Raw genomic sequence first — 115,343 nt, forward strand, 5'->3', positions numbered from 1 at the left:
GGGTTTGAAGACATCAGGTAGAGAAAAAAAATAAAGAGCGCGGAAGACAGGATCTTCCAGCCCCCAACAAGGCACACCTGTCTCATGCAGGTACCTGCCATATGATGGCCGGCTTGCCCCGAGAACATGTCATGCACGAATATCTATACGTGCAGGCCTGAAATCGCTTGATACATCAGCCCGCAACTCTTTAGTACCTTACTCAGAAGGTTCTGTTATAAAAAACAAGAAAATTCTCTAAATGCTTGAACTTAAAACTTAAAACCTAAAACCTAAAACTGCGGCTTGTCCGCATGAGCCTGTACCATTTTTGAATAGAAACGTGTTTTGTTAGCAAATTCATTTATCCAGGGCAAGCCACATCGCGGACGAGATTTATAACCAACTAATAAAAAAGGTTTTTTAATGATAGATACCCACAACCTCCTTTTGTGACCCCAAAAAACTTGAAAACCGTGGCGCCCTTTTTCTTTGAAAATCCAGGATTGCCTATCCCCCAAGACTCGGCTAGGTGCGGCCCATGCAAACCCGAACACCCTACCAGGCATTGTCCCTGTTTTCAGGCGGATTGGACAGCATCCTGGCCACCAAACTCATCCAAAACCAGAATATTTCCGTCCTGGGTATTCATTTTGTCTCTCCGTTCTTTGGAGAACCGGACGCGGTCGAGCATTGGGAAAAAATCTACGGGATTCCCATCGAAATCCATGATATCGGCAAGGAATTCGTGAGCATGCTCCTTGCCGGTCCTCGGCAGGGATTCGGCAAGGTTCTCAACCCGTGTATCGATTGCAAGATCCTCATGTTTGCCACCGCCAAAAAACTCCTGGATCATTACGGGGCCCGGTTCATCATTTCCGGTACGGTGATCGGCCAGCGCCCCATGTCCCAGCGCAGGGATGCCATCAATATTGTCGACCGGGATGCCCATGTCAGGGATCTGGTTCTTTCCCCGTTGAGTGCCCTGCGCCTCAAGCCGACACCCGTGGAGGAACAGGGATTGGTGGATCGTTCCAAACTTCTGGGACTCTGGGGGAGGGGACGCAAGGCCCAGCTCAAAATGGCCAGGGAGATGGGAATCACCGAAATCCCGACCCCGGCCGGAGGATGCAGGCTGGCCGATGCAGAAGCCGCCGTGAGGTACGTCCCCCTGCTCATGCATCATGCAGAACCCACAGCCGATGATTTTAATCTGGCCAATGTGGGGCGGCAATACTGGAAACGAAGAAGCTGGCTGACTATTGGACGGGATCAGCATGACAACGCGCGGCTGGAAGAGCTGTTCAGGCCAAGTGATCTCTACTTCCATCTGGTCGACTTTCCCGGACCCACAGGAATCGGACGCCCTCTGCCCGATATCCCATGGGACGAGGAACGTATCCAGGAAGCAGCTGCCCTAGTGGCCTCCTTTTCACCCAAGGCAAAACGATCCCTGCGAAGTGTGGATGTCATGGTCCGACATCACGATGCAACACAGATCGTCACGGTCATGCCCGACCGGGGTGATAAACAGGGATGGCTTCCCCCTACCTGGACCCAGGCCGAGGCCTTGAAAAAATCATGGGAACGGAAATAATCGTCAACATCGCCATGCTCGCTGTCAGTGCCCTCCTTCTCTGGAAAGGGGCCAATTGGATTGTTGACAGCGCAGCGGCCATTGCCCGCAAATTCAACCTGTCCGAATTGGTCATCGGCCTGACCGTGGTGGCCTTTGGCACCTCCGCGCCCGAATTTCTGGTCTCGGCCACGGCTGCCTTCAAGGGGCTGGGAGATATCTCGCTTTCCAATATCGTTGGCTCAAACATCTTCAACCTTGGGCTCATCCTCGGGCTCATGGCCCTGATCAAGCCCATCAGAACCCATGCGACCCTGGTCTACCGGGACGGGTTGTTTTTGTGGGGAATGACCATCCTGGTGACCATCTTTTCCCTGAACCTGTACATGGGCAGGATCGAGGGAATCGTTCTGTTGAGCCTGCTCATAGGCTACATCGGATTTCTGATCCTCAGGGGCACCAAGGAACTCGAAGGGCTCGACCTTCCCTCCCAGCGACCCGCAAACTGGAAGGATTACCCGCTGCTGGCACTCGGCTTTGCCTGCATATCCCTTGGCGGACATTTCATGGTTGAATCGGCCACATTTCTGGCGGATTTCATGGGGGTGAGCAAATGGGTCATCGGCGTGACCGTTGTCGCGGCCGGAACCTCGCTCCCGGAACTGATCACCTGCCTGGCCGCCTCCCTTCGGGGAAAAAACGACATGCTCCTGGGCAATCTCCTGGGCAGTGACTTCTTCAATTTCGCCGGGGTCCTGGGCATGACCTGCATTCTCCGCCCTTTGGATGTCTCTCCCACCGCCCTTCCCAGCCTGTACGCATTGGTGACCATGGTCCTCCTGGTCCTGGTCTTCATGCGCTCAGGATGGAAAATCAGCAGGGTGGAAGGGGGACTCCTCATCCTGATCAATCTGGGCCGCTGGACCTGGGATTTCATGGGCTGACCAAACAGATTATTTTTCATCCCTCCCGCCATCCACAACAAAAAAGGCCGCCTCACTGGCGGCCTTTTCATATCATATCAAGTTTTGAAAAAAAGTTACTATTCCCCATGATAATTCGGCATAAAGATGTGTCTTTTTCCGGGAACGCCGAGCGTCTGCTCGGCACTACGTCTGCGAACCAGCAGGAAACAGGGACAGATGGCACGCCGGAAGTAGTATAACGATACTCCATCTTCATTGCCTGAAAGGCCGAGCAGACGCTCGGCGTTCCCGGGTGGGCAAAACATAATCGGAAACCAGTGGCTGAATAGTTACGAAAAAATTATCATTTCATAAAAGTTTTTCCTGCGCCCTGCGCACTGTGCCCTGCGCACTTTTGACGCTTCGACCTCAAAATTTCCGGACACTACGTCTGTCTATTCACCAACCATCATGATCCTTCCAGCACCTCGGCGGGCAGCGGATCATCTTCCTCATGGGGTGCACCAAAATTAATCAGGTGTTTGATGACCCCCTGTTGCCTGAGGTATCCGACAATCCTGGATGCCCCGGAAAGAATGACCCGAACCCCGGGCCGCTCGTCCACAATGAGCATGGGAACGCCTCTGAATCCGCTTCGGGAGAAATAGGTCTGGGCCTGCTCCACGTCCTCGCGCAGGGAATCCGGGATGGGGATTTCCGGGACCGTTTCCTCGCTCTCCCAATGGAGAATCTGCAAAAAGGGATTTTCAGCGGTCATGTTGGCGGACAGAATCTGGGACAAGCGCATCAGATCCTCGTCCCGGCTGTCCATGATGTGGAAAAACCAGTCGGCCTGATCCGTCTTGTTCACCGCCAGATTGGCGATAACCGTGCTGCAATGCCCGCAGTGCAGACTGAAGAAAAAATGATAACGGGGAATGAGCCTCTCGCTGACCCCTGTTCTGGATTCCGGCCAGGACAAAAACGAGGTCTCGGAAAGGGCTGGAAGTTCGGTGGAAAATTTGAGGATGGAATTAGCTGCAAAACCCCCGGTCCACACGGAAAGCCCCAGAAGCAGCACAAGCCATGATCTGCGCACCCAGGCGAACAGACCAACCAGAACAAACAGGGCCGCGCCCACGCCGATGCACAGCTGGCAATGCTCCTGCAATCCCACGAACTGGAATCCGAGCAGCCCGCCGTCAAAGGCGAGGGCCCCCATGATCACCAGGGTGATCAGCCCCCAGAGCCATTTTTTGTCGTATCGCCCGGCAAAAAAGACCAGCAGCCAGAGCACCCAGAAAAATATCGCCCCGGCCTTGACCAGCATGAGCTCGCCAAAACGGACATATTCCCCCACGACCTGACAGGAACTGGTCGTGCACAGGCTGGTATGGCGGGTGGCTTGGAGATAGACGTCAATAGAAAGGGTGAGGGCGGAGAGGACAATAAGTGTAGCAAAAATAAAATTGCGACTCAAAATCAATTTGAAAATCATTGTATTATCAACGACAATGCGGCCTCTACAAAGGAAAGGCCGCATTGTCGTTTATTGTGATTTATGGAGTTGTTGCATTACATTCAATCTTGTTATTGTCATTAATAGTACAGTTGACATCATAACCATCGATAGATTTATCGAGCGTTTCTCCTGTAGAGGGATCAACAAGACCTGTATCTCCGTCAAGAGTTAGCTCAACGGTTTGAGAAGTACCATCAGCACTTTCACCTAATGTGCAACTCCAAGTATTCGTTCCATTGGTAGCAAACTGTGCCGCCAACTCCGTCACACAGGTTGTCAGATTGGCCTCGACCTTGGCCTCGACAGCATTCCTTTTATACTTCGTAAACTGCGGGATAGCCACAGCTGCTAAAATACCAATAATAGCCACGACGATCAAAAGTTCGACCAGGGTAAAACCTTTTTCATTCTTCCGTAACATACTCATGCCTCCTCAATGTTGAGAGAAATGATATACTGATAGTACCGTTTGCTAGCCGTTTTCAAAGGGCATGACAACCCTTTTCTGCCTTTACCTGCGCAGCTAGACCATAGGCGTTTCCTCCTTCCCTCCCGGGATCCTGATCGCCTTACCCGTGTGGAGAATGGCCAACCAAAAAAACCGGCTTACCTCATTGTTCAGGTAACCCGGCACGATTTTCCCCTACTAGGCAACCCGGCTGTCTTGACCGTTGCAAGACCCGTGGCTTTCCGTCCCTGCCTCACGACAGGTTTGGCTTTGGCTGTTATGGCTGCCGAAATTATCCGGCGGCCGAGACATGGTTTGTGTTGGCTGCTTACGCGTTCTTAAAAAAACATATTCCTTTTTGTGTCAATATTCAATCATGATCTACCTTATATTTCTCCTGCCGCCACGATTCGCCTCGTTGTTTTTCCGCAAGCATTCAAACCGATTGTCCCCAGCAAAAAAAAATTCACCGCTTGCCCCTCTCATGCCTTCTGCGCACTGGAAATTTCCCTGCACTATACGTTTCCCCTTATACCGCGCATCTTCCTTCACTGCGCACGTCCCCTTGACTTGTCACTCTCCGCACCTATAGATTACGGGTTACCCAAACATCGCATAAACATTTTTTTCCATTTTTCGGAGGCACCACCATGGCAGATTTTCGTACCGCAACCACCCAAACCGCTCCCCGCGCCGAGGCTTTGAACGCGTTCATGCGCGGCGTGTACCAGTGGATGGCCGGAGGCCTGGGACTCACGGCCATTACCGCCTATCTGGTCGCATCCAGCCCCGTCCTGGTCCAAACGATCTTTGGCAACCAGATTCTTTTCTGGGGACTGATCATCGCTGAATTCGGCCTGGTCATGTGGATCAGCGCAGGCATCGGCAAACTCTCGGCCTCCATGGCCAGCGGACTCTTTCTTTTGTACAGCGGACTGAACGGGGTCACCCTGTCTGCGATTCTTCTTGCCTACACAGGCAGTTCCGTAGTCGGCACCTTTGTCATCTGCGCCGGCATGTTCGGGGCCATGAGTATCTACGGCATGGTCACCAAAAAGGATCTGACCTCTTTGGGAAGCTTCATGTTCATGGGCCTGATCGGCATCATCCTGGCTTCCGTTGTGAATATCTTCCTCAGAAGCCCGGGCCTGGAATTCGCCATCAGCGGCATCGGCGTCCTCGTGTTTGTCGGCCTGACCGCCTATGACACCCAGAAGCTCAAGGAAATGGGCCAGACCGCTCCCATGGAGGACGGAACCGCCGTGCGCAGAGGCACCATTCTTGGCGCCCTGACCCTGTATCTGGATTTCATCAACCTCTTTCTCATGCTCCTGCGCTTTTTTGGTCAGGGCAGGGAGTAGTTTTCCCTTTTGTACGCTGATTTCCCCAGGGGCAGGCTCTTTCAGGGTCTGCCCCTTTTTGCTTCCGCCACACATGAGGAATCACTTTGAATCCCAACAACCGGCAATCGCTTCTAGCCCCCCTGCTCATACCTCCGGGCCATGCCTATGCGGGTCTCATGCGTCTTCGTGCCCGGGCTTTTGAACATGCCCTTTTCCCTGCATGGCGACCACAGGCTCCCTGCATCTCTGTGGGCAACATCTCCTGGGGCGGAACAGGCAAGACCCCCATGGTCTCCTGGCTCCTCGACTGGACGCGCACGTCTGGTTTGCATCCGGTCGTTCTCACCAGAGGGTACCGTGGACACCCGCCTGATCTTCCCTTCCATGTCCTGCCTGACAGCCCGGCTGATCAATCTGGCGATGAACCCCTCATGCTCGCCCGCGCTCATGACCATGCACAAGTGATCGTGGATCCCAAACGTGTTCGCAGCGGCCCCTGGGCCGAACAAAAATTTTCTCCCGACCTGTTCATCCTGGATGACGGCTTCCAGCATCTGGCCGCTAGGCGGGATATCGATCTGGTTCTTTTGTCGGAACACGATCTCTGCACGGGATGGAACAAGGTCCTTCCCCAGGGGATCTGGCGCGAAGGAAAACAGGCACTTGCTCGAGCCGACGCCTTTGTGGTCAATGTCACGGGATCCTCCCTGGACCGACTCTTCCCGGCCGCCCTGAACCGGCTGCAACCCTTCGACCGTCCCGTCTTCTTTGCCCGTCTCGTTCCCTGCGGCCTTGTTCAGGTCCGAACGCGTGCGACCTTCAACCATCTCGACAAGGCTCCCTATCTGCTGTTCACCGGCATCGCCAACCCCGAGCGGGTCCAGAACACAATCACAACATTGCTGGGATATCCCCCGGTGGATGTCTGTTTCTTTCCGGATCACCACGCCTATTCCCACCAGGACCGGTCGCGCATCAAGGAACGCGCCTCTGCCGCCGGCGCCGCACATCTTGTCTGCACATCCAAGGACGCCATCAAACTCGATGATTGGGAGTATCCGTTGCTTTTCGAGATACAGACCCGGCTTTCATTTTTTGCCCGGGCCAAGACATCCCTGTGGTTTGCCGACTGGCTTGCACAAAAAATCAGGACCCTGTAGTCAGATACACATTCAGACCGTGTTCGCGCGGTCGATTCGCGTCCATTTCCAAGGCATTTTGCATGGTTTTTTCCGCCCCCGCGTTGGTGCGCGATAAAACAATCATTCCGTCTACACGACGTTATGCCATCATTCCCACAATCCAGGAGGCCCCATGGCCCGACGCAAAAAAAAAGCCGATCAGTCCCAACTCACCATTTCCCCCAAGACGATTCTTGATTTTTTCCATCAGGCCAACCGGCCCGTGGGGGTCAAGGATGTTCTGACAGCGCTCTCGCCCGACAAAAACGACAAAAAAAAAGTCAAATCCATTTTAAACTCCCTGGTGGAACAGGGTAAACTGCTGCGCACAGGACGGCAACTCGCCCTGGTGGGCAAACTCCCCCTGGTCAAGGGTGTCCTGGAGGTGCAGCGTTCGGGCGTGGGATTTGTCATCCCCGAAGACAAGCGGCGCAAGGACATTTTTGTCCCCCCAAGCCGTTTCGGCGAGGCCTGGCCCAACGATACCGTACTCGTGGCCGTCCTTCCCGGACAACGCGGCAGGAACCAGGAAGGTCGGATCGTCCGGGTTCTCAAACGGGCCCTGTCCGTGCTTCCCTGTCTGGTCGTCAAGCGGGTGGGCAAGGCCTCCTTTGTCTGCCGGGCGGCTGATCCCAAGATCCCTATTCTTTTCACGGCCGATTGCAGCTCCCTGACTCCACAGCCCAGGATCGATGATATCATCCTGGTCGCACCCGATGAGCGCATCGACCGGTCCATGTGGATGGGCACGGCCACAGCCATTCTGGGAGAGGAAAACTCCCTGGCGGTTCAGGAACAACTGGTCAAGATCGGCCACGCCATTCCCGGACCCTTTCCCCGCTCGGTATCCAACCAGGCTGAAGAGCTTCCGTCCGCCCCTTCGCCCGTTGATTTCAAAAATCGCAAGGACCTTCGCCAGGTTCCCCTGGTGACCATTGACGGGGCCAGTGCCAGGGATTTTGATGACGCCATTCACGTGACACGAACCGACAACGGCTTTCGGCTCCATGTGGCCATTGCCGATGTCTCCCACTACGTCCTTCCCGGGTCCCCCCTGGATAGAGAGGCCCTGGAACGGGGCAATTCCTACTACTTTCCCCTTTCCGTGGAACCCATGCTCCCAAGGGCCCTGTCCAATGGATTGTGCAGCCTGAATCCTGACGAGCCCCGACTGGCCATGGTTGCTGAAATCGAGTTTTCGTCTCATGGAATCCCAAAAAAAAGCTCCTTTTATTCCGCAGTCATTAAAAGCCATGCCCGATTAACCTATGCCCAGGTCAACGAGGCCCTCTTCCTGAAAGAACCTGAAACGCGAAAAAAGCTGGAAGATGTCCTGCCCATGCTGGGTACCGCCGAGACTCTGGCCCGCAAGCTGCTGGCCAATCGAAAACAGCGCGGGTCCATCGACTTTGATCTGCCGGAACCCGAAATCATCCAGGACCCTGACGAACTGGCCATCCAGGTCCTGCCCAAGAAACGCCATTTCGGCCATCAGATGATCGAGGAATTCATGCTCGCGGCCAACGAGGCCGTGGCTGAATATCTGACCGAGCAGGGGGTTCCTTTTCTCTACCGGGTTCATCCGCAGCCGGATCAGGACAAGCTGGAAGCGCTCATGAAACTTCTGGCCCGAACCGATCTGGGAGAAAAACTTCCCAAGGGACGCTCTCCCAAGGAACTTCAGGAACTGCTATCTGTTGCCGAGCAATCGGACATGGAGTTTCTGGTCAATCGCCTGTTGCTCCGGTCGATGATGAAGGCCGGATACAGCCCGAACAACCAGGGCCATTTCGGGCTGGCATCCGAATGCTATTGCCATTTCACCTCCCCGATCCGGCGATATGCGGACATCAATGTGCACCGGGCCCTCAAGGCCAGTCTCGGTGCGGACAAATCCAGGCTGCCCGGGAAAAAATCTCTGATCAAAACAGGGGAGGACATCAATGCGCTCGAACGCAAGGCCATGCAGGCCGAACGGGAAATCCTGAAACGGGCCACGATTCTACACCTACGTGAACGCATAGGCGAGGTCTTTGAGGGGGTGATTTCAGGGCTGGCCGATTTCGGTTTCTGGGTGGAACTCGAGGGCATCCTGGCCGAAGGGCTGGTCCGCCTCTCCACCCTGGGTGACGACTATTACGCCTTTTTGAATCGCGAACAGATCATCCTCGGGCAACGAACCGGCACAACCTACAAACTGGGCCAAAAAATCAAGGTTCGGATGGAAAATGCCAGCCTGGGAAGGTTGGAGATCGATCTGGGGGTTGTTGGGGAGAAAGAATAAAAAAAGAATGTGCAGGGCTATAAAGTGCGCAGGGCGCAGGAGGCAGTGCGCAGAGAAAGGCAAAAGACCGGAGGCGGGAGACAGGGAGACGGGAGACGGGAGACGGGAGACGGGAAAAAACGAAAAACTCGTAGGGGCACGGCGCGCCGTGCCCTGTTTTCCCGAACCCGAGACACCCCCCCATCACTTCCCAATACAAAAATCGTCGAAAATGGCGTTTAAAACCTCGTCCGGCGTGATCTCACCGGTCAATTCCATAAACGCGGTGCAGGCCGCATCCAGATGCACGGACAAGAGATCATAGGGAATCCCCGCTTCCAGATCGGTGATCAGGTCTTCCAATGCCGTGCCGCCCTTTTCAAGGCCTTTTTTCTGGCGCAGATTGGGGACCAGTCCGCCGGGGTCGGCTTCTGCCTGGTCTTTGGTGATGCGCCGGACAATGGTCTTTTCCAGCTCATCCAGCCGGGTCCCCTGTTTGGCCGAAATCATGAGCACCGCATACCCGGCCGCTTCCCAATCCTTTTTCCAGTCAGGATCTTCACCGCAAAGGTCCATTTTGTTGCCGACAACAACGAGCTTTTCCTTTTCCAGATTCCCGGCGAGCAGCACATCATCGGGATCCGATCCCGTGTCCCCGTCGATGAGCAGGAGCACCAGGTCCGCCTCCCTGAGCAATGATCGGGTCCGCTGGACACCGGCCTGCTCCACCTGATCCCCGCTCTCGCGCAGTCCTGCCGTATCCACAAGACGGACGCTCATTCCACCAAGGACAATGGTCTCTTCCAGATAATCCCGGGTCGTACCCGGAACATTGGTCACAATGGCTCGGTCCCGGCCGAGCAACCCATTCATCAGACTCGACTTGCCCGCGTTGACCCGTCCGGCCAGAACGACCAAAGCCCCCTCCCGCCAGCATCGGTTTCGTCCATAGGCGGCCACCAGCTCCCTGGTTTCCCGAAGCACTTCACGGACCCGTTTGGTAAAATCCTCTGGTTCCAGACACTCCACCTCGTCTTCGGGAAAATCCACGGCCACGCAGAGTTCCTTCTTCAGCTCCTCGAGCTGTGTGCGCAAGGCCCGCAGCCTGTCCCCTAAAAGACCACCCAGCTTGGATGCGGCCATGGCCAGTCCCTGAACGGAACGGCCTTCGATCATCTCGGCCACGGCCTCGGCCTGGGTCAGGTCGAGACGACCGTTCAAAAAGGCCCGCTTGGTAAATTCACCGGGGCCAGCCGGCTGCACCCCGAGATCGAGAACCCGCTCGAGCACGGCCTGAACGACCAGCGGACCACCGTGACAATTGATCTCCACGACATCCTCACCCGTATACGATCCCGAACCCGGCATGTAGCTGATCAAAATCTCGTCCAGAACGACCCCCCGGCCATCCAGCACCTGACCATGATGGAGGGTATAGGGCTTGAAACCGGTGAATCCCGGACGCACAGATCGGAAGATGCTTTTTCCGATAGTTTTACTCTCAGGCCCACTGATCCGAATGATCCCGACTCCACCGGATCCCAGGGGGGTGGCAATGGCGGCAATAGTTGTCTGCATGTCTTCTGTCCTTGCTGTCCGTGACTCTGGCAGTACCTGTTTATTCATGAGAAAAGACTCCACGTCCACCATCATTCTTGCAACAGCCCGGCGCACTAACCAACAAAGGCAGAGCCGAGGGCCCTGCCTTGTTGGTTGCGTTCCTGGTCCATAACAACAGATCAGCGATCATGAAACCTGTTCATCGGTTTCCCGTTCCGCCATTGCACCCTGATCCACAGGTTCGGATCCGTTTCCGTTAGGCCCACCGGCCTGGTTCGTATTCTTCTTGCGCCGGGCCATGATCAAGACCCGTTTCATGGGTCCGTCTCCCTTGCTACGGGTCATGATCTCCCGGTCTTCCTGCAGGGCCATGTGTACGACACGACGGTGATAGGAACTCAAGGGCCGGGTACTCTGGGTCCTGCGGCTGGACCTGGCCTTTTCGGCCAGAAACTGGGCGGTCTTTCGCAATTGCTCGTCCTGCTTTTCCCGGTAATCTCCTGCATCGAGCTGAATCCGCGCTATGCCTGGAAATTTTCGGGAAACAATCCGGTTGAGCAGATATTGCATGGAGGAGATGGTCTGACCGTCACGTCCGATGATCAATCCGGAGTTGTCCTCATCCTCGATGACCACCTCGATGGGCGTCGTGTCCATATCAATACGGATCTCGTTCCCCTCGGAAATATTGGTCAGCAGAATCCTGGTGCTTTCAAGGACGAACTCCCGGGCGGCCTGGACATCGATTTCCGGCTTGGGGGCAGGCTGAGAGGGGACAGCCTCATCCTTGTTCCTGGCTCCAGCCACGGCTTCCCTGGGCGCAGGCGGGGTCTGTCGATTGCGATTCTGTTTCTGGGGGGCTTCCTTTTTGGGAGCAGATTTGTTCTGTCCGCCGTGGCCCTGGGGTCGCGCATCCCTTTTGGATCCATTGCCTTCGGATCCGGAGCTGCTTCGGTCCTTGGAAGATGCAGCATCCTTATTTTCGTTCCTGTTTTTTTTGTTCGGGACCTTGGGCCTGCCTGGCGTGGCAGGTTTTTTGTCTGCAACCTTCTTGTCTTTGGCTGGAGCATCTTTTGGGGACTCCTCGCGAACAGGAGCGGTGGAATCACCCCCTGCGCTCTGGCGCGTCCGAGCCTTGATTTTGGCCTTTTTTACTCCAACCAGGCCGAAAATTCCCGACGATCCGCCACTGACAATTTCGACCTCTAGATTCTCACGCGTGCACTTGAAGTGACGGCACGCTTCGGCAATGGCGTCGTCCACCTGCTTGCCCTGAAAACTCTTGTACTCGCTCATACAGATACTCCTTGATAGCGCCTCCGCAGCAACCGGCTTGCTTCCTTATCGTCATCGTAATCAGTGTGCCCTGCAAAGATGATCACATTCATGTCGGGCATCGGTCATGCTGATACGGTTTGACGGCCCGCAGACACGCTTCTGTCTGCAGGCCGTCCGCCGGTGTACAATCAATACGAAACGTTGCGAATGAGGCGGGTTGGCAAATACAAACCTGACCAGATACAATTACATCTTACGGGAAATCATCCACTGCTGGGCAATGGAAAGAATGTTGTTGACCATCCAGTAGAGGACCAGACCGGAAGGGAAACTCAAGAAGATAAAGGTGAAAATGATGGGCATGAACAACATGATCTTGGCCTGGGTCGGATCACCTGCCGTGGGGGTCATCTTCTGCTGCAGGAACATGGTCGCTCCCATGATGATCGGCGTGATATAAAAAGGATCCTTGGCCGAAAGATCAGCCAGCCAGACAATGTCGGTAAACGGAAGATGGGGAATGAACGCGGCATGACGGAGTTCGATAGCCCCGAGCAGTGCCTGGTACAAGGCAAAAAAGACGGGGATCTGCAGCAGCATGGGCAGACATCCACCGGCAGGATTGACCTTGTGCGACTTGTAGAGCTGCATGACCTCTTTGTTCATCTGATCCCGGTCATCTTTATACTTCTCGCGGACCTGAGCCATGAGCGGCTGGATTTTCTTCATCTTTTCCATGGACTTGTAGCTCTTCTGCGACAAGGGCCAAAAAAGGATCTTGATGATGATCGTCAGGATGATGATGGCAATCCCGTAGTTGCCCACATAGGCATGCAAAAAATTCAACCCGACAATAAGCGGCTTGGCAATGACATCGAACCATCCGTAATGAATGGACCGCTTCAGGTCGTTGGGAGAATGGGCCATGGCCGAATTCTTCTTCGGACCGAGATAATAGGTACAGGAGAGACTCTGACTCTGACCGGGTTCGATGATCAGATTCTGCCCCACCAGGAGACGATAGACATCGTTGTCGAGTTTGGCCTTGATGCCCATGTCGCCGTTCATGGGTGCCAGGGCAAGGATGAAATAGTTGTTCTCGATACCCGCCCATTGCAGGGCATTACCCGGGGGAAGGGTCAGGCCCGTTTCCAGGTCGTCCTGATCGTTTTCCTCTTCAAGGCCCTGGGCCGAGAGAAAGGCGACCAGATTCTGATTGTATCGGTCATCCTTGCTGGAAAGCCCGGTACTGGCCAGGGAAAAATCCAGCTCCCCGGTAACCTGGGCCTGGGTCGTGTTGACCACCTCGATGGTCTCCTCGATCTCATAGCGATCCGCATCAAAGGAAAGGGTACGGACGAAGGTGACCGATCCCAGCTGACCGGTAAATGTCAGGGTTCCCTGCTCCTGGCCGGTCAGATTCAGATCCGTACCGCGAAATCCCCAGGTCCCGTCACTCCATGCAGGGGTGCGATTCCAGCTGATTCCAAGGGGAGCCCTGTTCAGGGATTCCGGGGTGACCAGATCGATGTTCAGGGCGTCCTGATCAATGGTTTCCCGGTACTCTTTGAGGACAAAATGCTCCAGCACCCCGCCATCCGTATTCAAAACGGCCTTGTACAACGGCGTCTCCACGACCACGCTTTTGCCTTCCGTGGGAGTGAAGGTACGGATCGCCTGGCTGGCAGCAGGAGACTTTTGCTCCGGTTCCGGCGGCATGGCTTCAGTAGGCTGGACGGCTTGGGACTGGGTCGACTCGGTGGGCTGAACCGGGGGCTGCGAGGCCGGCGGAAATAGCCAGTTCCAGATCAGCAAGACTCCGAGGGACAGGGCTACGGCAAGTACAACACGACGATTATCCATGGGATGTTTTCTCTTTGATTCGGCTGATGGTTGGATGGGGTTCTGGCGAAGGCACGGGATCGATCCCGCCGTGACACCCGGGATGACAACGGACGATTCTCTTCATGGCCATCCAGACTCCCTTGCACGATCCGTGAACCAGAACAGCTTCTCTGGCGTATTCAGAACAAGTGGGAATAAAACGGCAACACGGAGGATACAATGGGGAGATCAGGATTTGATAGACAGAGATGACTTTGGCGAGAAGATATCGCATGGGAACCGAAGGATCACAGGCCGTCCGGTGCGGATGGAAAAACACGGCCAGATAGTTGAGAAGATATCAATGTTCCCAGTTCCTTTTCAACCTGTCCGTAGACAAGTGCAAAGGCTCGAACATTCCGTTTGGGAATTACCACATAGTCGATCCCGGAGGGGATACGATCCTGATGGAGACGAAAAAACTCCCGTACAACCCGCTTGATGCGGTTACGCTGGACACTGTTGCCCACTTTTTTGCTCACGGCAAGGCCCAGTCTCCAGGGACCATTGTCCTCCCGGTGGTGGACAAAGAGGATGAAATGAGACGTAAAATACCGACGGCCCCGAGAGTAACACGCCTCAAACTGGGACCGCCGGATAAGATGATACGTTTTGGGAAAAGCTAGACGGCTAATCTCTTCCGCCCCTTGGCCCGTCTTCTTTTAAGGATGGCCCGACCGCTCTTGGTCGCGGAGCGAACCAAAAAGCCATGGGTTCTTTTTCGCCTGGTATTGCTTGGTTGATAGGTGCGTTTCATATTCTTGTCTCCTCGAAAATAAAAAAGTAACTTATTTTTTTATCCATGATTTGCATTGACGTCAAGCTGACAGAGGGTACGGGCGCTACACGAAAAACTCGTCACGATCACGGGATGACTTTATTTCGCTCCTGGTCATTCTGTAAAGCAGAACACCCCCCGTGAGCATGGCGAGAACCTCTCCGGCCAGCAAGACCACATCCTGACGCATAAACGCCAGGATGCCGATAATGCATGTTCCCAAAAATCCGGCCGCGCACGCAAATACGGCAGCTCGTCGATGCGCCTGAATCCCGGCATGCGTGTCAAAAAACAAAAAACCCAAAAATATCAATTGCAAACCCAGCCCAAGGGCCAGAAGTGCGACAGTGACATGTGAACTCATAAACCTGCCATTGTTTATGGAAGCTGTGTCCAGCTGCAAGGGCGGAAGATTGATCACAGATCGAAACAAAAGACAAGCCCAAAATGACCCCTTTTTTGCACATTTTTGTTTGCGGGCCCGGCTTGCTCAGACAGTCAAATCGCCCCGAGCGGGATAGGCCGGCCATGATAACCCATCCGCCCTGCTTTATCGGAAAAAGGTGTTGACATTCGAGATAGCCATGTCTAAATAAGCTGTTCACGCGTTGCGGGGTGGAGCAGTATGGTAGCTCGTCGGGCTCATAACCCGAAGGTCATCGGTTCAAATCCGGTCCCCGCTACCAAGACATTCAAGGCCTGGAAGCTCATTGCTCCCAGGCCTTTTTCAATGCGTTGAGTTCGATGTTCGCCCAGCAGGGATGGCAACAATACACCATCATGCGTATCAGAGCGTCTTGCGCCGGGCCGTGTCTTTCCCGGACCAATTCTCTTCTACATAGATACGGATTTGAGTACTCCTGGGGAATTCCCGCTTGACCAGTTTCTTCATCACTCTTTTGAATTCAGCCACCGGTACGATATATTCCCCGGAATCAAACCCCTTCTCGATAATCTGAAGCTCGTCCTCGGCAGACTTGATCACCAGAATCTTCCGATTGCGCTTATAGGACCTGACATCCAGACACGTTCCCACGGCGATCTTCTTGATCTTTTTTTCCAGGGTATCTATGAGGGTTGTCTTGTTCACCATAATATTTTGCACATGCATCGGGCGACACATAGCTTTTCAGAGCCCCGCCTCGCGCCTGTCTCATCCTGCACAGAACGATCTGATCCCCGGCAGACAGAAACGGATGTATCTATCAGCCATACGCTCCAACTCTTCATCCGTGAGTTCCAGCCCCTCGAAAAAATGCTGGTCATGCCTCCTGTTGGGAAGCAGAACGCCCCGGCACATGTCGACAACCATCTTCTCGCAGAACTCGACATCCTTGTGACCCGCTTGTGGCCCCATGATCTCTTTGATCGCCGCTTGGAGTTTGCGCTGAAGAGGCTCCCGCATCTCGCGCCAGAGATCGTCCACCAGCCCGGTGGGGCTGATGAATTCGCGATGATTGAGCATGTGCAGCTTCTCCAATTCATCCTCGTTGCTCAGGATCTTCAAAAGGAAAAAAATATATCCTCGAAGCCGCTCTTCGGCCGGCAGATCCGAAGCGGGCTGGTGGGACGCATAGAACGGCTGACAGAGGTGGTGGATATATCGCCACGTCTCGGTATACAGATTGGCCTTGCCCCCGAAATGATAGTTGATGGCCGCGATGTTGCATTTGGCCTTCTTGGAAATTTCCTCCACCGTGGTCTTGTGAAATCCCTGGGTGGCAAAGAGATCGGCAGCGACCTCCAGGATGCGCTCTTTGGTCTTCTGCCCTTTTTTACACGCTGACATGGCTTGACAACCCCTGTTTCAAACGTCTATTTGAAATGCCTTTTTAAATCTTTTTCCGGTCCTTGTCAAAAAGCATCTCATATTTCCGGCGTAAAGCCGCAATATCATCATGTGAAGGAGTCTTCAGCAATGTCGTATACACACCAGTCGCCAAGCGCCCGGACCCTGTGGGCGCTCTTTTTCATGCTCCTTGTCTGTGCATCCACGGCCCAGGGAGCACCAGCTGATGCCGCCAGGCCCATGGTCGCCGTGGTGGTCGAAAACGTTCAGGCCAAAAACGTTACCCCTCCCCTGGAGTACGTCGGCCGGGTCGAGGCCATCCAGGCCGTGGACCTGACCGCCCGCGTCCAGGGATATCTCGACCACGTAGGCTTCAATGAGGGCGACATGGTCACCCGGGGCAAACAGCTGTATCTTATCGAACAGGCTCCCTATACGGCCCAGGTCGAAGCCTGCAAGGCCCTGGTGGCCAAGGCCGAAGCAACCCTGAACCATGCCCGCAAATATCTCGACCGGCTCCAGTCCACCTCCGAGGCCAGCGTGGCTCAAACCGACATGGATGCCGCCGAGGCCGGCGTTCTCGAGGCCGAGGCCTCCCTCAAACAGGCCGAGGCCAATCTACGAATCGCCCAGATCGACGTGGACTATACAACCATTGAAGCCCCCATTACCGGCCGCATCGGCAAAAACAACTTCACCAGGGGCAATCTGGTCGGCCCGGCATCGGGATCCCTGGCCCGCATTGTCCAGACCGATCCCATCAGGGTGGTCTATTCCGTGAGCGAGAACGACTTCGTCACCGTGAAGCTCGCCCTGATGGACAAAAAGCGCAGGGACCAGACCCAATCCGCCCTGATCCCCAGTCTGCGTCTGCCCAATGGAGCAACATATTCCCACACCGGCACCCTGGACTTCGTGGATAACGAGGTCGATCCCACAACCGGGACCATTGCCATCCGGGCCGAATTTCCCAACCCCGACGAACTCCTGCTCCCCGGCACCTATGTCACCGTGATGAACTCCCCCAAAAAGGCAAACATGCAGCCCGTGGTTCCCCAGGCCGCCGTCCAGGAGGACAAGAAGGGCCGGTTCGTCTACACGGTTGACGCAAACAACCAGGTTCAGCGTAATGACATCGTCACCGGACCATTTGTAGGCACCTATTGGGCAGTGACCTCCGGGATCCAGGCCGGCGAACGGGTCGTTGTCCAGGGTGTCCAGAAGATCGGCCCCGGCCAGGAGGTCAAGGTCGTCACCGCCGACACGATCGGGAGGCCTGCTGAATGATTTCCCGCCTTTTTATCGAACGCCCCCGTCTGGCCATGGTCATCTCCATCGTCATCACCCTGGCGGGTGCTCTGGCCTTGCTGAACATCCCTGTGGCCCAGTTCCCGCAGATCACCCCGCCCGAGATCCATGTATCGGCCACCTATCCCGGAGCCAGTGCCGAGGTCGTGGCCGACACCATCGCCGCCCCCATCGAGGAGGAAATCAACGGCGTGGAAGACATGATCTACATGTCCTCCAGATGCACGAACAACGGCGGGTATGACCTGACCGTGACCTTTTCCGTGGGCACGAATTCGGACATGGCCCAGGTCAATGTCCAGAACCGTATCCAGCAGGCTCAGTCCAAGCTCCCCCCGGAAGTCACGAGCCAGGGTATTTCCGTTGCGACCCGGTCCTCTGACATGCTCGGCGTGGTCAACTTCATCTCCCCGAACAAGACCCGGGACAAGCTCTTCATGAGCAACTACGTGAGCAACTACGTCAAGAACGCCCTCGCCCGCGTCGACGGGGTCAGTGACGTGACCATCTTTGGTGAGATGGAATACAGCATGCGCGTCTGGATGGATCCCGAACGGCTGACCGCCCTGAAAATGACCGCCGACGATGTCATCGCGGCCATCAGGAACCAGAACGTCCAGGCGGCGACCGGCTCCATCGGGAGTTCACCGAGTTCATCCTCCCAGCAGGTCAGCTTCCTGGTCCGGGCCAAGGGGCGGTTGAAGACCGTGGAGGAATTCGAGAATATCGTGGTCCGATCCAATGCCCGGGGAGGCATCGTTCGCGTCAGGGACATCGGCCGGGTGGAGCTGGGGGCCAAGGATTACAACACCTCGAGTACCATGAACGGTTCTCCGGCCATCGGCATGGGCGTCTACCGCTCCTCCGGGGCCAATTCCCTGGACACCATCGAGGCGGTACGCGATGAATTGGACAGACTTTCCGAGCGGTTTCCCGACGATTTCGAGTACGATCTGACCTACGACAGCACGAAATACGTTCAAAGCGCCATCGACGAGATCATCTTCACCCTGCTGATCACCTTCATCCTGGTCGTCTTCGTCACCTACCTCTTTCTCCAGGACTGGCGGGCCACCCTGGTGCCCACATTGACCATTCCGGTCTCCCTGGTGGGAACCTTTGGCGTGCTCCTGGCCCTGGGATACAGCGTGAACACGATCACCCTGTTCGCCCTGATCCTGGCCATCGGGCTGGTGGTGGATGACGCCATCGTGGTCGTGGAAAACGTCCAGCGAATCATGCAGGACGACGGCCTCGGGAGCAAAGCCGCGGCCATCAAGGCCATGGAGCAGGTCACCGGGCCCATCGTCGCCATGACCCTGGTTCTTTTGGCCGTGTTCGTGCCGGTCGGCTTCCTTCCCGGCATCACCGGTCAATTGTATCGTCAATTTGCTGTCACCATTTCCACGGCGGTTCTGCTCTCCGGGATCAACGCCCTGACACTGAGTCCGGCCCTGTGCTCCCGTCTTCTCCGGCCGGTGCGGACCGTCAAGCATGGTCCCCTGGCCTGGTTTTCCAACGTCCTGAATGTCTCCCGAAATGGATATGTGGCTGTGGCCGGCTGGCTGGTTCGCCGTTCTTTTGTGACCATTCTTCTTTTCGGGGCCATCTTTGCGGGTTCGTATTTCGCGTTCACCCATATTCCCACAAGCTTCATCCCCGAAGAGGACCAGGGGGTCATCATCCTGGACATCCAGCTTCCCGAAGCCGCATCCCTGGAACGAACCAAAAACGTGGCCGACCGGGTTGCGGAAAAGATCGATGCCCTCCCGGGGGTGGACAGCTCCCTGACGGTCGCGGGATACAGCCTGATAAGCGGCCCCAATGAAAACTCCGCCTTTGCCTTTGCCATCCTCAAGCCGTGGGAAGAGCGGACCTCGCCTGAAACCCAGCTCGACGCCCTTATGGGCAGATTGCAGGGAGAAGTGGCAGCCATTCCCTCCGCAGCCATCTTCGCCTTTGTCCCTCCAGCCATTCACGGCCTGGGCATCTCCGGCGGATTCGACTTCCGGCTTCAGGCCCTGGGCGATCAGAATGCCCAGGATCTGGCCTCGGTGACCCGCGCCCTGGTGGGAGCGGCCAATCAGGATCCCGTCCTCCAGCGGGTCTTTTCCACCTATACGGCCAATCTGCCCCAGCTCTATCTCGATCTCGACCGGACCAAGGCAGAGATGATGGACGTTCCCGTAAGCGCCGTCTTCTCCACCCTCCAGTCCCAGCTCGGGTCGAGCTATGTGAACGACTTCAACCTCGGGAGCAAGACCTACCAGGTCAAGGTCCAGGCCGATACGGAATTCCGTGACGACATTTCCGACATCAGCAAGCTGCATGTCCGCTCGTCCACGGGAAAGATGATCCCTCTGTCCAGTCTGGCCACCATCTCCACCGTCCTCGGCCCGCAGCAGGTGGATCGGTACAACATGTTCGCCTCCACCAAACTCACCGGCTCCGCAGCCATGGGCTTCAGTTCCGGCCAGGCCATGGACGCCATGACCAGGGTGGCCGAAAAGGTCATGCCCGCAGGCTACAGTTTCGACTGGTCCGGACTGAGCTTTCAGGAACAGCAGACCAGCGGCGAGGCACCCATTCTCATCGCCCTGGCCCTGCTTTTTGCCTACCTCTTCCTGGTTGCCCAGTACGAAAGCTGGACCATTCCCCTGCCGGTCATGATCTCCGTATCCGTGGCCGGACTCGGGGCAGTGCTTGGTCTCATACTTTCCGGAGAGACCCTGTCCATCTATGCCCAGATCGGACTGGTCCTTCTGGTCGGTCTGGCAAGCAAAAACGCCATTTTGATCGTGGAATTCGCCAAAGAGGAGCGGGCCAAGGGCCTATCCGTCCTTCAGGCGGCCGTGACCGGGGCACGTATACGTTTCCGGGCCGTGCTCATGACGGCCTTCTCCTTCATTCTGGGGGTGTTTCCCCTGGTCGTGGCCACGGGTGCGGGCGCCAGAAGCAGACAGTCCATCGGTATAACCGTGTTTTGGGGGATGATGGCCGCAACCCTGGTGGGCATTTTCCTCATCCCTTCTCTCTACGCCATGTTCCAGAGCTCACGGGAACGCCTGTCTGACTGGCGCAAGGGAATCAAACGCAACCTGCAACCCGAAAATGAATAAGCCGGAGACGGATATGCATACACAGCCCTGTTACAACCTACGACAAGGGATACCCGTCGTTCTCATCTCCCTTGTCCTGGTCCTCTTTCTGGCATCTGGATGTGTCAAAGTGGGCCCGGATTATCTGGCCCCGGATCTGAATGCGCCAGAAACCTGGAACGGAGAACTCACCAAGGGAATCACCCCGGAACCCACAGATCCCAAGATCCTGGCCGAATGGTGGAAAACCCTGAATGATCCCCAATTGGACACTCTCATGGAACGGGCAGTCAACGGCAGTCTGACCATCAGAGAGGCTCGGGCACGGGTTTGGGAGGCCCGGGCACGGAGGGGGCTCACCGCTGCGGATCTCTATCCCGATGTGAATACCTCTGCATCCATGAACAAGTCCAAATCGAGTAAAAACGCCGGCGGTACCGGCAGGGAAACAGATCTGTACCGAGCCGGATTCGACGCCGGATGGGAAGTGGACATCTTCGGCGGGGTGGCCCGGAGTATCGAGGCGGCCGACGCCGAGCTCACGGCAAGTGAAGAGGGTCTGGGCGACGTCATCGTCACCCTGCTCGGGGAGGTGGCTGCCGGATATGTCGAGGTCCGAACCTTCCAGAACCGGCTCCAGGCGGCCCGGGAAAACCTCGCGGCCCAAAAATCCACCTATGAACTCATTGACTCCCGCTACCGGGCCGGATTGTCTGATGAACTCACGGTCCAGCAGGCCCGGTACATCCTGGAAAACACGCGCTCCCAGATTCCCAGACTGGAGGCGGGGCTGGAAACGGCCAAGAACCGGCTGGCCGTGCTTCTGGGCGAAGAACCCGGTGCGGTGCATGCAGAGCTTGTGACCTTTGCTCCCATCCCTGCGCCGCCGGTTGCCATTGCCGTGGGCGTCCCGGCGGACAGCCTGCGCCGCAGACCCGATATCAGGGTGGCTGAACGCAACCTCGCCGCCCAGACCGCACGCATCGGCATGGCCACGGCCGATCTTTATCCAAAATTCACTCTGGCCGGATCCATCGGCCTGGAATCTCTGTCAACGGGCAATTTCTTCGAGACCGGCAACAGCAAGACCTACAGCCTGGGACCATCCATCTCCTGGCCCCTGTTTGATGCCGGATCGATCCGCAGAAACATCGAAGTCCAAAACGCCCTCCAGGAGCAGTTTCTGACCCGATACCGGATGGCCGTGCTTTCTGCCCTGCAGGAGGTTCAGAACGCCATGGAAAACTATGCCCAGGAACAGCTTCGCCGACAGGCCCTGGAAGAGGCGACCAAGGCGGCCAAACGAGCCGTGTTTCTGGCCAAGGACAAGTACAAGGCCGGCCTGGTGGATTTCACCGATGTTCTTGACGCCCAGCGCTCCCAGCTGACCTATGAAGATCAGCTGGCAACGAGCAAAGGGGCAGTGACCACCAACCTGATCTCCCTGTACAAGGCCATGGGCGGGGGATGGGAATCGTACGCCCAACAATAAATCTGGACATACATAAGGATCTGCATACCCTCACAAAGGGCACGGCGCGCCGCGCCCCTAGGATTGTGGTGATTTCAAATCCGCATCAAGGAAGACACATCCGAATGTCCCACAAATGAGTCCCCCGCCCTGGTCAGGGCGGGGTTAGGGGCGGGTCGTATAATCGGTCCTTTCCGCTAACAGTCTGAAACCCTCCCCCAGCCCCTCCCTGAACTAGGGAGGGGTGCTACAGCATGCCCTTGTTCGGCAGATACGGGTAATGCTGCAACTTTTTATCTCGCAGGGGCACGGCGCGGCCGTGCCCCATTTTTTTGACCGGCCCCCTCAACCCCCACGAGCACCATTTTCATGGATCGCATTGTTTTTCTTCTGGCCTTCATCACCGCCCTCTCTCCCATCTCCACGGACATGTATCTGCCCGCGGTGCCCGAACTCCAGAGAATCTGGAACCAGCCGCTGGTGATCATCAACCTGACCCTGGTCGCCTTTTTTGCCACCTACTGCCTTTTTCTCCTGGTCTACGGTCCCTTGTCGGATCGGTTCGGGCGCAAACGGCCGCTGCTGGTCAGTCTCAGCCTATACATCGTCGCCAGTCTGCTCTGTGCCCTCTCCCCGGGGATCAAGTGGCTCATAGCGGCCAGAATCCTTCAGGGGGCCGGGGCCGCAGCAGGGAACGCCCTCACCCTGGCCATCACCAAGGACCTCTACGAAGGCATCCAGCAGGAAAAAGTCTTCGCCTATCTGGGGGTGATCATCGGCATCGCCCCCATGCTCGCCCCGACCCTGGGCGGGCTGGTGCTCAGGTGGTTCACCTGGGAGTGGATCTTCATCTTCCAGGCCTGCTGCGGGGTGATCGCCATGATCGGTATCGCCCGCATGTCTGAAACCCTTCGGGAGCCGTCCCGAACAGGGGTCAGGGAATTGATCGGCAAGTACGCAATCCTGCTGCGCAACCGGCGCTACCTCTTCCTGACCCTGGCCGTGGCCCTGATGTCCTTTTCCATGTTCTCCTTTATCGCCGGGTCAGCCTCCATGTACATCGCCGGATTCGGGGTGAACGAAACCACCTATGGCTATTTCTTCGCCTTCAACGGCACGGCCCTGATTCTGGCCCCGCTGCTTTTGACCCGTTTTGCCGGAACCTTCAGCGCAACCCAGATCATGCGCTTCGCTGCGCTGGGCATTCTCTGCGCCGGAGCCTGGATGGTCGTGGAATGGAACACCACCCCATGGCGTCTGGCCCTGCCCATGTGGTGTGTTTCCTTCTGCTTCTCCCTCTCCCGGCCGATCTCCAACCATCTCATCCTGGCGCAGGTGGACCGGGACACCGGCACGGCCTCCTCGCTGATGATCTTTCTCTATTTTCTCACCGGATCCATGGCCATCTGGCTCATCTCCCTGGACTGGAAGAATCCCATCGCCGTCATGGGAATCATGAACGTGATCGTGGGCGGCATGGCCCTGATTTTCTGGATTGCATGGACAAAACTCGTGGGAAAGAGATAAGAACAAACCGGTTCGAACTGCAATTCGTCGCATCCATCAAACCATCTGCCCACCACTATCTCGGAGTGAAGTATTGATGCAATACCCCCGCAACGCACAAGGGGCTCCCAGCATAGTGCTGGAAGCCCCTTGAATGATTTTCTGGAGCCCACGACCGGACTTGAACCGGTGACCTCTTCCTTACCAAGGAAGTGCTCTACCTGCTGAGCTACGTGGGCCTGTATGACGGAAAAGACCTCCTAGAGAAAGTCCCTGAGAATTTCAAGTCTTTTTTAACGGAAATCCACGGCCGATTTGTTCTCAGGGCCGGTTTGCCCTGCGATTTCTGGCATTGGGATGAGAACCCACCTGCCCTGCCCGAAAACCTGCCTAGCCGCGTTGTCCGACGAGCTCACGGAGATAGGTCCCGTAATCGTTTTTATACCTTCCGGCCAGAATCTCGAGCTGGGCTGCGTCAATATATCCCTTGCTCAAGGCGATCTCCTCGATGCAGGCGATACGAAATCCCTGGCGATTCTGAATGGCCTGGACAAAGGTGCCTGCCTGCTGGAGGGATTCGTGGGTTCCGGCATCGAGCCAGGCAAAACCGCGCCCGAGAAGCCGGACGGTGAGTTCGCCGCGCTCGAGGTAGACCTTGTTCACATCGGTGATCTCGAGTTCCCCCCGGGCAGAGGGCTTGAGTTCCTTGGCAATGGACACAACCTGATTGTCGTAAAAATAGATCCCAGGAACCGCGTACTTGGACTTGGGACGCTCGGGTTTTTCCTCGATCCCCAGCACGGTACCCTCTTTGTCGAATTCCACCACTCCGTATCGGGTGGGATCCTTGACCGGATATCCAAAGATGATCCCGCCCTTGTCGAGGCGGGAACTCTCGCGCAGAATGCTTGAAAGCTCATCCCCGTAGAGAATGTTGTCCCCAAGAACGAGGCAGACATTGTCATCGCCGATGAATTCCTCGCCAAGAACAAAGGCCTGGGCCAAACCCTCGGGTTCGGGCTGCTCCTTATAGCGAAGAGAAATTCCCAGGGAAGACCCGTCGCCCAGAAGCTCCCTGAACAATCCAATATCCCTTGGAGTGGAGATAATCAGAATATCCCGGATCCCTGCGAGCAGAAGCACTGACAGGGGATAGTAAATCATGGGCTTGTCATACACCGGGAGCAATTGCTTGCTTACCGACAATGTCAGGGGATACAGCCGTGTGCCGGAACCGCCGGCCAGAATGATTCCTTTCATGCGATCGAATCCATTGTGTTTACGAGGTCCGGACCGGTTCAACGAGCCTCTCCAGACCCCATTTTGCATAGCGAGAGCACTCTCCATACGCGTCCGGAAATATTCTCTGCCAGTCAGAACTCCTTGCGGGATCACTCATTTTCAATGCAACGAGACAACTTCCAGAGTAATGACAATAACCGAGCCATCTGCTAGACGGCTGACTACCTTGTAACATGCAAACATGCAACGCACACAGGTATGTCATGAACCCACTCTTTTTTCTTCCCTTTGCCCTGCTGATGTTCATCCTGTTCATCATTCTGATCATCTTTCTCTTCGCCTTCATCCAGATCGGGGCCATTTCCGTGGCCTTTGCCAAACTCGGACTGTCCTCGGGCCAGGTTTTCCTCCTCCTTGTGGGCTCCCTTCTGGGAAGTGCCGTGAATCTCCCGATCTATCGGCGGCCCCTGCCTGTCAAGCCTGAAAACGGGGTTCTGGAGATGGACTTTCACGGCATCTGGAGGCAGTATCGCAAATACAGTATACGCCCCATGGCCGAGGTTACGGAACAGGTCATCGCCATCAATTTCGGGGGCGGGGTGATCCCCTGTTTTTTGTCCCTGTATTTTCTGATCCAGCTCGGCCCTTCCCTGGGCATGGCCCTGGCCTTCGGCGTCGTCACTTTGGCCGTGTACAAACTGGCCCGCCCCGTTCCCGGTCTGGGCATCGGTATCCCCTTTCTGATTCCCCCGCTTTTGACCGTCATTGCCACCTGGGTCCTGGCCCCCCAGGGGCAGGAGGCACAGGTGGCCTATGTGGCCGGAAGCCTGGGAACTCTGTTTGGGGCGGACATCCTCCATCTGATGAGTGACAAGAGTATAGCCCGCCTCCAGGCGCCCATGCTCTCCATCGGGGGGGCAGGAACCTTTGACGGCATCTTTCTCACCGGCATTCTGGCCGTGCTCCTGGCATAATCTCAACGTATTGAAGCGGTTATGAAAACAACATTTTTGGAACCTTCGACCACGGCCCAGCACCTGCTCCTTGCTGACGAGCCCGGCGGGCTGTTCGCAACGACTCTTCTGGGCACCCGCGAAATACACCGCATGCGGGCGGGCGATCTTCTCGGTCAGGACGGGTCTCCCATGCTTCAAGCCGTGGCCCGGATATGGAATCCCACGGATGACGGCCGGGCCACAGCGGCCTGGATCATGCAGCAGATGGGGCAGACCCTGCCTGAAGAGGGTGCTGACCTGCACTGGCTTCCCCGGGGCCGCTCCCTGGCCTGGATCACCCTGAGCGACAAGGGTTCACGGGGAGAACGGGACGACGCAAGCGGTCCGCTCATCGAGACTCAGGTGAGGGAACGCATGGAACTTTCTCTCTGCCGCGGCTTTTTGATCCCGGATTCCGAGCCCCGCCTCAGGTCGTTGCTCACAGATCTGGCCCTGTTCCAGGGGTTTGATCTTATTCTGACCACCGGCGGCACAGGCGTCGGCCCCCGGGACATCACCCCGGAAACCACCTTGAGCGTGATTGACAAACGCCTTCCAGGTTTTGAACAGGCCATGACAGCCGCCTCCCTGGCCAAGACACCCATGGGCGTGATCTCCAGGGCCGTCGCTGGCACGCTGGGATCCTCCCTGATTATCAATCTTCCGGGAAGCCCCAAGGCGGTCCGGGAAAACATGGCCGCCATTCTTCCGGCCATCGGCCATACCCTGGACAAACTCCAGGGCGACCCGCGTGATTGCGCCTCGCTGCTCGCCTGAGTCCCCTACCGCGCCGGTTCGGGATCCAGAGCGAGGCGCCGATTGAGCGCTTGGCCTCTCCCTCTTAAAAGACAGCGTCCTTTTGTTGTTTTAAGGATCGATTCATGGATACTCCCCAGCATCTGTTCCCCCCGGAACATCCAGCCATCAAGGGTTCTGCCTTTGACATGGCCGTTGTCCTCGACCGAAAAGGGATCTGCCAGGACATCCTGGCCCTTAACCCGAATCTCGACCCGGCAGAGACGCAGCTCCAGGGGCGCAGTATTGCGGTTCTGCTCCCCCCCGAGATAGGTGATCTTCTCCCGGAAATGATCCGGCGAACCCTGGACGAGCAGGTCTCCCAAAGCCTCGAATTCCCCATGACCTGTGCCGATTCCCTCACGGAGCACTGGTTCGTGGCCACATGCATGCTCTTGCCCGGCTCCACGGAGGCCGCCCCCCGATTGCTCTGGCTCGGCCGGGACAACACCACGAACAAAATCCGGGAAACCGAACTGACCATGTACCGGGACCACCTCGAGGAAATGGTCGCCATCCGCACCGAGGAACAGCGCTCGACCAACGACGAACTCCGGAAAGAGATCGAGCGGCACAAACAGACCTCCGAGGCCCTGGATCGGGCCCAGGAACGCTACGATCTGGCCATACGGGGCGCCAAGGACGGTATCTGGGACTGGGATCTGAGTGACGACTCCCTGTATCTCTCACCCCAGATGAAAGAATCCCTGGGATTCGCGGATCACGAAATCGCCAACAATCTCTGGGAATGGGCCAGGCACATTCACAAGGGGGATTGCGAAAAGATCTTCGACGACTTCGGTCGGTTGATACGGGACAGGGCGAACAATTTCACCGAAGAATACCGGATGCAGCACAAGGACGGGTCCATCCGCTGGATCTACATCAAGGGGGCCGTGCTCAGGGACGACCAGGGCCGGGCCATGCGTATGGCCGGCACGTGTACGGACATTACCGGCCGCAAACATGCGGAAAATATCTCCAGCATGCTCCTGCAGATAGCCAATGCCATCAACACCACCATTGATCTGGATGAATTGTACGCCACCATCCACAAAATCCTGCTCACCTCCATTGAGGCCAAGAATTTCTATATCGCCCTGCTGGACGAGGAAAACGACAAGATTGTCTTCCCGTATTTCCGGGATGAAAAACAACAGGACTTCAAGGAACTTGAGCACTTCAGTACCAGTCCGCGGGGTGCCACGGTCAAAGTCATCAAGGCTGGAAGAACCATGGTCCTGACCGAGGAAGAGCATAGAGCCACCCAGTGCATCGGTGAGCCCGCCAAGATCTGGATCGGGGTTCCTCTCAAATTCAGGGACAAGGTGGTAGGGGCCATGGCCGTGCAGCATTATTCCTGGCCCGACCACGACACCTCCCAGGACATCCAGATTCTCGAAGCGGTCTCCTCGCAGATCGCCCTGGCCATTGAACGCAAGGCCAATGAAAAACTCCTTTCCCATCTGGCCATGCACGATTCCCTGACCCGCCTGCCCAACCGGATTCTCCTGCGGGAGCGGGTCGGCCGGGCCCTGCGCCGGACGCAGAGAAACAAGAGCTACCACTTTGCCCTGGCCATGATCGATCTGGACCGGTTCAAATTCGTCAACGACTGTCACGGTCATCTCGTGGGCGATGAGCTTTTGCGGGACATAGCCTCAAGAATCCATCAGGAACTCCGAGCCATCGACACCCTGGCCCGTCTGGGCGGGGATGAATTCGCCATTCTGTTCGAGGAAACCGGGGCCTCCCACAAACTCATCCACAAGATCAAAAAAATCCAGGAAATCATCCGGATGCCCTTTAAAACCAAGGGATATGACATCCAGGTCGATTCGAGTATCGGACTCATCCTGAAAACGGATTCCTACCAGACCGTGGAAGATCTGATCCGGGACGCGGACACGGCCATGTATCAGGCCAAGAGCATGGGGCCCGGCAAGGTTCGGGTGTTCAGCATGAGCATGCACCGGCAGAGCATGATGACCATGAGCCTTGAACAGGACCTGCGCCACGCCCTGGAAAAAAACGAATTCTTTCTGGAATACCAGCCCGTGGTCGATTTCATGACCCGAGAGGTGCAGGGATTCGAGGCCCTGCTCCGCTGGCGCCATCCCGCACGGGGCATCATCTCCCCTGTTCAGTTCATCCCGGTTGCCGAGGACACCGGAATGATCCGGGAGATCGGGCTCTGGGTCATGGAACAGGCCTGTGCGACCCTTGGCCGGTGGCACCGGGAAGTCCCCGGATCAGCCCACGTGACCATGGCCGTGAACCTTTCGGCCAAGCAATTGAACATGTCCGGACTTCCCAAAAAGATCAGGGAGATCATGGAGACGACCGGCATCCAGCCCTCGGACCTGAACCTCGAGATCACGGAAACCGCGATCATGGAAGCGCCCAAATCGGCCCTGGTCATGCTCAAGCAGATCAAGGGACTGGGGGTGGGGATCGCCCTGGACGATTTTGGGACGGGATACTCGTCCCTCTCCTATCTGCACAACTTTCCCTCGGATACCATCAAGATCGACAGATCCTTTGTGGCCGCGATCCAAAAGGACGAAGAAAGTCTGGAAATCGTCCGGGCCATTGTCATTCTTGGCAACAGTCTGCGTCTTAACGTCATTGCCGAAGGAATCGAAACCTGGAAACAATACGAGATCCTGAAGAACCTGGGCTGCGACCAGGCCCAGGGATTTTTGTTCTCGCATCCCTTGAGTGAACCCTTTTGCCACGAACTCTTGAGGCACCCGGAAAGCACTCCCTGGAAACACGCCTGTCCGGACCAGGATCTGTAGATCCGCCATCCAAGGACCGCCTCCGGTCTGACACGGGATCAGTGCCTGGCTTGCTTTTCATGGACTAACGTTCTAAAGCCCAACTATCATTTTTACAGTTACAAACACATCATGTTCAAAAAAAGAAACAGTTACAACCGATACCTCAATCCTCCGAAACGAAACACCAAACGGATCCTTGTCCTTCCCATGGTTCTCCTTGGGATGGGAGCGATGCTCTATTTCCTGTTTTTCACCCAGCAATCCGGTGAAACCACACCGTTTTCCTCCCCCAATCCCTCGAAGCTGTCTTCCCGGTCTGACCTTTCTCCTCTCAATGAGTCATCACAACCAGAATCTGAAAAACCCGTCCCCGTTACGGTTCCCGTCATCCAGGAACCCGCAAGAATGACCGCGGAGATTTGCAAAGGCGATACCATAAGCGGTATCCTAGGAACCTATCTGACCCCTCCCGAGATTCTCGAACTGGGTCAGGTCTGTGAACCTGTTTTCCCCCTCTCCGGCATCCGTCCGGGACAGCCCTATACCCTGGTTCTGAAAAACGATAATCTGACCGGTTTTGAATACGAAATCGATGCCAACGCCAAACTCCTGGTCAGCCGCGACGAGAACGGTTTTTCCGCTGTAAAGCAGGATATCGTCTATGAGATCAAGCGGGAAATCGTGGAGGGAAGTATCGACTCGAGTCTCTCCTTGTCGTTGGACAAACTGGGCGAAGGACCGGGTCTGGCCGTGATGATGGAGGACATTCTTGGATGGGATGTGGATTTTGGCAAGGATATCCGGCAGGGTGACAGGTTCAAGATTTTGGTGGAAAAACGATTCCGTAAAGAAAAGCCGGCGGGATACGGTCATATACTGGCTTTGGATTTCCAAAACCGGGACAGGACGTTCAAGGCCTTCAGATACACGGATGCCAAGGACAGAACCTCGTATTTCGATGAAAAGGGCCAGTCCATGCGCAAGGCCTTTTTAAAGGCCCCCCTGTCGTTCACCCGCATCTCTTCAGGATATTCCAACCGGCGGTTCCATCCCATCCTGAAACGGTGGCGACCCCATCATGGGGTGGATTATGCGGCTCCCATCGGAACACCCATACGAACCATTGGAGACGGGGTGGTCATAGCCAAGGCGTATGACAAGGCTGCCGGCCGATACGTCAAAATCCGTCATCCCAGAGGCTACGAAACCGTGTACAATCACATGAGCCGATTTGGGAAGTCCATCCGCAAGGGCAAACAGGTCAAACAGGGCGAGGTGATCGGCTATGTGGGAAGTTCGGGCTATTCCACGGGGCCGCACCTGGATTTCAGGGTCAAAAGACACGGGTCGTATATCAATCCCCTGAACATGAAATCACCCCCGACCAATCCGGTCCCGGCGCAGGAAATGGAGCGATTCAGGGAAGAGGCCTCGCTTCTGGCCCAGGAAATAGGAACACCTTTTCCTGAAAACAGGATCATGAAGGCCCAAACCGAGGTCGATCCGACCAAGGGTTGAGAAAAACGGTTCTGAGAGCCCTCGTGAAAAACATGTTTGGTTTCGTCCAGGCGCGTTTGTTCGCATCCAGGTACCTGGAACATCATGGCTGGTCTGCCCCGTTTTGGTCGGTTTGACTCTCCGTTCGCCAGCCATGGGGTTCAGTCTGTCTTCCCCTGCAGGGACCTGATCATCTCCCGGGTCAGGGAACCCACCGCCTCGATAATTTCCTGAATCTGGACAGGCCCGGCCTCATCCACATGGATGCCGCACGTCACGCAGACACGGACATTCAGCCCTGCGGCCATGTCCCTCGCCACATCCCGGGCCAGTTCATCCTCCTTGTGCCCGGTCACCGCCAGCACGGAAACGGTCGCGCTGACCACGTCCCTGTCCCGCAAACTCGGCCTCGGCTCGGCCAGGGCAACGGCACCGATGTGCTCCCTATCCCCTCCAGAGACCGCCACACACAGATCCTCCCCCAGAGTAAGCACCCGCATGCGGATCAGCGTCCCACCCACTTCGGCAGTCAACGTGAGCATGGACCCTCATCCTCTCTGCCTCGCGGTATCATCGCGGTGGTCAGGGCGCCACCCTCTCCAACAAACCTGCCCAGGGGCAAAGAGACCATCATGATGAACTCCCCGGAGTCGTTCCTGCTTGATGCCCCTGCTCTCCCGTATCTTCCAGGACATCATGGACCAACTTCTTCAAGGTCAGGATGGAGAAGGGTTTTTGCAGAAAATGGATCCCCTCCTCCAAGACCCCCTGTGGGCCAATGACATCGTCGGTGTACCCGGACATGAAAATGGCCTTCAGATCGGGCTGGAGGTTCACCAATTCGTCATACAACTCCCTGCCGTTCAGCCCGGGCATGATCACATCCGTGAGCAGAAGGTCCACCCGCCCCTGATGGCTTGCGAAAAGTTCGCGGCCGGCCAGGCCGTCATCAGCCACAAGAAGCTGCATGCCTTCCCGTGACAGAATGCTCTCCACAAGCGCCCGAACCTGCTCATTGTCCTCGACCAGAAGAACGGTTTTCTGTGTATCCATCGATCTGACCGAATCCCTTGATGGACAAATGGCTTTCTGCGCCGGACCCTTTGTGTCCTGCTCACTGACCGGAAAAAGAATGAAAAAGGAGGCTCCCTGCCCGGGCCTGCTCTGAACCCGGATGCTTCCACTATGCTGCTTGACGATACCGTACACCATGGCCAGTCCCAGCCCGGTTCCCTTGTCCTGGACCTTGGTCGTGAAAAAGGGCTCGAAGATATGATCCCGGACCGACGAGTCCATACCTTCACCGGTATCCGTGATTTCCAGAAGAACATACTGCCCGGTATCAACCCCATAAAGTCCAGCTGCATCATCATTGTCGAGAATGGCCAGATCGGTCTTCAACACCAGGCGTCCTCCTGAGGGCATGGCATCCTGGGCGTTGACCGCCAGATTCATGATCACCTGTTCCAGATGGCCCATATCCGCGTTGATGCTTGGGAGATCAGAAAAGAGATCCAGCTCGATGTCGATATCTTCTCGAATGGTCCGAACGAGCAGTCGCAAAAAACGCTCCAGGAGATCATTCAGATTCACGGGGACAAATTGCAATGCGTGCTTGCGACTGAAGGCCAGAAGTTGATGGACCAGTTCTCTGGCCCGTTCTCCAGCGCCAATGATTTGTTCCACGGATGCATACCGGGGATCGTTTGGAGCGGTATCATCCAGAACGATCTCGGCATAGCCGAGGATGGGGGAAAGCAGATTGTTCAGATCATGGGCAACTCCTCCGGCCAACCGGCCGACGGATTCCAGCTTCTGGGCCTGCCTGACCTGCATTTCGAGCTGTTTGTTTTCCTTTTCAGTCTGTTTTTGCACGGTAACGTCTTCCACCTGGGAAAGAATGGTCACCACGTTGCCGTGAGCATCCTTGAGTGCGGAGTTGTACCAAACACAATGGATGGTGCGGCCATCCCTGGTGAGATTGCGATTGCGGATGATATTGCGCTGGCTGTCCTCGAAAAGCATCTCCTTGATTTTCGTCTCGACCTCCGGGAGGTCCTCGTGGGGAATCAACCCCAAATCACGCCAGGTCTTGCCCACAGCCTCGGTTTCGCTCCATCCGAAGATGGCCTCGGCCCGTTCGGACCAGGCAGCGATCCTGTTGCCGGAGTCCCATTCAATGAATGCCAGTGGAGAATTCTGCACCAGAAAGGTAATCCGATCCAGGGCCCTGCGCAACGACTCCTCATTTGTCCTGGCCTGGGTGATCTCCACGGCAACCTCGACCACCCCCTTGAGCAGCCCGAATTCGTTGAATGCCGGATAGGCCGAAATAGACCAGATCCGACCATCAGGGTTGGTCTGCTCATGGTGGGTCTTTCTGCCCGTTTTAAAGGCCTGGAGCACCGGACAACCGTCACAGGGAACGTCACTGTCAGCCCAAATCAGATGACATTTTTTGCCGATCAGGTTGGCAGGGCTGCTCCCCACGGAGTTCCCGGCTTCCCGGTTGGTCCAGACGACATTCAGTTCAGGGGAATCGTAAAAAGCAACCACGTTCGAGATGCTTTCCAGGATGAGTCTCTTCTCGCCTTCGCTCCGGCGCAGGGCGCGTTCGGCTTTGACCTGTTCGCTGATATCCCTGATAAAGGCGATGAATCCTCCCTGGTCTTCGGGTCGGTACTGGGCGCTGATCTCCACATCAAAGGTGAAACCGTCCTTGCGGCGATGCAGGGTTACAAACCGGTCTTCACCCTTTTCGACAACCGTGCGCATATGCGTTTCAAACTTCCTGGAATCTTCGCAAACATCGAGATCACTGATGTGCATTCCCAGCAGCTCGTCTTCGGCAAACCCCGACATCCGACAATAGGAGGCATTGACCTGAAGAATCCTCCTCTGGGAATCCACCAACCAGAAACCATCCATGGCTGTCTGAAGGATGGACCGGTACCTGTCCTCGGTCTCATTAAGCGACCTTTGGACACGATCCAATCGAGCCTGGCCTCGTATCTCGCGGGCAACGCGATCTACGACCGAAGGGAGCAGGTCCAGGAAATCAACTCCTTTGACCACATAATCCCTGGCTCCCAGTTTCATCATATCCACGGCAAGTCGTTCACTTCCCTGTCCGGTCATGACGATAAACGGAACCTCACGACCCTGCTCGACCATGGATGGCATGGACGAGCTGACTGCCATCCATATCCGGCAGCTTCTGGTCCAGGAGAACCAGGAATAGATCATGGGCATCGATCTTCTCCACTCTCTCCAGAGCCGCCCGGCCGGTCGTCACGCCCTGGACCGTATATCCCGCCCTGGCCAGCTGTTTCCGGACCAGCCTGTTCACCCCTTCATCGTCCTCGACCACCAGGATATGCAAGGCCGTGTCTTCTTTGTATTCAACTCTCATCTACTCATCCTCGGCAACGCGCTGCAGCGCATGGGGTGCCAATCAATAAACCAGGACATACCCGTGATATCATTGGACCTCGTCATGTGCATCCATGGCCTCCCGGACCTTTGCCAACAGCACCTTGACGGAAAAGGGCTTGTGCAGAAACATGATTCCCTCTTTGATGACCCCGTGTTCGGCAATGGTATCGTCAGTGTAGCCGGACATGAAGAGTATCCGGGTTTCCGGCGAAATGGTCCTGACCCTGGTGATGACACGATTCTTGAGAAACATGAGCCCGACCATACTCGCCTCGATGGTTGCATCGAGCTCCTCGGCCACCTCGCGCAAGGCCTCTTCGGCCCGTTTCTTTTCCGTGATATCCCTGGCTACCCCGCACAGGCCGACTACAGAACCGTCCGCACCCCGGACCGGGGTCTTTTTGACATTGAAGAACCGGGAGCTACCCTGCACAGAAATGGCAAGCTCGTCTTCCACGATCTCACCAGCAAGAACCCTGCGGTCGCTTTTCTCAAGCTGTTGCGCGACGTCAGGATCAAAAAGCTCTCCGTCGGGCCGACCGATCAGATCCTCGTGGGAGCGACCCAGAAGCCGTTCCACCACGGGATTGACCATGCGATAGCGCAGCTCCAGGTCCTTGAGAAACACATTGTCAGCGACCGACTCGAAAACCACCCGGAACCGTTCCTCGCTCTCCCGAAGGGATTCAAGGTCCTGCACCCGCCTGGTGACATCCTCGAACAGAACGACCACTTCACCCGAGGGAATGCGGAAGATGCGATTCTCCCGCCACCCACTGCGCTGCTCATCACTATAGTAAAAGGGCTTCAGGTGCTGACAGGTTCCGGTCTTCCAGGCCGTGTTCATGGCATCGAGCAGACCGGAACGATCCATGTTCGGAAAACATTCCAGCAGGGTATGTCCAACAACCTTCTCGCGCGTGACACGGGTGATACTCTCGGCGGCCCGGTTGAAATCGATGAATGTGAAATCCCTGCCCCTCTCCACGGCCTCGTACACGGCGACCCCGGTGCTCAAATGATCGAACATCCCCTGAAGACGGTCCTTGAGGACCTGGTTGTCCAGCTCGACCTGTTTTCGGGCATCGATATCCGTATGGGCACCCACAATGCGCACGGGATTGCCCTTTTCGTCACGCTCTACGATCCTCCCCCGGGAATAGATCCACTTGTACCCACCCTCCTTGGTCTTCAGACGGAATTCCATGGCATAGGCGGGTGATTTCCCTGCAAGATAGTCCCCAAGAGTCTGTTCGAGTACCGGCAGATCCTCGGGATGGATGATCTGCCGGCAATAGCATCCCTTAAGCTGCAATTCTCCGGGCTCATAACCGAGCATGGTCGCCCAGCGATCCGAGCAGGTGAAACCATCGGTTATCAGATTATAATCCCAGATCCCGTCATTGGTGGCCGCAAGGGTGTTTCTGAGATCGGCCTCGGCCTGTCTACGTTCGGAGATATCGGTGAAATAATTCAGTGTGGCCGGCTCCCCTTCCCATTCGATTCGCACCCCGGAGATCTCAAGCCAGACGACTCTCCCGGATTGCGTGATCCCCTTGAGTTCGTAACGCTCCGGCACATCCTCGCCCGCACACCGTCGCACATGATAATTCGCGACCATGTCCCTGGCATCGGGATGGATGAAATCAAGGATGGGACTATTCAAAAGTTCCTGTTCAGTGCATCCCGCGAGTCTGCAGAACCAGGGGTTGGCGAATTTGATGCGTCCCTTCTGGATGATGGCAATACCCTGGCCGGCCCGCTCGACAATGAGCCTGAATTTGTCCAGTTCCGCTTGCAAAGTGCCTTCGGCTGGTTTCAGGGGCAGGGGATCGATGTCTGACATAGTTTTCTCCGGGAACGAGCTGGGATTTTTGGCAGTTCAATTGTGAATGTGTATAGTGTTAGGAAAAATTTGTCCACGCATGGAAGCGACCCCGCGTTGGTCATACCTTCCCCGTAAGGGATTGGCTGCCTATGAGTCGGCCCCTTGTGCGCAGACCCTCTCGTATTTTCGGTACCACGCGCAATCCACCGGGAGCAATCTGAATACCGATGCGAAATGATTCTGGTTTGACCTCTGTCTGTGGATCGCTTACATCCCGGTGCATCATCCCACCACCCCTTCAGCAAGGAGTCTTCCCATGATCCGTCTTGTCACCCTGCTGGTCACTGCCCTGATGCTCACGGCCTGTGCCCCGACCATCAAAACCCAGGCCGTGCCCATTTCCACCACCCCGTCCGGTGCCACGGTCGATGTGGACGGCCAGCAGCAGCTCGTGTCACCGTGCACTGTGGACCTGACCTGCACCCAGGATCACCTCCTGACCTTTTCCAAGGATGGCTACCAGCAACAGGACGTAACCATTAAACGCCAGTACCAGGAACAGAAGGTCCTGATAAATGCCATCAATTCCGGGATTTCATCGGGAAGTTTTTTTGACAACACGGCCATGGGCATCACCAGCGGATTGAGCTCCATCGACAGTCAGCAGAATACCGGCGAGGCTTACGTGCTCGTTCCTTCCACGGTCAGCGTCCGATTGATCCCTGAGGGAGGGTTTCCAAAAACATCCACCCATCAGGAGGTGGACCAGGCAACGACCAATCCCTCTTCTCCTCTTGATTGCATGGATTCCCACGACGAACAGATGCTCGAGCACGCGCTGGAATCCTCGGCAACCGGGATAACATCGTCATGGACAAACGGACAAGGGACCACCTTTGCCATGGTTCCGGAAGATGCTCGAACTGAAGACGGTCAGACCTCCCGTTCCTTTTCACTGGCAGCCACGACGAACGGTTCCCAGACTGTGAAGCAATATCTTGCCATCCGGGTCGGCCGGGGCGAATGGCAGATTCATGCCGCCACATCCCGGGAAGACGATCCTGATTCCTCCCGGACAACTACCAAAGCTGTTCTCAAGACCCTGGGCGAAGTCAATTGGCCCGGTGGCATAGGCAAATCCACCAAACTCGGTTCCTCGAACAAAAAATCCACCCACGTGGGAAACGACGGCACAGTGACCACCAAATCGACCTCCACCTCGGTTTCCGCCGGGGTCCATGTCTCCCCCAAAGCCGCCTTCCAGCTCCTGGACGCCCTGGAAGGGGATTGATCACGTCTTCGACGACATTATGGAATCACCAAACAACCAAAGGGGCCCGGAATGCAGTCATTCCGGGCCCTTTATCTGGAATAAATGTTCCTCGCGTCGAAACACCGAAACAAAATCCTCCCCGAGCTCAAAGAAGTCCTTTTTGCGTGGAAAAGGCTCCATCATTCCCGCCGATTTGAGCATGAATGTGGGAAAAACGTCCATAATCCTCGACCATTTTATGGACAAAGTGGTAAATTTTTACTTTTTATTTTTTGGGACTACGCCAAACCGCGTGCATCGGAAAAAACTCGTGGCAGCCCGACCTCATCATCTTCAATATTATTAATGCATTTCAGAGAGATACGCCATCAGCTTACATATTATGCCCCAAAAGACAGATCTTCGTCAGGGGTAGGGTTGACAGGATTGTCCGGAGAGCCAAAAAGTTCGGGAAGGCTTGGGTAAAACACCCCTGAAAAAACGATTTCAGGGGCTCCTCTCTCCAGCCGGGAGCCATTATGAATCACCGTCACAAAGTAAATCTCAACAGTATCTTTTTCTTTACCACCGGATCAGGAGCGCTCTGCCTTCTGTCGTCGGTACAGAAAATTTTCATGGGTACCCCGCAGACGCTTCAGGGATATGTCATCCCCTTTATTTTCGGGGGAACAGCCGGCCTGGCCATTGGATTCAAACAGATGGGACTGCAGACCCAGAATGAACAACTCGCGCAGGCATTTGAAAACCTGAAAACAGCCAACAAGAAACTCCTGGAAGTCAACCGGGACCTGGAAAAACGGACCAGAGAACTTGAAGAATCCTTTGCCGAGATCAAACGGCTGCAGGGAATCATCCCTATCTGCGCCGAATGCAAAAAGATCCAGGACGATGATGGTCAGTGGAAACCTGTGGAGCTCTATGTTCAAAACCACTCGGCAGCCCAGTTCAGCCACGGCATTTGCCCGGTCTGTGCCAAAAAACTCTACCCGGAATTGAATCTCATTCCCCGGGACAAAAAGCTGAACAAAGAAAATTGAACCTAACCCGTCTGTTCGAGTACGTCATGTAGTGATAAATGAGAGAAACGATCCTCACCATACAAAAAAAGACCCGCCAAGGCGGGTCTTTTTTTGTATGGGCAACGATGAGAATCACGAGAGTGATCCACCAAACAATCACCCCCCGAACCATCCCGCGGGAAGGATCTCCAACGCCTTGGAATATTCGCTTCGCAGCTGTTCCAGTTTGGAGCCGATGGCCCCTTCCTTGTCGACGGTGGAGGGGCAGGTGTCGAGCATCTGATTCTTGATCGCTTCCAGTTCACCGACCGTGGATTTGATCGTGTTCAGGGTGTTCTCCAGCTTGGTCATATCGTCGCCCGAGAGCTTCTCAGTGGCGACGAGGATATCATAGAGCTGCGCCTTCCAGGCGTTGAGCTCCATCTCAAGGCCTTTACAATACCGCTTTACCGCATCCTTCTTGCCCGCATCGCTTGCACATCCTTCGATCCCACTGCAGCTCGGGCAAGGTCCCGGATAATCCATGTTGGCCATAATCTCCTCCCATGCGTGTTAAGGGTTGGCGGGTAGAACCCCTCGCCCCGGGACATCGCCTACACGCCCCCCGGGACACGGCAACGCTCCATGATCCCGCATGAACGACTGCCTCCATCACAACCAGTGGTGAAAAAAGCTGGATTAGACTTCCAGTAGCACCTTGAACATGTATTTTCAATCCCTATTTCCATTTTGCAACCTTCTGTCATAACCCCTTTCTAAAAATGAAAACATACAAATATCCCACAGTCCGATTTTCTCATTTACCCAAAAGCAAAAAGGATTTCCTTATTTCGACCTCTTTTTCCCGTTGATTCCCCTATTTGACGAAAATATTGCAGTAATGTAAGATAAACCTCTTTAAGATTTTCATTTTTGTCATTTTTTTTGCCGGTTTCCACCCCCAACCTTTATGAGGAAGCTTGTTCATGAATCAGAAGAAAAAATCCAACGATGTCCTCGGAACCGTCAACCGCGGCAATCCGGCCGAATCCGGACTGTGTACCCTGTGCCGGGCCGACTGTCAGGGAAAATGCGAAACCTGGCTGTCCAGCCTGGTAGGCCGCAAACTTCTCTATCCCCGTGACTTCGGGAGTGTGACCGCGGGCAGCGACAACACCACCCACGTAGGCGTCTCCTACAATTCCCTGCGCATTCAGGGCTACAACTATGGGGCAAAGGGCATGGCCCCGGGGCTGTCCACCGACCCCGACGACTGCATCTTCCCCAATGTCAGCCTGGAATCCTCCTTTGGCGCGGAAATCGAGACCAAGGTCAAAATCCCCTTGATGACCGGGGCACTGGGTTCCACCTTTGTGGCCGAGCGCTACTGGGAATCCTTTGCCACGGGCTGCGCCCTGGTCGGCATCCCCATCGTGGTCGGCGAAAACGTTGTCGGCGTGGACCGCAAGGCCGAATTCAAGGACGGCAGAATTTCCAAATCACCGGAACTGGACCGGCGCATCGAGACCTACAACAGATATTATGACGGGTACGGCGCGATCATCGTTCAGATGAATGTCGAGGACAGCCGTAACGGCGTGGCCGAATACATTATCGACAAATATGGCAATGACGTCATCATCGAGCTCAAATGGGGACAGGGCGCCAAGGACATCGGAGGCGAGATCGAGGTCAGCAGCCTGGATTACGCCCTGTTCCTTAAAAAACGGGGCTACCTGCTGGATCCGGACCCGGAAAGTCCCAATGTCCAAAAGGCATTTAAGATGCGTGCCATCCGCTCCTTTGCCCGCCATTCCCGCCTGGGATACACGGATATCTCCTCCCATGAAAAGGTCCGTGAAGACTTCATGAACACGGTGGCCTTTTTGCGCAAACTCGGATTCAAGCGCATCTCCCTGAAGACCGGTTCCTATGGCATGGAAGCCCTGGCCATGGCCATCAAATTCGCCTCGGACGCCAAACTGGATCTCCTGACCATGGATGGTTCCGGCGGCGGTACGGGCATGTCCCCCTGGAACATGATGCAGAGCTGGGGGGTCCCCTCCATCCTGCTCCACTCCAAGGCCTATGAATATGCATCCATCCTGGCTGCCAGGGGTGAAAAGGTCGTGGACATGGCCTTTGCCGGCGGATTCGCCCTCGAGGATCAAATTTTCAAGGGGCTCGCCCTGGGTGCACCCTTTACCAAGATGATCTGCATGGGCCGGGCCCTGATGATTCCGGGCTTTCTGGGGGCAAATATCGAAGGGGCCCTGCATCACGAACGCAAAGATGCGGTCAAGGGCAATTGGAACAAACTGCCCGCCACGGTGAGCAATCTCGGCAACAGTCCGGAACAGATCTTTGCCGGGTACTATGATGTTGAAAAGATCGTCGGCACCGACGAAATGGCCAACGTTCCCCTGGGAGCCATCGCCATGTACACACTGGCCGACAAACTCAGCGCCGGCCTGCAGCAGCTTCTGGCCGGAGCCCGCAAGTTTTCCATGGATCAGCTCTCCCGCGAGGACCTGGTCTCCGCCAACCGGGAAACCGAGGCGGAAACAAGGATTCCGTTCATCACCGACGTGCATGACGAAATCGCCAAGAAGATCCTCAAGGGATAACCCCTGCCGGATCATCGCTTCTCGCAGCATAAAAAAAGCCTCCTGATCAGGAGGCTTTTTTTATGGCCGAAACGCTCATACGATACGCACATGAAAAACAAGAAACCAGGGAGAGGGGTCGCTTCGATAGATATCGGCTATGCGTTCAGCTTGTATTGATTATATCTTTGCATACGACAAATACATCGATCTGACATATAGCATCAAAGATGCTCTCCTCCCTTACTTCACATACCGCCTGTCTCCAGGCCCGGCCGGCTCGCTCTCCGGCAGTCCAGGCCGTCAACAACCGCGGTTCAGCCAGGCTCAACGAAGATCATCTACTGGTCGGCTCGCACACCTTCGGGGTTTTTGACGGGGCATCCAGCCTGACTCCGGGATGCTTTCACGGGATGACCGGCGCATGGTGGGCCGCGTTCATGGCCTGGTCGGTCTTTGCACGCGAGGGGAACATCACCCTGGCGGAAACGGCCCGGCTGGCCAACCGAAAAATCCGTCAAAGCATGCTCGCGCACAGGGTGAACTGCACAAACAAACTCGATTGCTGGTCCACCAGCGCAGCGGTCTTCCGGGTCAGCAACGGGCGCATCGAATGGGTACAGACCGGCGACAGCCTTGTGGGGGTGATCCATGATGACGGTCAGGCCGAGCTCCTTTCGCCCTATCACAACCATGACCGGGAAACCCTCGGCCGCATGGCCCGGCTCACGGCCCAGGGGGTAGAGGATGTCAGGGAGGCGGCCATGCCGGCCATCAGGAAGGTGCGAGAAAGGATGAACCAGGACTACGGTGTATTGAACGGCGAACAGGGCGCCCTTGATTTCATTCGTTCCGGATCTGTGTCAACCAGGGGCGTTCGGCATGTCATCGCCCTGACAGACGGCATGTTCCCGCCCCATGTCGATCCTGAAAAAGACTTCGATTTCAATCTGTTTGCCCATCGATTCCGGAAAAAGGGACTGGACGGGGTGCTTGCGGATATCCGGACCCGGGAAGAGGCCGATCCCCACTGCCGCGCCTATCCGCGATTCAAGCGACACGACGACGCCACTGCCGTGGCCCTGACCCTGAAAGAGGGTTGAACTCACGGGTCAGACAAGTCTTTGATACACAGCGTCAATCTTTTCAAACACCCCGGACCAGGTGAACCGGCCCAAAAGTTCTTTCACAGCGGGCTCCGAGCGGGCACCAACCCCGGAACGGATCCTGTCCATCTGCTCCCCGAGAGCCCCGACCAGTGAACGGACAAACCTGTCCTCGTCATCAGGGTGGGGAATATCCACGGAACACATCCGGGGCAGGGGAACCCTGGTAACGATCCCGGGGTCCAGATTTCCAAACAGTTCATCGACACCGGGAAGTCCGGTGGCCACCAGGGAACACCCGCTCGCCAGGGCCTCCAAAAGTACCAGGGGAAGCCCTTCGAAAAACGAGGGCAGCACGAATATATGCGACCGTCTGAGCAGATCCGCCAGGGCGGACTGGGTCAGGGAACCGTGCATGACAACCCTGTCCCCGAGCCCGGAGGCCATCTCCCGGATCTCCTGTTCTTCCCGGCCGCTTCCGCTTCCTGCCAGGTGGAGCACGAAATCCCCCTCGAGCATCTTGCAGGCCCGAATCAGCCAGGGAACGCCCTTGGCCCGACTGAGTTTGCCGGCAAAGACCAGATGCAGGGGAGAGAGGGAAAGAGATTCACCGGGGGGAGTGAACAGGGTTTCATCGTATCCCGCGCCGGTCACCGTGATCCTGTGGGGCTCCAGTCCATAGAGTTCGCTAATCGTGGTTTTCTGCTCCCGGGTGAGGGCAAAGACCCCGGCCAACCGCGAGCACCCGGACAGGGCCCGTTCACGCAGATGGCTGCACTGTCTGAACTGACGCAGATCAGAGCCATGGCAGGAAGCAACCACGGGGATATCCGGAACCATCCGCCCGGCCAGAGAGGTCAACAGCCATAAATGATTGGCATGAATGATATCCGGGGTATATTTTTCCACAGCTTGTTCCAAAACATGTTCAAAACATTGTTCGTATCGTGCGACCTGATGGGCGTCGAGATCGCAAAAACAGGTGCTGGAGTATGGCATGACGTCACTCATGCCGACAATGGGAAAGGATATATCCTGTTCAAAACAAACCGAAGAGATATCCACAGCGCACAAATTCCGGACAGCGTCAGGTACAGAATATTCCCGGGGCACACCGGCAACCAGGGCATTGGCATAACCCCGCTCGGCCGCCTGCCCCATGACGGCCTGGACGTATACCCCGCTCCCGGTGGAATCGGGGCGCTGGCTCAAAAGATGTAATATTTTCATAGGCTCAGTAAAACAATTAAAACAATACAAGGCGATAGATTGTAGGGGCACCGACGTGCCGTGCCCTTTCTACCGGGAAACATCAAAACACCCGCACATAGCACATGACGTTTTTTTGCAAAAGCACTCTGCTTTTCCTATTTTTTTGATCCTCAAAGATCAATCAGGAGAATCATCATGATCCGCATCGACATCCCCGGGGGAGAAATCCTCGAACTCACTCATCTCGTCCTTGATTTCAACGGCACCCTGGCCCTGGACGGGCAGCTCCTCCCGGGCGTGTCCGAGCGGCTGAAAGCCCTTGCCGGACATCTCACCGTTCACATCGTCACGGCCGACACCTTCGGCAACGTAGCCGGACTCTTTGACGAGACCTCCCATGACATCGTGGTCCTCGAATCCAGGGAACAGGACAAGGCCAAGCAGCAGGTCATCCGGAATCTGGGACCTCGGGGATGCGTGGCCATGGGCAACGGCAGAAACGATGTGCTCATGCTCAGACAGGCTGCCCTGGGTATCGGACTCATCCAGGAGGAAGGCGCGTACCCTGGCATCCTGACTGCGGCCGACGTACTCTGCACGAATATCCGGGATGGTCTGGATCTATTGACCCATCCCCTGCGACTGGCGGCAACATTGAGGAATTGAACACCGGACGAAACGGCTCAGGCTTCCCCCAAGCCCTGTTTGCCCTTCCTGGGAACGCCGAGCGTCTGCTCGGCAATGCGCTCCCGATTCAACGAACAACAATGGGCAGATCCTACAAAAGAGGCGGCACACGCTTGCCGCCTTTCTCTGTGCCCGAAAGGCCGACCAGACGGTCGGCGTTCCCAGGAAAAGACACGCATCCCCAATGAACAAGAAAGAAGCGCAAACCATACAAACCAACGTTCAGACAGGAGACACCAATGGGAAAATATGACGAAATGTGGGAAAAACTGAACATCGACATGCCTGCCCACGACGGACTCATGGAGGTTCTGGGCAAATTCTACGGGGACATCTACCTCTCCCAGCAGGGACGTTTGCAGGGCATGGAATACCTGGATCTGGTCCTCTCGGAAATCCACGGCCTGCGGGTCAAGGAACTCCAGGATGCCAAGCAGAACGAGGGCCGCAAGGTCATCGGCACCTTCTGCGTGTTCGTCCCCGAAGAGCTGACCATTGCGGCCAATGCCATCCAGGTGGGCCTGTGTTCCGGAGCGGATGTGGCCAAGGAAGAGGTGGAAAAACTCATCCCCAGAAATACCTGCGCCCTGATCAAATCGTCCCTGGGTTTCAAGCTGGGCCGGCTCTGTCCGTTCACGGAATCCTGTGACCTCATCGTGGGCGAGACCACCTGCGACGGCAAGAAAAAGGCCTATGAGACCCTGGGAGAGATCGCGCCTGTATATGTCATGGAGGTGCCCCAGTGCAAAAACGAACACGACCGGGCCCTGTGGAAGGCGGAAATCCTCCGGTACAAGGAAACCGTTGAAAAGCTGACCGGGAACACCATCACGGCCGAAAGCCTGAAAAAAGCCATCGTCATCGTGAACAACAAGCGTAAGGCCATTCAGCGGCTGAACAAACTCCGGGTGGCCGAGCCCGTGCCCATTTCAGGACGCGACGCCCTGCTCATCAACCAGGTGGGTTTTTATGACGATCCCGAACGGTTCACCGCCCAGGTCAATCTCCTCTGCGACCAGCTCGAGGAAAAGATCGCCAAAGGCGAAGGCGTGGCCCCCAAGGGGACGCCCAGACTGCTCATGTCCGGCTGTCCCATGGCCGTGCCCAACTGGAAACTCCCCTATGTCACGGAAAGCTCCGGCGCGATCATCGTGGGCGAGGAATCCTGTGTGGGAACCCGGAATATCCGCGATCTGGTGGACGAATCCGGAGAGACCCTGGACGAGATGATCGACGCCCTCACGGACCGGTACCTGAAAATCGACTGTGCCTGCTTCACCCCCAATAATGAACGGGTGGACAACATCCTGGATCTGGCCCGTAATTCCAAGGCCGACGGCGTGCTCCAGTACACATTGATGTTCTGCCAGCCCTATGCCCAGGAAAATTTTCGCGTGGAAAAGAACCTGCAACGCGCCGAAATCCCATCCATGGTCGTTGAAACCGATTACGGCATGGAAGATGTGGAACAGCTCAAGACACGCATCGAGGCATTCGTGGAGATGGTCAAATAACCAGGTTCACCCGATGATCCGATGATCACGGTTTCCCCCCTGGGAACGCCGAGCGTCTGCTCGGCACTACATACCCGATTCACCAACCGGCAGAGGGCACAAAAAAGCCAATACGCGCATATCGCCTTTTCCTGTGCCCGAAAAGCCAACCAGACGGTCGGCGTTCCCAGGATACAAAATGCCTCTCCACCCGATTTCCCAATACACCGATTTCAATAAACAACGTCACACCTCCCGTAGGGGCACGGCGCGCCGTGCCCTTTTTCGACGATGCGACAAGGGTAGGGCACACAGCAAAAAGGGGCTCCCATAGGGGGGTGCCCCTACAACCTGGTTATCTGCCTTGGTGATGACATCCACAGGCGACACCCGGTTGATTTTCCCTACCGTTCCCCCTCTTCTTTGAACCTCCAACACACCGAACGGAACACCATGATAGCAGGAATCGATATAGGCTCCCGATCCATCGAGGCCGTGGTCCTCGACTGTGACAAGGTCACCTTTACCAAGAAAATCGCCACAACCTTCGATCCCCTGAAGCAGTGCGCATCCCTGCTCGAGGAATTCAAAGCGGATCATGTCGTGGCCACGGGCTACGGCCGCAAGCTCCTGGCCGAATCAGGATTGATCGACAATGTCGAAACCCTCACGGAAATCCAGGCCTACGCCCTGGGCGCCCGGGCCGTGCATCCCGAAGTCCGGACCATCCTGGACATCGGCGGCCAGGACACCAAGGCCATCTCCCTCTTTGCCAACGGCAAGACGGCCAAGTTCGAAATGAACGACCGCTGCGCCGCCGGCACGGGCAAATTCCTGGAGTTCATGGCCACGGCCCTGCAGATCCCCATCGAGGAATTCGGGGAATACGCCATGAATGCCACCGGCTGCCCGACCATCAACAGCATGTGCACGGTGTTCGCGGAAACCGAGGCCGTCTCCCTCATGGCCCGGGGTGAATCACCGGCCAACATCGCTCTGGGCCTGCACAAGTCCATCGTCAACAGGACCAAATCCATGCTCACCCGCGTAGGCGTTGAATACCCCCTGGTCTTTGCCGGCGGCGTGGCCCGAAACAAGTGCGTGGTCAACCAGCTTGAATCCATGCTCGGCTGCGAAATCATCATCCCCGAAGACCCGGATCTGGTGGGAGCCCGGGGCGCGGCCGAGTGGGGGAGGAAAAAGTTCGATGTCTAAACCGGAATCGTTCGAAACCCTGTCAACCTATAAATCCCGCAGTCTTCCCCTCATTGACGAGGCCAAGGACCAGGGACACAAGATCGCTGGTCTTTTCTGTGTCTACGCTCCCACGGAACTCATGTACGCGGCAGGTGTCATCCCCGTGGGCCTGTGCGGCAAAAACCAGACACCTATCCCCGCTGCCGAAAGGGATCTGCCTGCCAACCTCTGCCCGCTGATCAAGTCCAGCTACGGGTACGGAATCACGGATTCCTGTCCTTTTTTCGGGGCTTCGGATTTCATTGTGGGGGAAACGACCTGTGACGGTAAAAAAAAGATGTATGAACTGCTGCAACGCATCAAACCCCTCCACCTCATGCATCTTCCCTATCGCCAGGACGATCAACCGTCTCTGGACCTCTGGACAGGAGAACTGCGCAGATTTGCAGCCTTTCTGGAGAAGGAAACCGGACATCGGATCACCGAGGAAGAACTTAGTCAGGAAATCCGGCTGCACAACCGGATCAGAAAACAGCTTCTGCGCATTACCGCCACAGGCCAGGCCCCCGTTCCCCCTCTTTCCGGACTGGACATGCTCAGCATAACCGAGACCAAACATTTTGTGGTCGACGTTCATGACTATCTTGAAAAAATAACCGCCCTGGCAGACGACTTGGAATCCATGGTCGCATCCGGTGCATCCGACGTGAAACCCGGACCGCGCATCCTGTACACGGGCTGTCCCACCGGCAAGGGCTCGGAAAAAGTTTTGCAGATACTCCAGGAATGCGGGGCTCTGGTTCCGGTCCAGGAACATTGTTCCAGCCTCAAGGATTTTGCCGCCCTGGTCGATGAAACCGATCCCGATCCCTACCACGCCCTGGCCAAACGTTATCTGAACACCCCCTGCTCCTGCATGACTCCCAATACGGGAAGGCTTGATCTCATCAGCGAACTCATCGCCGACTACACCATTGACGGGGTAGTGGATCTGACCTGGCAATGCTGTCATACCTACAATGTGGAATCCTTTTCCCTGCGGGAGCATGTGGAACACAAGCATGAGCTCCCCTTTCTGCACATCGAAACAGATTATGGCCAGTCGGATACGGAACAGCTCAGAACCCGTATCGAGGCCTTTCTGGAAATGCTTTGACAGTATCCTTTGGTGCCGGATAAATATGACAATGGCCTGCGAACAAGATATCTTCTTGCTTGCAGGCCATTGTTTTTGACGCTCACAGGACATCCTGACAACAGCATATCCCGGTCCATGCCGTCATGCGTGATTTCCCTCGCCCCCGGGAGGGGCTGTTCAAACATTATTTGACATCGTACAGTTATACTATTTATTTTTGGAACTCAGCATAGACTGGGGACCATCCCTCACCCCCTTCATCCCATAACAACCTCCTGCTCCAGCATATCCAGGATGTCCGCAGCCATACGCCCATATTCGGGCATGGCCCGGTCCCGAGGTCTTGCCATCTCTACCCGGATCTCTTTCAGAAACCGTCCCGGACGGGCCGACATAACCAGAATTCGATCCGCCAGATAAATGGCTTCATCCACACTATGGGTGACAAATAAAATGGTGGTCCGCTTGTACTCCCAGATACTCAAAAGTTCTTTTTGCAGCAGGATGCGGGTGTGGGCATCAAGTGCCCCAAAGGGTTCATCCATAAGCAGAACATCCGGCTCGTTGGCCAATGCCCGCGCAATGGCCACCCGCTGTCGCATTCCCCCGGAAAGTTCATGCGGATAGGCATGGGCGAACTTTTCCATACCGATCAAGCGAAGATATTTTTGCCCGGATTCATATCGCTTGTGAGCAGACCAGCCTTGGAATTCCAATCCCAAGGTGACGTTATCGATGACCGTTCGCCAGGGAAACAAAGAATATTCCTGAAAAACCATCCCGAGATCGTGATGGGGACTGGTCACGGGTTGCCCCCTATACACCGCGCTACCGAAAGTCGCCTGCTCAAGTCCGGCCAGAATGCGCAGCAGAGTCGACTTCCCGCAGCCTGAAGGCCCTACGATACATATGAAATCATTCGGGAAAACCTCGAAGTCCACTCGATCGAGAGCTCGAATTGCCTCACCGCGCTTGGTGACAAACTCTTTGCGTATCCCGCTGACGGTCATTACCGCTTCATTCATACCATCTCCTGAATGCTTTACGCGCACGTCTGATCCTGGCGGACCTGTCTTTGGATCCTATCCGGACTTCTGGTACCGCTTTTATCTGCTCAATCGTTGCCACGAGAACTTTTTCTGCTCAACATATCTGAACAACCCATCCATGATCGCCCCTACAAAACCAATGCAGACCATGCCTGCGATAACGATATCCGTCGACGCCACCGTGTAGGCATGGGTGATCAAATAACCGATTCCTGCCAGGGAACCCGGAAGCATCTCCGCAGAAACCAGACACATCCAGGCTATTCCCAGCCCGATCCGCATGCCGTTGACAATGGTCGGCAGGGCCGCCGGAAGAAGCACCTTGCAAAAAATGGTCGTCTCCCCGGCACCCAAAACTCTGGCGGAATCCACAAGGGTTTTGTTCACGCTTTTCACCCCGTGTACGGCACTTGTGAGAACGGGAAAAAACGCGCCTATAAAGATGATGAAGATCATGGAAAACTTGAAATTCGAAAGATAGATGAACCAGGTACCATTCTCGACCTGGAACATATCTGCCAGACTCGCGACACCGAACCAGGCCATGACGAGAGGAACCCAGGCCAAAGGGGGAATCGGTCTGAAAAGGTTCAAAAAATCATTGAACAGGGTATAGGTGACAGCTGAATATCCCATGGCAATGCCCAAGGGCACTGCGATACCCACGGCAAGCAGATAACCGATCACAACCCGGAGCAGGGAAATCCAAACGTTTGTCAGCAACGACCCCATGCTGATGAGATCCTCACCTGGGCGAGCAAGCAGATCGAGGACTTCCGCCACAGACGGGATAATCACCGAGTTGTCCACCTGCGAAGCAATCCATGTCCATATGAGGACAAACAGAGCAGGGGTCAGAAGGCAAAGAGAAAATCTCTGGACTATCTTGTTCATGAATCTTCCCGATTGGTTCTTGTCCGTGGTTTCTCAAGCCGAGAAACCACGGACTTAGGATTACTGAACAAAGCGAAAATCGTACAACAACGGGGTGACCTCTTTCAAAGACCTGCCCTTGAGCCGCCCTTTGAATTTGTGCATGTCATTGAGCACATCCAGGTACAAGGCTTCACCGCGCATCCAATTCTCGGAAGGGTCGGTCGTATAGATAATGGTCGATTTTTCAACTGCTTGAACCGGGACACCGATCCACGAGGAAACGACCTGACTCTGCTCTTTCTTGTGCGTATTGGCCCACTCGCCACTTTTGGTCATCAACGCGATCATTTTTTCGACCACTAGCGGGTTGTCATCGATGAGCTCCTGGGTCGCAGCCATGACGCAGCAGGGAAAATCGTACCATTCTCCAACCGGAGGAAGATTCCTGAGATCCAGGGCGATATGCCCGACATTCTTGAACTCTGCCACTTCGGGATGGGGTGCGGGACCGACCCATGCATCCACCTGCTTGCCCAGCAGAGCCGGAATGAGATTGGAAGTGGACTTGAGATCGACCAAAAGCACATCGGCCACAGCATCCGTGGCATCCTGAGTAACCCCGAGTCCTGCCTTGTGCAGGGCACCCTCGAGAGCAATTCGGGGCGCGCTGGTTGGGGAGTGATAACCGATCTTGACGGGTCGATCGGATTTTTTGATATATTCGAGCACTTCATCCCAGCCGTTGATGGTGCTCCCTTGAGGGAACACCAGGCCCATACCGTCCACATGAAGCGGACAGACCATCTTGATCTTGGTTTCCTTGTCTATGCTCGACATCGCTGCGGTGCCTGAAAGCAATCCGAGATCGAGCCGGTTCATGGCAAACAAGGTGGTGGTCTCCGAACCGCTCTTGGAGACAACGATATTCAACATTGCCAAACTGTTGTCACCGTCCATCAACTCGTATTTCATCTTCGGAACCACTGGCTTGAGATAGACTCCAAACTCCTTGAAGTCTTCGCCTTTGGACATGGCTACGATCAGAGGGGTTTGATGGGTGGTAAAAACATAACCCACATTGTAATCAGGCAGCTTGTTCTTGGCCAGGGCCGACGAGCAGGGAACAAGTATTGCCAGTACAATCAACACGGCCGAACGCAATACCTTCTTGGGCATGCCTACGAACATACGTTTTCTCCTTTTTCTCTAGGTAAAACTAATAAATGACGAGTTATCTATTCAACAATACAATATTTTTTGTAAAATATGTCAAATCGTTTATCTGGATGGAAACAATGCAAACCGATTATCTTTCCCGATCTAAACACAAAAAAAGCCAAGACCCGACAAACAGCGCGCCGGATTTTGGCTTTTTGACAGGGACGAGCTCTTTGTCTCAGCCTCGCTTCACCCTCCCCATAACTCCCGAATGTACTTAAGGGCGGAAAACACGACGATACCGCCGAGCATCCCCTCTGTAGGCACGAAAAACAGGGTTCTACGCCCCATCGTCACGCCTCTTGAATCCGAATGCGCGACAGGGTACTGACTCGAGAGAACATCTTTCCCAGCCACCCTTTTCCCGTCACTCCAATCATTTCCCCTTTTGGAGAGTTATGAAACGTCTCTTCTTTCATCTCGGGCTCCTTGTTTTCGCCGTACAGATCGCGGCCTGCCCGGCCCAGGCCCAGGGCGAGCCATCCCCTGAAACCATTCAGGTCCGGCCGGCTGTACGCACGGTCTCACTGAGCGGATACACCCGGGCCAAGCGGGTCATGACCGTGACCAGCGAGGTAGATGCCCGGTGCATCGAGGTAGGCGTGGACGTGGGCGACACCATACCCGCTTCATCTGTGCTCGCCCGTCTGGATACGACCTTTGTGGACCTGGATCTGCGGCAGACCACGGTCAGAATCGATCAGGCCAGAAGCCGGATCGCGTATCTCATGACCGAAACCAATCGCTCCCGGGAATTGGTCAAACGGGAAACCCAGGCCCGGACCCATCTCGATCGACTGGAACAGGATCTGGATCAGGCCGGACTCCTGCTCGAGGAACTCCGGGCCGAAAAAAGCCGCCTTGAGGAACGCAAAGCCCGTCATATTTTGAGCGGTCCTTCGGGCTGGACCGTGATCACCCGGGACATGGAGCCCGGGGAATGGATCGCAGCGGGCACGCCCGTGGCCACCCTGGGTGATTTCCGAACACTGCGCATCCCTTTGGCCCTGGCCCCCGAGGAGTTCGATGCCCTGCAACGGGCCGGGTCGCTCACGGTCCGCCTGGCCGATCAAAAAACACCCTGTACGGCGAGTGTCTTCCGCATCGCCCCTGATTTCGATCCCGCCACCCGGAAGACCAATGTGGAACTGCTGATCACGCTCCCAAAAGGACAACACCGGGGAGGGCTGCGCTGCGAACTCGACCTGGAAATTCCGGAACCCCCGGGGACAGTTGAGGTTCCTGCAAGTGCCGTGTTCGAACGGTACGAGACCCATTGGGTGACCATGGAGAACGGCACCGAGGTCAGGGTGGTGCTGCTCGGAGCCGGAAAGGAAGGGTTCGTGAAGATCGCCTCGAAGGATCTCGCCGCGGGTGCATCCATCCGGATGCGGCCATGAAGGGACTGATCCGTTTCGCCCTCTCCGCCCCGGTCTTCATCAACCTGATCTTTATCATGCTCATGGTCTGGGGAGCGGTATCCCTGCTGGTCATGCCGGTGGAGCGGTATCCCAACGTCAACTTCGGCAAGGTGGTCATCTCCACCTTCTATTCCGGAGCCACCCCGACCGAGGTGGAAACCCTGATCACCCAGAAGATCGAGGACGGCCTGGAGGACCTGGCCAACGTGGAGTACATCCGGTCCACCTCGTTTCGGGAACGCTCCTCGATCATGGTCAAATTCCTGGACGACACGGACTACGACCGGGGCTACGACGATCTCCGCTTCAGGGTCCTCTCGATCATGGGCGAGCTGCCCGAGAACATCGACCCGCCGACCTTCGATCTCATCGACGTGAACGACTGGTTGCCCGTGGTCTCGGTCAATCTGGTCGGCAACCGGACCAACCGGGCCCTGACCCTGATGGCCGAAGAACTGCGCGTTCCCCTGCGCCAGATTCCCGGGGTCGATGAGGTCAAGCTCCAGGGCGAGTACACCAGGGAGTTCCACGTCCTGCTTGATCCCGAACGCATGAACCGGCTCGGGGTCTCCTTCCGGGAAGTCACCCGGGCCTTGAACGTTTCCAATGTCTCCTATCCGGCCGGGGACATGGCCACGAAGGTCGGTGAATTCGCCCTCGAGGTGGATCACAAATTCCGGACCCGGGATCAGGTCATGCGGACCATTGTGCGCACAGACGGGGACGGTTCCTTTGTCCGGGTGGCGGATGTGGCCTCCCGGGCGGAACTCGCATTCCGGGACCCCTTTGTGATCACCACGGTCAACGGAAGGGACTGCGTCACCCTGCAAGTCCTGAAGACCAGGGACGGCAACGCCCTGGACATCATCGAGGAGGTCGACCGGGTCCTGGACGAGTTTGCCGGACGGCTGGACCGGGAAGAGGTCCGGACGATTCTGACCCAGGACTCCACCGTCACGGTCAACGATTCCATCCGCACCCTGGGCTCCAATCTTTTGCTGGGAATCTTCCTGGTCTTCGTGCTCATCTGGCTGTTCATGGGACTTCGCAACTCCTGCCTGACCACTGTGGGCGTGCCCTTCGCCTTTCTCCTGACCATGGTCATCATGCGGGCCACGGGCAATTCCTTAAACGAGGTCAGCCTGTTCTCCTTTGTCCTGGTCTCGGGAATCATCGTGGATGACGCCATCATGGTCGTGGAGAACATCTTCCGCCACCTCCAGGAGGGACAGCCGCTCCACAAGGCCGTTGTGGACGGGACCACCGAGGTTTTCCTGCCCATTGTCGCCGCCACATTGACCACCATCGCCGCGTTCATGCCCATGCTCATCATGAGCGGTTCCATCGGGGAGTTCTTCGCCATCATCCCCAAGGCGGTTTCCTTTGCCCTGTTCGCCTCGGTCATTGAAAGCCTGTTCATTCTGCCCACCCACTACCTGGACTGGGGGCCGCGGGCCGGGACCGTATCCACCCTGGAACGGGAATTCTGGTTCATGAAAGGACTCAGGCGGGTGACTGGATACTGTCTCAGCCAGACCCTGCGATTCAGATTCCTGTCCATCCTTGCGATCACCGTGCTCTTCGCCGGGGCCGTGGTCATTGCCGCGCTCTCCTTTTCCGGCAAGGTGCCGCTCATCAGGGTGACCTTCTTTCCCGACGACTACTCCCTGTACTACGTGGAGATGGAGGGGCCGGCAGGTACCTCCATCGAGGCCATGAACTCGAAACTCGAACAGGTGGCCTCGTTTCTCATGGAGGATGGTCCGGCCATGGCCAAGTCCGCGGCCGGATTCGCAGGATTCTATTTCAGCGAGGATTATGAACCCATTTTCGGGTCCAACCTCGGCCATGTGGCCGTGACCCTTCCCTCGACCCGGGATCGACAATTCGCGGATGCGCCCCAAAACGACCCCGTGGCCCATCTCGAGAGGATCAGAATCCGGCTGGAACCGTTCACGCATGACGGAACCTCCATCCGCATCAGGCCGGAAAAGGACGGCCCGCCTGCGGGCAAGGACGTCAATATCCGGGTCATCGGCTACAATGATGCATCCGTTTCCAGACTGGCAGGGACCCTGCTCGACCATCTGCGCTCTAGCCCGGCCACTGCCGACGATCTCCTGGACCTGGCCACCAACGAGGCCCGACCCCACCGGGTGATCAGATTCGTCATCGATCCTGGCCGCGCGGCAGAATATGGTCTGAACGTGGATACCGCGGCCGGTCTGGCCGCATCCGTGCTCGACGGCGGCTTTTTCGGAACCTTCAGAACCCGGGACGAAGACGTGGACATCCGGGTGAAAATCGATCCCGCCAGGATGACGGAGCCCGTGGAAGGTCTGGACATTCCGCTTCTGGAAAATCCGACCGGACCGATCCGTCTCCGCGATCTGGCCAGGGTGGAAACCTCCATGGAAAAGGGATCGCTGGAGCGATTCCGCACCCAGCGGGCCGTGACCATCACCGCGAACATCAGGGCCGGATCGAACCTCTCCACCCCGGCCGTCGTGCGCATGGTCAAAAACCATTTCCTCAAGATCCAAAAGGACTACCCCGGGGCCACCCTGGATTTCGCCGGCGAGTACGAGAATACCCGCCGTTCCTACACATCCCTGACCTACGCCTTTGCCATCGCCCTGCTGCTCATCTATACCATTCTGGCGACCCAGTTCCGCTCGTACATTCAGCCGTTCATCATCATGTCCGCCGTGGTTTTCGCGCTCATCGGAATCATCTACGGCATCTTCCTCTCCCGGACCCTGTTCACCATCAACAGCTTCATCGCCATTGTCGGAGTCACCGGCGTGGTGGTGAACGACTCCCTGGTGCTCATCGAGTTCATCAACAAACGCTATCGGGAGGGCATGGACCGGAGAAAGGCCATCCTCGAAGGGGTCAGAATCCGGCTGCGCCCCATCCTTCTGACCACCCTGACCACCACCCTGGGTCTGCTGCCCATGGCCCTGGGCATCCCGGAATACTCCCTGGTCTGGAGAGCCATGGCCTCGACCTTTGTCACCGGCCTGTGCACCTCGACCTTTCTGACCCTGGTCATGGTCCCGGTCCAATGGGATCTGCTCATGCAGTTCACCGAATGGCGGGCACAAAAAAAAGGCGGTCCGCAAGGAAAAAACTCCCTGACGACCGCCAAGACATCACACCGTATCTGTCCTCTGTTTATTCAACCACAACACCCGCAAGGAGATTTCTCCCTGCGGCCATTACCGTTTATATCCCTGGGCTTGCCTTCAAAACAGATTTGTTCGTATCCAATCGCCTGAAGTATCATCCGGTTTGACTGTCTGACCGAGCCAGGCATCGTTCATCAGGCCGTTGCCTGAGATCTTGCCGGAATGTCATGCTTTTGTTGAGCAACGGGTTGATGGTACGAGGCCGGTGAAGGAGTTTCAAACCGGCCAAAACGGGGCAAACCCGTCATAAAAACACATCAGGCCTGGGCTTGCCATACGCCTCTATTCCCTTTTCGCTGCAATTTTGTAAACTTCCTTGTTCCTGCGAAAACCTATTGCCAGGACGAACACGATCACCTCCGTATCCCTGACCTGATAGACCACTCGGCAGTCACCCGCCCGCAGTTTGCGAAAGTCGGCCAGATTTCCTGACAAGGGAACCCCGAACTCGCGGGGAGAACGAGTCAGTTTGCTCTCGACGGCCAGAAGAATCCTTCGGGCCATCGAGACACCAACGCGCTGAAGATCCTCTTCCACCCCATGATGGTAGATTACCGACCAGGTCATCCGGCAAATTTCTCCATCATGGTCTCATGCGACAGGGCCTTTTCGCGATCAAAGGTCTCAAGCCTGCTCAAGGCTGCTGCCGAGAGACGCAAATCTTCAAGCTCTTCCTGCAAGGTCTCGTACGCCTCCATGGAAAGAAGCACGGCCTTGGGGGTGTTGTTTTTCAGGATGATCATCGTGTCCACTTCGCCCTTGTCAAAGGCATCAAGGGTGGCCGATGTTTTTTTGGATAAGGCGGTCGCCGAGAGATAGGTTGTCGCGTGCATGATTTTTCTCCTTTTATCTGATAATAATCGGAAAATAATCATATCATTTGCCGTCGTCAAGAAGATCTCTTATTTTTTTGTCTCTTGCCGGGAACCTGTTTTCCAGGCGCAAGGGTGTAATTCCATGCCCTTGCATCGTACCCCTTTTGCCACGCCTGGAACGGGGAGGGAACACAGTCTTTTTTTTACATGCGGACTGTACTAAACTAAAAATTCGTGCCTCCATCCACATAGCTCAGATCTGCAAGGAGACCAGACCATGATCCATTCCCCCCTTCTCACCCGCAGGGCCTTTCTCAAGGCCTCGGCCCTGTCCGCCCTGGGAGTGACCCTGGGATGTGCCGCCAATCCGGTCACCGGGGAGTCACAGCTCATGCTCGTTTCCCGGGATCAGGAGATCAGCATGGACAAGGAACAGTCCCCGTATCAGTTTTCCGCGGACTACGGGGCTGTCCAGGATCAAACCCTGAACCGGTATGTAAACGAGGTGGGCAGAGGACTGGCCCAAAAGAGTCATCGCCAGGACATGCCCTATTCCTTCCGTCCCCTGAACGCGGTCTACGTGAACGCCTATGCCTTTCCCGGGGGAAGTATCGGACTGACCCGGGCGATCATGCTCGAGCTGGACAACGAGGCCGAACTGGCCGCCCTGCTCGGACACGAGCTCGGCCACGTCAACGCCCGGCACACGGCCGCACGCATGAGCAAAGGACAGCTGACATCACTGGTCGTGGGACTGGGGGCGGCTGCGGTCGGGGCCTTGCACGAGGATATGGGGGATATTGCCGCAGGACTGGGAAGTCTCGGCACGGGGGCGCTTTTAGCGCACTACAGCAGGGAGGACGAGCGTCAGGCCGATGATCTGGGCATGCTCTACATGATGCGTGCGGGTTACGATACCGACGGCATGGTCGGGCTCATGGACATGCTCAACGAGCAGCACCGACAAAAACCAGGCGCCCTGGAACTCATGTTCGCCACCCACCCCATGTCCAGTGAACGGCTGGCAACCGCGAGAAAGGCGGCAGCGGGCAAGTACGCCACTTCCCGGGATTACCGGCTCAACCGGGAACGCTACCTGGACAATACCGCCTCCCTTAGGCGGATCGGACCGGCCATCAACGAGATGCAGAAGGGATCGAGTCTCATGGGTGATTCCAAATACGATCAGGCGGCGCAGCACTTTGAAACCGCCCTCTCCCAGGCCCCGAACGATTATACAGGACTCCTGCTCCTGGCCAAATGCCGATTGGTACAGAAGAGCTATGCGGACGCGGCCCGCAGGGCGACCAGGGCTGTGGAGGTCTATCCAGAGGAACCCCAGGCCCGCCAGGTGGCCGGCATGGCCCAGCTCGGAACCCGGGAATTCAACAAGGCCCTGGAGAATTTTACGGCCTACGAGAACAAACTTCCCGCCAACCCCTACACCACCTTCTACAAGGGAGTGGCCCTGGAAAACCTGGGCAACCGGGAAGACGCCGCCAGCCAGTACTACCGGTTCCTGCAGTCGGTGAATCAGGGCGAGCAGGCACAATACGCCTATACGCGGCTCAGGGAATGGGGATATGTGAACTAGCCGGAGGCACAAAAATTGTCGTGAAACCGGGAATCCAGCCCCTGAGGAAATCTGGTCAAAACTTTTGAAAAATCCGTGTCACCCCAGATCATACATCTGCAGCAGCAGATCCGTCCGGGTGACCTTGCCGACAAGCCGGCCGTGCTTGACCACTGGAAGCATGGAAACCCCGGTATCCGAGAGAATCCGCATGGCCTCCTGGATGCCCTGATCCGGGCCGATGGTCGGCAGATTCCGGCGCATGATCGCCTTGACCGGGGATGCAAACTGCGAGGCCCGCTTGACCTTGCTCATCTCCACAGGGCCGATGATTCCAAGGCATCTGTCGTCGTCCACAACCAGTGAGGCGTGCAGACGTTCCTGCTCGAGTATCGGAGCGACCTGTTCCAGCTTCATATCCGGTGAAACACTTCTCCCCGGAGAAGACATGATCCGCTCCACGGTCACCTGGGGCCGGTCCATTTCCCGGACCAGATCGCAAACGCCGCGGTACAATTCACCCGTATCCACGCCCTTGACCATGGCCGATCCGGCTGCCGGATGCCCGCCTCCCCCAAGGGTCCGGATAACCTGGCCCACGTCCAGATCCCTGTGCCCTGCCCGGGCGATGACGATGCACGATTGGTCGTCAAGCCGAAAGACACCGAAGACCCCGTCCACCCCCTTGATCTCCTTGTACTTGGTGACCACCGGGGCGAGCATGGCCGAACCGCACTCCTTCTCCACCAGGCACACGGCCACATCGAATCCGGAAACGGAGAAGGCCTCGTCTTTGGCCAGCATCTGGGTCAGGATGTCCGTCTGGTCCTGGTCAAAGGAGGAGGAGAGATAGGCCGAGGCCACGTTCAGATCCGCCCCGTTTTCCAGAAGAAATCCGGTCATGGCCGCGTCCCTGGGGGTTACCGAGGGATAGGAGAGACTGCCCGTGTCGTCGTAGATCCCCAAAAGGAAGAGGGTGGCGTGCATGGGGGAAAAAGCGCAGTCCCGTACTTTCATCTCCTCGACCATCTGGGTCACGTTGGCCCCGAGTTCGTGGCGACGCATGAACCCGGTCTCGATGTTCTCCCCCTGCATGTGATGATCCCAGACATGGACCTCCACATCTTCGCGGCCCTTGAGCTCGTTCATCCGCTCCAGACGGTTCCAGTTGTTCGCGTCCACGACCACGAGCCGGTCGACCCCTTCGAGATCGAACCCTTTGCGCGGGGCGATGTGAAAAAGATCCTGGTGCAGGGACAAAAACGCCTTCACATTGGGTCGGATCTGACTGGGCAGGATACCCAGCGTCCCGGGATAGAGAAAAGTGGCCGCCACCAGGGAGGCCAGGGCGTCGAAGTCGGAATTGGTGTGGGTGGTCGCGATGCTGTGCATGGGGCTGTCTCCTTGTCAGACAAACTGGGTGGGACCAGAGCATAGTCTCATGCGGCCAAGCCGCAGTTTTAGGTGTTAGGTTTTAAGTTTTAAGTTCAAGCGGTTATAAACTTTTTTTGTTTTTTATGGCAGACTTTCACGAGTAAGGTACAAAAAAAGGGGGGTGGGGCAAATAGGAAAAAGCAGACACACAGGTCTTCCGAGGATAGGCGACAGGAATATCAGAGCTGTAAACACAGTCAATCGGCATTGACACTGAATGCTAGAAATATATACTTAAAGTATCTACAACCAGCAGGGGGCTGACATGGAAACAGCGAAATTGTTTAAAAATGGTAATTCTCAGGCCGTACGGCTACCCAAGGCATTCAGACTTCCCGGCGATGAAGTGAAGATTGTCCGAGAGGGTAACCGCATCATCCTTGAACCTATCGAGCCGACGTGGGATATTCTTTTTGAATCATTGAACGAATTCCCCGAGGATTTCCTGGAAGACGGCCGGAACCAGCCTCCCATGCAGGAAAGAGAGGTGTTGTGATGGCGTATCTTCTGGACACCAACATCTGCATTTACTTGATCAAAAAAAGGCCGATGGAGGTTCTTGAACGATTTCGTGAGCATCCCGTCCATGAAGTGGCCATTTCTGTGATCACCCGTTTCGAGCTTCAATATGGTGTGGAAAAAAGCCAATCCCCCCAACGCACCCAAAAGGCGTTAGACAAGTTTCTCCGTCCCATGAGTGTCCTCAACCTGGACTGTCACGCCGCTGCCCATGCGGCAGCCATCCGTGCCCAGCTCGAGCAAAAAGGAACTCCCATCGGCCCCTATGATCTTCTCATTGCCGGTCAGGCACTCTCTTTGGGCAGAGTTCTTGTAACCAATAATATGCGTGAATTTGAAAGGATACCGAATTTGCGCGTTGAAAACTGGATTGCCTAGCCCGAAGTTACACACAAAATTCAAAAAAAATCCTCCTCGCATTCCCCCTCACCCCCCGGCCCGGCGGAGTGTTTCCAGAAAACGCGAGCGCAACGTATGGCTCATGAGCGCCTTTTTCACCGGCGAAAGGCGCAGGAACGCCCCTACCAGCCCGCGCATGAATCCCTGGGTCCGGCTGTTGGGATTGTCAAAGAGCAGATTCTGCAACGTCCCCCGCTCCAGACTCTGGAGGATGACCCGCTCCATGGAATCCTCGGGGTGGAAGACCTTTTGGGCCCGCTTGTCCAGACGCATGGCCTGCGTGGGACATTTCAATGCGCACACCCCGCAGCCCAGACAATAATCCTCGTTGATAACGGGCTTTTTGTGCGGCCGCTCCCCCTCGTCCCCAGGGATCTCGACCATGGCGATGGCATCAATGGGACAGGCCCGGGCGCATTTGCCGCATCCGTTGCACAGACTCGCATCGCACCTGGCCATGAAGCTGGAGGAGACCAGGATCCCGGAATACCCCATTTCCCTGATTCCCTTGAGCAGATTGCAGCAGCACGAACAGCAGTGGCAGATGAATCCCGCGTCCTGCTTCACATTGTCCGTGGAGAGCACAAAACCCAGCTCCCGTGACCGGGCCGTGATATCGAGCATCTCCTGTCTGGAGATGGGCCGGGCGAACCCGTTTCTGATCAGAAACTCGGCCCCCGACCCCATGGAGGTGCAGGTCTCCAGGGGCACGTCGCATTTCCGTTCCCCCAGATGCTCCTTTTCATGACGGCAGGAACAGATGCCCACGGCAAAATGGTCCTGAGCGTCAATGAGCGCATGGGCCTTTTCATAGTCCAGGATCTCCACATGATCGCCCAGGGTCTCTTCATGGGGCAAGGCGCGCATGATGGAAACGATCTGATCGTCTCCGAAATTGGCCTCCAAAAAGTCGTGGCTCCCGAACATGTAGGCCTGAAAGAGCTCGGCCCATTTCTTCGGGGTCAGCTCCCCCCGGGTGCGCATCATGGTGAACTCGAAAAACCCGATCACAATTGGGCTTATCATGTACACATACTCATCCCCTTCCCAGATGTCGCAAACCAGCCCCTTGTGACACAGGGATTCCAGGCGCTTCTGCAAAGGGGCCGAGTCCATCTTCAAAATCTTCTGCAGCCGGGCAAGTGAGGAAGGCCTATATGGCATGCGCACGATGAAATCCGCCTCTTCCTGCGTGTACAATCCCTGCAAAAGATCCCGCAGCGCCGGATTCCACGGCGTGCGCACCGTGGTGTTGTCGATTTTCTCGCCCAATTGGCGATAGATATCCCTGGCTATGAGGTGGCCCATGGGGAGTCTCCTGGTTGGTCGTGACAGGATATTGAGAGGCTTTTGCGATCATCTGGGATCATGTCCCAAAAACTCATTGCTTGTGTCGCAACAACTTCAACAACGTCTGTCCTTTGGCAGTAACCCGATATCTCTGTTTTTTGCTGCGCGGCTTGTCCGGGATTGTCATCTCAATCACCCCCTGGGCAATACCGGCTTGTTGATAATGTTCCCGGAAATGCTTTTCATCCTTGAGGCCAAGAGCCTTCATAATTTCCTGCCTGGTCATCTCGTCATGAAAGACGAACAGCATCTTCTCAACTTCGGGGGTGACTTCGGGGGTGACTTCGGGGGTGACTTCGGGGGTGACTTCGGGGGCAGCCTTTTCCGGTTTCGCAAAAGGCAATATGATTCTCACGTAGCTTTCCCGGATTTCAAATACTTCTCTACCGTACGCGTTCAGGATACGGGGAACTCCGGAACCAAGATGCTCGACGATTTCCAAATCACGAAAAATGCGCATGATCTCTTTATTGCGAGGAACCGAACATCCTCCAAAAAAATCGGTTTCCGTTACCCCGTAAGGTAACCCGCCCATGGATGTGACCTCGGCACGGTCGGCAAAGAATTCGAGCTTCGGACTGGCTCCGTACGAATAATCGTTATGGACGACGGCATTGATCAGCGCTTCACGCATGGCAACAGGATTGAACAATTCCCGCTCCTGTCGAAGGGGAAACGTGATTTTAGTGAAAATGGTATTCTCCACATCAACGCGATCCAGCATCGACTTCAAGGCCTTTACAATGGAACAGCGTCCATAATCACGGTTCTCGATCAGTTCCACCCGGTCGATTCCTGCGTACTTGGCAATCTGGAAGGAAACACCATTTTCATCAGCCAGCAGATAGGCCGCATAATTGGCTTGATCGTCGGGCGTCAACAACTCAAGGTTCTTCATGAAGGCATCGTTAAGATGCAGACCGCGTTCCTGATAATAGATTTTCAGTTGCTCGAAGGTCAGCCCCCGCCGAGGAGATTCCATACGACCGATGGTGTTGCGCACCCGCTTTCCATAAAAACCTTCGATCATCTCTCTGGTCATCGGCTCGGCAGCACTGCCTACACGCAAAAAGCAACCTCTTTCCGTCATGCCGTATTTTTTGAGATAGTAGGGTTTTTCAAGACCGCCGGCCACAGTGATCCGAATGATATCCCTGTCGTCATGGCGTTGATGCAGAATTTCGAACAGTCCCATAATGGAAGGCTGAATATTGTGCTTCAGACGATCCTTGAGAGCCAGCTGAATCCGGTCGACATCCTGCACCCCGATGACCTTCCCCATATCATCGATTCCAATATAAAGAACACCGCCCTCACGGGCATTCAGAAAAGCCACGACTTCCTTTTCCAGATCGCCGGTGAGTTCACGTTTGTACTCTGTGCGTTGGTTTTCTGTCATCAGCTCACAACCTTCATGAACATTTCAAGGATTCACTGTTTTTCGCTGTTTCGAAATACCCAAAGACCAGCATTATCAGGCCAAAGCCACAACCCTTGTTTTCTTTCGCCTCCCTGGGCTCGAGAAAACGGGCAATTCTTGAATTGCCCCTACATACTTTTCGGACTTATTGATTTTTCGACACCTTCAACCGAGAATTGCTGCCTTCAAAAAACCAAACCCGATCCGTTCCTGCTCCAGGCGGACCCGATCGCCCCAACGGTTTTGACGCAAGTCGCTATAAAGTCTGCCTTCATCGGGCGTCAGCCGCTCGAGTTCCGCTGTCTCAGGACGGGGTTCAACCCCCCAGACCTCTTTGTGAGTCAGCAGGGTTTCCTGGTCCATGAGCAAGGATTGTGCTTGGGGGAAATGCTTCCGCAGCTGGTTCAGGATGGCAAAGCCGTGGGTGTCGATATCGCCCCAGTAGTGGATCTCCCGCGTGCCCAGCCAGCAGGCTTGGGCAAGGTTGTCGAACCCATAGCCGGCCCCGAAGATGACCATGGACCGGGGGCATGGGGGGAAGGCCAGAAAATTGATCTCGTTTTCGGTGATAAATACCCGTGTTACCGCACTATCCAGCCGGGCAAAGGCTTCCCGGGTGAGGGTGATGTCCTGGTCCGTTTCCGTGGGTATGACGAAGAGTAGGGGATCGAGAATCCGGAACCGGACTCGCAACGGCTTGTCCTGAAAACCATAGCGTCTGCAGAAACAGCCGGCGCCTCTTCCAGCCCCCTGGTCGACGACGTGGGGCGACAGGGTGAGATCAAACAAATCAGCGAGCACGCCCCGATGATTTTCAATAAACTTGGTGTGCACCCCGGGCAGATCGACCTGACGAAGATACACCCCGGGCCGGGGATGGTTTTGCAACCAGGTGACCACATGGAGCAGCCGCTCCCAGTCCCCTGCCAGCTCCAGGACCTTCAAAAAATGGTTTTCGACCCACGGGAGCACCTCGGGTCGACTTTCTTCGGTCAATGCCACAAGGTCCCGCAACGAGGCAGCTTCCCGCTGCTTGCCGATCAGGTCGAGACCGTCATCCAAAGAATCGATCCACAGATTAGCCGGAATCTCATTGGTCCCCAAGGTCCGATGGTTGATGCTTTTCCATTCGATGCGGTATTTCCCGGCTCCATGTGTCAGCTGTGCGATCCAGTCCCGGACCTCACCGAACCGTTCGCTCAGATCCCGGGAACAGGGACCCTTGAGCCTCAAACGCAACGGAAACTGATCACCCACCCCAAACAAGGCTTTGGGCAGCACACCGCGTTCCCAGAGCCTCTGGACCTGGGCACGGATATCCAAAGGCGTGGTCCAGCTCACTCAGTCATCCTCTGCTTTTCCGCCCGGTATTCCTCGATGGACAGGTTGCGGAGCTCGGAATTGCACCCCTCCTTATTATGGACGAACCCGACCGAGGAGACAAAGGGCTCGATGATGTGGATTTTCTGCAACGGGGTGACGATAAGCAATTGCAAATTGAGCTGGGCAAAGAGCTCCAGGCCGTATCTGGCCGATTCGTCGGACCCGCGTCCAAAGGCCTCGTCAATGACAACGAAGCGGAAGGTCCGCGAACGTACCGCGCCCCATTCCAGGCCGAACTGGTAGGCCAGGCTGGCGGCCAGCACAGTGTAGGCGAGCTTTTCCTTCTGTCCGCCGGACTTGCCCCCGGAATCGGCATAATGTTCATATTCCACGTCGTCCTCGCGCCACCGCTCACTGGCCGCAAACACGAACCAGTTACGCACGTCAGTAACCCTGGTGGTCCAGCGCCGGTCCTGGTCGGCATGGTCGGGTCGTCCCTTGAACCGATCGATGATCGCCCGGACCTGCAGGAATTTAGACTCGGAATACTGGTCATCGTCCGAGCCGGTCAGGGCCCCCACAGTACAGGCACGCAGATCCTGCTGAAACTCGCGGATATCGGCATCCGAGCTCGTCTGAGCCTCGAGAGCGATATACCGCCCCGGATTGTAGTCGATGCGCGTCAGGGAATCGTTGATCTTGCCCACACGCTCCACGATGGTCTCCCGTTCATGGGCCAAGTGCGTCTGGAACTGGGCCACTTCACGGATGGTATTCTCGTTGAGCAATTCCTTAAACCGCTGCTCGAACCTCGGCAGATCATCGGCCCGGAGTTGATCGAGCATGGCCCGGTACTCGAAGCAGGCACCCATGGCCGCGTCCACTTCCCTGGTCTCGAGAGGCCATTTCTGGCGGTACTCACTCATGGACTTGACGATCTTTTCCCCCAGCCGCTTGAGCTTCCCGTCCTCGCCGTCGATTTTTTTCTGCAGCCAGTCCCGCATGTCTCGCTCGCGATTGTCGCAGGATTCCACTGTGAACTTGCGGTCACTCAATGCCTCCTCGCGTAGGCTTTCGAGCACGGCGAACCGTTCGGAATAATCGGAATCCGATGGCGGGAGCAGCGCCCGGGTGTCCTGGTGCAATTTTTCGACATATTCGATCTTCTGCCCGGTTCTGGACCGCTTGTCCTTAGCCGCGTCCAATTGTTTCCCGGTCTCCTTGTGATCCACCAGCAGGGTCTCGAGCTGCCTGGTCAATGTCTTCAGGATATCGGACGTGATTTCCAATGTTTTTTTCTCAGCTTCCAGTTCAGAGATGGCCACGGCCACGGGTTCCCAGTCCAGTTCACGAAAGTCCGGGTATTCGTCGAGCTTGGACAGATTGGACAGACGACTGCGAAACTCCTTCTGCTCTGTCTGCAGAGCGGCGATACGCCCCCTGAGTTCATCAAGCCGTTTCTCCTCCACCCCGGCCCTGGCTTCTAGGGCAGCAATCTTGGCGGCATTGCTCCAGCCCAGCACATACCGGCTCCGGTCATCAATGCGGTGACGATCGTCCTTTTCATGGCGCCCGCCCTGCATCTTGATCTGACCGGCCATGGTGACGGCCTTTCCCTCCCTTCTGAATGACTCCTGGGTGGTGCAGCAGACAAGATCAAACCGGTGAGCGATCTCTCCTTCCATCCAGCCGAAAAACGGGGAATCCGCCTTGATGACCACCTTGCGGGTCAGGGCATCGGGATGCACGGAACCCTGCTGAGTCGGCCGGTCTTCCCGCACCCTGAAATAGACCAGACGGCCCTTGAGATGGGTCTGATCCACCCAGCCGGCAACCCGGGCATAATGACGATCCGGAACCAGCAGGGAGAGGCCGAAATTGTGCAGCAGCCGTTCAATGGCCCCTTCCCAATCCTTTTCCTCCTCCCGAACCTGCAGGAGTTCTCCGGCAAACGGCATGTCGTCTTCGGACAGGTCCAGAGCCCGGCAGAGTTCCCTGCGCATGGCGATCTGTCTTTCGCTGATGTTGCTGCGACGGGCCTTGAGTCCCTTGATCTCACGTGCAAGCAGATCGTATTCTTCGCGGCCCTGACGAAAAATGACATTGGATTCGGTGAGATCGTTCTGCACGCGGTCTTCGGCATCGGCAAGGGAGTCCGCGAGCTTCCTGAAGCCCTCTCCCTGTCGTACAAAATCCTCCCGGGTGGCAGCCGGCACCTCGCCCAGGGACCTGACAAGCTTTTCATACCGCCCGGCTTTTGCCTTGCGGCGATCGCGCTGTTTCTTTTTCTCCTTGATCTCCTTGTCGATACTCGCGATCCGGTCGCCCCCGTTTTCCGCAATGGCCTTGCGCAGTTCCCGGTCCCGATCTTCCTGGGCTGCGTATTCCTCTTCGAGCCGGGTAACCGCGGCGTGATGACGACCTATTTCCTCCTGCAAACCGGCCAGCCGCTTATCGAGCAGTTCCAGCTTGATGGTCGCAAACCAGGGACGCAATGCATCACGGCTGGCCCGCAACGCCTCGGTCCCGGCCGTGAGTTCCTTGTGCCGCTCGCAATCCCCCACCAGGGGCTCGAGCATCTCCACCTGCTGTCTGGCGGTGCGAACCGCTTCATGAGCCCGGTTGAGATTTTCGAAATGGTTGATCAGGTTGTCGATATGCCTATCCACATCAAAAGGCTTAAGCATGTGGGAGCGCACGAAGTCGGTCAGATTGCCCACGGATTTGAGGGACACGGTCTGCAAAAACAGGTCGAGGGCCTGCTCGTTGTCGATCCCGAAACGACGCCTGAACCAGGCCCCGTACCCAGGATAGGACGGGAAGCATTCGATCTTCTCCCTGCGCAGCCGCTTGCGAAGACCGCTCATGTCGGTGCCGAATCCGGAAAAATGCTCGGCAATGGTCAGACCCCGTTCGCAGGCGGCAAAAATCCGGTCTACCTGACCCGCCGTGTCCTTCATCCAAAACACCTGGGCTAGGGTCACGGTCTTGTCATACCCGGCGTTGTAAAATACCCCGAGAATCACGGAATAAGTGTCCGTGCCCCGCAGAGCTACGGGTTTGGTGCTCCCCAGAGACTCCTGCCGTTCTGATTTGTAATAACCCTGGACGTACGAGCGTAGGGTACGTTCTTTGGTACCGGCCCCGGCCGCCTTGTTGTATGCGATACGCTGACTCGGCACCAACAATGTGGTCACGGCGTCGACCAGGGTGGATTTGCCCGAACCGATATCCCCGGTGAGTAGTCCGTTTTTCCCGTTCATACGCAGGGTCCAGACCCTTTTGTCAAAGGTTCCCCAATTGAAGATCTCCAACCGGTGCAACCGGAATCCGGCCAGCTGGTCATCGCCGATGAAATCCATGAGAAGCTGTTGGTCAGTCACCGTCACCCTCCCGGGTCGCATAATTCCGGTACTCAGCCAGACGCTCATCAAATTCCTTCAACCACTGGGCATCCACAAAGGCTTTGATAATCCGTCTCACCTCGAACATGTCCTTCTGCCCCCGCAGAAGACGCACAAATCCGAGATCCACTATCTTGTTCAGATGGGCATCCACCCGGTCGATAAGCTTGACCTCATTGGTCCCGGGCGGGAGAAAAATCCTGATCATCTCCACCACCTCGTCCCGGGAGAGGATCATCCGCGTCTCCGCACCACAGGCATCGGATTCGGCAAGTTTTTTGCGGAGCAAGGCCAGAAGAAGACTGACCGGATAGGAGAGCTGCCGTCTGGTCACCAATCGTGGAAGGTTTCCGGCTTCGCTCGTGTCGCCGGATTCCGGCCTGGAGCGTAAAAACGCATACCCTTCGGATTCGTCGAGTGTGAGTTCCAGACCGATCACGGCCACATAGTCCTTCACCGCCGCCTGCGAGGTCAGCAGGGAATGCCATAAGGCCGGGCTTTCCTCCATATAGATGACCCCCTTGAGCAGGGGGACGATAATGGAACCGAGTTCCTGATCGGGTTCGATCCACGGCATGTCATGGGTATCTTGATAGTCCGTCATCCATTCCTCACCAGGATAATATGCGGCAGGGTCGCCTGCCTGATCACGCCGTCCTCTGTTTCCCAACGCACCTGTTCGTCACGTTCCTCATCCACCACCGTATGCCCCCACTCTCCGGCCAGCTGCACATAGGTGACGAGCTCGGCCAGACCGTGCCGCAGGGGATGGCGAGCAACCACCTCTCCGAGGCTGATCTGACCACGGTCCTGCAGCTCCTGCCGGATGTTTCTGGCCAACTCGGCCTTGTCCACGACCACCTGGGAATAGAGAATCGCCGTATCGATTGCAGCGTCCCCTTCATCCAAGGCGACCTGGGTAATGAGCGGCTTGCTTACCGGACGGTGGAGCGGTCGTTCCATGGGCAGCTCGATGGATGCAGCCGGCAGGACCAGGTCCATAAAATCATTATCGGGCAACTCCTCCCGCAGGGCCAATGCATGGGTCTCGATGCCGTGCAGAATATCCATGATCCGCCGGTTTTCGAGCCAGGCCTTGTCATCGAGAAACCTGCGCAATTGTTCAGAGAGCAGGGCCACGGTTCGCTGAGTGTGCTCACCTGCCTCCAGCCAGTCATAGTGAACCCGTCTGAGCCGCGGATCGGGATGCATCTCAGCCACCGGCGGCAAAGCCAGAACATGGGTGAGAAGCATGGTCAATTCCTCCTGACGTGACTGGGACATGAGAAAATCCCAGAAAGCCCGGAAACTCTTACCCTGATCCGAGTCGGCAATGGCGTCGCGTTCCCCCATGATCTCCTCGAGCAGGGTTCCCTTGGTCCCGTCCCACAGGGCGATACGCTCGCGCACCCGTCGATCCAGGGAGCGGAAATTGTGTTCCACCTCCCGGAAATCGGCCAATAACTCACGGGCCAGTTGCAAAAACTGCTGGAAACGATCCTTGAGCGCTGTCTCGTCCAGAAGCGGAATATCTCCATCAAGGATGCACCTGATTTCCGCATCGATTTCGTCTCTGCGCTTCTGAAGCTCGGCAATCCGGATCTTCGGATCGCTCTGACTCCCCTCGCTCATCTGCCTGAGCAGTTCAAAAAGAGTGAGCAAACGCGATTCCGTCCCTACAAAGGCCCGTTCGGTCAGACCTTCCAGCCAGGAAAGGGCCTTTTCCGTAGCCGGGGTCAGATCGAAATGGGGCTCATCCGTGCCGGGGGGATAAAATTTTCGCAGCCACCCCTTGTCGTTCTCCGCCCAGTCATCGAGGTAGCCCTGGGCATTCCCGGGAAAGGCATCCTCACCCTGACGCTCGCGCAGGACAAAGAGCTCGTCTTCCAACGCCTCAACCAGATCCGCCTGGGCCAGGGTCCGGACATTGTGAACAATGAACACCCGGTGCAGAAAACCGGCAATGAGCGGCGCATGATGGGCGCGCAAGAGCCGCCAGGCAGGGTGATTCTGGCGGAGAAAATCGAGGGTTGTGTAGTCGAGGGGCATGGAATTGTTCCTTACCCGATCCCGCCCATACAGTCACCACCCTGACGACCCCAAAAAAACCTTCACCCCTCCACCATCCCGACATCATCGGTAGGGGCACGGCGCATCGTGCCCCTTTAAGGCGCGCCTGCCCTCCTTAGGCGCGCCGTGCCTTCCTCAAACGTACCACGCCCGTCCGTGCTGGTCCGTGTCAGTCCGTGCCTGTCCCTGTATCTACGTGGCTCCCCCAAAACCAACCAAGGCCCCTGCACGATGCAGGGGCCTTGCTGTGCCGGAAGGCGGTGTCCCTCCGGCAGCGAAGGTAAGGAGGTTGGATGGTTGGTGTGAGATTATGGATATGGTCCGAGGAATCAACCCATGGCCACCGGGCCTTCTTCTTCGGTGCGGATGCGGATGGCCTGTTCGAGGTCCTGGACAAAGACGACCCCATCACCCTCGGCACCCGTCTGAGCGCCCTTCTTGATGGCGGCCAGGGCCGGTTCCAGGAAGTCGTCGTTCAGTCCGATCTCCAGGCGAATCTTCTTGAGCAGGTTCACCTCCATGACCACGCCGCGGTAGGTCTCGGTGAATCCCTTTTGACGTCCGCTGCCCAGGCTGTTGGTCACGGACATGTTGTAGATTTTTTTCTCATACAGGGCCTGCTTGACGGCGTTGAGCCGTTCAGGCCGGATATAGGCAATGACGAGTTTCATGATCTGTATCTCCTTGATCTTGGCGGGGTGTTTCCCGGGCTGATTTTCCTCGGCTGCCCGGTGAAATGCCTGTGGTTTGCTGTCGTCTCCGGAAGGTTCCGGTGATTTGGGCACGGCGCGCCGTCCCCTACGGTTGTTCCGGCATTTGTCAGGTTTTTGGAAACATTCACGGATTGTTCTTGGGTGATGCGGTATCTGTTGGCTCGCGAATGGAATTCTGACTATTTACTCGGTGGTGAAGATCTGAAAGCCGTTGTAGGATTCCATGCCGTGTTCGGTGATATCCAGTCCCTTGAGTTCTTCGGTTTCACTGACCCTGATACCAACAACTGCCTTGATGACCTTGAAGAGAACCAGACCGGTACCAAAGGCCCAGGCAAAGACCACGGCTATTCCTACGAGCTGGACCAAAAGGAGGCTGATTCCGCCGCCATAGAGGAGCCCGATCTGATCACCATAGCCGGGTGCTGCGAACAGACCGACAGCCAGGGTTCCAAAAGCACCGCACACACCGTGTACAGAGACCGCGCCGACCGGATCGTCGATGTGCAGAACCTTGTCGATGAATTCCACGGACAGGACCACCAGGAAACCCGCGATGAGACCGATGAGGATGGAGCCTGCCGGAGAAACCTCGTAACATCCGGCCGTAATGCCGACCAGCCCGGCGAGTACGCCGTTCAAAGTCATGGAGGTGTCAGGCTTGCCGAACCGGATCCAGGCCATGATCATGGCGCCGATTGCACCGGCACAGGCGGCCAGGGAGGTGTTCACGGCAATGTATCCGATGGTTCCATCGGCCGTGGTCGTGCTTCCGGGATTGAATCCGAACCAGCCGAACCAGAGGATGAACACACCCAGGGCGGCCAGGGGAATGTTGTGTCCCGGGATGGCCCGAGCCTTGCCGTCGGGCGAATACTTGCCGATACGGGGACCCAGGACGATGGCGCCGGCCAGGGCGATCCAGCCGCCCACGGAATGAACAACGGTGGACCCGGCAAAGTCGGTGAAACCCATGCCTTCGAGCCAGCCGGCCCCAGCATCACCCAGCCACAGGCTGCCCCAGCACCAGTGACCGGAAATGGGATAGATGACCGCGGAAAGCACCAGGCTGACGATGAGATAGGAACTGAACCTGGTCCGTTCGGCAACACCACCGGAGACGATGGTCGCTGCAGTGGCACAGAATACGGATTGGAAGAACCAGAAGGTCAGAGACCACTGCCCCTCTGCCGTATCCGGGGTGATTCCTGAAAGCGCGAAACCGCTGGTCCCGAGAAATCCGCCGGCATCCAGCCCGAACATCAGGGCGAAGCCCACAAAGAAAAAAGCGACAGACCCGACACCAAAATCCATGACGTTCTTCATGAGGATATTTCCGGCATTTTTGGCCCGGGTGAATCCGGTCTCGACCATGGCGAACCCGGCCTGCATGAACATGACCAGAAAAGCGGCCAGAAGCGTCCACAGGATATTGGCGTTGGACTGGGACAGGGACTCGGTTTCAGCAAGGGCTGCCGTGGGGAGAACCGTGCACACCAAAGCACCCGCAAGCCACATTGATGTGAGAAATATTCCGAAAGATGACCTCTTGTGCGACCACGACATAAAAAAGCCTCCCTACTTGAAAGTGGATGGAAACAGAGTGAATGATGTTTCTTCCTCAGCAATAGAGGGGCCAAAACTGTAACTTGTTAAAATAATGGACTAATCTGCAATGCGATTTGAAACGAAATTTAATTTTAAACAAATTTGTAATTTTTTTAATTCAAATTGGCCAAGGCACAAACCGTTGATAACATTTTTGTAAAATAATGACCTGATCCGGGCACGAATATTGGGGTTGGATGATGAAAATGATTTCCCACCGGTGCACAGCATCAGAACTCTCGTGTCCGGGCAAGACAATCACGTGGTGATCCTGAATGCCAAAACGTCAAAAGCCCTTGCAGGCAAGGGCTTTTGACGTAAAAAAACAGCAAACAATGGTTATCTATATGGCGAGTCGTCCGCCTTGATGACCCAGGCGCAGAGAAAAATGGCCACGGCGAAAAACCGGTCACAGGTTCTGATGATGCGTTCAAGGACAGATGCCTCGAACTTTTTGAACAGGCGCGGCGACGGCTTGGGAATAAAGGTCCGCTGGTCCCGTTCGTTATAGGTGAATACATAGGGATCGCCTGCCCCAAACGCTACAGCGCTTCCCTTGAACATAGTTCCTACCTCCTTGAGTGGTTCATTGACAGTCTTCTTAAGTCGCCTTTGCCCAAGAAGACTGGAAAAGGCAACGGAAAGTTTCAGGCTGTTGACCTGGATAATTACATATCGCCTTGAGCCCCTTGATCGCTACTCCTTGCCCAGCCAAAAAAGAATCGGCTTGCCCTTGTGACGAACTTCCAAAGAATACACCCCGGAAAGCGGCGTCCTGAGCCAGGCCATTTCCGTATCCCCCAACCAGCCCATCACCCCTGCCCTGAATTCCTCAATGGTCAACATGACATCGTCGTCCGACGGACCGGATGAATCTTCTTCAAGACGAACATCCGGATGATGGACCAACTCGATATCCAGGATGCCTCCATGAAAAAAACCTCTGATATCCAGTAACCTACTGTTCACGATACGGGATGAGAGGACAATGAATGGTTCGGTACAAGGGGGACAGGACATGGAGAACACTCCTAAAAGGTTCGCAGGACAGGAAATCTGGAACAACGCCACCCATAGATCAAAGCATCTTCCATACCATTTTTATGCGTATCTTTTTGGCCTTTAAACCGTTTCTGAAATCTTCTCTATTTCAATAGGTTGTCTTCACGATCCAGGTATTGTCCGACACTTCCTCTCAAACAACACGAGCTGTCTTACTTTTTTGGGTTTCCAAAAAGTAATCCCCCGGCAGCATGACCACCGGGGGACGACAGGTTGTGAAAGACAGAGGGCACCCTACCCTTTGTAACCGATGGTCCGCAAAAACCCCTTGCGCACGGCAATGTCCTCCTCGGTCTCGATGCCCCTGGAGGCAAATCCATCGATGACCCCCAGAACACCACGGCCCTGCCCGGTCTGGGCGATGACCACCTCGACCGGATTGGCGGTCGCACAGAAAACCCGGCAGACCTCGTTCACGTTTTTGACTGCATTGAGCACATTCAAGGGAAAAAGATCCTTCATGAAGATGATGAAGACATGGCCGGCAGAAAGGGCATAGGCGTTTTTCTTGGCCAGTTCGACAAGTTCCGGATCGGTCCCTGAATAGCGGACCAGGCAGTCCTGGGAGGCCTCGCAAAAGGCGATCCCGAATTTTGCCATGGGCACGGCATTGATCATGGCCTCGTGGAGATCTTCCACGGTCTTGATGAAATGGGATTGTCCCAGGATACAATTCATGTCTTCAGGCTTTTCAAGGGGTACGGTCAAAAGTTCCATGGGCTTCTCCTTGGCGGCAACGAGGTTCGATTATTGAGATATCAACGGCATGGTCCTGCCGGTTGAGGCTCGATATTGGTACAATTCAGCCTCCCAGTCCAGGGGACAGGGGAGGTGTCTGGCAAAAAACTCTGTCGGGTCGGACCGTATGCTCGTGGAGGGATGATCCACAGACATGGAATACAATTCTCCCCAGGATGTGGAATAGAGTATATCCGCACGCACCAGCTCGAGATCATCCCCATGACCTCCCTTCTGCAGAAAGCACAGGACCCTCCTGACCCGCTTCTCTTCCAGCAGATCCTCCTGCCGGGCACGAAACACCTCGTGGGACGGGAAAACCTCCAGCACACCGTTCATGAATCCCTGTAAAAAGGAGACAGAGACCGGGGTCAGGGTGGGAGTTCCGCTCACCTCCACCCCGGCCCTGTACAACCCGTTGACCGTCAGCCATGCAGCCAGCCTCACAGGGTGGTGATCCCTGCGCACAACCTCGAGGCGGTCCAATATCCGAGGGGTGTTGCGTCTTCGGGCCTTGGCAGCGTAGACCTTGCCACCCTCAACAGAACGCTCTGTATAGAAATACAGCTCCTGGTAATCCGTATCTTCCAGATCGATGAAAAACATCCTCCGAACCTTGCCCGGTTCCCGACCGAAATAGGACAAAATGGTCCGTCCGAGCATGGTCATTTCCTCGGGGCGGATGGAGACATCCGTACCCGCGGCCGAAACCTTGCCCTGTATCCTTTTGTATGCCCCGAGCATGAAGGTACTCATGGCCTCACCCAGTTCAAGGATTTTGGCCATACTCCACGGTCTGGCCAGGGCCGCAACCTTCTCTCTAGTAATCGTGGTCGAGGGAAACGAAAAGGAAAGGATGCTTTGCTCTTCCTGCCGGCGCGGATGGCCGTGAGAAAGATCGATTTCCTCCATTTTCACCTTGGAATGAAAACTGTCCTTGAGCAGCTTGCACCCCTCACGATCGCCCAGGCGGTCGTAGAATTGCAACAATTCCTTGTAGAGCAATCCATAGGGGTCGATCTGAAAAACCTCTTTTTTGCCTTCGAGCAGATTGATCTTGATGACCTCGGAAAGCATCCTCTCCGGCAATGCCCCGAGGGAGGCATATTTCTCGAGCAACCCCAGCTTGAGCAAGGCCTTGTAGGGATTTTTGGCCGAGCCAACGATCTGCCACAGGGATGCCCCGAAAAATTCTTCCCTGGGAATGCTGTCGATCTCACCGAGATCGCAACTGCGATCATCGTGCGCTCCACAGGACAGGGGATGAACGTTGCCGCTGCAGGACCAGCAGGGCAGCGACCACCACCTGGGAAATCTGCCCGCTACGAGCAGCGCAGTCCGATAGAACTCCTCCTTGAGAAGCAACGCCTGGGCCGAACCAGAGCCCTCCTGGGAAAGCATTCCGAAATTGTTGGATCTGATCTCATCCATGGTCATGACAAAAAAATGGAGCTCCAGGCCGTATTCTTCCCTGGCCCAACCCGAAAGCCCCTCACATTTCATCACCAATCGGGAACGCAGGGTCTTGTCCGGACCAGCCCCTTCAAGACAGACCCAGACATCCACATCGGACTTTCTGTTCTGGGCGACGGTTCCCAGACTTCCAATGGTGTACAACGCAGCGATGCGCACCATTTCCGATTGCAGGGCTGTTCGTGAACGCTCCTTGATAAACGGAAACATCGTATCCAGAAGACGCATCTGGGTATGATCGGGCTCGAAGCCATCGATCCTGCACCCAAACGCCCCCCGCATATCCATGTACTCCTCGAATCGGGATGAATGGAGCAGACAGGGAAGCAGGCGAAAGAAATCATCCTGGCCGGAGGCAAATTTCTCCTCGGCCCAGGTCAACCGGCGTCTATTGTTTGCGAGCATGCAATGTTCGGTTGTTCTGACGACCTGTTCCTGCCGCCAGGCGACAAGGACACCCCTGACCCATTCCGGATCGAGATCCTCAGGCAAGAGCATCTCCCCGGCTTCAAAGCGGGAATCCCAGAACATCCCTTCCAGCCAGTGGGCCAGAAAGACAGGCTCCAGGGAATCGAGATCCTCGAACAAACAGGAAACCATTTCGGTATCATCGACCCTGACATTACGCATGATCAGGGATTGAAACATGGTTGTCTCGAACAGACAGGAAACAATCTCCACCCCACGCCATTTCGTTCGAGTGACAAAGGTATCTGTTACAGCATTGCCAATCAGTCTGAAGGAGGAAAGCCTACACGCATTCCACCAGAGGCGCTTGCACACGCACATGCTCACTTCGCCCCGATCCAGGGAGCAATTCACATGAGCGACCTGATCCAGAAGCGATCCAACCAGGGAATGTTTCCTGAAGATACACGAGGCGAATAAAACCCGGGAGAAGTCCACAAACTCGAACAGACAGCCCTGTAGAGCCACGTCGGTCAGTGTACATTGATCGCATGTACACCGGGAAAAAAAACATCCGTCAAATCGGCACCCCACAAAACGGATTTTCGTGAAGGAGCACCCCACGAATCGGACCCTGTCGAAAACCGTTCTGGTAAAGACACATTCAGCAAAATCGACATTCTTGATCGTACAATTGGCGACCACTCTGTCTTCGAGAAGATCGCCCTTGAATCGCAGATCATCCACTGCGGCATAGGTGTGCAAAACATCCTTGAGACCAGGAGCTTTTTTGACGAAAAAACGAGCAACACGCTGGCCCAGGGAAAAAGATTGTTTTTCATTGCGGGAAGATGGCGGCAGAATGGAGGCCGGTGCGCTCCAGGTGCGGGCTCGGTCCAAAAGGGTCTGGATATCCGCTGGATTTTGGCCTTTTAACGAACACAACGAACAGATCCGTGCCGTCCCGGCAGGATCGATAGCCCACAGCCCGGCCAAGATGTCCTGATTGCGTTGCGGCGTTTCCCTCCGGATGAACTCGGGAACCTTTCCCAGGGACCAGGGATTGGGAAGAAAAAAGGCACATTGATGAAGGCGAGAGGCCAGTTCCGGTCGCTTGCGACCGAGAATGACCAAAACATCAAGAATCTTTGACCATTTCAGGGAAACCAGACAACGCAGGGTTGCGAAGATGTTTTCCTCGGTCATGTCGATCATCTTGGGCACGAGAATCTTTGTCAGAGCGGTCCCCTGATCCCTGCAAAGTTCGGCTGCGCTTCGACAGAACCGGACATGCACATGCTTGGGAAGATGCTCTACATGCTCGGCCAGGGTAAGCACAAACGAAGATTCTCCCAGGGCATGCACCGCATACACAATCTCTGTTAGAGCCTCCTTGTCCCGGGAATGCTTGATGACCTCCTCGAACCACCGGGGAAAAACACCATCGAGCAGATGGCGCAAAAGAATGAAAACCGGACGGTTGTCTTCGCGTCCCATGCACACAGAAAATCGAAAGACGGTTTCCGGATCGAATCCCGCAACCTGGCCGAGTTTACCTTCAGCCCAATTCCGGATGAAGGCCTTGCAGCCACACGGTAAGGCCAGACTTTGATGGATGGCAAAAAGCATTTCCAGGGGCGAGAGGCCATCCAGCAAGGGAACAATCTCGTGTTCCCCCCATTTGGACATGGAAAAAATATCCAGGGCCATCATCCGGCCTGGCCGACCCAAATGGAGTAATGCTTGACCACAGCCTCCCCCCAGAGAACATTGAGCCGTCTTTGAAGCTAAACGGCACAAAAGCATTCTCAGCTCGGCCACGGCGCTGGTCGCCGGATCCTCCTTGGCAAATCCGGCGCACGCCTTCCCGATCCGACTGATCGTCTCGGGGAGACGATCCCAGATCGCGGTATCCTCACTGGCAAGCAGGGCTCTTAGTTCATCAGCGAGGGAAGCGGATGTAACAGGATCGGTGTCCATTGGATCTCGATAGGAAAGGGAAAACAATCAGGGCCGGGCTGAGATATGATATTTCTTGAGTTTGTACTGCAAAAGGCTTTTGGAGATTCCCAGAAGCTCGGCCGCCTTGACCTTGACGAAACGGCTTTGAACAAAGGCTCTGCGGATAAGCGCGGCCTCGATCTTTTCCATGGTCCTGGCCAGATCCAACTCCGGGGGCAAAAGATCAACAGCGCTCTTGAACTGGGTTTCCTCATCTCTGATCTCTGCGGGCAGGTCATCCGGTTCGATGGTCTCATGGGAGGAAAGAACCACACTGCGCTCGAGAACATTCTGGAGTTGGCGCACATTGCCGGGCCACTCATAGGCGGTCAGGGCCTGCAATGCCTGGGTAGAGAGATTCTTATCGGTCAGCCCGTTCTCCTTGGAGTATCTGTGCAGAAAATGGGCGGCCAAAAGCGGGATATCCTCCCTGCGCTCACGCAGCGGAGGAACCTGGATATGGACCACGTTCAGACGATAAAAGAGATCCTCCCTAAATCGTCCCTGCTCCACCTCGACCTTGAGATCCTTGTTGGTGGCGCTGATCAGCCGAAAATCCACTTCAATGGAAGTGGTTCCGCCGACCCGTTCGATGACCCTTTCCTGGAGCACCCGCAGCAGCTTGACCTGCAGATCCGAAGAAAGCTCGCCGATCTCGTCCAGGAAAAGTGTGCCGTTATGGGCCTGCTCGAACCGCCCCCGCTTCCTGGCCACGGCCCCGGTGAACGATCCCTTTTCATGACCAAACAACTCGCTTTCCAGGACCCCGGGATTCAGGGACATGCAATTGACAGAAATAAACGGATTGTCCCTTCTGTCCGACGAGGCATGGATGCCCCGGGCGATAAGCTCTTTGCCGGTACCCGATTCTCCGGTGACCAGGATGGAACTCTTTGACGTGGCTACCCGGTCCATCAGGGTCAGCACCTCCATGATCGCCTTGGATTGTCCCAGAATATGGTGCTTGCCGAATTGCTGGGTGATGGACTGACGTAAAAGCCGATTTTTCTGTTCCGCCCGGGCCAATTTCATGGCCTTGTTCACGGAAAGCAGAAGCTCCTCGTTGGAAAAGGGCTTGGTGATATAATCGAAGGCCCCGCATTTCATGGCCTCCACAGCGTTGTCGATACTCCCGAAGGCGGTCATGATCAGCACGGGAATATGCGGATAATCCTTCTTGACCCGCTCGAGCACTTCTTCGCCTGTCATCCCGGGCATTTTTATATCCGTGATGACCACATCCACCTCGGACTCGTCCAGAAAGGTCATCCCCAGCCTGGGATCGTCCAGGGCGGTAACCGCATAGCCTTCGTCTTCGAGAATGGCCTCCAGAACCAACAGATAATTTTTTTCATCATCCAGGATCAGAATGTTCCCAGCCATATTTTCCTCGTATTCCATGGATTCCTCGTTCATTCCCGATCCATCCGGACCGTTCGTCGTTGTCGGTGCAGGTGGTGGCTCATGGGCGGGTGAAAACAATGCGGGCCACCCCTCCCCCCCCCTCTTTATTGGCCAATTCCAGGCGGGCGCCATGGGAACGCAGAATATTGGCCACAATGGACAACCCCAAACCGGTCCCAAAATCCTTGGTGGTGTAAAAAGGCTCCGGGTATTTTTCAAGGATATCCGCATCGAATCCCGGTCCGCTGTCCTGAACTTCCAGGATGACGGCGTCGCCTTGTTCCCGCGCTATGACCTGGATGGTCCCTGCCCCTTCAATGGCCTGCGAGGCATTGATCACCAAGTTGTACACTGCCCGGTAAATCAGATCGTTGTCCCCCAGGACCAGGGTGTTTTCAGGGCAGTCCCTGACGATCTCAATGTCTCGCCCCTTCAGGTCATTACCCAGAAAGGCCATGATATGGTCCACTATGCGGCAGAGATCAAGCTCGTCCATATTCGGGGTCTTGGGACGTGCATAATCCAGAAAATCATTCACGGTCCTGGCCAGCCGCTCAGCCTCATCCACCACGGCCTGAATGATCCCGGCCCGCGAATCCCCGTCCTTGCGGGCCTTCTTGAGCAGCAATTCGGCACTGCTCTTGATGATCCCCAGGGGATTGCGGATCTCGTGGGCGATAGAGGCGACCATCCGGCCCATGGAAGCCAGCTTTTCGTTCTGGTGCAGGTCATCCTCGAGCTTCTTCTTTTCCCGCATCCGTTCGGCAAAAATCCTGTCCGCCCGAATGATGAGCATCCAGAGAAGAAAAAAGAGAACCAGAAAAGACACGAACGTAGTCAGGATGATCAACCGCTGGAAATGAATGACCTGCTCGTAGTCCTCGGTGATGTCCTGGGTAAAGACCAGAACCCCCATGAGCGGTCCGGCATCGCTGAGTCGTCCCAGTTTACGTTCGGCGCGCAGGGGATAGGTCGTTCTCAAAACAAAGGATCTGGCCGGAGGATTCAGGGTGAACAGGGCCCGCCAGTTTGACAGACGACTCAAGAGTTCGAAATTGAACCGTCTCTTGTCGATGGCCTCCTGGACCTGGCTCCCGCCGATCTCCTGTTTTTCCACCACCCCGGATTCCATGCTGTAGGCAATGCGGTTTCCGGTGTCGTAGATACGCACATCCAGGACATGAAAACTGTGGATGGTCGACATGACCACCTGGTCCAGCCGTTTATACTGGGCATCCTGCTTCAATTGAATCCGGCCAAACCCCAGAACCGTGGGCAGGGTGAACCGCTGATAGATCTGATGGTTCAGATTTTCAGCCAGCAAAAGCGCAAAATCCTTTTTCTTCTGCAGGACCATATTCCGGGCATAATTGGCCAGAAACACGGATAAAAAAAGGCTGAACCCCAGAATCAGAATCAACGATCCCCAGGAGAGAAATTTGACAAGCTGAAACGGATGAGCCGGATCAGGACGAAGTGGATTCGACAAAAAAACTCCTCATGAACAAAGTAAAAAAGGGCACATGAGTGCGCAGGGCACAGTGCGCAGTTACATGCAGGTGCCTTTAACCATTCTTGATGTCATATAGTTCAACAAAAAACCGTTGAGAGTGTGCGGGCGTTTTCAATCTCTTAATTTTCTTAATTTCTTAGAACATACGTTTGATTATCAGCCCGCCCGACCGCCCAAGGAGCTCCACCCGGACCTGAAAAATGACCATTTTTTTCCTGCGCACTGCGAACTGTGCACTGCGCACTTCCCTGCACTGCGCACTTCCCATCACTACCCCTGGTTCCGATCTCCGAGCAATTCCTTCCAATAATTGATCAACCCGTTGGTGGAGCTGTCATGGGAGGACACGGCTTCGGGTTGTGCAAGCTCGGGCAGAATCTTTCCGGCGAGCTGTTTCCCCAATTCCACGCCCATCTGGTCAAAGGAGTTGATTTTCCAGATCCATCCCTGGACGAAAATCTTGTGCTCGTACAGGGCGATCAGAGAGCCCAGGGTCCTGGGATCGAGCCGCTCGAAGAGGATGGAATTGGTCGGCCGGTTGCCTGGAAAAACCTTGTGCGGGGCCAGTGATTCGACCTCTTCAGGTGACAATCCCCGGGAAAAAAGCTCCTCGCGGGCCTCATCCAGGGTCCGGCCCCGCATCAGGGCCTCGGTCTGGGCGAAAAAATTGGCCAGCAGCTTTTCATGATGATCCCCCAGAGGATTCAGGGAGTGCGCCGGGGCCAGAAAATCACAGGGGACCATGGTCGTTCCCTGGTGCAAAAGCTGATAAAAGGCGTGCTGTCCATTGGTACCCGGCTCTCCCCAGATGATCGGGCCGGTCTGGTCGGCAACCTTTTTCCCCTGGCGGGTCACGGATTTTCCATTACTCTCCATATCCCCCTGCTGGAAATAGGCTGGGAAACGCTCCAGATACTGATCATAGGGAAGGATGGCGTGGGTCTGGGCACCCATGAAATCACGGTACCAGATGCCCAGAAGCCCCATGAGAACGGGGATGTTGTCCACCAGGGCGGCGGTGCGAAAATGCTCGTCAACCTCAAAGGCCCCCTGGAGCAACTCTTCAAACCGATCCATGCCAATGGACAGGGCAATGGACAACCCGATGGCCGACCACAGGGAATACCTTCCTCCGACCCAGTCCCAGAACACGAACATGTTCTCCGGATCGATGCCGAAAGCCTTGACGGCCTCCCCATGGGTGGACATGGCCACAAAATGCCTGGCCACATGGGACGCATTCCCGGCATGATCCAATAACCAGCCCCTGGCGGACCAGGCATTGGTCATGGTCTCCTGGGTGGTAAAGGTCTTGGAGGCGATGAGAAAAAGAGTGGTTTCCGGAGAAATATCCTCAAGGGTGGTTGCCAGGTGCGTGCCGTCCACATTGGACACAAAATGAAAACGCATCTCGGGATGACCGTAGTGAGCCAGGGCCTGGGTAACCATCTTGGGACCCAGGTCCGATCCACCGATGCCGATATTGACCACATCGGTGATTCGCTTGCCCGAATACCCAGTCCACTCGCCCCGACGGACCCTTTGAGTGAAATCACGCATCCTGGCCAGAACCTCCCGGACCTCGCCCATGACATCCTGGCCGTCCACATAAACCGGCCTGGCGGAGCGATTGCGCAGGGCCGTGTGCAACACCGCCCGGTTCTCGGTCACATTGATCCGCTCCCCCGAAAACATGGCCGCGATCCCTTCCTCGATCCCACGCTCCCTGGCAAGGGCCAGAAGCAGATCCATGGTTGTGTCCGTGATCCGATTTTTGGAAAAATCAAACAAAATGGACCCAAGCCGACGGGAAAACATGACAAACCGATCCGGATCTTCGTCGAACAGGGATCGCATGTGCACATGGTCCATCTCCCGGGCATGGGCCTTCAAGGCGGTCCAGGCGGGGGTGTTCGTAGTGGTATTCGTGGTCATAGTCGCTCCTTGGAACGGAAAAGTGTGCAGAACGGGAAGTGCGCAGTGCGGAAAGTGCGCAGTACGCAGTGCGCAGTGCGCAGGTTTTTAAACCGTACAGGACATCGAAAACCACCCGACTCTACCCGAAATATGACCCGGGGAAAAGCCATGTGTTCCCGCTCCTGCAAACAGCACATCGTGCTCCCGGGATCACCCCTCGACTACAAATTTTTTCCTCATCTGCGTACTGCGCACTGCGTACTGCGTACTTCTCGTGCACTGCGTACTTATTTCAATTCCATCAAGACCTGCTCGATTTTGTCCAGGGCACGGGTGATGGTCGCCTCGTCCAGTGCATAGGAAATCCTCACGCAGCGGTCGTCCCCAAAGGCGGCTCCAGGCACCAGCGCCACCCCGGCCTTTTCCAGCATATGCGAACACAAGGCCGTGGAATCCTTGATGCCATGCGTATAATACCGATCGACCCGGGGGAAGAGATAGAACGCCCCGGCAGGGGCCGGACACACCACCTCGGGCCAGGACCTGACCCGGTCCAAGGCCAGATCACGCCGTGCGGCAAAGGCCTTGCGCATCATGTCCACGGGTTCCCAGGAACCGGTCAGGGCGGCCAGTCCGGCCTTCTGGGCGATGGAACAGATATTGGATGTGGATTGTCCCTGGATCTTGGACATGCCCTTGATCAAAGGTTCGGCTGCCAGGGTGTACCCGATCCGCCACCCGGTCATGGCAAAACTCTTGGCCAGGCCGTTGACCACGGCGAAACGCTCCGGATATTTTTCCCACCAGGTGGACAGGGAGACCGGTTCGGCCGGGGAGTACACGAGCTGATCGTAGATCTCGTCGGAAATGACAAAGATATCGTGATCCACGGCCCACTGGGCGATCTCGTCCAGCCCCTTTTTGGAATAATGGCATCCCGTGGGATTGGACGGTGTGTTCAGTAAGAGCACCCTGGTTGTGTCGGTTCGGCTGGCCTCCAGTTCCTTTACAGAGACCAGAAAATTCTCTTCCGGTTCCGTCGGAACAATAACGGTTTGTCCCTCGGCCAGCTGGATCATGGCCGGGTAACTGACCCAGTACGGGGCGGGCAGCAGAACCTCATCACCGGGATCGAGCAATGACTGAAAAAGATTGAACAGGGACTGCTTCCCCCCGTTGGTGACCACGACGTTTTCCGACCCGGCATCTACCCCGTAAAACCGCTTGAAATATCCGGCCACAGCCTCTCTGAGTTCGTCTATGCCTGGTACGGCAGTATATTTGGTGAACCCCTGGTCAATGGCCTCGTGGGCACCGACGCAGACATGCTCCGGGGTGGGAAAGTCGGGCTGTCCCACGGCCAGGCTGATGACCTCTTTCCCCTGGGCCCGAAGTTTCTGGGTCAAGGCATTGATGGTCAGAGTCGCCGAGGGCTGAATCCGGCTGATTCGCTGAGAAAGTCGCATGGTATCGGACATGTTATCTCCTTGTCACATGACCTGTTCAAGCCAAAAAACCTACCTCTTCCACAAACAAAAAGACCTCAGGAGTCTTCTGTGAGAAGGCTCCTGAGGTCTTGCAATTCGTTCTCGATCTCCTGCAACAGGGTGGACAGGCTGGACTGGTCCTGAAGACGCATCCGGGCACCCTCGATGGTCAGCTTGTCCTCGTACAGCAATTGTTTGATCCGGTTGAGCAGATCGATATGCTCATCCGTATAATATCGCTGACCACTGGGTTTGCGGCAGGGAACCAGTTGGGGAAATTCACTCTCCCAAAATCTGAGCACATGAGGTTCCACCCCGACAGCCTTGGCTGCCTGGCCAATTTTATACCTCGTTGGCAACGAATCGGACATGTGACCCCGGACAACGGTTGGCTCCCCAGTCTCCTTACGGAAACCTGACATCCAGCTTGTTCAAAAGTTCTTGTCCTATGCGCGTATGCACCTTGTCAACTTCCTTGTCCTTCAGGGTCTTGGACATGCTCCTGTAGGTCACGCGCAGGCTGACATGATTTTCCGTGGCGTGTTCCTCTGGTTTGTAGATATCCAGAAGCACGACATCTTCCACCAGCGGTTCCTTGCGTGCGAGAATGACCTCCGAGATGCGTCCAAAGGGCAGGGTCTTGGGAGCGATGATGGTGATATCTCTCCGGACTGCCGGAAATTTGGCAATGGGGCTGAAGGTGCATACCGCGTTGATGGCCAGATTCATGATCGCTTCCAGATTCAGATCCGCAAACCAGACCGTGTTGCCGGCGTTATACCCATCGGCCAGTGCTGGCTTGAGCATACCCACCAATCCGATTGCAGTCTCTCCACACATCACCTGGACACAGGGACGGAGATAGGAATGGTCCTCCACAAGAGTGAAATCAAGCGGTCCGATACCGAGGTGTTCGGCCAGATTTTCGACCAGCCCCTTGATATCGCAGTAGTCGACCTCCCCCTCGGCAAAGGGATAGCCCTGAGGTTCGCGGGAGCCGTAGAGAAGGATACCCAGCCGGTTCGTCTCTTTGGTCATGGTGTCCGAAGACGGATCCTGGGTAAAAACCTGGGCAACCTCAAAAAGTCTGAGACGGGTGGTGGCCTGGGCCAGATTGTGTTTCAGGGAGTTGAACAGGCCTGGGGCGATCTGGGATCTCAGGACATTGAGCTCTTCGTTGAGAGGATTCAATATCTCGACCCTTCCTTCCACGGGAATACCCAGTTGATCCATATCCTTGGAGGCGACAAAGCTGTAGTTGACCGCCTCGTGCAGTCCGCATCCCATGGCCCATGTCTTGATCCTGCTGTTGAAGGCGAACAAAGGATCTTCATGGAGCATGGCATCGAGATTCTTGCTGATCCTGGGCAGCCGGACCGGCAGACGGTCCATGCCGTACACCCTGGCCACTTCCTCGATCAGATCGGCCTCGCGTTCGAGATCGAGACGATAACTGGGAGGGGTGACCTGATATCCCTCTTCGTCTGTATCCAGTTCGCAGCCCAGAGAGGTAAGAACCTTTTCGCAATACCCGTCTTCGACATCCAGGGCCAGAAGACCGGTAGCCTTGGTCGGACGAAAATAAATCGATTTTGCCGTGTAGGGTTTGGGAACCGATCCAGCGACACCCTTGGCGATCTGTCCGCCACAGCAGGTGGCAATAAGATCCGCGGCCCGGTCAAGGGCCAAACGGGAACCGACCTGGTCTACCCCGCGCTCGAATCTGAAGGAGGCATCGCTGCCTAAGGCCAGCCGTCTGGCTGTCTTGCGGATGGTACCCGGATGAAAGACCGCACTCTCCAAGAGGACATCCGTGGAAGAGTCCACGATCTCCGAGTTGGCTCCCCCCATGACCCCTGCCAGGGCCACCGGACGTTCACCGTCCCAGATAAGCAAATCCGTTGATACCAGCTGGCGCTTTTTGTCATCCAGGGTGGTGAAGACCATGCCGTCTTCAGCCGGAGCGACCCTGATTCTGCCGCCCTGGATCTTGTTCCAATCAAAGGAGTGCAGCGGCTGACCGAGCTCCATGAGCACGTAATTGGTTACGTCGACCACGGCGCTGATGGGCCGAAGCCCCACGGACAACAGACGGTAACGCATCCAGTCCGGGCTCTGGGTATTGGATACCCCTTGAATGATCCGGGCCAGATAGGAGGGGCAGAGTCCGGCCTGATCGACCTGGATGGCAACCATCTCCTCGCAGGAGGGACCGGATTCGACGAGCTCTACCCTGGGCATGGTCAAAGGCAGATGATAGGCGGCTGCGATCTCGCGGGCATACCCGAGAACACTCAGACAATCCCCCCGGTTCGGAGTGATGTCGATATCCAGAACCTTGGTCTCGAGGCCCAGGGCATCGATAAGCCTGGTTCCCGGAGCAAGCCCCTCGTCAAGAACCATGATCCCGCTGTGATCGCTTCCAAGCTCCATCTCCACGGCCGAGCAGATCATCCCGTGAGAAGGCACGCCCCGAAGCTTGGCCTTCTTGAGCTTGACCCCGTTCGGCATGAGGGTTCCCACCGGGGCAACCGGAACCTTTTGTCCCCGGGCCACATTGGGAGCCCCGCAGACAATACTCAAGAGTTCGCCCTGGTTCACGTCCACCTTGCAGACATGCAGATGATCGGATTGCGGGTGCGCTTCGCACTCGACCACGTGTCCAACAATCATATTCTCGAGATGGGCAAAGGGCTGGGATATTTCGTCAACTTCCAGACCGAGCATGGTCAACCGATCGGCCAACTCGTCCAGATCCCCCTCATAGGGGGTAAAATCTCGTAGCCAGTTCAAACTGAGCAGCATGGGAGAAATCTCTGTGTGTTATGTGGATGTGCGATCCCGACGTGAATGGACCGCATGAAAAAAAGGCGGAAAAATTCATAAAAAGAACAGCCAAACTCAAGGGGCCACCCTCAGACGAACTGTCCCAAAAATCTGACATCATTCTCGAAAAACATGCGCAGATCGCCGATCCCGTATTTGAGCATGGCGATACGCTCGATTCCCAGACCAAAGGCGAATCCCTGATAGACCTCGGGGTCGTAGCCGACATTGGAGAACACGGCCGGATCGACCATGCCGCATCCAAGAATCTCCACCCAGCCGCTTTCCTTGCACACCCGGCAGGGACTGCCGTTTACCCGGCCGGTGCCCTTGCAGATGACGCAACTCATATCCACTTCCGCGCTGGGTTCGGTAAAGGGAAAAAAGCTGGGACGAAAGCGCATCTTCACATCCGCGCCAAAAGTTGTCCGGATGAAGGCGTTCAGGGTTCCCCGCAGATCCGCCATGGTCACGTCCCTGTCCACCAGAAGCCCTTCGATCTGGTGAAACATCGGGGTGTGGGTCAGATCCGAATCCCGACGATAGACCTTGCCCGGGGCGATCACTGCGACAGGGGGGCGCTGCTTTTCCATGGTCCGGACCTGCAGGGGGGAGGTCTGGGTGCGCATGAGGATCTTGTCGGAAATATACAGGGTATCCTGCATATCCCTGGCCGGATGATCCTGGGGCAGGTTCAGGGCCTCGAAATTGTAGAAATCGTTTTCCACCTCAGGACCGGAGACCACCTCGAAGCCAAGACCCGTGAATGTCTTGCAGATATCGTTCATGACCAGGGTGATCGGGTGGAGCGATCCACGGTCCGGAGTACGCCCCGGAATAGTCGGATCGAATCCGGCGAGGGATTCCCTTTCCACGGCCTGTTCGAGCTCCTGTTTCTTGCTCTCCCAGAGTGTGATCAGCGCGGTCTTGACCCGGTTGGCGGCCTTGCCCACCTCCGGTCTGTCCTCGGCAGGCAGTCCGCCGACACGGGGCATGAGTCCGGCCAGCTCGCCCTTGCGCCCCAGAAACCTGACCCGGATCGCTTCCAGATCATCCAAAGAAGAAACCTGGCCGAGGGCCTCTTCAAGCTCCCCGACCAGGCTCTCCAACATTTCGATCAATGCTTTTTTTGTCACGCTAGTTCACTTTGGCTTTGGCCATTTCGGCCAACTTTGCGAAGGATCCCTTATCGTTGACGGCCATGTCGGCCAGAACCTTTCTGTTCAATCCAACCTCGGCCTCGGAGAGACCGTGCATGAAGCGGCTGTAGGAAATACCGTGTTCCTTGCAGGCAGCGCTGATACGGATGATCCAGAGTTTGCGGAACTCACGCTTTCTTTGCTTGCGATCACGGTAGGAGTAGACGAGAGCCCGCTCAACCGTTTCCCGCGCGGTGCGATACAACTTGCTCCGGGCCCCGCGGTAGCCCTTGGCCAACTTCAAATATTTCTTGTGCCGTCTGTGTGCGGCTTTACCTCTTTTAACACGCATGTGAAGCAACTCCTCTTAGAAAATAGTGGGTACGAGCCGTTTGATGGATTTGAGTCTGCTGCCGTCCAAGGTGGTGGACTGACGCAACTTTCTCTTCCGCTTGGCGTTCTTCTTGGTAAGAATATGCTGACTGTTGCTTCTGTTCCGCTTTACCTTGCCGGTACCGGTCGTGGTGAAGCGCTTGGCAGCACTCTTGTTGGTTTTCAGTTTAGGCATACAACCCTCCTGTGATGAACTCATTATATATGCAAAAAAGCGGATGGATGTAACGGGAAGGTACACCCGCTTTCATGTTTACCATCGAAAAAAGGCACAGCACATTCCGTCACCATTCACGGACGTGCCCTGCCGGATACCCCGAAACAAAAAGGAAGTGTCGGAAAGCAGAAAAACGCAGGGTGAGTCTCTTATTTGATTTTGGGTATCGGCGTCAAGAGCAGATGCATGGATCGACCTTCGGATCTGGGGGCCTGCTCGACCTTTGCAATATCCTTGACCAATTCGGTAACCCGCTGCAGCAGGTCATACCCGCGGTCCTTGTGGGCCATTTCGCGTCCACGAAAAAAAATACTTACCTTGCACCTGTTACCTTCGCCGATGAATCTACGGATATGACGAACCTTGGTCTCAAGATCATGATCGTCCGTTTTGGGACGAAACTTGATTTCCTTGAGCTGGATGGTTGTCTGCTTCTTCCGGGCCAGTTGCTGCTGCTTCTGCTGCTGATACTGGTATTTCCCATAATCCATGATCTTGCACACCGGCGGGCGTGCATTGGGAGCCACTTCCACGAGATCGAGTCCCTGCTCTTCGGCTGTTTGCAAAGCCTCCTGCGTGGGCATGACGCCAAGCTGGGAACCGTCGTCGGTTACTACCCGTACTTCACGAACTCGAATCTGCTTATTCCTTCGGGCCTTAGTAGTTTGTATAGCTCATTCCTCCCTTTTTGAACGGCTCCAAGGTATCGGCCGTTACCAATTCAATGACTTCCTCCGAGGGCATCGCCCCCAGGTTCTTACCATTTCTCAGTCGAACGCTGACAAGACCCTTTTCGATCTCCTTTTCGCCAACGACCAGCATGTAGGGAATCTTGGCCATCTGGGCCTCGCGGACCTTGTAACCAAGTTTCTCGTTACGCAGATCGGCTTCCACACGGATGCCGCCCTTCTTGAGTTTCAAGAGCACTTTTCTGGCATATTCGTTGTGCACCTCTGTCACGGTAAGAACCCGTGCCTGTACCGGGGCCAGCCAGGTCGGAAATGCTCCTGCGTAATGTTCGATAAGAATACCCAGAAAACGTTCCACTGCGCCAAGGATGACCCGATGCAACATGACCGGCCTGTGCCGTGCTCCATCCTCGCCCACATAAACCAAATCAAATCGCTCTGGCAAGGTAAAATCGCATTGAATCGTTGCACACTGCCATTCTCGTCCCAACGCATCCTTGACCTTGACGTCGATCTTGGGCCCGTAAAAGGCCCCGTCACCGGCGTTGATCTCATAGTTCAGGCCGCAACTTTCCAGAGCCTGCTGCAGGGCCCCGGTAGCCCGGTCCCAATCCTCGTCGGAACCAATGGATTTTTCAGGCCTGGTGCTGATTTCCATGGAATATTCGAACTCGAACAACCCCATGACATCGCGAACAAAATCGATGATCGCCTTGATCTCGTCCTGCAATTGATCGGGACGACACAGAATATGGGCATCGTCCTGGGTAAATTCACGCACCCGGAGCAACCCGTGCAAAACGCCTGATTTTTCATGGCGGTGCACGTTGCCCAATTCAAAATATCTGATGGGCAGATCCCGGTAACTGCGGATCTGCGATTTATAGATGAGCATGTGGGAGAGACAGTTCATGGGTTTGATCCCATAGGACTGATCATCGATCTCCGTGAAGTACATGTTTTCACGATAATTATCGTAATGACCTGATTTTTCCCACAATTCCCTGCGGAGAATGATCGGGCCCTGAACGATATCATACCCCCGTCTGAGATGCTCCTTGCGTTCGAAATCCTCGAGAATCGTTCTGACAAGAGCTCCCTTGGGATGCCAGAGAGGCATGCCCGGGGCGGCCTCGTCGGAAAAGCTGAACAGATCGAGCTGGGTGCCGAGCTTGCGGTGATCCCGCTTCTTGGCCTCTTCAATCATGTTCAGATATTTTTTGAGCTCCTTGGGGGTTGCAAATGCCGTCCCATAGATCCGCTGGAGCATGGTTTTTTTCTCGTCACCCCGCCAATAGGCCCCGGCCACAGAGGTCAGTTTGAAGGCCCGGACAAATCCGGTGTGCGGCAGATGCGGGCCCCGACACAGATCCGTGAAATTTCCATGGGTATACAGGGAGACAGTCTCTTCGCCCAGATCGTCGATGATCTCGATCTTATAGGTCTCGTTCATCCCCAAAAACATCTTCTTGGCCGCCTCGGCGGACATCTCGGTCCGTTCGAAGGGTTTGTTCGCGGCAATGGACTCGGCCATCTTTGCCTCGATGGACTCGAGATCCTCGGGGGTGAAGGAGCGCTCATAATCGAAATCGTAGTAAAACCCGTTCTCGACCGCCGGACCAATGGTCACCTTGGCCGAAGGAAAGAGTTCCTTGACCGCCTCGGCCATGATGTGGGCTGCACTGTGTCTGATGACCTCAAGCCCGTTTTCACTGTCCAGGGCGACCGGCTCCATTTTCTTGCATCCGGAGGGCACTTCCCGGGTCAGATCCAGCATCCTGCCGTCGCACAGGCAGGCGACCGTCGACTTGAGCTGCTTGCCCGAAAGAACCTGCGCCAAAACGTCCTTGCAGGTCTGCCCTGCCAGGACTTCTCTTTCCTCGCCATTGATCGTGATCATGTCGCTGTCCGGTGCTCCAAGCTTAAAACAAGTTAGGGAGGCGTTAGCCTCCCTAATCGTCGAATTCTTAAGTGGTAGGCGCGAGGAGGGTTGAACTCCTGACCCCTTGCACGTCAAGCAAGTGCTCTCCCACTGAGCTACGCGCCTACGTCTTGCGTGGAGAGTCTCTTTTCAAAAACCGGGAAAGATGTCAAGCAGGATTTTCAGATTTCTCTTATTTTTTCCTCCCGGCCAAGGGGCTCGGACCGGTTCCCAAGGCCAAAGTGTTCTCATCCGACCGCTTGGAATCTCAAGGCGGGCTCCCCCCGTTCCGGTCGGCTTGACTGTCTGACCGAGCCAGGCATCAGCATCAATACCCCAATGGGCATCTTGCCATAACATTTCGATTTTATGGAGCAAAGGCTTGATGGTACAAGGCCTGCGAAGGCGTTTCAAACCGACCGGAACGGGGTGAGCCCGCCTGAAACAAATCCGCCACGGACCGACTCCAAAACCCTGTTTGCAATCATATAACTTTGGGCTACATGATCCCCCATGAACAACGAACGATTCAATCATCAGATCTCCTTTCTTCTGGAACTGGACAAGCTCAAGGATATCAAACGCCAATCGCGGATCATCCCCAGCCTGCGGCGGGAAAACTCAGCCGAGCACAGCTGGCATATTGCCATCATGGCCCTGGTATTGGGGCGTGATTACGGAAAGGATGTCGATCTCTCCCGTGTGGTGACCATGCTGCTTCTTCATGATATAGTTGAAATCGATGCCGGGGACACCTATGCCTATGACCAGGAGGGATATCAGGACAAGGAAGAGCGTGAACAGGAGGCGGCCGCACGGATTTTCGGCCTTCTTCCCCCTGATCAGGCAGAAACCTTGCGAACCACGTGGGAAGAATTCGAGCAGGGAGCGTCCCGGGAGGCCCGCTTTGCCCATTCCATGGATCGCCTGATGCCCCTTTTGCACAATTACTACTCCCAGGGCTCGACCTGGAAGAGCCATGGAACATGCAGGAGCCAGGTTCAGAATCGAATGGCCAAGATCCGGGAGGCATCGCCCGAACTCTGGGAATTTGCCGAAAACCTGATCGACAGGGCAGTGAGCCAGGGGTACCTGGCCAACGACTGAATTATCCTTTTTTACCAGACTATTGTCCAACGCGACAAGGAGGTTCACACATGAGCAAGGAAAAAATCGGCTGGATCGGACTCGGCGTCATGGGCGGATCCATGTGCGCTCATCTCATGGAGGCCGGATATCCCATGCGGGTCTATAACCGAACCCGGCAAAAGGCCGCATCATTGCTCACCCGGGGGGCTACCTGGTGCGATTCCCCGGCGGATCTGGCCCGTGAGTGTGATATCGTCTTTACCATTGTCGGTTTTCCTGAGGATGTCGAAAAGGTGATCCTGGGGGAAAACGGGGTCCTGTCCACCCTGCCCGAAGGAGGGATCATCGTGGACATGACCACCTCGCGCCCCTCTTTGGCCAAGACCATTCACGCCCAGGCCGCCGAAAAAAACATAGCTGCCCTGGACGCGCCTGTTTCCGGCGGGGACCTGGGAGCACGCCAGGGCTCCCTGGCCATCATGGTCGGTGGAGACCAGCCCGCCTTTGATCGGGTCGAGCCCCTGTTTCATATCATGGGCAAGACCATCGCCCTCATGGGCGGGCCCGGAAGCGGCCAGAACACCAAGATGACCAATCAGATCCTGATCGCCGGCACCATGATCGGTGTGGTCGAATCCCTTTTGTACGCCCACAAGGCGGGTTTGGACATGGATGCGGTCATCGACGTGATCGGAAGCGGTGCGGCCTCCTCATGGTCCATCAACAACCTGGGCCGCCGGATCGCCAAGCAGGATTTCGAACCCGGTTTTTTCATCAAGCATTTCATCAAGGACATGGGTATTGCCCTGGACGAATCCCGGGCCATGAACATCGAACTCCCCGGCCTCTCCCTTGTCAACGGATTCTACCAGGAAGCAGCCGCCCAGGGACTTGAGCACAAAGGAACCCAGGCCCTTTTCAAGGTTCTTGAAAACATGCAGAAACGATAAGAGGTTGATACCTATTTTGAAATGCGGGAGGATTCAGAAAGGGAACAGCGGACCTTAACGCCCAATGACTTTCCGCCCCTTCCGAAGCTCTCAACCCCCTCAAATCTCTCAACTCTCTTAAATTTCTTAAATTTCTTAAATCTCTTAAATATCTTAAATCTCTTAAATTTCTTAAATTCAACAATTATATGGAGATATTATGGAAATCACACCCGACATTATGACCTCCTTCATGACCCTGGCCCAGGAGCATCCCGAGGAACTGGCCAAGGTCGTGGCCATTGTCCAGGCCCAGGGAGAACCACTGGATGAACTTCTCAAGGCGGTGAACACCATCCACGAAAAGATGCAGGCCTGATCGATCAGCCTGCCGACTCTGCCCGACCCGCCTCCTGGCCAACACCCAAACCGTTCAAGGAGCTATGCACCCATGCCCGAAGACCGATCCGCGGAAATCGCCCAGACATTCCGGCACATCAACCGGACGAGAAGAGATATCTATAAAAAATATCAGGAGTTCTCAAAAGAGATCAAGAAACGTTCCTCCCTGGACGACAAGGTTCAGCACCTGATCCTGCTTTCCAACGCCATTATCTCCCAATGCGACATGTGCATCGCCCTGCACGTCCAGGGAGCGGCCACCAGCGGGGCGAGCAAGGACGAGATCATCGACGCGGCCTGGCTGGCCGTGGCCATGGGAGGAAGCCCCAAGATGATGTACCTGCGCTACGTCTATGACGAGATCAACGCCATCTTTGAAGAAGACGAATAAAACCCATCCATTCCATCCCGCTGAAACGTCAAACCGCCCGGCAGCCACAACATGGCCGCCGGGCGGTTTGGATTCGCATGGGGTTTGGCTTTCGTTTACCAGGCAGGAATGGGTTCCTGGGGTTCGGTCAAAAGAAATTGCCCCCCCTCGATCCATTTTTTGAGCAGGGTGGCCACCTCCAAGGACTTGGTATGACTGGTCACGGGAATGGTCGCGACCTGCTTGCCGTCCAGGTCGATACTACCGCTTTTGAGCTCGGCAAAGGTGGCATGGGTGAGGATCTTTCCATTTGCCCGGGGATAGTCGTATCCGTAATCCATGATCGGCATCTGGATATCTTCGTCCCCGACCCCGGTGAACCAGGCCATTTCCTCATTCAGAATGGGGATGGGGATGCCCAGGGCCACGGCCATGGAAACCCCGTAGCCCACAATGCTCACCCCGCGAAGAAAACCCGGCTTCATCTGCTTGAGATCCCCCTTGACCATGAGCGTACCCGCCCCGGTCATGGGAATCCCCCGTTCATTCCGCTCGGGATCAGGGACATGCTGGGTACCCGGGCCCAGAACGTATCCGACCCCGCCTCCGAGAAAAATCTTGGTTCCAAGTCCGATGGTCTTGAAATACGGATCATTGAACAATGGGCTCAAGGCTCCGGCAGTGGCGTAATTGGCGTTGCCAAATCGCGATTTGAGCGGACCCATGTACGTGTACTTGATCTTGTCCGTGCTGTTCACTGCGCAATTATAGTTTTGGTAGCCGTTGCGCGGGTTGAGCAGGATGGCATTGCGCAGATCGTCCAGAAGAATATCCCGTTCTAGCCGGGTGCGGGGATAACAATCCGTCCCATAGGCCTCGGCCTTGAGGTGCACGGATTTGCCGTTGACCAGGTCCTCGATGACATGGGCTCCGCCATATTTGAAGGTTCCCGGATAGACCTTGTTCAGGGGATCGTCTTCACTGGGTTCGGTGGCCCCGAGATAGGAATCCACGGCAGCCAGCCCGGCCATGCACGGGACCCCGTTGAGCCAGACCCTGGAGGTCTTGATTGTCGGAGGACGCTGCCCGATATTAAAAAGCATGCCTGATGAGCACATGGGGGAAAAAGTCCCTGTGGTGACAACATCAACCTTTTTTGCAGCCTTGACCTTGCCTTCGGTCCGCACTAGTTTCGTCATTTCTTGTGCGTCAAGGACCACCGCTTTGCCGGCTTTGATTTTCTCGTTGATCTGGGCGATGGTTCGGGTAACTTCGTATGCTTTTCCCATGATATCTCCTCGTAAGCGACGTTCGCCCCGCTCTTACAGGAATCCTGCGGCACGGGCAAATACTTGTTTACAACCCTTTGGCAGCTTTTCGTGGTGTTTTTTTCGTGAAAAGAATGAAAATACGTCAGATTCTGAAGCAAAAATTCTCGGAGGAGAACCTTGTTCAATGGTTCGATCCCTTGGATATCTCCTTTAATACTTCAGGATTGAAAGTTGTTTTTCCACATACATTCTTCATGAACATGGTTATTGCATCCTACAAGGATCATCTCGAAAATGCGATATCCAAATGTTTCAAGGAAAAAATCTATATTGAATACAACGTCGGGAACAACGTCGATATACGCACATCCCTGGAAACAGCAATCCATCCTGAGATAAACGAAAAAAATAACGATACCTGTTTTGATTTCGACTCCTTTCTCGTCAATCATAAAAATTATTTTCCGCTGGCATCGGCAAAAGAAGTCGCCACCCACAAAGAAACCATATACAATCCCTTTGTACTTTACGGGCAAAGCGGCTCAGGCAAGACACATCTTTGCAAGGCCATCCTCAATACATTGGAACGGGGCACCGGACCCAAAAATATTTTTTGGGGAACATTTGAGAGTCTGCGCAAAAAAATCAGCTTCATGCCTGAATTCCAGAAAGTTCTCGATTCCGATATTCTGATCATTGATGATTTCCAGGAAATCGAGTCCTTCCAGGAGAGTCAACATGACTTTCTCTCCCTGTTCAATGCCTTTCACGAATCCGGCAAGCAGATCGTCCTGGCCACCAGCCGGCGGATACCGGAGATGGATTTTTTGGAACCCGGTCTCAAGTCTCGCCTTGGGTGGGGACTCATGGTCACCCTCAAGCGGCCGGACCTTGATATCCGTCTTCAATTTATCAACAAAACATGTCAGAAACGGCACATCGAACTCAGCAACGAACAGATGCTCACCCTGGCCCAACATTTTTCTGATTTTCGCAGTCTGCAGGGGTGCCTGATCAAGATACTGGCCTTCCAGAACCTCATTTCTCCCCGGATGGGCCAGGAAGACTTCGTCAATATTCTCAAAGGACTCGATGCCCAGACGACCACCGAGTTGACCCATGAAATGATCATTGCCGTAGTTGCTGATCATTTGAGTGTACCGAGCTCGCACATTCTCTCCTCCACCCGCAGACAGGACGTTGTTTTTGCCAGACAAATGGCCATGTATCTCTGCAGAAAACTGCTCCATTATTCCTTTCCCCAGATCGGATCCATTTTTGGAGGCAAGGATCACAGTACGGTCATCTACGCCTGCCGAAAAATCAAATCCCTGAAGGAAAAAAAACAGGAGATCAGGCATCAGCTTGACCTCCTGAACAAAAAATGCCGGGAGATCACACAGGCTCGGGAGTTCCATTGATAGGGCAAACCCACTGCTGCATCCTCTCAAAATTACAACCAAACAGACCATATTACCCCTCCGGGGTGCGATAGCCATGTCCACATCCACAAGGAGATTGTCATGAAATGCCAGGTACTCAAAGAAGATATTGTCGAGGGCGTTCAGCTGGCCTCGAACATCATACCGGCCAAAACCGGAACCGCCTATCTCCGGACCATCTGGCTGGAAACCAGGGAAAACGCCATCACCATCATGGCCACTGACTCGAACATTGAATTCACCGGCACCTATCCGGCTCAGATTCTGGAATCCGGAAGGGTTGGCATCCACGGAAAAAAATTCAGTGACCTGATCCGCAAGCTCCCCCCCGGTGAATTGACCTTTGAGGCCAATGAAGGCGACACCACCATTCTCATTCATCAGGGCAAGAAAAAATACAAACTCCCCTTGAATAACGGCACCTGGTTCCAGGAATTCCAGCCCATGCCCGAGCAAGGAGCCATTGTATGGTCGGGCGAACTTCTGCAAAACGTCATCGAACGAATTTCCTTTTGTATCAACGATTCTGAAGATACCGGGCCCATGAATTGCATCAAGTTCACCCCGCTATCCCATGATGTTATCGAGGTATGCGGGATGAACGGCCATCAATTCGGTCTGCTTCGTTTTTCGACCCCGGACATCCATGCCTCCCTGGGAGAAACAGGCATTTTAATCGCCAAAAAGGATCTGAACGAGATCAGCAAATGGCTCCGGCCTGAAGATATCTTTATCAATCTGACGGAAAAAAAGATGTTTCTGCGCTCGGCCAGGGGACACGAGACCTTGAGCGTTCCTCGCCGCACAAGCACCTTTCCCAATTATCAAAATTTCATAGAAAGCTACGAGAGTACCTTCCGAAGCACCCTGGAGGTTGACAAATACGAGCTGACCGACGCCCTGGACCGAATTCTCCTGTTCAATACCCAGTCAAGCAGATCCACCTATCTGCATTTCAGTCCGAACGAACTGGGGTTATCCTGTCACGGTCAGGAATTTGGTGAGGGGCTTGAGATTATCACGGCACACTTTCAGGGGGATCTGGACATGATCGCCATCCCCACTCGGATACTTTTGGAAATCATGTCCCATTTCACGTCGACCAAAATCACCTTTCAACTGGCCGGCCCCCTTGACCCGTGCAAAATCACCGGTCCTGACGATCCCGATTATTTTGTGATCACCATGCCCGTGGAGATCACCGAAGATACCTACTACACGGAAGAAGAGGACGCCTAGACAGCCCCGGCCTTCCCTTTTATATTTCCATTTTCGCAAGAATCCGCTTGCCGGAACCACACGAACCTTACGAGCGACACAGGGTATGAGCACTCCAAACACGACTGATTACAACGCAGGCAGCATCACCATTCTGGAAGGACTTTCCGCCGTACGCAAACGGCCGGCCATGTATATTGGAAGCACGGACACCCACGGATTGCACCATCTGGTCTATGAGGTCATCGACAATTCCATTGACGAAGCCATGGCCGGCTACTGCAGCCGGATCAAAGTCCGCGTCCACCTGGACAATAGCGTGACCATCTCCGATAACGGTCGGGGAATCCCCGTGGATCTGCATCCCAAAGAGAAGATTCCGGCTGTCCAGGTGGTCATGACCGTTCTCCATGCCGGCGGCAAATTCGACAACGACAGTTACAAGGTTTCCGGAGGACTTCACGGTGTAGGTGTCTCTGTGGTCAACGCCCTTTCCGAAACCCTGGAAGTGACCATTCACCGCAACGGCCAGAAATATCGCCAGCAATACCGACAAGGGCTTCCCGTCTCCGAGCTCACTATCGTCGGTGAAACGGACAGAACCGGGACCACGATCAAATTCAGGCCCGATGAAGAGATCTTCGAGGATCTGAACTTCGAATACGAAGTCCTGGCCAAGCGGTTTCAGGAACTGGCCTATCTGAACAAAGGCGTGGCCATTGAATTCACCGACGAGAAAACCCAGACCAGTCAGAGCTTTCATGATGAGGGGGGAATCGTATCCTTTGTCCGCGATACCAACGAAAACAAGGGGTTCCATCCGATCATCTATGGGAAAGGCGAGGTGGAAAATGTATTCGTGGAATTTGCCATGCAGTACACCGCTGGGTACAAGGAGAACATGTTCACCTTTGCCAACAACATCAGGACCCGGGAAGGCGGAACCCATTTGCAGGGCTTTCGCATGGCCCTGACCCGAGCGGTGAACACCTATATCCAGAACACCGACCTGCCCAAAAAGTTCAAGGAAAAACTCTCAGGAGACGATGTCCGTGAGGGACTGACCACGGTGATCAACGTGCGTATTCCTGATCCCCAATTCGAGGGACAGACCAAGACCAAGCTGGGCAACAGCGAAGTGGTCGGATATGTCGCCGGAATCGTTTACGAAGGTCTTTCAACCTTTTTTGGTGAAAATCCCAAAGATGCCAAGCAGATCCTGGAAAAAGTCGTGGACGCCTCCCGGGCCCGACAGGCTGCGCGCAGGGCCAGGGAAATGGTCCGACGCAAGGGAGCCCTTGGGGATAATTCCCTGCCCGGCAAACTCGCTGATTGCCAGAGTCGCAAACCCGAGGAGAGCGAGGTCTTCATTGTTGAGGGTGATTCCGCAGGCGGTTCGGCCAAACAGGGGAGAAATTCCAAATTCCAGGCCATCCTTCCCCTGCGCGGCAAGATTCTGAATGTGGAAAAAACCCGTTTCGACAAGATGCTCCAGAACAAGGAAATCAAGGCCCTGATTACAGCCATGGGGGCCGGCATTGGCGAGGATGCCATCAATCTGGACAAACTCAGGTACCATAAAATCATCATCATGACTGATGCCGATGTGGACGGCGCCCATATCCGAACCCTGCTGTTGACCTTCTTTTTCCGGCAGTACCAGGAGCTCATCGACCACGGTCATGTCTACATTGCCCAGCCCCCCCTCTACCGGGTCAGCAAGGGCAAATTCGAGCAGTACATCACCTATGAAGAGGAGATGGATCAGTTCCTCATCGACCGGATCAGTACCCAGGAATCCGTGGAAACGGAAACCGGGATCATCATCGCCGGGGAGGATCTCAAGACCTTGCTGACGACGATCACCAAGGTCCGGGACAACCTTTTGGATATCACCAACATCGGCATTGACATGGATCTCTCCGATCAATTGTTCGCCTTTGGATCCAAACTCTCTCCCGAGAGTTTCCACAATGGTGAGGTCGTCACACTTCAGGAGTACCTGGCCGGGTCGGGATATACGCTGGAAATTTCCCAGGAGGTCCTGGACAGTGAAGAGGACGAGGATCCCAGAGTCTTTCTCACCTTCACCGACGTCAATGAACATGCCGTGCGCATCGGGGCCGAGTTTTTCAATTCCAAGCTCTACAAGAATACATATTCCTTGTATGAAGAACTGCGGGAAAAGAGCCCCGGTCTGACCTTCACCGTTGCCCCCCCCAGTGAAGAGCAAAAAGGGGAAGACAAGGTGATGCACAATCCCTTCGAGCTTTTGAAAATGGTCATGGAAAAGGCCAAAAAAGGGCTGAACATCCAGCGCTACAAAGGTCTTGGTGAGATGAATCCGGAACAACTCTGGGAAACGACCATGAACCCCGAGACCCGGAGCATGCTTCGGGTGACCATTGCCGATGCCGCCGAAGCTGATGAGTTGTTCGTCAAACTCATGGGCGACAAGGTCGAACCGAGACGGGATTTTATCGTCAAGAACGCTCTCTCGGTCACGGATCTGGATATTTGATACTCAACCGCACACAAGGACCATTGTGCCTGTCATCAGGTAACGGGCGAATCTTGCAAGCGAGGACGATGTGTTAAACGATGTCAGTATAGAAAAAGAAATTAAAAAATCATATCTGGAATACTCCCTGAGCGTCATCGTGGGACGTGCCATTCCCGACGTGCGAGACGGTCTCAAACCCGTGCATCGTCGGATTCTCTTTGCCATGCACGAGCTGGGCAACACCTACAACCGGCCGTACAAAAAATGTGCCCGTGTTGTCGGTGATGTCATTGGTAAATACCATCCCCATGGAGATTCCGCAGTGTATGACGCGATGGTCCGCATGGCCCAGGACTTCAACATGCGCGATCCCCTTGTCGACGGTCAGGGTAACTTCGGATCCATCGATGGCGACTCGGCTGCTGCCATGCGATATACCGAGGCCCGGATGTCCCGACTGGCCGGAGAATTCCTGGCGGATATCGAGAAAAACACGGTTGGGTTCAGGCCCAATTACGATAACAGCCTGGAAGAACCCGAGGTCCTGCCCACCAAGGTTCCTAACCTGCTTATCAACGGGTCTTCAGGGATCGCCGTGGGGATGGCCACGAATGTCCCCCCCCACAACCTGGTGGAAATCGTGGACGGCGTCCTGTTGGTACTGGATGCTCCCAATGCCACCATTGCCGACCTGCTCCAGGTGGTCAAAGCCCCGGATTTTCCCACGGGTGGGCTCATCTATGGCAAGGACGGAATCGTCGAGGCCTATAAAACCGGCCGGGGAAGCATGAAAATCCGGGCCCGCATTCATGTTGAAGAGCGCAAGAACGGGCTTGAATCCATTGTGGTCACGGAAATCCCCTTTGCCCTGAACAAATCCAGGCTGGTGGAAAAAATCGCAGGCCTGGTCAATGAAAATAAAATCGAGGGCATCAGCGACCTGCGGGACGAATCCAATCTGGGCGGCATACGCATTGTCATTGATCTGAAAAAGACCGCCTATTCGGACGTGATCATCAATCAACTCTACAAATATACCTCGTTGCAGACCAGTTTCGGGATCAACATGCTCGCCGTGGTCAACAACCGGCCCCAGCTCTTGAATCTCAAACAGATCCTGGAATATTTCATTGAGTTCCGTAAAGAGGTCATCATTCGCCGATCCAGATTCGATCTGGCCAAAACCGAACACCGGGCCCATATCCTGGAAGGGCTGCGCATCGCCCTGGACAATATTGACGAGGTCGTATCCATCATCCGCGCTTCAACCACCCCGGCTGATGCCAAGATGCGGCTTGGCGAGCGTTTCGAACTCTCGGATATACAGAGCCAGGCCATACTGGACATGCGCTTGCAGCGTCTGACCAACATGGAGCGGGAAAAACTCATTGCCGAGTACACCGAACTGCTCAAGCGAATCGAATACCTCAGAAGCGTCATTGAAAATTCCGGGGTGCTCAAAGGGGTCATCCGGGACGAACTCATCGCTCTCAAGGAGACATTCGGGACACCCAGGCGATCGGAAATCCTGGCCCACGATCCGGACAGCATCAATATTGAGGATATCATCCCGGACGACGACGTGGTCATCACCCTGTCGAGCAATGGGTATATCAAGCGCACGGGACTGCACAATTATCAGCAGCAAAAGCGTGGCGGGGTCGGTATTGCAGGGGCCTTTGCCAGTGACAAGGATTTCATCTCCCAGCTGCTGACCACGAGTAATCATCAATATCTGAATCTGTTCACGAACACGGGGCGCATGTTTCAGATCAAGGTCCATTCAGTGCCCGAAGGCGGAAGGACAGCCAAGGGAATCCATGTGGCCAACCTGCTCTCTCTGGCCAAGGATGAACTTGTGGCCACAGCCATGACCTACCGGGAATTCCCCGAGGATACCTACTTTTTATTCATCAGCCGCAAGGGTATCGTCAAACGGTCGGCCATGGATCTGTACAAGAACGTTCGCAGCCAGGGACTCATCGCCGTGGGGCTCAAGGAGGGAGACGAACTCCTGGCGGTTCGGGAAGTCCGTCAGGACGACGAGATCGTTCTGGTATCCAAAAACGGTTTTTCCATCCGCTTTGACTGCTCCGAGGTTCGCCCCACGGGGAGAAGCGCCTCCGGGGTCAAGGGCATGAATCTCCGGCCTGGAGATGTTGTCGTGGCCTGTGTTGTTTTATCCAGGACCGGTAAACAGGAATTGTTGACCATCGCTGAAAACGGGTATGGCAAGCGGACCCATATGGATCAGTTTCGCAGCCAGTCCCGCGGAGGCAAGGGAATTATCAACATGCGGATCACCCCCAAGACAGGGCCGGTTGTCAGCGCACTCATGGTGGACAATGAAGATGAGGCCATTTTACTGACCTCGGGGAACAAAATTATCCGCATCGGCATCGGTGACATCTCCCTGGTCGGCAGAGCCACCCAGGGAGTACGGCTGGTGCGCATGGGTGACAACCAAACCCTTATCTGCTGTGACCTGGTGGAAAAGGATGAGGGAGCCGAGAATCAGGAATAGGGCTTTGAAGACTCTATGCACCAAGCAACACAAAGGGATCACGGGGCGTTATTCAGCCCTTGTGATCCCTTTATGCGTGTGGTTTTTGATCCTGGTGACCGCAGGATGCCAGTCAATGGAACAGGATACCCGACTCATGGACCAGGGAGATCAGGCCATGAGTCAGGGAAGATTTCAGGACGCAGAAACAGCGTACCAGGAGTATCTCCACCGCTATCCTCGCGGAAAGGAACGCTGGAAGGCATGGCAACGGTTGGTGACCATCAGCCGGGACATGCGTAACAATATGGTTCAGGCAGACAAGCTTTTAACGACCATGTTCCAGGAATTCAGCTCAGATCCCGATCGAGCCGTGCAGCTTCTCATCCAGCAGGCCAAAGTGAACATGGCCCTTGGTGACCCGGAAGCCGCCCTGGCAAACCTTGAAAAGGGAAATTTTCTGAAGCAGATGTCCTCCACCCAGCGATGGAACCTCCTCATGGCCCAGGCCCAAACAGCCTTTAAGGCCCACCGATTCCCGCAGGCACATGGCTTTCTCGTCGAGGCCCTTCCGCTAGCTCCGGATCAAAAAACCCGCGCCCAGGCGGTCCACCTGGACGGCCAGGCTCTCATCCATCAGGGTGCATACACAGAGGCGGAACAACTTCTTTCGGGGGAATTCGCGGACATGACAGCAGGACCCATGCGCGCGAGAATCGGCCTGGCCCTTGTCGACATAGCCGAACAACAGGGCCGAAACAGCGATGGGCTCCAATTGCTCCAACAGATCAAAACCGAATACCCCAATCCCCGGGCCCTGGAGATACGGGAAAAGATTCTTCAGGAAAAAATCAGCAAAAAAGGGTAACTCTTCAGGTCATAAGCCAGCTGATAAACCTGTCTGAAATGCCGAGTCACATGGAATTGTACCCGTCAATACATCTCGGAAAGTTTACATTTCGCCCTTCTCTCCCGCATCCCTGCGAGTTCTCTCTCCTCTCCCCGTAACCAGCCAATCCACGGAAAATCCGGTCTCGAGACCTATGGCGATCATCCAGTCCGCAGGGATCTTCTGATTCTTGAGGGCGTTGGATATGGAGGTCGGGCTGACATGCAGAAACGCGGCAAGATCCTTGTTCGTGGAAGTACCCGTTGCCTTCTTGAGCCGCTCGAGAACCCTGGCCGCTCCTCGAAGGTCTCCGATATGTGAGATATCACGAACAACCACATAGATCCTGCCCTCGGGAAAATAGGCATCACTGTATACCCCCCGAACCTCCATGAGGCCGTACTCACGGGATGTCCGCCTGACCCGGAACTCGCCCTGATGGGGTGTCTTGGTCTGCACGATCCGGCGGATGAATCCCTGTGCCCGTTCCAGATCCTGGGGATGGATGATCTCGAAAACGATCTTCAGATCCAGATGCCGATAGCGATCACTCTCCACGGGTGCGGCTCCGGGCCGGAGCACCCGTCCGCGCCTGCGGATGATCCGGCACTGGGTATCCAGAACAAAGACAGCCTCCTCGGGCGAGCCGATTTGATCCAGAAATGTGTTTTCCTTGGCCACCTGTGGGGAAATATCCTGGTAGATTCCCAACAGGCCGATGACCTCCTTGTGGGTGTCGTCGAAAATGGGCGTATGAATGGCCCGGTACCAGACCCCGGCATCCTGGAAATGGGAAAGCATGGGAATGATGATCTCACGACGCTGCTCGAAAACCGTTGTGGCCGTCTGGATGATCGAACGGGCCCGAAAGTCGGGCATGAAGTCGTACACGGTCCGGCCGATGAGTTCTTCCATCGTCTGCACCCCCAGAAAATTGCAATATCCCTCGTTGGCGCAGACAATGGAATGATCCTGTCCCGCAACCCAGGCGATATCGGGCAGGGCATCGATGATCTTGCTGAAATCATGGATCAGCTTGCGGGTATAGGTCACGTCGCGCTGGACAAAAAAACCGGCGATAACGGCTTGCTCTTCCCTGCCCACGATGTGCGCGTTAAACTTGAAGGTTCGAGGGGCTCCGTCCTTGCAGCGCAGTGTGACCCGGTCGCCCCGGATCTCACCCCGGCTCTTGAGCGTACGCAGAATGCGCTGCTTATCACCAGGGGTGAAATAGAAATCCGCTGTGTTCAGGGACATGACCTCTCCACGGGTGTACCCGCACATGGCGCAGATGCCCGGATGAATATCCAGGATCTCCCCGTCCATGCCGATGAGATAGTTCATCTCCTCCTTGTACTCGAGATGCTCCCCCAGGGCCTGATCCAGCCTGCCCAGAGCCAGTGCGAACTCTTCCCGGCCCTGCTGTGCATACACCTCCTGAAGCCGCCAGTGCATAACGGTCTGGCGGGACTTTGCCCTCTTCGGCCCCTTGCACTTCAAACGATAGTCACCCGGATGCGTATCGCTGAAAAGCCGCTCGACCACGTCACGGGCCTTGGCCACCTCCCCGGGATCAAAAAAGGCATAGATGGATGCCCCCACCCCCTGTTCGGGTTGAACCCCGTACAAGGCGCTCAGGGAGGCATTGATATACAAAACCGTACCCTGCCGGTCGAAAATAAGCCCGCAATCACTGCTCCGGGACAGGGCCTCCGTATAAAAGGTAAATCCGTTCATGGGGGTCTCTGAAGAAATTTGAGAAATTTAAGAAATTTAAGAAATTTAAGAGATTTGAGAAATTTAAGAGATTTAAGAGATTTGAGAAATTTGAGAGATTTGAGAGAGTTGAGAGAGTTGAGAGAGTTGAGAAGGTTGAAAGACCTGGGAAATTGCAGCAAATTGGAAGATCATGGGCTGCCTCGCCCCCACGCCCGGGAAAGTCTCTGACCTTCACGATGACAGTCTTTGCTGTTTCTTTTCTGTGCACTGCGCACTTTTTTTCTTATTTCACCATCCGTGAAAGAATCAAGTGATTATTCATCAAAAATGAAATTTTTGATCAGAAAAACTCATTGATCTTGTATTTTTTTGTAATACTGGCTCCTTTTGTTTTTTTGCATACATCCACAAGGAGCTCATAATGATTCGCACATGGAAACTATGGTTGATCCTGTTTTTTCTCATCCTGGGCATTCCCGGGCTGGCCGGGGCTGCGGGGTACGGTATTTATGAATGGGGTGCCCGGGGCCAGTCCCTTGGCGGGGCCATGACCGCACGGGGGGAAGATCCCTCCACTGTAGTCTACAACCCGGCGGCCATGACCCAGCTTCCCGGGACCCATGTCAGCGCGGGCATGACCTTCATCCAGCCTTCGGGCACGGTCGAGCCTGACGACAGCTCCCTGCACGGAGGTGGAAGCGAGGACAACACCTGGATCATCCCCAATGCCTATCTGACCACCCAGCTGGGAGAACGGTACTGGTTCGGCATGGGATTGTACTCACGGACCGGACTGGGCACGGAATACGATGACGATGAAAACTGGTTCGGCCGATACAATTCCATGTATGCGGGCATCAAACAGATCTCCCTGACCCCGAACCTGGCCATCAAACTGACCGACTCCCTGTCCATGGGCGTAGGGCTGGAAGTGGCCTATATCGAGGTGAATCTTCAGGGCATGGTTGATGCAGGCAACCCGACCGATCCGGGGACTGGCACATCTGGACAATACGATGTCAAACAGAAACTGACCGGCGGAGACCCCGGGTACGGCTTCAACCTCGCTTTGCACTATAAACCTGTAGACTGGTTGTCCTTCGGGGCGTCCTATCGCAGCAAGATCGAGGTGACAATGAAGGGTGATGCAGATTTCGATTGTATTGGAAACAATGCTGCGGCAACGATCGCCGGAATCCGTGCCTCCAACCCTTTACTGGCAGACACGCTCAAGGACACCACGTTCACCGCCACCGAGCCCCTGCCGGCCATGCTCTCGCTTGGCGTCATGGTCAAGCCGATGGACAGATTGAGCGTATCCTTCGACCTCCTGCGTACCTATTGGAGTGCCTATAATGAACTGAAAATCGAATACGACGATCCGGTCATCTTTGGAAAAGATGAAGTCACCAAAGAAAAAAACTGGAAAGACGTGAACCGTTACCAGGTCGGTATCGAATACGCACTGTACGACTGTACGACTGGATGGATCTGCGCCTTGGATATGTGTACGACGAATCCCCGGTGGATCCGGACCATGCCGAATACCAGATTCCCTCCAATGACCGTCAGATCTACAGCATCGGCTCGGGCTTCCATTGGGACGCCTGGACCATTGATGTGGCCTACAGCTATCTGACGGTCAAGGACCGGAATTTCAAGGACAGTAATGAAACAGGTGTCGAAAAAGCCAGCACCTTTGAAGACGGCCAGTCCCATATCGTTGCCCTCAACCTGGGATACAGTTTCTAACCGTCCGCCTGTCGCATTCGCCTGCACGACCGCCGGGATCTTCGTGATCCCGGCGGTCTTTTTTTGCCTTTCCCGGGAACGCCGAGCGTCTGCTCGGCAACGCGCTTTCGATATGGCAACAGACATACCGAATATCTGGCAGATAGACGATGCGAGCATAACCCCTTCACGTGTTGCCCAAAATGCCGAGCAGACGCTCGGCGTTCCCAGGAGAAAACCAAATGCGGATATTTGCACGATATTCACCACTTCGCCCCCCCGTCTCCGGTCCCCTCAAAAAAAATTCCTTGCTTGGCGCAGAAGTTATTTTTAGACTATAAAATTATGTTGTATCCAAAGGGACCTTCCTTGCGGTAAAAAAAGCCGAATACGGCGGGGTGCGCAGATCAATGCAATGGAATCACAAGGACTTGCTCGACATAGACCAGCTGAGCCGGGAGGAGATCGGATACATCTTCGAGGTCGCCGACCGGTTTGTGGAGGTGAACAAGCGACCGGTCAAAAAGGTACCGGTCCTCAAGGGCAAATCGGTTGTCCTTTTTTTTGCCGAACCCTCCACCCGCACCAAAACCTCCTTTGATGTCGCAGGCAAACGTCTTTCTGCCGACACCTTTTCCCTGACCAAGACCGGCAGTTCCCTGCAAAAAGGCGAAACCCTCAAGGACACCGCCCTGACCCTGCAGGCCATGGCTCCGGACGCTATCGTTCTTCGTCATTGGTCCAGTGGAGCGGCCTCCTTTCTGGCCGAGCGGCTTGACTGTTCCATCATCAATGCAGGTGACGGCCGGCATGCCCATCCCACCCAGGCCCTGTTGGACGGATTCACTCTCCGGTCTATCTGGGGAAACGATTTCAACGGAAAAACCGTACTCATCCTCGGGGACATTGCCCACAGCCGGGTGGCCCGGTCAGACATCCGGCTTCTGACCCTGCTCGGGGCCAGGGTACGACTCTGCGCACCGCGCACCCTGCTCCCCAGCGGCGTTCGCTCCTGGCCGGTGAGGATCTTCGACGATCTGACCGCTGCCTGCACCGATGTAGATGCGATCATCTGCCTGCGGTTGCAGCTTGAACGCCAGAAGGCGGGCCTGCTTCCCGGTCTGCGCGAATATGCCATGAACTATGGTCTGGGTTTTTCCCACCTGGAAAAGGCCTCGCCAAACGTACACATCATGCACCCCGGACCCATCAACCGCGGGATCGAAATTGCCTCAAACCTGGCCGACGCCCACAACAGTCTCATCCTGAATCAGGTCAGCTCGGGCGTTGCCGTACGCATGGCCCTTCTGTACCTGTATCTGACACGGGAAACCTCAGAATAGGTCAGGCTGCACACAGAACGTGCATACTTTCAGATCCAACCCGTTTTTCTCCGCGCCTCTGGGTCTCTGCGCGAAACAAAGGTAACCTCATGTCCGCACCCCAACAGATCATCCGCAATGTCATCTGGCAGGATCAACCCATGGACCTTCTGGTCGACCAGGGAACCATTCAGGGATTGCTCCCGGTGGACCAGGGCAGGGAAATCACCCCCCTTGCCCATGAAACAGACGGCCGGGGAGCCTGGCTTTTCCCAAGCCTCATCGATGCCCACGTCCATCTTCGTGAACCGGGTCAGGAATACAAGGAGACCATTGAGACCGGGCTGGATGCTGCATTGGGCGGCGGATTTAGTCAGGTCATGTGCATGGCCAACACCGACCCGGTCAACGACAATGCCCAGATCACGGAATTCATCCTGGACACAGCTGCAAGGACCCATCCAAACGGTCCCCGGGTCTGTCCGGTTGGTGCGTTGACCAAAGCGCTTGCAGGCAAGGAACTCGCCCCGCTGGCCGAGCTGGCCAAGGCCGGATGCGTGGCCTTTTCCAATGACGGGATACCCATGGCAGATAACGATCTTTTCCGCAGGGCCATGGAATACGCCGCCGATCTCGGACTCAAGGTTATCGATCACTGCGAAGATCCGACCCTGTCCGGGCATGGGGTGATGAACGAGGGCCTACTGTCCGGCCGCCTGGGCCTCAAAGGAAGCCCCTGGGTGGCCGAATCCCTGCAGGTGGCCCGGGACATTCTTCTTTCAGAATATTTGAACATCCCCGTGCACATCGCCCATGTCAGCTGCAAGGAATCCGTGGAGCTGATCCTCATGGCCAAGGAAAAGAAACTTCCGGTAACCGCGGAAACCTGTGCCCATTATCTGCTCTGGGATGAGAGCCTGGTCGAAGGATACAATACCCTGGCCAAGGTCCATCCGCCGTTACGTACAGCGGAAGATGTCCTGGCCCTGCGCCGGGCCGTCAAGGAAGGGATCATCGATATTCTGGTCACGGATCACGCCCCGCATGCGGATTTTGAAAAGGAAACAACCATGGACGAGGCCCCCAACGGGATCTCGGGACTGGATACGGCCCTGTGCCTGTATGTCTCCCTGGTCCGGGAGGGGGTGCTCACCCATGAGGATCTCATCACCCGATGCGCCGTGAGGCCTGCAGATATCTTCCATCTCGAGGTGAACCGCTTCGCCCCTGGAGACCGGGCCGATTTCGTGCTCTTCGACCCCCACCATGAGTGGACTGTCCAGCCCGCGACCCTGTTTTCCAAGGGCAAAAACACCCCTTGCATGGGCACGACTCTTCTGGGTAAAGTCACACAACACTATCTTGAAGGGGATCTCGCTTACACCCTTCACCGCTGAAAACGAAATATTGGATTTATGAATTTTAGAAATTTAAGAAATTTTAGAGAGTTGAGAGAGTAAGAATCCTGACACTCACTCTTTGTGTTTCCTGCTTCTCTTGCATTGCCCAAATTCAGAGCCTTCAATCGTATACAACCTAGCTGAATACTGACGAAAACACTTCCATTCAGTTATCCCTGCGCGAACATGCTTTCAGCCCATCGGACAAGGAGATATCTCGATGCAGCCTATCAAAGACGCGGCTTCCATCTGTAAAACAATCATGAGAAACGGGTTTGATGCCTACATCATCAACCTGCCTCTGCAAAAAAAAGTTATGGATATCAGTGGTGAACAGGAAATCGATATCTGCACAGACATGGAGTTCGACAACCTGAGCATGCTCTTTCCGGACATCCGCAAGGCTGATGATGCGATCCGCAAAGCAGTGCTCACCCAGGGAGGGGTCGCTTTTTCCTTTTATCAGGGAGATGTGGGCAAAGGCTCGTACATTGATGCCAGCGTGACCAAGCTGACTCCCAGGCTGCTCAAGATCATGGAAAACCAGGGTGGACTTCCTCTGGATGTTGCCTGCCCCACCATTCCCCAGCCCAAAGATGTCTACGACGGGTTCGAGGATTTTTCCTCGGGCGAGATAAAACTCATAGGCATTCCCGACGAAACCCTGAAAAGGGACTATCTTCTGGCCGTCCGTGCCCTGCGTTTTTCCGCCAACTACAACCTGCCCATCGAGACGAACACCTGGCTCTGCCTGCTGCGGTCGGCCCGGAGGGTGGCCGATTATGTCCGCCTGGCCGATATCATGGACGAATGGCGCAAGGTCGAAGCGGAAAATATGTACAAGTTCGTCACCTATCTCTTTGAAACCATGATCATCCACGGGATCATTCCCGAACTCCTGCCCCTGACCCGTATCTATGTGCCCACTGAAAACGGGGAGGAAAAGGAAAGCCTCTGGGATCACATGATCGCCACCATGCGCCATTACCCCGAAGAACTTCCCTTTGACTGGTACGGAACCCTGACCTGCATGTTTCTGGACATCGGCAAGGTTTTTACCGGAGAATCCTTTGAAGGGAACCTGATTTTCTATCAGCACCATCAGGTCGGGGCCAAGGTGACCCGAAAGATTCTCCGCCGCCTTGGATTCGAGCCCGAAGACATCGATCTGATCTGCCATCTGGTCAAACACCACATGCGCTTTCATTTCATGCTCAATGACAAGGGCATCCGCCGGTTCAAGGGGCTGGATGAATACCCCCGACTCATCGAACTGGCCCGGGCCGAGGTCAAGGCGAGCAAGGGTACCTATACGGAATTCAATCACAATATGAAGATGCTCGACCGGGCCGATATCGACGAAGATATGCTCGAACCCCTGCTCAACGGGCAGAAGATCATGGAGCTGGCCGGGATCCATCCCGGACCCATGGTCGGACTGATCCGTGACGCCCTGCTCCAGGCCCAGATCGCCGGAGATGTGAGCACCGTGGAAGAGGCCAAGCAATTCGTTGTGGACTACAAGGAAAAGGAGAAGATCCAATAGCCAATATCCTGGATCTCACCCTTACGGAACTCGAGGACTGGCTGACCCACGCGGGTGAACCAAGGTTCCGGGCATCCCAGGTATGGGCCTGGTTGTGGCGGCACGGATGCCGTGATTTTTCCGCCATGACCAACGTGGCCAAATCCCTGCGCGAACGCCTTGCCGCCCATTGGAGCATTGACTGGCCAAGGGTGCATTCCCTGCAGGAAAGCAGGGATGACACGGTCAAATTCCTGCTCGAATATGATGACGGCGCCCTTGTTGAAACCGTGCTCATTCCGGAAAAGGACCGCTACACCCAATGTCTGTCCACCCAGGTGGGCTGCGCCATGGGATGCACCTTTTGCAGTACCGGAAAAATGGGTTTTCTGCGCAACATGACCGGCGGGGAAATCGCCATGCAGGTCCTTGTGGCCCGGGAATTCCTGCGTGAACGGGACAAGGGAGACCGGCTGACCAATCTGGTCTTTATGGGCATGGGCGAGCCGCTCATGAACTGGCCCGAGGTCAGGCGGTCCATGGAGATCCTGCACAGCGAACACGGACTCAATTTTTCCCGGCGCAAGATCACCCTGTCCACCTGCGGAATCAAAAAGGGGCTTTTGGAATTCTCACAGCTCGGACTGGCCCTTCCGGCCATCTCCCTGCATGCCCCGACCCAACAACTTCGCGAACAGATCATGCCCGGGGCGGCCAAACTTCCGTTGAACGAGCTTATGTGCATTTTGGAAAGCTATCCCCTGCAGCCCAGGGAACGGGTGACCATCGAGTACATTCTCCTCGGCGGGGTCAACGATTCCAAGGAGCATGCCCTCCAGCTTGTCAAACTCCTGTCACGACTCAAGTGTAAGGTGAATCTGATCGCCTTCAATCCCGGCCCGGGCATCCCGTACAAAAGTCCGACCAGAGAGGCCGTGCTCGCCTTTGAGAAGGTTCTCTGGGACAAGGGCATGACCTGCATTCTGCGCAAAAGTAAGGGACAGGATATTGCTGCAGCCTGCGGCCAGCTGCGGGCCCAGGTGGAGTCCTGAACCAACGCACATCACCGGCAAACCTGCTCCTGCAGGCCTGTATATAGTTTGCGGCCCGTTTTCCCGGGCCGTACTCTTTGAAAACCTCAACCCCAAGCGGAGTGAACAAGCGTGTTGCAACCTGATTTCAAGAAAGGAAACGGACTGGTCCCGGCCATTGCCCAGGATGTAAAGACGGGCAGGGTGCTCATGATGGCCTACATGGATAAAGAGGCATGGGAACAAACCCTGGCAACGGGTGACGCCCATTACCACAGCCGCAGCCGGAACAAACTGTGGCATAAAGGTGAGTCCTCGGGTCATGTGCAAAAGGTCCATGCCGTGCGTCTGGATTGCGATCAGGACACCGTGCTTCTGCTCGTGGAACAGATCGGCGGGGCAGCCTGCCATCTGGGGTATGAAAGCTGTTTTTTCGAGGAACTCACGGATCTCACCGGCGGTTCGTGGAAAAAATGTTGTGACAAAGTATTCGATCCCAAGGAGGTCTACAAATAAATGGCTGAAGAAACAAAGAACATCCTCAAACTCGGAGTCCCCAAGGGGTCCCTGGAAGACGCGACCAAAAAACTCTTTGCCAAGGCAGGATGGAAGCTGACCTCCCACCACCGCAATTATTTTCCGGACATCAATGACAAAAACATCAAATGCAGCCTGTGTCGGGCCCAGGAAATGGCCAGATACGTTGCCTCGGGTGTCCTGGATGTCGGTCTGACCGGCAAGGACTGGATTTTGGAAAATGACGCCGACGTGGTCGTTGTCTCCGATCTGGTCTATTCCAAGGTCAGTGCCAATCCGGCCCGCTGGGTTCTGGCCGTTGCCGGCGATTCCCCGTTCAGACGTCCCGAAGACCTGGCCGGAAAAAAAATCGCCACGGAATTTGTCTCCTACACCAAAAAATATTTTGAAACCGCCGGTATCCCGGTGACAGTCGACTATTCCTGGGGGGCCACCGAGGCCAAGGTGGTCGAGGGACTGGCCGACGCCATTGTCGAGATCACGGAAACAGGCACAACCATCAAGGCCCACGGGCTTCGGATCATCGCGGAGATCCTGCAGACCAACACCCAGCTCATCGCCAACAAGGAGGCCTGGGAGGATCCCTGGAAACGGGCCAAGATCGAAAACATGAACACCCTGCTCCAGGGTGCCCTGCGCGCGGAAAAGCTTGTCGCTCTGAAAATGAACGCCCCGGCCGGAAGCATGGACGCGATCATGGATATTCTTCCGAGCATGACCTCGCCAACCATGGCCCACCTGTACAATTCCGATTGGCTCTCCATCGAGGTCGTCGTGGATGTGAGCGATGTCCGCGACCTCATCCCCCGTCTTCAGGAGGCCGGAGCCGAGGCGATCATCGAATATGCGCTGAACAAGGTTGTATAGGGAAAGTTCGCAGTGCACAGGATGCAGTGCGCAGTTCAAAGTAAAATGCGCTCTGTATCCTTTCATCTGCTATCTGTCTTCTATCCCGTAGGGGCGATTCACGAATCGCCCGTTTGACAGAGCCCAGGGAGGCGAGGGAAAACATTCTCTTGTGTATGCAAGAATTTTAATAAAACATTACACAACCATTGCGCAATGTTCTTCCCCTTCATTACAAAGGGCGATTCGTGAATCGCCCCTACGATAAAAAAATTTCATATGGCGTTCATTGTGTTTTGCGGCATGCGTGGTTGGTGCCGCAAAACACAATCCGATCATAACTCAGGATGGGACCGACCATGCACACCATTTCCTGGCACCACTTTTCACGCCCCTCCGGCTCCACCCACGCATGCGTGACTCTCCCAACATCCTGTATCCTTTATCGTATATTATTCTCCTTCATCCTTTTTCTCCTCCCCGCCTGCTCGCACAACCCCGATCCCGGATCTATGGACCAGCCCCGGATGAGTTCCGAGGAGATCTCCATTCAGCTCGATCTGGCCGAGAGTTATATCCGGGGAGGCAAAAACCGTTCGGCCCTGGAAAAACTCCTCCTGGTCAAAAAGGATTCCGAAAACAACTCCCGTGTGTTCTTTGATCTCGGCCATGTGTACAGTCTGATGGGAGAGTTTCCAAAGGCCCGGGAAAGCTTTGAACGGGCCGTCCATCTTGAACCCCGGCTGGGCGATGCATGGAATTACCTCGGACAGGTCTATGTGGCCCTGGACAACGATACAGCAGCCCAAAAGGCCTACACCAAGGCCCTCGACATCCCCAATTATCTGCGCAAAGAATATCCGGCCTACAA

92 protein-coding genes, 3 tRNA genes, 1 pseudogene and 1 riboswitch (1 of these 97 running past the window's edge) are annotated in these 115,343 nt (G+C 55.5%); of the genes and pseudogenes, 45 read left to right on the forward strand and 51 right to left on the reverse strand.

The window, feature by feature from the left end; translation table 11 throughout:
• Positions 1 to 520 precede the first annotated feature (520 nt).
• Together ACTVJH_RS02665 and ACTVJH_RS02670 are read left to right on the forward strand one after the other, a co-directional pair.
• Positions 521 to 1,576 carry a tRNA(5-methylaminomethyl-2-thiouridylate) methyltransferase gene (locus ACTVJH_RS02665; RefSeq protein WP_455987200.1) on the forward strand — a complete coding sequence of 352 codons (1,056 nt, stop codon included), beginning with the start codon at positions 521 to 523 and terminating at the stop codon, positions 1,574 to 1,576.
• On the forward strand, positions 1,561 to 2,499 hold the full coding sequence (locus ACTVJH_RS02670; protein WP_455987202.1) for a calcium/sodium antiporter: 939 nt from the start codon (positions 1,561 to 1,563) through the stop codon (positions 2,497 to 2,499). The genes ACTVJH_RS02665 and ACTVJH_RS02670 overlap by 16 nt, the downstream gene beginning before the upstream one ends.
• A 430-nt stretch (positions 2,500 to 2,929) precedes the next feature.
• Here the strand turns inward: ACTVJH_RS02670 and ACTVJH_RS02675 are convergent, their stop codons facing one another.
• Together ACTVJH_RS02675 and ACTVJH_RS02680 are read right to left on the reverse strand one after the other, a co-directional pair.
• Positions 2,930 to 3,958, reverse strand: a complete 1,029-nt coding sequence (locus ACTVJH_RS02675; protein ID WP_455987204.1) for a hypothetical protein — start codon at positions 3,956 to 3,958, stop codon at positions 2,930 to 2,932.
• 61 nt (positions 3,959 to 4,019) lie between these two features.
• The gene (locus tag ACTVJH_RS02680) at positions 4,020 to 4,403 is read right to left on the reverse strand and encodes a type IV pilin protein (protein ID WP_455987206.1); all 384 of its coding nucleotides are present in this window, start codon (positions 4,401 to 4,403) and stop codon (positions 4,020 to 4,022) included.
• A 225-nt stretch (positions 4,404 to 4,628) separates the two neighbouring features.
• Positions 4,629 to 4,709: riboswitch (cyclic di-GMP riboswitch) on the reverse strand.
• Between the two features lie 371 nt (positions 4,710 to 5,080).
• On the opposite strand from ACTVJH_RS02680, the gene ACTVJH_RS02685 reads away from it, so the two are divergent.
• The 3 genes from ACTVJH_RS02685 to rnr all read left to right on the forward strand — a co-directional run bounded on the left by ACTVJH_RS02685 (position 5,081) and on the right by rnr (position 9,238).
• On the forward strand, positions 5,081 to 5,791 hold the full coding sequence (locus tag ACTVJH_RS02685) for a Bax inhibitor-1/YccA family protein (protein WP_455987207.1): 711 nt from the start codon (positions 5,081 to 5,083) through the stop codon (positions 5,789 to 5,791).
• 86 nt (positions 5,792 to 5,877) lie between these two features.
• On the forward strand, positions 5,878 to 6,933 hold the full coding sequence (gene lpxK / locus ACTVJH_RS02690; protein ID WP_455987209.1) for a tetraacyldisaccharide 4'-kinase: 1,056 nt from the start codon (positions 5,878 to 5,880) through the stop codon (positions 6,931 to 6,933).
• Positions 6,934 to 7,087: 154 nt separating this feature from the next.
• Positions 7,088 to 9,238 (forward strand): ribonuclease R, encoded by a 2,151-nt coding sequence (gene rnr, locus ACTVJH_RS02695; protein WP_455987211.1) that lies wholly within the window; start codon positions 7,088 to 7,090, stop codon positions 9,236 to 9,238.
• A 183-nt stretch (positions 9,239 to 9,421) separates the two neighbouring features.
• Here rnr and mnmE read toward each other — a convergent pair whose 3' ends face one another.
• The 7 genes from mnmE to ACTVJH_RS02730 all read right to left on the reverse strand — a co-directional run bounded on the left by mnmE (position 9,422) and on the right by ACTVJH_RS02730 (position 15,081).
• Entirely contained in the window at positions 9,422 to 10,795 is a 1,374-nt protein-coding gene (gene mnmE / locus ACTVJH_RS02700) for a tRNA uridine-5-carboxymethylaminomethyl(34) synthesis GTPase MnmE (RefSeq protein WP_455987213.1), read from the reverse strand.
• A 168-nt stretch (positions 10,796 to 10,963) separates the two neighbouring features.
• On the reverse strand, positions 10,964 to 12,073 hold the full coding sequence (locus ACTVJH_RS02705; RefSeq protein WP_455987215.1) for a Jag family protein: 1,110 nt from the start codon (positions 12,071 to 12,073) through the stop codon (positions 10,964 to 10,966).
• Positions 12,074 to 12,301: 228 nt separating this feature from the next.
• On the reverse strand, positions 12,302 to 13,918 hold the full coding sequence (gene yidC / locus ACTVJH_RS02710; protein ID WP_455987217.1) for a membrane protein insertase YidC: 1,617 nt from the start codon (positions 13,916 to 13,918) through the stop codon (positions 12,302 to 12,304).
• On the reverse strand, positions 13,911 to 14,174 hold the full coding sequence (gene yidD, locus ACTVJH_RS02715; protein ID WP_455987219.1) for a membrane protein insertion efficiency factor YidD: 264 nt from the start codon (positions 14,172 to 14,174) through the stop codon (positions 13,911 to 13,913). The genes yidC and yidD overlap by 8 nt, the downstream gene beginning before the upstream one ends.
• 13 nt (positions 14,175 to 14,187) lie before the next feature.
• On the reverse strand, positions 14,188 to 14,574 hold the full coding sequence (gene rnpA / locus ACTVJH_RS02720; protein ID WP_455987418.1) for a ribonuclease P protein component: 387 nt from the start codon (positions 14,572 to 14,574) through the stop codon (positions 14,188 to 14,190).
• Positions 14,562 to 14,696 (reverse strand): 50S ribosomal protein L34, encoded by a 135-nt coding sequence (rpmH, locus tag ACTVJH_RS02725; protein ID WP_455987221.1) that lies wholly within the window; start codon positions 14,694 to 14,696, stop codon positions 14,562 to 14,564. The genes rnpA and rpmH overlap by 13 nt, the downstream gene beginning before the upstream one ends.
• A gap of 85 nt (positions 14,697 to 14,781) precedes the next feature.
• Positions 14,782 to 15,081, reverse strand: coding sequence for a hypothetical protein (locus ACTVJH_RS02730; RefSeq protein ID WP_455987223.1), 300 nt, complete (start codon positions 15,079 to 15,081; stop codon positions 14,782 to 14,784).
• A gap of 245 nt (positions 15,082 to 15,326) precedes the next feature.
• Between ACTVJH_RS02730 and ACTVJH_RS02735 the strand changes: the two genes are divergently transcribed.
• A tRNA-Met gene (locus tag ACTVJH_RS02735) sits at positions 15,327 to 15,403 on the forward strand.
• Positions 15,404 to 15,504: 101 nt separating this feature from the next.
• Here ACTVJH_RS02735 and ACTVJH_RS02740 read toward each other — a convergent pair.
• Positions 15,505 to 15,810 (reverse strand): hypothetical protein, encoded by a 306-nt coding sequence (locus ACTVJH_RS02740; RefSeq protein ID WP_455987225.1) that lies wholly within the window; start codon positions 15,808 to 15,810, stop codon positions 15,505 to 15,507.
• A gap of 60 nt (positions 15,811 to 15,870) precedes the next feature.
• Positions 15,871 to 16,506: a CerR family C-terminal domain-containing protein gene (locus ACTVJH_RS02745; protein WP_455987227.1), complete on the reverse strand. Its 636-nt coding sequence runs from the start codon at positions 16,504 to 16,506 to the stop codon at positions 15,871 to 15,873.
• Positions 16,507 to 16,635: 129 nt separating this feature from the next.
• On the opposite strand from ACTVJH_RS02745, the gene ACTVJH_RS02750 reads away from it, so the two are divergent.
• From ACTVJH_RS02750 to ACTVJH_RS02765, 4 genes are all read left to right on the forward strand, one after another.
• Entirely contained in the window at positions 16,636 to 17,793 is a 1,158-nt protein-coding gene (locus ACTVJH_RS02750) for an efflux RND transporter periplasmic adaptor subunit (RefSeq protein WP_455987229.1), read from the forward strand.
• Positions 17,790 to 20,933 carry an efflux RND transporter permease subunit gene (locus ACTVJH_RS02755; protein ID WP_455987231.1) on the forward strand — a complete coding sequence of 1,048 codons (3,144 nt, stop codon included), beginning with the start codon at positions 17,790 to 17,792 and terminating at the stop codon, positions 20,931 to 20,933. Before ACTVJH_RS02750 ends, ACTVJH_RS02755 begins: the two co-directional genes overlap by 4 nt.
• Before the next feature lie 13 nt (positions 20,934 to 20,946).
• Positions 20,947 to 22,404 carry an efflux transporter outer membrane subunit gene (locus ACTVJH_RS02760; protein ID WP_455987233.1) on the forward strand — a complete coding sequence of 486 codons (1,458 nt, stop codon included), beginning with the start codon at positions 20,947 to 20,949 and terminating at the stop codon, positions 22,402 to 22,404.
• 348 nt (positions 22,405 to 22,752) lie between these two features.
• Complete coding sequence (locus tag ACTVJH_RS02765; RefSeq protein WP_455987235.1) at positions 22,753 to 23,910, forward strand: multidrug effflux MFS transporter; 1,158 nt, start codon at positions 22,753 to 22,755, stop codon at positions 23,908 to 23,910.
• A 142-nt stretch (positions 23,911 to 24,052) separates the two neighbouring features.
• On the opposite strand, the gene ACTVJH_RS02770 is transcribed toward ACTVJH_RS02765, so the two are convergent.
• Both ACTVJH_RS02770 and rfbA read right to left on the reverse strand, forming a co-directional pair.
• Positions 24,053 to 24,128, reverse strand: a tRNA-Thr gene (locus ACTVJH_RS02770).
• Positions 24,129 to 24,279: 151 nt separating this feature from the next.
• On the reverse strand, positions 24,280 to 25,149 hold the full coding sequence (rfbA, locus tag ACTVJH_RS02775; protein ID WP_455987237.1) for a glucose-1-phosphate thymidylyltransferase RfbA: 870 nt from the start codon (positions 25,147 to 25,149) through the stop codon (positions 24,280 to 24,282).
• A 245-nt stretch (positions 25,150 to 25,394) separates the two neighbouring features.
• Between rfbA and ACTVJH_RS02780 the strand changes: the two genes are divergently transcribed.
• From ACTVJH_RS02780 to ACTVJH_RS02795, 4 genes are all read left to right on the forward strand, one after another.
• Complete coding sequence (locus tag ACTVJH_RS02780; protein WP_455987239.1) at positions 25,395 to 26,105, forward strand: DUF1614 domain-containing protein; 711 nt, start codon at positions 25,395 to 25,397, stop codon at positions 26,103 to 26,105.
• Positions 26,106 to 26,126: 21 nt separating this feature from the next.
• The gene (locus ACTVJH_RS02785; RefSeq protein WP_455987241.1) at positions 26,127 to 26,903 is read left to right on the forward strand and encodes a MogA/MoaB family molybdenum cofactor biosynthesis protein; all 777 of its coding nucleotides are present in this window, start codon (positions 26,127 to 26,129) and stop codon (positions 26,901 to 26,903) included.
• Between the two features lie 104 nt (positions 26,904 to 27,007).
• The gene (locus ACTVJH_RS02790; protein WP_455987243.1) at positions 27,008 to 29,722 is read left to right on the forward strand and encodes an EAL domain-containing protein; all 2,715 of its coding nucleotides are present in this window, start codon (positions 27,008 to 27,010) and stop codon (positions 29,720 to 29,722) included.
• A gap of 111 nt (positions 29,723 to 29,833) precedes the next feature.
• Positions 29,834 to 31,222, forward strand: a complete 1,389-nt coding sequence (locus ACTVJH_RS02795; RefSeq protein ID WP_455987245.1) for a peptidoglycan DD-metalloendopeptidase family protein — start codon at positions 29,834 to 29,836, stop codon at positions 31,220 to 31,222.
• 140 nt (positions 31,223 to 31,362) lie between these two features.
• Here ACTVJH_RS02795 and lpdD read toward each other — a convergent pair whose 3' ends face one another.
• From lpdD to ACTVJH_RS02815, 4 genes are all read right to left on the reverse strand, one after another.
• Complete coding sequence (gene lpdD / locus ACTVJH_RS02800; RefSeq protein WP_455987247.1) at positions 31,363 to 31,743, reverse strand: prenylated flavin chaperone LpdD; 381 nt, start codon at positions 31,741 to 31,743, stop codon at positions 31,363 to 31,365.
• 88 nt (positions 31,744 to 31,831) lie between these two features.
• Positions 31,832 to 34,453, reverse strand: a complete 2,622-nt coding sequence (locus ACTVJH_RS02805) for a PAS domain S-box protein (RefSeq protein ID WP_455987249.1) — start codon at positions 34,451 to 34,453, stop codon at positions 31,832 to 31,834.
• The gene (locus ACTVJH_RS02810) at positions 34,356 to 34,613 is read right to left on the reverse strand and encodes a response regulator (RefSeq protein WP_455987251.1); all 258 of its coding nucleotides are present in this window, start codon (positions 34,611 to 34,613) and stop codon (positions 34,356 to 34,358) included. The genes ACTVJH_RS02805 and ACTVJH_RS02810 overlap by 98 nt, the downstream gene beginning before the upstream one ends.
• A gap of 69 nt (positions 34,614 to 34,682) precedes the next feature.
• Positions 34,683 to 36,482 (reverse strand): PAS domain S-box protein, encoded by a 1,800-nt coding sequence (locus ACTVJH_RS02815; protein ID WP_455987253.1) that lies wholly within the window; start codon positions 36,480 to 36,482, stop codon positions 34,683 to 34,685.
• 298 nt (positions 36,483 to 36,780) lie between these two features.
• Between ACTVJH_RS02815 and ACTVJH_RS02820 the strand changes: the two genes are divergently transcribed.
• Positions 36,781 to 37,755, forward strand: a complete 975-nt coding sequence (locus ACTVJH_RS02820) for a PEGA domain-containing protein (protein ID WP_455987255.1) — start codon at positions 36,781 to 36,783, stop codon at positions 37,753 to 37,755.
• Positions 37,756 to 38,351: 596 nt separating this feature from the next.
• Positions 38,352 to 38,774 carry a hypothetical protein gene (locus ACTVJH_RS02825; protein WP_455987257.1) on the forward strand — a complete coding sequence of 141 codons (423 nt, stop codon included), beginning with the start codon at positions 38,352 to 38,354 and terminating at the stop codon, positions 38,772 to 38,774.
• A gap of 138 nt (positions 38,775 to 38,912) precedes the next feature.
• Here the strand turns inward: ACTVJH_RS02825 and ACTVJH_RS02830 are convergent, their stop codons facing one another.
• The gene (locus ACTVJH_RS02830; RefSeq protein ID WP_455987259.1) at positions 38,913 to 39,290 is read right to left on the reverse strand and encodes a hypothetical protein; all 378 of its coding nucleotides are present in this window, start codon (positions 39,288 to 39,290) and stop codon (positions 38,913 to 38,915) included.
• Positions 39,291 to 39,721: 431 nt separating this feature from the next.
• Between ACTVJH_RS02830 and ACTVJH_RS02835 the strand changes: the two genes are divergently transcribed.
• Together ACTVJH_RS02835 and ACTVJH_RS02840 are read left to right on the forward strand one after the other, a co-directional pair.
• Positions 39,722 to 41,362 (forward strand): glutamate synthase-related protein, encoded by a 1,641-nt coding sequence (locus ACTVJH_RS02835; protein ID WP_455987261.1) that lies wholly within the window; start codon positions 39,722 to 39,724, stop codon positions 41,360 to 41,362.
• 209 nt (positions 41,363 to 41,571) lie between these two features.
• The gene (locus tag ACTVJH_RS02840; protein ID WP_455987263.1) at positions 41,572 to 42,444 is read left to right on the forward strand and encodes a protein phosphatase 2C domain-containing protein; all 873 of its coding nucleotides are present in this window, start codon (positions 41,572 to 41,574) and stop codon (positions 42,442 to 42,444) included.
• A 9-nt stretch (positions 42,445 to 42,453) separates the two neighbouring features.
• On the opposite strand, the gene ACTVJH_RS02845 is transcribed toward ACTVJH_RS02840, so the two are convergent.
• A complete protein-coding gene (locus tag ACTVJH_RS02845) occupies positions 42,454 to 43,677 on the reverse strand; it encodes a glycosyltransferase family 4 protein (RefSeq protein WP_455987265.1) in 1,224 nt (407 codons plus the stop codon).
• Between the two features lie 177 nt (positions 43,678 to 43,854).
• Here ACTVJH_RS02845 and ACTVJH_RS02850 point away from each other — a divergent pair, with 177 nt between their 5' ends.
• From ACTVJH_RS02850 to ACTVJH_RS02865, 4 genes are all read left to right on the forward strand, one after another.
• Positions 43,855 to 44,325, forward strand: a complete 471-nt coding sequence (locus ACTVJH_RS02850) for an HAD family hydrolase (RefSeq protein ID WP_455987267.1) — start codon at positions 43,855 to 43,857, stop codon at positions 44,323 to 44,325.
• A gap of 260 nt (positions 44,326 to 44,585) precedes the next feature.
• Positions 44,586 to 45,860 (forward strand): double-cubane-cluster-containing anaerobic reductase, encoded by a 1,275-nt coding sequence (locus tag ACTVJH_RS02855; RefSeq protein WP_455987269.1) that lies wholly within the window; start codon positions 44,586 to 44,588, stop codon positions 45,858 to 45,860.
• 432 nt (positions 45,861 to 46,292) lie between these two features.
• Complete coding sequence (locus ACTVJH_RS02860; RefSeq protein ID WP_455987271.1) at positions 46,293 to 47,054, forward strand: acyl-CoA dehydratase activase; 762 nt, start codon at positions 46,293 to 46,295, stop codon at positions 47,052 to 47,054.
• Entirely contained in the window at positions 47,047 to 48,192 is a 1,146-nt protein-coding gene (locus ACTVJH_RS02865; RefSeq protein WP_455987273.1) for a double-cubane-cluster-containing anaerobic reductase, read from the forward strand. Before ACTVJH_RS02860 ends, ACTVJH_RS02865 begins: the two co-directional genes overlap by 8 nt.
• A 239-nt stretch (positions 48,193 to 48,431) precedes the next feature.
• On the opposite strand, the gene ACTVJH_RS02870 is transcribed toward ACTVJH_RS02865, so the two are convergent.
• The 3 genes from ACTVJH_RS02870 to ACTVJH_RS02880 all read right to left on the reverse strand — a co-directional run bounded on the left by ACTVJH_RS02870 (position 48,432) and on the right by ACTVJH_RS02880 (position 51,287).
• Positions 48,432 to 49,199: an ABC transporter ATP-binding protein gene (locus ACTVJH_RS02870; RefSeq protein WP_455987275.1), complete on the reverse strand. Its 768-nt coding sequence runs from the start codon at positions 49,197 to 49,199 to the stop codon at positions 48,432 to 48,434.
• A gap of 81 nt (positions 49,200 to 49,280) precedes the next feature.
• Complete coding sequence (locus tag ACTVJH_RS02875) at positions 49,281 to 50,117, reverse strand: ABC transporter permease (RefSeq protein ID WP_455987277.1); 837 nt, start codon at positions 50,115 to 50,117, stop codon at positions 49,281 to 49,283.
• A 60-nt stretch (positions 50,118 to 50,177) separates the two neighbouring features.
• Positions 50,178 to 51,287, reverse strand: coding sequence for an ABC transporter substrate-binding protein (locus ACTVJH_RS02880; protein ID WP_455987279.1), 1,110 nt, complete (start codon positions 51,285 to 51,287; stop codon positions 50,178 to 50,180).
• 428 nt (positions 51,288 to 51,715) lie between these two features.
• Between ACTVJH_RS02880 and ACTVJH_RS02885 the strand changes: the two genes are divergently transcribed.
• Positions 51,716 to 52,717, forward strand: a complete 1,002-nt coding sequence (locus ACTVJH_RS02885; RefSeq protein WP_455987281.1) for an efflux RND transporter periplasmic adaptor subunit — start codon at positions 51,716 to 51,718, stop codon at positions 52,715 to 52,717.
• A complete protein-coding gene (locus ACTVJH_RS02890) occupies positions 52,714 to 56,019 on the forward strand; it encodes an efflux RND transporter permease subunit (protein ID WP_455987283.1) in 3,306 nt (1,101 codons plus the stop codon). Before ACTVJH_RS02885 ends, ACTVJH_RS02890 begins: the two co-directional genes overlap by 4 nt.
• 192 nt (positions 56,020 to 56,211) lie before the next feature.
• Here ACTVJH_RS02890 and ACTVJH_RS02895 read toward each other — a convergent pair whose 3' ends face one another.
• Complete coding sequence (locus tag ACTVJH_RS02895) at positions 56,212 to 56,496, reverse strand: type II toxin-antitoxin system RelE family toxin (RefSeq protein ID WP_455987285.1); 285 nt, start codon at positions 56,494 to 56,496, stop codon at positions 56,212 to 56,214.
• Positions 56,493 to 56,762 (reverse strand): type II toxin-antitoxin system Phd/YefM family antitoxin, encoded by a 270-nt coding sequence (locus ACTVJH_RS02900; protein ID WP_455987287.1) that lies wholly within the window; start codon positions 56,760 to 56,762, stop codon positions 56,493 to 56,495. The genes ACTVJH_RS02895 and ACTVJH_RS02900 overlap by 4 nt, the downstream gene beginning before the upstream one ends.
• A 259-nt stretch (positions 56,763 to 57,021) precedes the next feature.
• Between ACTVJH_RS02900 and ACTVJH_RS02905 the strand changes: the two genes are divergently transcribed.
• Positions 57,022 to 58,338 (forward strand): M48 family metalloprotease, encoded by a 1,317-nt coding sequence (locus ACTVJH_RS02905; protein WP_455987289.1) that lies wholly within the window; start codon positions 57,022 to 57,024, stop codon positions 58,336 to 58,338.
• Between the two features lie 78 nt (positions 58,339 to 58,416).
• On the opposite strand, the gene ACTVJH_RS02910 is transcribed toward ACTVJH_RS02905, so the two are convergent.
• Positions 58,417 to 59,709, reverse strand: a complete 1,293-nt coding sequence (locus ACTVJH_RS02910; RefSeq protein WP_455987291.1) for a CBS domain-containing protein — start codon at positions 59,707 to 59,709, stop codon at positions 58,417 to 58,419.
• 307 nt (positions 59,710 to 60,016) lie between these two features.
• Between ACTVJH_RS02910 and vapB the strand changes: the two genes are divergently transcribed.
• The gene (gene vapB / locus ACTVJH_RS02915) at positions 60,017 to 60,247 is read left to right on the forward strand and encodes a type II toxin-antitoxin system antitoxin VapB (protein WP_455987293.1); all 231 of its coding nucleotides are present in this window, start codon (positions 60,017 to 60,019) and stop codon (positions 60,245 to 60,247) included.
• Positions 60,247 to 60,648, forward strand: coding sequence for a type II toxin-antitoxin system tRNA(fMet)-specific endonuclease VapC (vapC, locus tag ACTVJH_RS02920; protein WP_455987295.1), 402 nt, complete (start codon positions 60,247 to 60,249; stop codon positions 60,646 to 60,648). Before vapB ends, vapC begins: the two co-directional genes overlap by 1 nt.
• 48 nt (positions 60,649 to 60,696) lie before the next feature.
• Here the strand turns inward: vapC and ACTVJH_RS02925 are convergent, their stop codons facing one another.
• The 24 genes from ACTVJH_RS02925 to ACTVJH_RS03040 all read right to left on the reverse strand — a co-directional run bounded on the left by ACTVJH_RS02925 (position 60,697) and on the right by ACTVJH_RS03040 (position 91,871).
• Positions 60,697 to 61,977 (reverse strand): ATP-binding protein, encoded by a 1,281-nt coding sequence (locus ACTVJH_RS02925; RefSeq protein ID WP_455987297.1) that lies wholly within the window; start codon positions 61,975 to 61,977, stop codon positions 60,697 to 60,699.
• A 73-nt stretch (positions 61,978 to 62,050) separates the two neighbouring features.
• Positions 62,051 to 63,418 carry a Fic family protein gene (locus ACTVJH_RS02930; RefSeq protein ID WP_455987299.1) on the reverse strand — a complete coding sequence of 456 codons (1,368 nt, stop codon included), beginning with the start codon at positions 63,416 to 63,418 and terminating at the stop codon, positions 62,051 to 62,053.
• A 186-nt stretch (positions 63,419 to 63,604) separates the two neighbouring features.
• Entirely contained in the window at positions 63,605 to 64,780 is a 1,176-nt protein-coding gene (locus ACTVJH_RS02935; RefSeq protein ID WP_455987301.1) for a DUF3322 domain-containing protein, read from the reverse strand.
• Positions 64,777 to 68,145: an ATP-binding protein gene (locus tag ACTVJH_RS02940; RefSeq protein WP_455987303.1), complete on the reverse strand. Its 3,369-nt coding sequence runs from the start codon at positions 68,143 to 68,145 to the stop codon at positions 64,777 to 64,779. The genes ACTVJH_RS02935 and ACTVJH_RS02940 overlap by 4 nt, the downstream gene beginning before the upstream one ends.
• On the reverse strand, positions 68,138 to 68,770 hold the full coding sequence (locus tag ACTVJH_RS02945) for a DUF4194 domain-containing protein (RefSeq protein ID WP_455987305.1): 633 nt from the start codon (positions 68,768 to 68,770) through the stop codon (positions 68,138 to 68,140). The genes ACTVJH_RS02940 and ACTVJH_RS02945 overlap by 8 nt, the downstream gene beginning before the upstream one ends.
• Positions 68,767 to 70,215 carry a DUF3375 domain-containing protein gene (locus ACTVJH_RS02950; protein ID WP_455987307.1) on the reverse strand — a complete coding sequence of 483 codons (1,449 nt, stop codon included), beginning with the start codon at positions 70,213 to 70,215 and terminating at the stop codon, positions 68,767 to 68,769. Before ACTVJH_RS02950 ends, ACTVJH_RS02945 begins: the two co-directional genes overlap by 4 nt.
• 350 nt (positions 70,216 to 70,565) lie before the next feature.
• The gene (locus ACTVJH_RS02955) at positions 70,566 to 70,907 is read right to left on the reverse strand and encodes a P-II family nitrogen regulator (protein ID WP_455987420.1); all 342 of its coding nucleotides are present in this window, start codon (positions 70,905 to 70,907) and stop codon (positions 70,566 to 70,568) included.
• A gap of 225 nt (positions 70,908 to 71,132) precedes the next feature.
• A complete protein-coding gene (locus tag ACTVJH_RS02960) occupies positions 71,133 to 72,467 on the reverse strand; it encodes an ammonium transporter (protein ID WP_455987309.1) in 1,335 nt (444 codons plus the stop codon).
• Between the two features lie 429 nt (positions 72,468 to 72,896).
• Positions 72,897 to 73,121: a hypothetical protein gene (locus tag ACTVJH_RS02965; protein ID WP_455987311.1), complete on the reverse strand. Its 225-nt coding sequence runs from the start codon at positions 73,119 to 73,121 to the stop codon at positions 72,897 to 72,899.
• A 132-nt stretch (positions 73,122 to 73,253) separates the two neighbouring features.
• Complete coding sequence (locus ACTVJH_RS02970; RefSeq protein WP_455987313.1) at positions 73,254 to 73,577, reverse strand: hypothetical protein; 324 nt, start codon at positions 73,575 to 73,577, stop codon at positions 73,254 to 73,256.
• 276 nt (positions 73,578 to 73,853) lie between these two features.
• Positions 73,854 to 74,336, reverse strand: a complete 483-nt coding sequence (locus ACTVJH_RS02975) for an adenosine-specific kinase (RefSeq protein ID WP_455987315.1) — start codon at positions 74,334 to 74,336, stop codon at positions 73,854 to 73,856.
• Positions 74,337 to 74,366: 30 nt separating this feature from the next.
• Entirely contained in the window at positions 74,367 to 78,218 is a 3,852-nt protein-coding gene (locus ACTVJH_RS02980; RefSeq protein WP_455987317.1) for a class I adenylate cyclase, read from the reverse strand.
• Between the two features lie 27 nt (positions 78,219 to 78,245).
• The gene (locus ACTVJH_RS02985) at positions 78,246 to 79,622 is read right to left on the reverse strand and encodes a sigma-54-dependent transcriptional regulator (RefSeq protein ID WP_455987422.1); all 1,377 of its coding nucleotides are present in this window, start codon (positions 79,620 to 79,622) and stop codon (positions 78,246 to 78,248) included.
• A 79-nt stretch (positions 79,623 to 79,701) separates the two neighbouring features.
• Entirely contained in the window at positions 79,702 to 81,132 is a 1,431-nt protein-coding gene (locus ACTVJH_RS02990) for a sensor histidine kinase (protein WP_455987319.1), read from the reverse strand.
• 294 nt (positions 81,133 to 81,426) lie between these two features.
• Positions 81,427 to 83,091, reverse strand: a complete 1,665-nt coding sequence (pgi, locus tag ACTVJH_RS02995) for a glucose-6-phosphate isomerase (RefSeq protein ID WP_455987321.1) — start codon at positions 83,089 to 83,091, stop codon at positions 81,427 to 81,429.
• 269 nt (positions 83,092 to 83,360) lie between these two features.
• Positions 83,361 to 84,539 (reverse strand): pyridoxal phosphate-dependent aminotransferase, encoded by a 1,179-nt coding sequence (locus ACTVJH_RS03000; RefSeq protein ID WP_455987424.1) that lies wholly within the window; start codon positions 84,537 to 84,539, stop codon positions 83,361 to 83,363.
• Between the two features lie 77 nt (positions 84,540 to 84,616).
• Positions 84,617 to 84,931: a MerR family transcriptional regulator gene (locus tag ACTVJH_RS03005; protein ID WP_455987323.1), complete on the reverse strand. Its 315-nt coding sequence runs from the start codon at positions 84,929 to 84,931 to the stop codon at positions 84,617 to 84,619.
• Positions 84,932 to 84,965: 34 nt separating this feature from the next.
• Positions 84,966 to 87,365, reverse strand: a complete 2,400-nt coding sequence (pheT, locus tag ACTVJH_RS03010) for a phenylalanine--tRNA ligase subunit beta (RefSeq protein WP_455987325.1) — start codon at positions 87,363 to 87,365, stop codon at positions 84,966 to 84,968.
• Positions 87,366 to 87,475: 110 nt separating this feature from the next.
• A complete protein-coding gene (gene pheS, locus ACTVJH_RS03015) occupies positions 87,476 to 88,498 on the reverse strand; it encodes a phenylalanine--tRNA ligase subunit alpha (RefSeq protein ID WP_455987426.1) in 1,023 nt (340 codons plus the stop codon).
• A gap of 25 nt (positions 88,499 to 88,523) precedes the next feature.
• Positions 88,524 to 88,877 (reverse strand): 50S ribosomal protein L20, encoded by a 354-nt coding sequence (rplT, locus tag ACTVJH_RS03020; RefSeq protein ID WP_455987327.1) that lies wholly within the window; start codon positions 88,875 to 88,877, stop codon positions 88,524 to 88,526.
• A gap of 15 nt (positions 88,878 to 88,892) precedes the next feature.
• Positions 88,893 to 89,093, reverse strand: coding sequence for a 50S ribosomal protein L35 (gene rpmI, locus ACTVJH_RS03025; RefSeq protein ID WP_455987329.1), 201 nt, complete (start codon positions 89,091 to 89,093; stop codon positions 88,893 to 88,895).
• 191 nt (positions 89,094 to 89,284) lie between these two features.
• Complete coding sequence (gene infC, locus ACTVJH_RS03030; protein ID WP_455987428.1) at positions 89,285 to 89,806, reverse strand: translation initiation factor IF-3; 522 nt, start codon at positions 89,804 to 89,806, stop codon at positions 89,285 to 89,287.
• On the reverse strand, positions 89,793 to 91,724 hold the full coding sequence (gene thrS, locus ACTVJH_RS03035) for a threonine--tRNA ligase (RefSeq protein WP_455987331.1): 1,932 nt from the start codon (positions 91,722 to 91,724) through the stop codon (positions 89,793 to 89,795). The genes infC and thrS overlap by 14 nt, the downstream gene beginning before the upstream one ends.
• 72 nt (positions 91,725 to 91,796) lie before the next feature.
• Positions 91,797 to 91,871, reverse strand: a tRNA-Val gene (locus tag ACTVJH_RS03040).
• 387 nt (positions 91,872 to 92,258) lie between these two features.
• On the opposite strand from ACTVJH_RS03040, the gene ACTVJH_RS03045 reads away from it, so the two are divergent.
• From ACTVJH_RS03045 to ACTVJH_RS03060, 4 genes are all read left to right on the forward strand, one after another.
• The gene (locus ACTVJH_RS03045) at positions 92,259 to 92,852 is read left to right on the forward strand and encodes an HD domain-containing protein (RefSeq protein WP_455987332.1); all 594 of its coding nucleotides are present in this window, start codon (positions 92,259 to 92,261) and stop codon (positions 92,850 to 92,852) included.
• A gap of 50 nt (positions 92,853 to 92,902) precedes the next feature.
• Positions 92,903 to 93,784: an NAD(P)-dependent oxidoreductase gene (locus ACTVJH_RS03050; RefSeq protein WP_455987333.1), complete on the forward strand. Its 882-nt coding sequence runs from the start codon at positions 92,903 to 92,905 to the stop codon at positions 93,782 to 93,784.
• 199 nt (positions 93,785 to 93,983) lie between these two features.
• On the forward strand, positions 93,984 to 94,142 hold the full coding sequence (locus ACTVJH_RS03055) for a hypothetical protein (protein ID WP_455987335.1): 159 nt from the start codon (positions 93,984 to 93,986) through the stop codon (positions 94,140 to 94,142).
• 72 nt (positions 94,143 to 94,214) lie between these two features.
• Entirely contained in the window at positions 94,215 to 94,556 is a 342-nt protein-coding gene (locus tag ACTVJH_RS03060) for a carboxymuconolactone decarboxylase family protein (protein ID WP_455987337.1), read from the forward strand.
• A gap of 95 nt (positions 94,557 to 94,651) precedes the next feature.
• On the opposite strand, the gene ACTVJH_RS03065 is transcribed toward ACTVJH_RS03060, so the two are convergent.
• Positions 94,652 to 95,824, reverse strand: coding sequence for a homocysteine biosynthesis protein (locus ACTVJH_RS03065; RefSeq protein WP_455987339.1), 1,173 nt, complete (start codon positions 95,822 to 95,824; stop codon positions 94,652 to 94,654).
• 113 nt (positions 95,825 to 95,937) lie between these two features.
• On the opposite strand from ACTVJH_RS03065, the gene ACTVJH_RS03070 reads away from it, so the two are divergent.
• The 5 genes from ACTVJH_RS03070 to ACTVJH_RS03090 all read left to right on the forward strand — a co-directional run bounded on the left by ACTVJH_RS03070 (position 95,938) and on the right by ACTVJH_RS03090 (position 104,340).
• Positions 95,938 to 97,227 (forward strand): DnaA ATPase domain-containing protein, encoded by a 1,290-nt coding sequence (locus tag ACTVJH_RS03070; RefSeq protein ID WP_455987341.1) that lies wholly within the window; start codon positions 95,938 to 95,940, stop codon positions 97,225 to 97,227.
• A 102-nt stretch (positions 97,228 to 97,329) separates the two neighbouring features.
• Positions 97,330 to 98,487, forward strand: coding sequence for a DNA polymerase III subunit beta (dnaN, locus tag ACTVJH_RS03075; protein ID WP_455987343.1), 1,158 nt, complete (start codon positions 97,330 to 97,332; stop codon positions 98,485 to 98,487).
• An 85-nt stretch (positions 98,488 to 98,572) separates the two neighbouring features.
• The gene (gene gyrB, locus ACTVJH_RS03080) at positions 98,573 to 100,987 is read left to right on the forward strand and encodes a DNA topoisomerase (ATP-hydrolyzing) subunit B (RefSeq protein ID WP_455987345.1); all 2,415 of its coding nucleotides are present in this window, start codon (positions 98,573 to 98,575) and stop codon (positions 100,985 to 100,987) included.
• A 70-nt stretch (positions 100,988 to 101,057) separates the two neighbouring features.
• Positions 101,058 to 103,493 carry a DNA gyrase subunit A gene (gyrA, locus tag ACTVJH_RS03085; RefSeq protein WP_455987347.1) on the forward strand — a complete coding sequence of 812 codons (2,436 nt, stop codon included), beginning with the start codon at positions 101,058 to 101,060 and terminating at the stop codon, positions 103,491 to 103,493.
• A gap of 115 nt (positions 103,494 to 103,608) precedes the next feature.
• The gene (locus tag ACTVJH_RS03090) at positions 103,609 to 104,340 is read left to right on the forward strand and encodes a tetratricopeptide repeat protein (RefSeq protein WP_455987349.1); all 732 of its coding nucleotides are present in this window, start codon (positions 103,609 to 103,611) and stop codon (positions 104,338 to 104,340) included.
• 84 nt (positions 104,341 to 104,424) lie between these two features.
• On the opposite strand, the gene ACTVJH_RS03095 is transcribed toward ACTVJH_RS03090, so the two are convergent.
• Complete coding sequence (locus ACTVJH_RS03095) at positions 104,425 to 106,098, reverse strand: PAS domain S-box protein (protein ID WP_455987351.1); 1,674 nt, start codon at positions 106,096 to 106,098, stop codon at positions 104,425 to 104,427.
• A 403-nt stretch (positions 106,099 to 106,501) separates the two neighbouring features.
• On the opposite strand from ACTVJH_RS03095, the pseudogene ACTVJH_RS03100 reads away from it, so the two are divergent.
• The 9 genes and pseudogenes from ACTVJH_RS03100 to ACTVJH_RS03140 form a co-directional block, all read left to right on the forward strand.
• A pseudogene (locus tag ACTVJH_RS03100) lies at positions 106,502 to 107,542 on the forward strand (OmpP1/FadL family transporter); the annotation flags it as partial.
• A 23-nt stretch (positions 107,543 to 107,565) separates the two neighbouring features.
• Complete coding sequence (locus ACTVJH_RS03105; RefSeq protein WP_455987353.1) at positions 107,566 to 107,832, forward strand: outer membrane protein transport protein; 267 nt, start codon at positions 107,566 to 107,568, stop codon at positions 107,830 to 107,832.
• Between the two features lie 389 nt (positions 107,833 to 108,221).
• Positions 108,222 to 109,154 carry an aspartate carbamoyltransferase catalytic subunit gene (locus tag ACTVJH_RS03110; RefSeq protein WP_455987355.1) on the forward strand — a complete coding sequence of 311 codons (933 nt, stop codon included), beginning with the start codon at positions 108,222 to 108,224 and terminating at the stop codon, positions 109,152 to 109,154.
• 89 nt (positions 109,155 to 109,243) lie between these two features.
• A complete protein-coding gene (locus ACTVJH_RS03115; protein WP_455987357.1) occupies positions 109,244 to 110,530 on the forward strand; it encodes a dihydroorotase in 1,287 nt (428 codons plus the stop codon).
• A 223-nt stretch (positions 110,531 to 110,753) separates the two neighbouring features.
• Positions 110,754 to 112,079: an HD domain-containing protein gene (locus tag ACTVJH_RS03120; RefSeq protein ID WP_455987359.1), complete on the forward strand. Its 1,326-nt coding sequence runs from the start codon at positions 110,754 to 110,756 to the stop codon at positions 112,077 to 112,079.
• Positions 112,076 to 113,110: a 23S rRNA (adenine(2503)-C(2))-methyltransferase RlmN gene (gene rlmN, locus ACTVJH_RS03125; protein WP_455987430.1), complete on the forward strand. Its 1,035-nt coding sequence runs from the start codon at positions 112,076 to 112,078 to the stop codon at positions 113,108 to 113,110. The genes ACTVJH_RS03120 and rlmN overlap by 4 nt, the downstream gene beginning before the upstream one ends.
• 111 nt (positions 113,111 to 113,221) lie before the next feature.
• Positions 113,222 to 113,605: a phosphoribosyl-AMP cyclohydrolase gene (hisI, locus tag ACTVJH_RS03130; RefSeq protein WP_455987360.1), complete on the forward strand. Its 384-nt coding sequence runs from the start codon at positions 113,222 to 113,224 to the stop codon at positions 113,603 to 113,605.
• Positions 113,606 to 114,493: an ATP phosphoribosyltransferase gene (gene hisG / locus ACTVJH_RS03135; protein WP_455987362.1), complete on the forward strand. Its 888-nt coding sequence runs from the start codon at positions 113,606 to 113,608 to the stop codon at positions 114,491 to 114,493.
• Positions 114,494 to 114,999: 506 nt separating this feature from the next.
• Positions 115,000 to 115,343, forward strand: partial view of a tetratricopeptide repeat protein gene (locus tag ACTVJH_RS03140; protein ID WP_455987364.1) — the 5' portion only. 334 nt of this gene lie beyond the right edge of the window; the window shows 344 of its 678 coding nt (coding positions 1–344); it begins with the start codon at positions 115,000 to 115,002; its stop codon lies beyond the right edge, outside the window.

It is taken from the genome of Desulfoplanes sp. PS50 (assembly GCF_053851535.1).

What these genes read in the sequence shown, in the direction of transcription:
- ACTVJH_RS02665 (WP_455987200.1), top strand. Translation starts at nt 521, where the DNA reads ATGCAAACCCGAACACCCTACCAGGCATTGTCCCTGTTTTCAGGCGGA.
- ACTVJH_RS02670 (WP_455987202.1), top strand. Translation starts at nt 1,561, where the DNA reads ATGGGAACGGAAATAATCGTCAACATCGCCATGCTCGCTGTCAGTGCC.
- ACTVJH_RS02675 (WP_455987204.1), bottom strand. Translation starts at nt 3,958, where the DNA reads ATGATTTTCAAATTGATTTTGAGTCGCAATTTTATTTTTGCTACACTT.
- ACTVJH_RS02680 (WP_455987206.1), bottom strand. Translation starts at nt 4,403, where the DNA reads ATGTTACGGAAGAATGAAAAAGGTTTTACCCTGGTCGAACTTTTGATC.
- ACTVJH_RS02685 (WP_455987207.1), top strand. Translation starts at nt 5,081, where the DNA reads ATGGCAGATTTTCGTACCGCAACCACCCAAACCGCTCCCCGCGCCGAG.
- rnr (WP_455987211.1), top strand. Translation starts at nt 7,088, where the DNA reads ATGGCCCGACGCAAAAAAAAAGCCGATCAGTCCCAACTCACCATTTCC.
- mnmE (WP_455987213.1), bottom strand. Translation starts at nt 10,795, where the DNA reads ATGCAGACAACTATTGCCGCCATTGCCACCCCCCTGGGATCCGGTGGA.
- ACTVJH_RS02705 (WP_455987215.1), bottom strand. Translation starts at nt 12,073, where the DNA reads ATGAGCGAGTACAAGAGTTTTCAGGGCAAGCAGGTGGACGACGCCATT.
- yidC (WP_455987217.1), bottom strand. Translation starts at nt 13,918, where the DNA reads ATGGATAATCGTCGTGTTGTACTTGCCGTAGCCCTGTCCCTCGGAGTC.
- yidD (WP_455987219.1), bottom strand. Translation starts at nt 14,174, where the DNA reads ATGCGATATCTTCTCGCCAAAGTCATCTCTGTCTATCAAATCCTGATC.
- rpmH (WP_455987221.1), bottom strand. Translation starts at nt 14,696, where the DNA reads ATGAAACGCACCTATCAACCAAGCAATACCAGGCGAAAAAGAACCCAT.
- ACTVJH_RS02730 (WP_455987223.1), bottom strand. Translation starts at nt 15,081, where the DNA reads ATGAGTTCACATGTCACTGTCGCACTTCTGGCCCTTGGGCTGGGTTTG.
- ACTVJH_RS02740 (WP_455987225.1), bottom strand. Translation starts at nt 15,810, where the DNA reads ATGGTGAACAAGACAACCCTCATAGATACCCTGGAAAAAAAGATCAAG.
- ACTVJH_RS02745 (WP_455987227.1), bottom strand. Translation starts at nt 16,506, where the DNA reads ATGTCAGCGTGTAAAAAAGGGCAGAAGACCAAAGAGCGCATCCTGGAG.
- ACTVJH_RS02750 (WP_455987229.1), top strand. Translation starts at nt 16,636, where the DNA reads ATGTCGTATACACACCAGTCGCCAAGCGCCCGGACCCTGTGGGCGCTC.
- ACTVJH_RS02755 (WP_455987231.1), top strand. Translation starts at nt 17,790, where the DNA reads ATGATTTCCCGCCTTTTTATCGAACGCCCCCGTCTGGCCATGGTCATC.
- ACTVJH_RS02760 (WP_455987233.1), top strand. Translation starts at nt 20,947, where the DNA reads ATGCATACACAGCCCTGTTACAACCTACGACAAGGGATACCCGTCGTT.
- ACTVJH_RS02765 (WP_455987235.1), top strand. Translation starts at nt 22,753, where the DNA reads ATGGATCGCATTGTTTTTCTTCTGGCCTTCATCACCGCCCTCTCTCCC.
- rfbA (WP_455987237.1), bottom strand. Translation starts at nt 25,149, where the DNA reads ATGAAAGGAATCATTCTGGCCGGCGGTTCCGGCACACGGCTGTATCCC.
- ACTVJH_RS02780 (WP_455987239.1), top strand. Translation starts at nt 25,395, where the DNA reads ATGAACCCACTCTTTTTTCTTCCCTTTGCCCTGCTGATGTTCATCCTG.
- ACTVJH_RS02785 (WP_455987241.1), top strand. Translation starts at nt 26,127, where the DNA reads ATGAAAACAACATTTTTGGAACCTTCGACCACGGCCCAGCACCTGCTC.
- ACTVJH_RS02790 (WP_455987243.1), top strand. Translation starts at nt 27,008, where the DNA reads ATGGATACTCCCCAGCATCTGTTCCCCCCGGAACATCCAGCCATCAAG.
- ACTVJH_RS02795 (WP_455987245.1), top strand. Translation starts at nt 29,834, where the DNA reads ATGTTCAAAAAAAGAAACAGTTACAACCGATACCTCAATCCTCCGAAA.
- lpdD (WP_455987247.1), bottom strand. Translation starts at nt 31,743, where the DNA reads ATGCTCACGTTGACTGCCGAAGTGGGTGGGACGCTGATCCGCATGCGG.
- ACTVJH_RS02805 (WP_455987249.1), bottom strand. Translation starts at nt 34,453, where the DNA reads ATGCCCATGATCTATTCCTGGTTCTCCTGGACCAGAAGCTGCCGGATA.
- ACTVJH_RS02810 (WP_455987251.1), bottom strand. Translation starts at nt 34,613, where the DNA reads ATGAGAGTTGAATACAAAGAAGACACGGCCTTGCATATCCTGGTGGTC.
- ACTVJH_RS02815 (WP_455987253.1), bottom strand. Translation starts at nt 36,482, where the DNA reads ATGTCAGACATCGATCCCCTGCCCCTGAAACCAGCCGAAGGCACTTTG.
- ACTVJH_RS02820 (WP_455987255.1), top strand. Translation starts at nt 36,781, where the DNA reads ATGATCCGTCTTGTCACCCTGCTGGTCACTGCCCTGATGCTCACGGCC.
- ACTVJH_RS02825 (WP_455987257.1), top strand. Translation starts at nt 38,352, where the DNA reads ATGGGTACCCCGCAGACGCTTCAGGGATATGTCATCCCCTTTATTTTC.
- ACTVJH_RS02830 (WP_455987259.1), bottom strand. Translation starts at nt 39,290, where the DNA reads ATGGCCAACATGGATTATCCGGGACCTTGCCCGAGCTGCAGTGGGATC.
- ACTVJH_RS02835 (WP_455987261.1), top strand. Translation starts at nt 39,722, where the DNA reads ATGAATCAGAAGAAAAAATCCAACGATGTCCTCGGAACCGTCAACCGC.
- ACTVJH_RS02840 (WP_455987263.1), top strand. Translation starts at nt 41,572, where the DNA reads ATGCTCTCCTCCCTTACTTCACATACCGCCTGTCTCCAGGCCCGGCCG.
- ACTVJH_RS02845 (WP_455987265.1), bottom strand. Translation starts at nt 43,677, where the DNA reads ATGAAAATATTACATCTTTTGAGCCAGCGCCCCGATTCCACCGGGAGC.
- ACTVJH_RS02850 (WP_455987267.1), top strand. Translation starts at nt 43,855, where the DNA reads ATGATCCGCATCGACATCCCCGGGGGAGAAATCCTCGAACTCACTCAT.
- ACTVJH_RS02855 (WP_455987269.1), top strand. Translation starts at nt 44,586, where the DNA reads ATGGGAAAATATGACGAAATGTGGGAAAAACTGAACATCGACATGCCT.
- ACTVJH_RS02860 (WP_455987271.1), top strand. Translation starts at nt 46,293, where the DNA reads ATGATAGCAGGAATCGATATAGGCTCCCGATCCATCGAGGCCGTGGTC.
- ACTVJH_RS02865 (WP_455987273.1), top strand. Translation starts at nt 47,047, where the DNA reads ATGTCTAAACCGGAATCGTTCGAAACCCTGTCAACCTATAAATCCCGC.
- ACTVJH_RS02870 (WP_455987275.1), bottom strand. Translation starts at nt 49,199, where the DNA reads ATGAATGAAGCGGTAATGACCGTCAGCGGGATACGCAAAGAGTTTGTC.
- ACTVJH_RS02875 (WP_455987277.1), bottom strand. Translation starts at nt 50,117, where the DNA reads ATGAACAAGATAGTCCAGAGATTTTCTCTTTGCCTTCTGACCCCTGCT.
- ACTVJH_RS02880 (WP_455987279.1), bottom strand. Translation starts at nt 51,287, where the DNA reads ATGTTCGTAGGCATGCCCAAGAAGGTATTGCGTTCGGCCGTGTTGATT.
- ACTVJH_RS02885 (WP_455987281.1), top strand. Translation starts at nt 51,716, where the DNA reads ATGAAACGTCTCTTCTTTCATCTCGGGCTCCTTGTTTTCGCCGTACAG.
- ACTVJH_RS02890 (WP_455987283.1), top strand. Translation starts at nt 52,714, where the DNA reads ATGAAGGGACTGATCCGTTTCGCCCTCTCCGCCCCGGTCTTCATCAAC.
- ACTVJH_RS02895 (WP_455987285.1), bottom strand. Translation starts at nt 56,496, where the DNA reads ATGACCTGGTCGGTAATCTACCATCATGGGGTGGAAGAGGATCTTCAG.
- ACTVJH_RS02900 (WP_455987287.1), bottom strand. Translation starts at nt 56,762, where the DNA reads ATGCACGCGACAACCTATCTCTCGGCGACCGCCTTATCCAAAAAAACA.
- ACTVJH_RS02905 (WP_455987289.1), top strand. Translation starts at nt 57,022, where the DNA reads ATGATCCATTCCCCCCTTCTCACCCGCAGGGCCTTTCTCAAGGCCTCG.
- ACTVJH_RS02910 (WP_455987291.1), bottom strand. Translation starts at nt 59,709, where the DNA reads ATGCACAGCATCGCGACCACCCACACCAATTCCGACTTCGACGCCCTG.
- vapB (WP_455987293.1), top strand. Translation starts at nt 60,017, where the DNA reads ATGGAAACAGCGAAATTGTTTAAAAATGGTAATTCTCAGGCCGTACGG.
- vapC (WP_455987295.1), top strand. Translation starts at nt 60,247, where the DNA reads ATGGCGTATCTTCTGGACACCAACATCTGCATTTACTTGATCAAAAAA.
- ACTVJH_RS02925 (WP_455987297.1), bottom strand. Translation starts at nt 61,977, where the DNA reads ATGGGCCACCTCATAGCCAGGGATATCTATCGCCAATTGGGCGAGAAA.
- ACTVJH_RS02930 (WP_455987299.1), bottom strand. Translation starts at nt 63,418, where the DNA reads ATGACAGAAAACCAACGCACAGAGTACAAACGTGAACTCACCGGCGAT.
- ACTVJH_RS02945 (WP_455987305.1), bottom strand. Translation starts at nt 68,770, where the DNA reads ATGACGGACTATCAAGATACCCATGACATGCCGTGGATCGAACCCGAT.
- ACTVJH_RS02950 (WP_455987307.1), bottom strand. Translation starts at nt 70,215, where the DNA reads ATGCCCCTCGACTACACAACCCTCGATTTTCTCCGCCAGAATCACCCT.
- ACTVJH_RS02955 (WP_455987420.1), bottom strand. Translation starts at nt 70,907, where the DNA reads ATGAAACTCGTCATTGCCTATATCCGGCCTGAACGGCTCAACGCCGTC.
- ACTVJH_RS02960 (WP_455987309.1), bottom strand. Translation starts at nt 72,467, where the DNA reads ATGTGGCTTGCGGGTGCTTTGGTGTGCACGGTTCTCCCCACGGCAGCC.
- ACTVJH_RS02965 (WP_455987311.1), bottom strand. Translation starts at nt 73,121, where the DNA reads ATGTTCAAGGGAAGCGCTGTAGCGTTTGGGGCAGGCGATCCCTATGTA.
- ACTVJH_RS02970 (WP_455987313.1), bottom strand. Translation starts at nt 73,577, where the DNA reads ATGTCCTGTCCCCCTTGTACCGAACCATTCATTGTCCTCTCATCCCGT.
- ACTVJH_RS02975 (WP_455987315.1), bottom strand. Translation starts at nt 74,336, where the DNA reads ATGGAACTTTTGACCGTACCCCTTGAAAAGCCTGAAGACATGAATTGT.
- ACTVJH_RS02980 (WP_455987317.1), bottom strand. Translation starts at nt 78,218, where the DNA reads ATGGACACCGATCCTGTTACATCCGCTTCCCTCGCTGATGAACTAAGA.
- ACTVJH_RS02985 (WP_455987422.1), bottom strand. Translation starts at nt 79,622, where the DNA reads ATGGCTGGGAACATTCTGATCCTGGATGATGAAAAAAATTATCTGTTG.
- pgi (WP_455987321.1), bottom strand. Translation starts at nt 83,091, where the DNA reads ATGACCACGAATACCACTACGAACACCCCCGCCTGGACCGCCTTGAAG.
- ACTVJH_RS03000 (WP_455987424.1), bottom strand. Translation starts at nt 84,539, where the DNA reads ATGCGACTTTCTCAGCGAATCAGCCGGATTCAGCCCTCGGCGACTCTG.
- ACTVJH_RS03005 (WP_455987323.1), bottom strand. Translation starts at nt 84,931, where the DNA reads ATGTCCGATTCGTTGCCAACGAGGTATAAAATTGGCCAGGCAGCCAAG.
- pheT (WP_455987325.1), bottom strand. Translation starts at nt 87,365, where the DNA reads ATGCTGCTCAGTTTGAACTGGCTACGAGATTTTACCCCCTATGAGGGG.
- pheS (WP_455987426.1), bottom strand. Translation starts at nt 88,498, where the DNA reads ATGTTGGAGAGCCTGGTCGGGGAGCTTGAAGAGGCCCTCGGCCAGGTT.
- rplT (WP_455987327.1), bottom strand. Translation starts at nt 88,877, where the DNA reads ATGCGTGTTAAAAGAGGTAAAGCCGCACACAGACGGCACAAGAAATAT.
- rpmI (WP_455987329.1), bottom strand. Translation starts at nt 89,093, where the DNA reads ATGCCTAAACTGAAAACCAACAAGAGTGCTGCCAAGCGCTTCACCACG.
- thrS (WP_455987331.1), bottom strand. Translation starts at nt 91,724, where the DNA reads ATGATCACGATCAATGGCGAGGAAAGAGAAGTCCTGGCAGGGCAGACC.
- ACTVJH_RS03045 (WP_455987332.1), top strand. Translation starts at nt 92,259, where the DNA reads ATGAACAACGAACGATTCAATCATCAGATCTCCTTTCTTCTGGAACTG.
- ACTVJH_RS03050 (WP_455987333.1), top strand. Translation starts at nt 92,903, where the DNA reads ATGAGCAAGGAAAAAATCGGCTGGATCGGACTCGGCGTCATGGGCGGA.
- ACTVJH_RS03055 (WP_455987335.1), top strand. Translation starts at nt 93,984, where the DNA reads ATGGAAATCACACCCGACATTATGACCTCCTTCATGACCCTGGCCCAG.
- ACTVJH_RS03060 (WP_455987337.1), top strand. Translation starts at nt 94,215, where the DNA reads ATGCCCGAAGACCGATCCGCGGAAATCGCCCAGACATTCCGGCACATC.
- ACTVJH_RS03065 (WP_455987339.1), bottom strand. Translation starts at nt 95,824, where the DNA reads ATGGGAAAAGCATACGAAGTTACCCGAACCATCGCCCAGATCAACGAG.
- ACTVJH_RS03070 (WP_455987341.1), top strand. Translation starts at nt 95,938, where the DNA reads ATGAAAATACGTCAGATTCTGAAGCAAAAATTCTCGGAGGAGAACCTT.
- dnaN (WP_455987343.1), top strand. Translation starts at nt 97,330, where the DNA reads ATGAAATGCCAGGTACTCAAAGAAGATATTGTCGAGGGCGTTCAGCTG.
- gyrB (WP_455987345.1), top strand. Translation starts at nt 98,573, where the DNA reads ATGAGCACTCCAAACACGACTGATTACAACGCAGGCAGCATCACCATT.
- ACTVJH_RS03090 (WP_455987349.1), top strand. Translation starts at nt 103,609, where the DNA reads ATGGAACAGGATACCCGACTCATGGACCAGGGAGATCAGGCCATGAGT.
- ACTVJH_RS03095 (WP_455987351.1), bottom strand. Translation starts at nt 106,098, where the DNA reads ATGAACGGATTTACCTTTTATACGGAGGCCCTGTCCCGGAGCAGTGAT.
- ACTVJH_RS03105 (WP_455987353.1), top strand. Translation starts at nt 107,566, where the DNA reads ATGGATCTGCGCCTTGGATATGTGTACGACGAATCCCCGGTGGATCCG.
- ACTVJH_RS03110 (WP_455987355.1), top strand. Translation starts at nt 108,222, where the DNA reads ATGCAATGGAATCACAAGGACTTGCTCGACATAGACCAGCTGAGCCGG.
- ACTVJH_RS03115 (WP_455987357.1), top strand. Translation starts at nt 109,244, where the DNA reads ATGTCCGCACCCCAACAGATCATCCGCAATGTCATCTGGCAGGATCAA.
- ACTVJH_RS03120 (WP_455987359.1), top strand. Translation starts at nt 110,754, where the DNA reads ATGCAGCCTATCAAAGACGCGGCTTCCATCTGTAAAACAATCATGAGA.
- hisG (WP_455987362.1), top strand. Translation starts at nt 113,606, where the DNA reads ATGGCTGAAGAAACAAAGAACATCCTCAAACTCGGAGTCCCCAAGGGG.